Here is a 96,818-nt window from a genome sequence, read left to right as displayed (position 1 = left end):
TTGAGCCGCTCACAGCAGCAGATGCAACACCAGCCAACGCAATAACCGCCATGGCAATCAGAGACTTTTTCATGATCATTCCTTTGAATAGCGAGTTCTCAGACAACTGAGAGTGTGTGAGCGAAAGACCGATGCAATTTCGCAAAGGCCAGTGTTAACCGTCAACAAGTTATGGAGTGCTTTGTTACGTTCCAAAACTGCTTTCGGTGAAGGCAGTTTCAGAAAACGACGGAGAAACAGTAATACCCCATTCAAAGATATTTTTTGAAGAATTTAAAATGATGAGAAAAATGAATGATTTGTTGTGGCTTGTGGATGTTGTGCTATTGAAAGAATAGTGCTTGTTGGAAAATTCTTACAATGCTAAAAAATGTAATCTGTATTTCTTTTTATTTTATATGTCCATTGTTTCAAAAATAAAGGGTTTACATCTATTTTTCTGATTAAAAGAAGTTAATACCTAGTATTCCAGTATTAATTTGTAAAAATTTAAACCTTATTTTTCTTTATTTATTTTTTGTAGATTTTCAATGGAATGAATTCTATTTTTCGCGAGATTCCAAAGAAATCGACTCATCAAATGGAGTGTCACATGTATCTATCCGACGCATTTATGAGCTCACGGTTTGATGATGCTGGCAGTACAGAAGTCACATCTACTGTCTTTGGGCGCATGTGGCCGTCCGACATGAAGGGTCAGCAGAACCAGCCGGTGCGAGTCTTTCTGGTTGACGAAGACAGCCATGTCAGGAATGTGATCTCGCAGGAGCTCATGCGTGATCCGCGCACTCTTCTGGTAGGGCAGGCCTCCAGCTATAGAGAGGCTCGTAAGAACATCTTTTTGCAAGATTTCGATGTGCTCCTCATTGACCTGTCTCTTGGTGAAGGCCAAGGAATCGAGTTGCTGGAATCGATCCAACTAAAGAGGCCTGACGTGCTGAGCATTGCAATTTCTGCAAGTGAAAACGACGACGCGGCCATGAATGCTCTTAAAAGAGGCGCTGTTGGGTACCTAGTGAAGAACTCATGGTTTGGAAGCTACTCGCAAGCTGTGCTGGAAGTTGCGAATGGTGGAGCCGCTATATCTCCAGTAGTGGCAAAGAAAATCATTCCAAAAATATTCAAGGCCAATTTTCATGAGGAAAGTATCTTCAAACACAAGAGCTTTGAGTCGCTGACTGAAAGAGAAGTGGAAATATTGAAATTGATAGCCCAAGGAAAAAGCTCTCTCGAGGTCGCGTCCTACTTGCAAATAAGCCCTTTGACAGTGTCAACGCATATAAAAAATATTTACGGAAAGATGCAAGTAAGAACCAGGGCGCAAGCCGTCAGATGTGCAATATTGATAGGTATTATTTGAATACTGTTGTTCACTGTGCTCTAGGTCTTAAATGTGAAAGTACTCTGTCTTAAATCTCATATTGAAATGATATTTGATTCTGAAATATTTTTTGCAGATTTCTTTATAGAGAAATTTCTTTCATGAGGTGGAAGGAGCTTTTACCTGGACACTTTCAAGCATGTGCTCCTTGTTGGGCAAAGCGTGCGTGCTGTTTTCACATGGCTGCGATCCAGCAGCTTTGATGCTTCATCGATGTCATGGATGGGCCGGCCGCGAAGTTGCGCATGTCGCACATAGGCATGGCGCGGATTCGTTTGCCAGCCTCTTTATTGCCGGTGACAAGAGTGAGGTTGCCCCGTTGCAAGAGCTGTTCGATACATTCAACGAGTGGGCGGGACGGGAGATTGTGAGGCGGCCTCCTTATGAAGCAAATCTGAGCTGACCACTGCACTCTATTCGGCGGCACTGGGAGGGGGAGTCAATGAATGGGGATACCACTCCGAAATGACCGATGCTGCATGCGCATGTGCTGATCGCCAGAGGTCGTTCTGGCTGGAGCCAGGATGGTCTGGTAGTTCGATGTGTCTATCAGCCGCGCGAATAGCGAACCAAATGCCATGCTCCCAGTCCTGGTCTCGTTGCAGTTTCTTGAGGGCAGGTGCAGTAATCACGATCACTCTCTTATTGCCCGCTCTTGCATAGCCGATCTCAACCAGCGTTCCAAAAGCCTCCAGGTCTTCGAGATAGGCGACAACAACGTCGGCCCGTGAGATGCCTTGAAGAGCTCCGCGATAGGCTGCGCTTTGTGGATTGGAGGGAGAGTAAGAATTTGCGCCATGCATGTGTCCATGGCTGCCATTTCTCGCTTTCCATGGACCTGAATACATGAACCTCGTACGAGTTCCGTGAAATAGCATTTCTTCCGGCGGCGCGATCAGCACATCGGTATCTGAATTCTCGATCCCTAGATCACCAAGTGCCTTGGATCTGGATACGTCGAAGATTCGCCAACAGGAAAACTCTCTGCCCGGGTCCTCGTTGTCTAAATCTGTCCCCATTTTTCCCGCCATGTAGACGACAGGTAGAGCCAGTTTCGCTTGGCGGATTGCTTTGCTCGCCTGCAGCCAGTTTTCGACATCCGTTTCAAACCAGCCAATGGCTCTGTTGCTCATCGGTGTGGGATGAGGAAACTTGTCCTTGCGCAACAGCTTGTAGAGCATCGATCTTGATAACCCAGTCCGTGTCAGAACCTCATCCATAGGGATGACATTCTTCGTGAAGCGTGACTTGCTATCCGTAGGCATGTGGTTTCTTGAGCTCGTGTGCTAGGTGGATGAGCTGGCGTTAATTAATGCAATAAGTATTAATTTCTGATAGCCATACCCAATGTAGGATTGGCTCTGACATTGTTGTCGAATACGAACGATTTGTATTCATTTTTTATTTTGATCTACTTTCACTCTTCGGAGGGACATGACGTTACCGCCGCGCCTGCCTGCTTCGTGGGGCAAATTACGAGCTGGTCGGCATGTCGCGAACCCGCAGCATGGGATGCAAGGTATTGGGGGAGGGAAATTACGAGGCTTGCGGGGCGCCAGGCAGACTGAAGCCATCGCTGGATGGGGGCGCCTCTGTCCAAGGCGAGAGCTGCCATCTCGCCACGCAAGCGGGAGGACACAGGCGTGCTTTCGGATGTCGTCGCATGGTTTTTGCGCCAATCGTTTTTTTGAGATGCGCCAAATCGCAAATTGCGAGGGGACCATTGTGGCAAAGAAAAAAGCCGTTAAGTCTTTGAGACTTAACGGCTTTTTGTATGTGGTGCCCGGGGCCGGAATCGAACCGGCACGCCTTGCGGCGGGGGATTTTGAGTCCCCTGCGTCTACCAATTTCACCACCCGGGCTTCGCTTAGCGCAGACGCGAATTATGGCACAGTATTGGACATGAAAACTTATTCGACCATCGAACATGCTATCGGTCACACGCCGCTGGTGGCATTGCAACGCATCGGCGCGGATGCAAACCGTGAACGTGCAAACGTAGTGCTGGGCAAGCTCGAAGGCAACAACCCGGCTGGCTCCGTCAAGGACCGGCCTGCGCTGTCCATGATCCAGCGTGCTGAAGAGCGCGGCGAGATCAAGCCGGGCGACGCACTGATCGAGGCAACGTCGGGCAACACCGGCATTGCCTTGGCCATGGCTGCAGCCATCAAGGGCTATCGCATGATTCTGATCATGCCCGAGGACCTGTCCATCGAACGCGCACAGACCATGAAGGCTTACGGCGCCGAACTGATTCTGACGCCCAAGAGCGGCGGCATGGAATATGCGCGCGATCTGGCCGACCAGATGGTGGCCCAGGGCAAGGGTGTGCTGCTGGATCAGTTTGCCAACCCCGACAATCCCAGGGCCCACTATGAAACCACAGGGCCGGAGCTGTGGGAGCAGACCGGTGGTGAGATCACCCACTTTGTGAGTGCCATGGGTACTACCGGAACCATTACCGGAGTGGCCAGGTTCCTCAAGGAAAAGAACCCGAACATCAAGATCATCGGCGCTCAGCCTTCCGAGGGATCGCGCATTCCTGGCATCCGCAAGTGGCCCGAGGAGTATCTGCCCAAGATCTATGACGCTTCGCTGGTCGACGAGCTGGTCTATGTGACGCAGGACGATGCCGAAGACATGGCCCGCCGTATGGCGCGCGAAGAGGGCATCTTCGCGGGTATCTCGGCTGCCGGTGCCCTGTGGGTGGCCCAGGAAATTGCCAAACGCGAGCAGAACGCCACCATCGTGTTTGTGGTGTGCGACCGTGGTGATCGCTACCTCTCTACAGGCGTGTTTCCGGCATGAGCAATGTCTTTTGCGTGATAGCGCAAAAGAGAATCAACGCTCCAAATGACAGTCAGCGCTTATCCATCAAGCGCTGACTGCTATCAATATCAAGAATAGGACTTACGCAAACAAGAATGCAGCAGCGGCCTGCCTTATGAGACAGACGCCTCGCCTGAACCCGTTTTGCGTAAGTCGTGAAGAATACGGAGAGCCTCATGGCTTATGAAGTCCGCTTTTGTTCCAACTGCGCGACTGAGCTGCAATGGATTGTGGCCAGCGAGGACAGCGGCGAGGTGCAGCGTCTGCGTTGCCCGAGTTGCGGGTTCACGCATTGGGGCAATCCCACGCCGGTGCTGGCGGCTGTGGTGGAAGGTGATGACGGCCGGGTGCTGCTGGCGCGCAATGCACTGTGGCAAGAGGGCGTTTTCGGCCTGATTACGGGCTTTATGGAGGCCGGTGAATCGCCAGAAGCCGGTATCTGTCGCGAGGTTCTCGAAGAGACGGGGCTGCGCGTGAAGGCACTGCGTCTGCTGTGCTGCTCGGAGTTTCTGCGCATGAATCAGGTGCTGATTGCCTACCATGTGCGCGTGCAGGGCCGACCCGAGGATGTGAAGCTCTCGCCCGAGCTGCTGGAATACCGCTGGCAGACGGCCCAGGAGTCGCTGTGCTGGCCTGCTGGCACGGGCTACGCTCTGGCAGAGTGGATCAAGCAAAAAGGCTTCGAGCCGCGCTTTGGCGCTTTCCGTCCCGGTCAGAACCCGGAGCCTGATCCCGCCAAATGGCCTGTGCGACGCTGGGCTGAGGACACTCGCTTTACGGTGGCACCGGCTCTGGATTGAGCAAAGACCGCGCTGGCACTGCCAGCGCCTGGTTTTTCTACAATCGGCGCTGACGAGGAATCCACCCCATGCACGTAGATCAAGAAGTTGACACCCGCGGCCTGAACTGCCCGCTGCCCATTCTCAAGGCCAAGAAGGCGTTGGCTGCCATGCAAAGCGGCCAGTTGCTCAAGGTCGTGGCCACAGATACCGGCTCCATCCGGGACTTCCAGGCCTTTGCCAAGCAGACCGGCAATGAGCTGGTCGAGCAGCAGACGGTCGGTGATGAATTCATCCATATCCTGCGTCGGCGCTGAGCGCTGAATCGGTCTGGGAGCATTGGACGGACAAAAGGCCTGCAAGCGCAGGCCTTTTGTCATTAGAGCGGCTTTGGCCGATCTTGCTTATAGGCTCAAGCTCTTGAGGTATTCGCGAAAGCTGTCGCCCACATCGGGGTGCTGCAGCGCCAGCTCCACCGTGGCCTCCAGAAAGCCTTCCTTGCTACCACAGTCATAGCGCTTGCCTGCATACTGGAAGGCATAGACGGCTTCATGAGCCATCAGCCGTTCGATGGCATCGGTCAGCTGGATCTCGCCACCCACACCCTTTGGCTGGTTGCGGATCTCGTCGAAGATGGCGGGAGTCAGCACGTAACGGCCCGCCACACCCATGCGCGATGGCGCTTTCTCGGGAGCGGGCTTCTCCACGATCTCGTCTATGCGCATCAGCGGTCCGCCTGCGGGCTCGCCCTTGACGATGCCGTAGCGCTTGGTGTGCTCGAGCGGAACTTCCTGAACGGCCAGCAGAGAGCGGCCCTGTTTCTGGAAAGCGGCCGTCATCTGCGCCATCACGCCGGGGCCGCCATTCTCTCCTGTCATCAGGTCGTCGGCCAGAATGACGGCAAAGGGTTCATTGCCGACCAGGGGTTGCGCGCACAGAACGGCATGGCCCAGGCCCAGGGAGCGGGGCTGGCGCACGAACAGGCAGTTCATATCGGCCGGGCTGACGCTGCGCACAAGGTCCAGCATGGCCTGCTTGCCGGCATTCTCCAGCTCGTTCTCGAGTTCGTATGAAGTGTCGAAATGGTCTTCAATGGCCCGCTTGCTGCGGCCGGTGACAAAGACCATGTCGCGGATGCCTGCCTCGTACGCCTCTTCCACGGCGTACTGGATCAGCGGCTTGTCCACCACAGGCAGCATTTCCTTGGGCGAAGCCTTGGTGGCGGGCAGAAAACGGGTGCCCAGGCCTGCAACTGGGAACACGGCTTTGCGGACGCGGGTTTGATTGCTCATGTGCTTGTCTTTTCTGGATGGAAAAAAGGCGCAGTTGCCTGCGCCTTGTTTTTGGAGGGAGTTTAGCGGGGTTTAGCCCAGACGAGCGAGCTGCTCGTTGATGCGTGTCAGTGTCGCGCCGAAGTCGGCCAGGCGCTTGCGCTCCTGTTCCAGCACTGCGGCAGGAGCCTTGGCGCAGAAGGCCTCGTTGCTCAGCTTGCCGTTGGCCTTGACGATCTCGCCTTCGAGGCGCTTGGCTTCCTTGGACAGGCGGGCCTTCTCGGCTGCAACGTCGATTTCGACAAACAAAGCCATGCGGATGTCGCCCAGGACGTTGACCGGAGCAGTCTGTGCGGCGGTGGCCCATGCGGCTTCGTCATCGAACACCTTGACTTCGCTGAGCTTGGCCAGGTTCTTGAGCACGTCGGCATTGGCGCGCATAAATGCCGAGTCCTCGGCATTGCCGGCCACGGTGAGCAGCGGCAGGCGTTGAGCGGGCGACACGCCCATCTCGCCACGCAGCGCGCGGCAGGCATCCACCATCTGCTTGATGCGGCCCACGTAGGCGATAGCGGCTTCGTCGATCTTCTCCGGCTGTGCTTCGGGGTAGCGTGCCACGGCGATGGAGTCGCCCTTGAGGCCGGCCACGGGCGCAACCTGCTGCCACAGTTCTTCCGTCACAAACGGAATGATGGGGTGGGCCAGGCGCAGAATCGCCTCCAGCGTACGGATCAGCGTGCGGCGCGTGGCGCGCTGCTGGGCCTCGTTGCCGGTCTGGATCTGCACCTTGGCGATTTCCAGATACCAGTCGCAGAACTCGTTCCAGACGAAGTCGTAAATCGTGTTGGCGACATTGTCCAGGCGGAACTCGGCAAAGCCCTTGGCCACTTCTGCCTCGACCTTTTGCAACTGCGAGCTGATCCAGCGGTCGGGCTGGCTGAAGTGCATATAGCCAGCGAACTCGCCGCCCGGTTGGCACTGCTCCTTGGTGTGGGGTGCCAGACCGCAGTCATGGCCTTCGCAGTTCATCAGCACGAAACGCGAAGCATTCCAGAGCTTGTTGCAGAAGTTGCGATAGCCCTCGCAGCGCTTGCTGTCGAAGTTGATGGAGCGGCCCAGTGACGCCAGGGCCGCAAAGGTGAAGCGCAGTGCGTCCGCTCCGTAGGCGGGGATGCCTTCGGGGAATTCCTTTTGCGTGTTCTTGCGCACCTGGGGCGCGGTCTCGGGCTTGCGCAGGCCGGTGGTACGCTTTTCCAGCAGCGGCTCCAGCGAGATGCCGTCGATCAGATCCACGGGGTCCAGCACATTGCCTTCGGACTTGCTCATCTTCTTGCCTTGCGCATCGCGCACCAGGCCGTGGATGTAGACATGCTTGAACGGCACGCGACCCGTGAAGTGCGTGGTCATCATGATCATGCGGGCGACCCAGAAGAAGATGATGTCGTAGCCGGTCACCAGCACCGAGGAGGGCAGGTAGAGGTTGAAGTCGTCATCGGCCGCATGGCCCTGCTCGGGCCAGCCCATGGTGCTGAACGGCACCATGGCGGAGGAGTACCAGGTGTCCAGCACGTCGGCATCGCGGGTCAGCTTCTTGCCGGGGGAAACCTTGTCAGCTTGTGCCTGGGCTTCGGCCTCGTTCTTGGCAACGTAGATATTGCCTTCCTCGTCATACCAGGCAGGAATCTGGTGGCCCCACCAGAGTTGGCGCGAGATGCACCAGTCCTGGATGTTGTTCATCCACTGGTTGTAAGTGTTGACCCAGTTCTCGGGCACAAACTGAACTTCACCGGAAGCGACGGCGTCGATGGCCTTCTGGGCGATGGACTTGCCGCTCGGGTCCTGGTCGCTGACCTTGCTCATGGCGATGAACCACTGGTCGGTCAGCATGGGTTCGATCACCTGGCCGGTACGGTCGCAGATGGGCACCATCAGCTTGTGCTTCTTGATCTCGACCATCAGGCCCAGCTCTTCCAGGTCGGCCACGATGGCCTTGCGGGCCACGAAGCGGTCCATGCCGCGGTATTTCTCGGGCGCCTCGTCGTTGATCTTGGCGGTCAGCGTCAGCACGCAGATCATGGGTAACTTGTGGCGCTGGCCCACCTGATAGTCGTTCTGATCGTGGGCAGGCGTGACCTTGACCACGCCGGTGCCGAACTCTCGGTCCACGTATTCGTCGGCGATGATGGGGATCTGGCGGCCCACCAGGGGCAGGGTCACGGTCTGGCCGATCAGGTGCTTGTAACGCTCGTCTTCGGGGTGGACCATCACGGCTACGTCGCCCAGCATGGTTTCGGGACGGGTGGTTGCGACCACCAGATTGCCTTCGCCGCTGGTCAGCGGGTAGGCGATATGCCACAGGCTGCCGTCCTTTTCCTGGTTCTCGACTTCCAGGTCGGAGACTGCAGACTGCAGCACCGGATCCCAGTTCACCAGGCGCTTGCCGCGGTAGATCAGGCCTTGCTGGTACAGCTTCACAAAGGTCTCGGTCACCACCTTGGACAGCTTGTCGTCCATGGTGAAGTACTCACGGCTCCAGTCCACGGTGTCGCCCATGCGGCGCATCTGCGTGGTGATGGTGTTGCCGGACTTTTCCTTCCACTCCCAGACCTTTTTGGTGAACTCGTCGCGGCCCAGGTCATAGCGGCTCACGCCCTGGGTCTGCAGCTGGCGTTCCACCACGATCTGGGTGGCGATGCCTGCGTGGTCGGTTCCGGGAATCCAGGCCGTGTTGTAGCCCTTCATGCGGTGGTAGCGTGTCAGCGAGTCCATGATGGTCTGGTTGAACGCGTGGCCCATGTGCAGCGTACCTGTCACATTGGGTGGGGGCAACTGGATGGAGAAGTTGTTGCCTGCAGCGGTAGCTTCGGTACCGGGCTTGCCTGTGCCGCGATAGCCGGCATTGCCGTAGCCGCGCTTTTCCCACTCAGGGCCCCAATGGGCTTCGATGGAGGCAGGTTCAAAAGACTTGGAGAGGCTGTCGAGGCCGGGCTGTTGAATGGTGTCGCTCATGGCTGCGTTACAAGAACTCTGGAAATGAAAACGGCATCCTGAAAAGGGATGCCGTCTGCATGAAAGATAAGGACGGATTGCCAATGATTTTAGCGATCCGATCCAGTGATGAGCGCGGTAGGTCTTATTTCGTCCTCTGGCGCTTATTTATCAAGCGCTTGTAGCTATTGAATTAGCGAGACTTCGCTTGAATAAGCATGTACCACGCCAGAGACGTCGAGCAAGGCCTGGGCAGCCCCAACCGCCCCGCAGCGAGGGCGTCGTCCCTCTTGGGGGGAAGCGGCGTAGCCGCTCAGGGGGTTACTTACCAGGAACAAACTCCGGCCGGTCGTTGTTCTGCGGCTTGAGGGGGGCGCTGGACCTGCCCTCGGCACGTTCCTTGCGCCACTGCTCCTTGCGGGCCGTCCACTCGTCCAGGCGTGCATGGGCGGTCTTGCTTTCCTTGAGCATCTGCAGCTCGTCGGCCAGCTGGGCCGTCAGCTCCAGGCGGATGCCGTTGGGGTCGAAGAAGTAAATGCTCTTGAAGATGTGGTGATCGGTTACGCCCAGCACTTCCACGCCGCAGGCCTGCAGGCGGGCCTTGGTGTTTTCCAGCTCCTGGACGGAGTCCACTCGGAAGGAGATGTGATTGATCCAGATCGGAGTGTTGGGTGAGGGCAGGGCCGCTTCGTCGTCGCCAATGTCGAAGAAGGCGATGAAGGAGCCGTCCTTGAGGCGGAAGAAGAAATGGGTGTAGGGGCAGTATTCGCCCGTGGAGGGGACGTAGTCGCTCTGGATGATGTGGTAGAGCGGCAGGCCGAGGATGTCCTCGTAGAAGTGACGAGTCTCTTCCGCATCCTTGGCCTTGTAGGCGTAGTGGTGCAACTGCTGCACGGCGGCAGGTGCGGGCAGCTGGCTCATGTCCGCACGCCGGGGCTGGGAGTAAACCGGGGTAGGGGCGGCTTGGCTCATGCGATGTCTCCTTCAATTGTGTGAGTGAGTTGATTCTACTATTCGTAATTGATTAACCTAAAGTAAATTTTTTTTTAATGAAGGGGATTTGTGTCTGAAGCATGCTGCAGACGCAAAAAAGCCCGGACCGCTTGCACGGGCCGGGCCAAAGAGAGAGCCCGCAAGGGGCTTCACTCGAGAGTCTTTGCGGACCTGGATTACTGCTTCACAGCTTCGATCTGCAGGACCAGGCGCACTTCCTTGGGGAAGCCGTAGGGGATGCCGTAGTTCACGCCCCACTGGGTGCGGTCGATGGTGGCCTCGAAGTCGCCGCCGCAGACTTCACGCTTTTGCAGCATGGGGCTTTCGTAGCAGGTGAACTTGTTGGCCTTGACGGTGATGGGGGCGGTCTTGCCCAGCAGGGTCAGCTGGCCGGTCACTTCCTTGAGCTTGTCGCCGTCAAACACGAACTTGTCGGAGACAAACTTGGCTTCGGGGAATTTTTCCACGTTGAAGATGTCGGCGCTTTGCAGATGCTTGTTGAAGGAGGGCGTGCCGGAGTTCACCGAAGTCATGTCCAGAGTCACTTCGACCTTGCCGGTCTTGGCTGCCTTGTCGAACTGAACGTTGCCGCTTTTCTTGTCGAAGCGGGCACGGTTGGTGGAGGCGCCAAAGTGGTCGATCTCGAAAGTCGCAAACGTGTGTGTGGGGTCGATGGCGTAAGTGGCTGGTGCCGCCTGGACAGCGGTGGCAAACAGGGACGCAGCGGCCAGAGCGAACAGAGTGGAACGCATGGTGAATACTCCTTCAGGGATTGGAACTATCAAAAAATGAGCTTTCAGCGCTTGCCTATCAAGCGCTGGAGCCGAAAAACGCTTAAAGCTTGCCGACGCCAGTCAGAGCCAGCTTGAATTGCACATTGACCTCGTCGGCCACCATGGAGGTGTCCTTCCAGTCGCCATCGCCGATCTTGAAGTTCAGACGCTTGAGCGCCAGCGTGCCGGCGGCCGTGGTGGTGGCGCCGGACTGGGTCAGCGTCACGGGCAGGCTCACCTTCTGTGCATTGCCCTTGATGGTCAGCGTGCCGTCCACCTGGAACTTGCCACCGCCCAGAGCCTTGACGGCGCTGGAGTCAAAAGTGGCCTGAGGGAATTTGGCAACGTTGAACCAATCTGCCTTGGGCAGTTCGGCATCGGTTTCCTTGGCGCCCATGGTGGCGCTGCCGGTATCGACCGTGAAATGGATCTTGCTGCTCTCGGGTTTGGCGGCGTCGAAGGCAATCTGGGCGTCGAACTTCTTGAAGTGGCCCTTGAGCGGCACGCCCATCTGCTTGGCTTCAAAGTTGACGGCGCTCTGTGCGGGCACCAGGGCTTGAGCTGCCTGTGCGGTGTTGCCAAGGAAAGCGGCTGCAATCAGTGCAGAGGAAAAAAGGACTTTCATCAAAAACTCCTTGTGATGAACATACAAAAAACTCAAAAGCCGGTACGGCTTGAAGGAGCGAGACAGCAAGCAAGCGCCGCCGCGCAGCAAAGCTGTTGTCCCCCAGGGGGGAAGCGGCGGGGCCGCCCCGGCAACGCCGCTCAGGGGGGACTATTGGCCCGGAACCATGCGTGACAGCAGTCCGTCGCGGTCAATGACCTGATGCTTGATGACGGCAGCGATATGCATCACCACCAGGGCTGCCAGCGCATAGGCCAGATAGCCATGCCAGGGCTTGAGCGCTTCGGCCAGCTCGGGGCTCTTGCTCACCAGGTCAGGCAGGGGCAATTGTCCGAACAGCACGATGGGAAATCCTGCTGCCGAGCTGTACATCCAGCCCACCAGCGGGATGGCAAAGAACAGCGCATACATCAGGTGATGCACGCCATGGTGGGCCATGCGCTGCCAGCCCGGCATGGTGCGGGTGACGGCTTCGGGTAGCTCCGGTGGTCGGTGGGTGATGCGCCAGACCAGGCGCAGCACGGACAGGATCAGAATCGTCATGCCGGCCCATTTGTGCCAGTTGAAGTACTTGAGGCGTGTGGGCGAGAAAGGCAGGCCTGTCATATAGAGGCCAAAGGCGAAGATGCCGATCAGTGCCAAGGCCAGAACCCAGTGCAGGGCGATGGCGGTACCGGTGTAGCGGGAGCTTGAGTTCATGGAAACTGCAATCAGAAAGTGCGGGTCGCGGGCGCTGGGGACCCGCTGAAATTGATATGCAGTGTATGAAGCGGCGAATGCAAAAAGGTTCAGCAGGATTGAGGGCTCGATTCAAAAAAGCTGAATGTCCGAACCAAAAAGCGCTGGCTTCAGCAAGGTCGTCGAACATTCGATGCACAGCGAAGTGGGCGCATGCCGTTTTGCATGGCAAGCACTAATAAAGGAAGTTGGTATTGATGAGTGTCAATTTTCCGAGTATTTAACTTGTGAATTTGGGTGGCGAAAAATCATCCAGGCCGCTGTTTCTATACTCCGCGCCTCTTAGTCTTTTCAAAGACCAAAGCGTGGCGGACGGCCAAGGCTGGCGATATGTGGGTAGAAATGCCGACAACAACTGCAGCCGTTATCACCTGCTTTTTGACTCTCGGACGCATACAACGTTCGGGAATACATAGTCATCTAGCGATGTGCCCACGCCAGTCCTTGCTGTTGCTGTGCGCATTGCAGCAAGGAGTTGGAACCGTGTCCAAACTGGACTTGAATCGGCGCAGTTTTCTGAAGGCTGCCGCTGCCATGGGCGTGATTGCGAGTGTGCGCCCGGTCAAAGACGCACTTGCGGAATTGATAACGCCCGCCAGCGGTCAGGAGACCCACTGGATCAATGGCAACACGCTCAACTACCGCCGCGACGGCATGGCCAAGGTCACCGGGCAGAAGGTCTTTGCCATCGACCTGCGCGCCAGGGACATGCAGGGCTGGCCTGCGCAGCAGTCGCATGCGCTGACCATCCATATCCCGCGCGCCGACCGCATCTACGAAGGCCTGGATCTGTCGGTGCTGGGCAGCGACTACCAGCCTGATGTGCTGATCGACGCCGAGTCCATCGCCGCCGACGGCGTTGGAATGCCCGAGCCGGGCTTCTATGGCGAGTTCTTCGTCAAGAAGGGCCAGGTCTCTCCCATGCTGGGCCACCCCGTGGCCGTGGCCATCTGGCACGACTACGAGAAGTTCCGCGTGGCCAACCAGCGCCTGCGCTTCAATGACGCGATCTTCCGCTTCGGAGCCGAGGCTGCCCAGCCGCCACGCGCGCCCTATGTGGCCGCGCGCTACGTACGCGTGCAAGGCGAGGACGGCTATGGCGAGGACAGGTTCTCGCCCATGAAGAACACCGTCATCTGGCCTCAACTCGATGAAAAAGGGGTGCACTGGCCCGACAGCAGCCATCCCGCCTTTGGCGCGCTGATGGGCGAGTCGGCCCGCATCCAGGCCGAGATGAAGCAGCCCAGGGACGGTTTGCGCGCGTTTGCACGCAAGTACTACAGCCAGTCCATCGAGCATGTGGCCATGGAAATGGAAAACGGCCTGGCCTGGTATGAGCGCGATAGCGGTGCGCTGCACATGGTCGCCGCGAGCCAGGCGCCCTACGGAACGGCCGAGCATGTGATGCACATGCTCAAGGACAGCAAGCTGCCGCTGAACCAGCTCGACTACATCAGCTCCTACACCGTGGGCTACGGTCAGAAGGAGCACCATCCCTTCCCGTTCTACGTGGCACTGGCGTCGCTGTATGCCCAGGGCCGCCCGGTGCGGCTGGCGCTGGACCGCTGGAAGCACTTCCAGTTCGCACTCAAGCGCCATCCTTTCGACGTGGAGACAGCGATCTCGGTGGACAAGGACGGCAAGTTCCACGCGCTGACCTGCCACATGGTGGGCGACGGCGGCGGCGTGACCAACTTCAGCCCCTCGGTGGGCACGGTGGCAGTGACGGCGGCGCAATCCATTTACTATTTCCCCGAGAGCGACCTGTCGACCGAGGTGTACCCCTCCATCGGCGTCACGGCCGGCTCCATGCGCGGCTACGGCACGGTGCAGTCCATGGCCTATACCGAGATGCTGGTCGACGAGATCGCCCAGGAGATCGGCCTCGATGCCATCGAGCTGCGCCGGCGCAATGTGCTCAAGAGCAGCATGAAGAACACCCAGGGTGCCTCGCCCTCGGGTCATCTGCGTATCGGCGAGATCCTCGATATGGCCGCCAAGGACCCGATGTGGATCGAGCGCGCCAAGCGCAAGGCCGACTTCGAGGCGGCCAACCCCGGCCTGCGCTACGGCATAGGCTTCGGTGCCGTGCAAAAGGACTTCGGCACAGGGGCGGAAGCCTCGATCGCGCAGCTGGAGATCACGCCCGAGGGCCGCATCAAGATGCGCCACATCGCCACCGAGATCGGCACCGGCAGCACCACGGCGCAGCTGGTGGCGGTCGAGCCCTTCCTGGGGCGCCCGGCGGACGACGTGGACTTCGCGGTGAACCACTGGGACAACCTGCCGCTGCATACCAAGGACGAGCCTTACACCACGCCCCAGGCCAAGGAGGACGAGCTGGCGCGGGATCCGACCTGGACACCGCGCCTGGTGTCGCCGGTATCGGCATCGAACTCGGCCTACTACTTCCGCCACGCCACGCAACAGGCGGCGCAACTGCTGCTCAAGCTCTGCCTGTGGCCTGCTGCCCAGTCAATCTGGTCCGGCAAGGAGGGTGGGGGGCAGATGCTGCCCAGCACCGTCACCGAAGACATGCTGGAGTGGCGCGATCGCATGTTGGTGGCCGAGGGCCTGGAGCCGCTGAGCCTGGAGCGCCTGGCCGCCCGCGCACACGAGCTGGGCATCGTGACCGGCGTGTGCGTGCACGCCTTCAATCGCTGGGCCTGGGCCAAGGCCGACTTCACGGTCGAGGGCAGGAAGTTCCAGGCCATGATCGACGCCCTGTCCGTGCAGTACGGCAAGGGTGCGAGTGAGGCCAAGAAGGCTGCGATGAAATCCGGCGGCTATGCCTTCATCGCACGCGACAAAGTCTATTACCCGCCGGTGCAGCGCACCAATGCGGGCACGGTGTACTACGCGCCCTGCGCCACCATGGTGGAGCTGTCCGTGTCCCCGGGCACGGGCAAGGTGAACCTCCTCTCGCACAAGACCTGGCTGGAATGCGGCACGCAAATCGTGCCCGAGCTGGTCTCCGGCCAGATCCAGGGCGGAGTGGCCATGGGTATTGGTCATGCGCTGTACGAAGACCTGCCGCGCCATGAGACCGGCCCCGGCAACGGCCAGTGGAACCTGAACCGCTACCACGTGCCGCGCGCCAGCGAAGTGGCCGTGTGGAAGGCCGAGGGCGTGGTGCTGCCGCCGCTGTCGCGCACCGATCCGCCCAAGGGCATGGCCGAGGTGGTGATGATCCCGGTGGTCGCCGCCTGCGTCAACGCCATCGCCCATGCCACGGGCAAGCGCTTCCATGCGACCCCTGTGACCCCCGACAAAATCAAAGAGGCACTGTGATGCAGGACCGTATTCAATTCTCCGCCACCATCAATCGCAAACAGGTAGGCCCCGTCGACGTTCCCAAGGACTTGATGATGATCGAGTTCCTGCAGGAGTACGCGGGCATGAACGGCACGCGCCTGGGCTGCGGCCAGGGCGTGTGCCGCGCCTGCACCATCATCGTCGACGATCCGGAAAAAGGCTCGATCACCGTGCCCGCCTGTGTGACCGGCGTGACCTGGCTCAACGGCAAGACCATTCGTACCGTGGAAGGCATTGCCTCGGTGGACGACAAGGGTGTGGTCCATCCCTCGCCGGTGCAGAAGGCCTTTCTCGAGCACTACTCCTTCCAGTGCGGCTACTGCACGCCCGGTTTCGTGAACTCGGCCACCGTGCTGGTGGAAAAGCTACAGAAGCAGCCCGTGCCCGCCGATGAGGTGGAAAAAGCCATCGAGGAGCAACTGGAGCCCCATATCTGCCGTTGCACCGGCTATGTGCGCTACTACAACGCCGTACGCGACGTGATCCTGAAGACGCCGGGCCTGACCACGGGCAAGCGCAGCAAGGAGGTCGTGAACAATGGCTAAGACCTGGATCAAGGGCCTGGGCGCAGCCGCCGTGCTGGGTGTGCTCGTGGCCGGAGGCATGTATCTGTACGGCAGCGCAAGCGGCGACGTCCCGCCGGCCACGGTGGACTTTGCCAAGCTGGGCCCGCAGGAGTTCGATGCGCTCTACAAGCGCGGCGAGCAGGTGTTTCGCGGCGGTGACTGCGCGGCCTGTCACAGCTCGCCCGCCACGGGGGCGGAGCTGGCGGGCGGTGTGCCCATGGTCACCCCCATGGGCACGCTTTACGGTAGCAATATCTCGCCTTCCAAGGAGCACGGCATCGGCGACTGGACGGCCGACGATCTGTACCGCGCAGTGGCCGCCGGCATGGCGCCAGGCCGCAAGAACCTGTATCCGGCCATGCCCTATGCCAGCTACCACCAGATCACACGTGCCGATGTCGATGCGCTGTGGGTGTGGCTGATGAAGCAGCCGGCTGTGGAAGTCGCCAACAAGCCCAGCGAGATGAACTTCCCGTTCAGCATCCGTCCTGCCGTGGCCATGTGGAATGCGCTCCATCGCCCCGCAGCCAAGGAGTTCGACATGTCGGTGGACGAACTGGTGCGCGGCAAGTATCTGGTGGATGTGCTGGGTCACTGTGCCGAATGCCACAGCCCGCGCACCAAGGCCACCTTCGCCATGGATGGCTCGCGCTATCTCGAGGGCAATACCATCGAGGGTTCCTACGCTCCGGCGCTGACCCCCGATGCCCTGAGCGAGCGTGGCTGGACCAAGGACGATCTGGTCAGATTCTTCCGCACCGGCCTGTCGCCGCAAGGGGTGATGACTTTCCGCATGTCCTCAGTGCTCGAGCATTCCACCTCGCGCATGGCGGAGGCCGATGTGCGCGCCATGGCCGCCTATCTGACCCAGAACCGCGAGATGCCAGGGCCCAAGCTCAAGGCTGCCGAGGGGCAGACCAGCGTCAAGGGCGAAAACCTGTACCTTGGCCTGTGTGCAGGCTGCCACGGTGCGCAGGGCCAAGGCCAGCCGCATTCGTCGGTGCCCATGAGCACCAACACCACGGCCATGTTCCCCACGCCCATCAACCTGATTCGCGTGATCCGCGAAGGCGTGCATGAGCGTGACCTGGCCCATGGCGAACGCATGCAGACCATGCCTGGCTATGCCGACAAGCTCAGCAACGAGGAGATGGCCGACCTGGTCAGCTACATGCGTCAGACCTGGGGCGGCCGCCCTGGCGACGTGACCGCCGCGCAGGTGGCGGAGCATGTGAAGACCATAGAGCACAGCAAGTAAGTCCAGACCTGGCGTGAGGCCACGGTCGCTCGCGGCTTGCCGCGGCGGCCGTGGCCTTTTGCTTTGCGCTCGGCGAGAGTAGGGTAGTTGGCCGCACAGCGTCCGCGCAACTCAGTGCCGCAGCAGCGGCTTGCCTGTTGCTTGTGAGTCGTGTCGGAGCGCGCCTATTCGTCCTGCGCCGGATTGTCCGGCAGCACCACCATGGCCTGGGCTGCGAGCTTCCAGGCGATGGCCGAGGCCTCCATATCGCCACGGTGCTCGGCCATCAGCGCCAGGCGCTGCCAGGCGCGCGTGCGCAGCTGGGGGTCTTGCAGCAGCGGTGCGGCGCGGGTCAGCAGCTGCTGGGCCTTGCCCCATAGCTCGCGCTGCACGCAGGCCATGCCGGCCAGGTATTGCAGGCGCGATTCGCGCGGGTTGGCATTGGCTGCGGCTTCCATGCGAGCCAGCCAGGCTCCATCCAGCTTGCCCAGGCTTGACTGCAACACTTCCACCAGCTTGGGCAGATGGGTTTCCGTGCGTGGTCCGGGCTGAGTCAGCAAATGCTCCCACACGGGCAGCAGCCAGGCGCGTGCCTGCTGGGCTTCGCCACCCAGCTCGATCAGGCGTTCCGTGGCAGGGATGGCCACTTCGGGCATGGCACGCTCGTCTTCGTCCAGCGACAGCCAGAACTGCTGCAGCGACGAAGTGTCACGTGCGTCGCGAATGCTGGCAAGCAGCAGGCCGCGCACCACGCTGGCCGAGGCCGCGGGAGAGAAGGCGCGGTGCTTGGCCAGCAGACGGGCGGTGTCGAGCGCAGCCTGCGTGTCGCCGGACAGGCGTGCGGCCTTGAGCTTGATGCGCAGGGCAATCGTGCGGCGGCCTGCGCCCAGCGGCAACTCGCCCAGGCGGCGAATCGATTCGGCGGCATCGCGGTCGTCCAGTGCCCAGCGGGCCGCGCGCATCTGGGCGCCTTCGCGAATTTCCATGTCCTGGGTGTTGCCGGGGATGGGCAGCACGTCCAGAGCCTGTTGCCAGTGCTTGTCGCGCAAGGCGGCATCCTGCAGGGCGTGGGAGGCATCGGCGGCGATCAGATGGGCCGTTGCGCTCAGGCGTTCGCCATAAGGCAGGCCGGCCTTTGCTTCGCGCAGCGATTGCTCGGTGGACAAGGCGGCCAAAGCCGATTTGCGGGCGCGCAAAAAGCGGCCGGCCTGCAGATGCGAGAGCGCTTCGAGCAGGCTCTGGTTCATGCCGCGCTCTTTTTGCTGCATGCGCCAGCGGCGTGCCTGATGCGGCATCTGCAGCAGCACTGCCAGGGCACGCAGCGCGGCATAAAGCAGCACAAAAGCCAGAAAGAGCAGAACCAGGGCCAGGTTCAGCGACATGTCCACCCGGTAGGGCGACCAGAACCAGGTGACCGAGCTCTGGTTATTGCCGGCAAACAGTGCCATGGCCACGGCCACGGCAAACAGACCCATCAACCACAAGGCGGCGCGCATTTCTGTGTCCTCCTCGATTAGCGGCCGGCGGCCGCTGTGGTCAGAGCGTTCAGCGTGTCTTCAAGTTCCACGCGTCCGCCCGTATGCAGATTGGCCTGAATCTGCTGCAACTGCGCCTGGGCGATCTGGGTACGCCGCGAGCGTGCGTCAAAGTATTTGTTGAGCAAGGTGCCTGCAGCGCTCAGGTCGGCGCGCGCCGATTCCCACTGGCGCGACAGCAGGGCCAGGCGGGCATTGAGCAGTTGCAGCTTGAGGTTCTCGCGCAGGAAATAGCCTTGCTCGGGGGCCAGCAGGGCCACCTCGGGGTGATCGATGCGGCGCACGCGCACCAGATCGGCCGCACCATCCTTGAAGGAGTCCCAGACCCGCTGACCCTGGCCCTGCCACCAGGCCCATTGAGTGAGGGAGAGGCTGGCGTCCTCGGGAGTGTCATGAGCGGCCGCCGTCTTCCGGGGCTGAGCATCGCGCGCACGCGGGCGACCCACATCGTTGATGAGAGCCAGGTCGTCCACCTGACGGATCAGGTCCTCGATACGGCTGAGCACCCCCGTGGTGTCCGTCACGCTCATGCGCGAGAGCTTGTCCAGATCCAGATCAATGGCGCGCACGACGGGCGCCAGACGCGGCTGGGACGTGCTTTCCACGCGCTTTCTGGCTGATTTGAGGCTCGCCACCAATGGCTGCAGGCTGCCCGAGAGTTCCGCCTGTTGCTGGGCCATGCGTACCGAGGATTCGATATCGGCCACCAGGTTTTCATCGCGCGAGCGCGACATGCTTTGCATCAGTTCTTCAAGCTGGTTGCGCTGCAGGCTGAGTTCTGCCACACGCGCTTCCATCACGGAGACACGTGCTGCGCTGTCGCGAGCCAGATCCTGAGCATCCTTGGCCAGGGTGCGAGCCTCCACCGACTGCGCACCGGACTGCGCCGACTGGCGGGCCAGTTGCTCCTGCATATTGCCCACGCGCTGCCACAGCATGCCGCAGGCGACCAGGGCTGCGGCAGCCACCACTCCCAGCGTCAGCACCAGAGCCGTGGGGACACCACGCCCGGTCTGAGCGGGCGCGGAAGAGTCCTGGCTGGGGGGGGAGGCTGTGGGTTGCTTGTCGGAGGTGGGGATGGCATCGGAGCTCATAGAGCCGATTCTATAGACGCAACCACATCGTCCAGACTTGGGCGACTGTGCAAAACCCGACCGAAACCTGCTGAAAGTGCTTTGCTGGCAATGCGTTCATGGGTGGTGAGCGCTAACCCCAAGTGCCATTGCTGCTGGGGCAGCAGCTGTTGCAGGTTGGCAACAGCTTCCGAGCTGCTGAACAGCCACAGGCTGCCGTCGCTGACGGCTTGCCGGGCCAGGTCCAGCTGTTGCGCCGTCCATACGGGAAGCTGGCGCTCATACACGGCCAGCAGTTCCACCTCGGCTCCGGCTTCGCGCAGCCGGGCTGCCAGCCAGTCACGGCCTGCGCCTTGTGTGGACGGGATTGGCATTCCGGCATTGTCGGCGACGGGGGCGGTCGCAGGGCTGGTGCCGCGCACGATCAGCACGCGGTCGCCAGGGCGAACCTGGCCGTGGACGTTCTGCCAAAGCGCTTCGGACTCGAACTGAGTCGCGTCAGGCGAAGGGCCGTCGATCTGTAGAGAGGCCAGTCCTGCTTCGAGCAGGGCGCGCTCTGTGCCCGGCCCGGGGGTCCACGCCCTGGTATCCGGCGCTAGCAACGCTTCAGCATCGAACGCTGGAGTTTGACCCCGGGCAAAAAAATACTGCACCGCATTGCCGCTGACAAACATCACGGCCCGGTAGTGACCGGGCTTCAGCGCCAACTGGCGCGCCCTCAGCAGAGCCTGGTGTGCAGCCGGGTCTGTGCAGGGCCCTATGCCTATCAGCGGCAAGGCCTCGGCCTGCAGGCCGCGGGCGCGAAACGCATCGACCCAGGGTTTCGCATCATGCAAGGGGCGGGTGACCAGAACGCGGCGCATGGGCAGGCGCGGCTCAGTCCTGCTTGGGCGCCGCAGGCACGGCACCCGCAGCTTGCAACTGCGCGGCCAGTTGCTCGCCCAGAGCGTTGGCGCTGGCAAAGTCCGTCACGTTGGCGCTGGCCTGCACGCGCACCAGGCCCTTGCTGCCCTCCATATCGCCCCAGGCTGCATCCATGTGCAGGGTGTCGCCTTCAAAGCGGCCGTAGGCGGCCAGCGGCATGGAGCAGCTGCCGCCCATGCAGCGGCTGACGGCTCGCTCGGCAGTCACGGTCAGCCAGGTGGGCATATGGGCCAGCGGAGCCAGAGCGTCGATGATGTCCTGGCGATCCGCGCGCACCTCGATGCCCAATGCGCCCTGACCGGCAGCAGGCAGCATCTGTGCCGGGTCGAACCTGGCGCGGATGCGCTCGCTCATTTCCAGGCGCATCAGGCCGGCGGCTGCCAGCACGATGGCGTCGTACTGACCTTCGTCGAGCTTGCGCAAGCGGGTGTTGACATTGCCGCGCAGGGCCTCGATCCTGAGATCGGGGCGCAGCGCCTGCAGCAGGGCCTGGCGTCGCAGGCTGGAGGTGCCGACAACAGCACCCTGGGGCAGCTCGTCCAGCGATGCATATCGGTTGGAGACAAAGGCGTCGCGCGGGTCTTCGCGCGTCATCACGCAGGCCAGCACAAAGCCCTCGGGCAGCTCCATGGGCACATCCTTCAGGGAATGCACGGCCAGATCGGCGCGGCCTTCCTCGAGAGCCACTTCGAGCTCCTTGACGAACAGGCCCTTGCCGCCCACCTTGGACAGGGCTCGGTCCAGAATCTGATCGCCCTTGGTCGTCATCCCCAGCAGATCGACGCTGTGGCCGCGGCCGCGCAAGATCGCCTGCACATGCTCGGCCTGCCACATGGCCAGCTGGCTCTCACGTGTGGCAATGACGATGGATGTGGGTGAGGATGCAGAAAATTTCATGACGGCGCGGTCTCAAGCGGGTAACGGGGAATGCTAGCATGGCAAGTTGCCCTACACCGTGCCCAAGGAGAATAGTTCATGCCTTCCGCCCGCCCCAAGAGCGCCGCACATACAGACAAACATGGCGACAAGCCGGTGCGCAAGACCGACAAGGATTTGCCGCTGATCGAGGACATACGGCTGCTGGGGCGCATTCTGGGCGATGTGATTCGCGAGCAGGAAGGCGGGCCGGCCTACGAGCTGGTCGAGCAGGTGCGCCAGCTATCGGTGGCTTTCAGGCGCGATGCCGACGAGGCGGCCGACAAGGCGCTCAAGAAGCTGCTCAAGGGACTGTCCAGCGATCAGACGGTGAGCGTGATTCGCGCCTTCACCTACTTCTCGCACCTGGCCAATCTGGCCGAGGACCGCCACCACATCCGCCGCCGCGCCGTGCACGAGCGCGCCGGCAACACGCAGGAAGGCAGCATCGAGGTGGCACTGGCGCGCCTGCGCTGGGCGGGCATCTCGACGGCCACCGTGGTCGATACGCTGGCCAAGAGTTTCATCTCGCCCGTGCTGACGGCCCACCCCACCGAGGTGCAGCGCCAGAGCATTCTGACGGCCGAGCGCCGCATCGCCCAGTTGCTGGCCGAGCGCGACGATATCCTGATGCGCGCCCAGCTCTACAACAGCGCCAAGGACGCGCTGACCCCGCGCGAGCTGACGCGGGTGGAGGCGCAGCTGCGAGCCTGCGTGGCCCAGCTGTGGCAGACGCGGCTGCTGCGTCATTCCAAGCTCACGGTGGCCGACGAGATCGAGAACGCCCTGTCCTATTACGAGGCGACGTTCCTGCAGGAGATCCCCAAGATCTACGAGCAGCTGGAGCAGGAGCTGGGCGAGAAGCTGCCCGAGCAGAGCTTTTTGCGCATGGGCCAATGGATTGGCGGTGATCGCGACGGCAACCCCTTTGTGACGGCCGAGAGTCTGGAGCTGGCCCTGTCGCGCCAGGCCGATGTGGCTCTGCGCCACTATCTGCGCGAGGTGCACTATCTGGGCGGCGAGCTGTCGCTGTCGGCCAATCTGGTGGACATCACGCCCGAGATGCAGGCACTGGCCGATGCTTCGCCCGACCACAATGTGCACCGCAGCGACGAGCCTTATCGCCGGGCGCTGACGGGCATTTATGCGCGGCTGGCCGCGACGCTCAAGCAGCTGACGGGCGGCGAGGCGGCACGCCATGCCGTGGCGCCCCAGAATGCCTATGCATCGGCCGACGCCTTTCTGGCCGATCTGCAGATCATCGACGACTCGCTGTCGCGCTATCACGGCGATGCCCTGGCGCCGCAGCGCCTGCGCCCGCTGATGCGCGCGGTGAGGGTCTTCGGCTTCTATCTGTCCACGGTGGACCTGCGCCAAAGCTCGGACAAGCATGAGGAAGTGGTGCGCGAGCTGCTCTCGGTCGCCAAGGTCGAGCTCGATTACAGCCTGCTCGAAGAAGACGCCAAATGCGCGCTGCTGGTGCGTCTGCTCGAAGACGCACGCCCCTTGCGCGTGATGGGCGGCGACTACGGCGACCACACGCGCAGCGAGCTGGCCATCTTCGAGACCGCCAAGCGCCTGCGCGAGCGCCTGGGCAGCGAGGCGATTCGCCATTGCATCATCAGCCACACCGAGACCGTCAGCGATCTGCTCGAGGTGCTGCTTTTGCAAAAGGAAGTGGGCCTGCTGCGCGGTACGCTGCAGGACGGTGCGCAATGTGATCTCATCGTGGTGCCGCTGTTCGAGACCATCGAGGACCTGCGCAATGCCGCGCCCATCATGCGCCGCTACTACCAGCTGCCCGGCATTGCCGAGCTGGTCCGAAAAAGCGGTGGCGAGCAGGACATCATGCTGGGCTACAGCGACAGCAACAAGGACGGCGGCATCTTCACCAGCAACTGGGAGCTGTACCGGGCCGAGATTGCGCTGGTCGATCTGTTTGATGATCTGGCCGATCACTACGGCATCCGGCTGCGCATGTTCCACGGCCGCGGCGGCACCGTGGGGCGTGGCGGCGGCCCCAGCTACCAGGCCATTCTGGCGCAGCCGCCAGGCACGGTGCGCGGTCAGATCCGCTTGACCGAGCAGGGCGAGGTCATCGCCTCCAAATACGCCAACCCCGAGATCGGACGCCGCAATCTGGAGACCCTGGTGGCCGCCACGCTGGAGGCCACGCTGCTGCAGCCGACCAAGCCGGCGACCAAGGCCTTTCTGGAGGCTGCGGCGTTTCTGTCCGAAGCCAGCATGGCGGCCTATCGCGCCCTGGTCTACGAGACTCCGGGCTTTACCAATTACTTCTTCAGCAGCACGCCGATTCGCGAGATCGCCGAACTCAATATCGGCTCGCGCCCCGCATCGCGCAAGGCGACCCAGGCCATCGAGGACCTGCGCGCCATTCCCTGGGGCTTCAGCTGGGGCCAGTGCCGCCTGACGCTGCCGGGCTGGTACGGCTTCGGCTCGGCGATCCAGGCCTTCATCCACCGCCCGGGCAAGGATGCCAAGGCACAGCTGGCGCTGCTGCAGAAGATGTACCGCCAGTGGCCGTTCTTCCGCACCCTGCTGTCGAACATGGACATGGTGCTGGCCAAGAGCGACCTGAATCTGGCCTCGCGCTACAGCGAGCTGGTGACCGACACGCGCTTGCGCCGCCGCATCTTCGGCGCGATCGAAGCCGAGTGGCAGAGCACGGTGGAAGCGCTCAACCAGATCACGGGCGACAAGCAGCGCCTGGAGCACAACTCCGCGTTGGCGCGTTCCATCCGCCACCGCTTCCCCTATATCGACCCGCTGAACCACCTGCAGGTGGAGCTGGTGCGTCGCTGGCGTGCGGGACAGACCGACGACAGGGTCAAGAACGGTATCCATCTGTCCATCAACGGCATTGCTGCCGGAGTGCGCAACACGGGTTGAGGTCGCTGATGGAAGCTCCTGAATTGGGAGCTTATGTCGCCAATGAATAAAGGGTTTGAAGCAGATAAATGCTTCAAACCCTTTGTTGTTTGGCGCTGTCAGCTATGGAAGTTGAAGAGTCCTGAAACAAGCGCGCTTGCACAGCGAGCCATCCAGCAAGCGCTGTCGTAGTTTCTCGGCCATCAAGGCCGGACACGCTGAAGCCGCCGCAGCAGATCACGGAAGATAGGCTGCATCTTTAGGAGCTGCATGCGCCAACGCATAAAGGGTTTGAGGCCAATAAATGCTTCAAACCCTTTGTTGTATGGCGCTATCAGCTATGAAAGTTGAGCTTTAAAACTGGCGTGCTCCAGGCCGGAGGCAGCGAGCAAGCGCCGCCGCGCAGCGAGGCTGCCGTCCCCCTCCCGAAGAGAGAGGGGGAAGCGCCGCAGCCGCTCAGGGGTTAGTGAAGCATCAAGGACCCGGCGGCCTTGCTCTTGCCGGCGCGTGCGGGAGGATTGCACAGGCCGCACTGGTAGTGGCGCGCATTCTCGTAAGGCTCGGTCACGAACTGGCCCTTGCAGACCGAGCACTGGGTGCGCGTCAGCATCTGCGCATCGACGAACTTCACCAGGCGCCAGGCGCGGGTAAAGGACAGCAGCACCTCGAGTTCGGCGGCCTGAATCTGTTCGGTATAGAGGCGGTAGGCCTTGGTCAGCTGCTCGGCCGAGTCCAGCTCCACGCCCTTGGACAGGTATTCGTAGATGTTGAGGAACAGCGAGCTGTGGATGTTTTCCTGCCAGGTCAGAAACCAGTCCGTGGAAAACGGCAACTGGCCCTTGGACGGAGACTTGCCCGAGATTTCCTTGTACAGCCGGATCAGGCGTTCATAAGACAGCGTGGTCTCGGATTCCAGCACCTGCATGCGGGCGCCCATCTCGATGAGCATGGCGGCGCGCTCGATTTGCTTGGATTCGTTCAGAACGCTTTTGGTGGCAGTCTTGGCGGCGGGCATCAATCTCTCCTTAAAACCAGGTAGTCGCTAGCGGGTGCTCAGAGCACTTCGGAGACACGGCTGGCCATCAGGATGTTGGCGTGCAGCGTATTGGTGGCGGCATTGCCGATCTTGTTGCTGCTGTGGTTGGTCAGCAGGCTCCAGACCATTTCGTCGTCGGCGCGGAAGCTGGCCAGCAAGGTGTTGCGCGATGCCAGCTTGAGCACCTGGGCCGAAGACAGCGAGCCCAGCAGGTCGCAGGACTCTTCGTTCAGACCCAGACGGAACACGGCCTCGGCCTTGTCCTGGCGGATCAGGGTCTGGGCCAGCATCAGATAGGTGAGGTTGGCTTCGCGGATCTCGGCAAGCAGTTGTTCGTTGTTCATGGGTCCAGTCCTTTCAATCTCGACAGACCGTCACGGCGCACACAAACAAGACGTTAAAAGTGTTTCGATCTGTTGAAATGAATTGTGTTTCAAGCCCTGATCGAACTGAAGTCGGGGAGCGTCGGTATCGCCGGTCTGGTTTCACAGGCAGGCATGTAGGATTTCCCTTACTGCCTTGCCGTCCTTCGGGATGACTCGGAGTGCCGGGTGGGGGCTGACATTGCGTCAGGCCGGATTCCGCTGGTGCATGTATTGTGAATCTGTCCGAAAGATGACAAACGAGCAAATAGGCGGCTTTTTATTCGGTATCTGATCGCCTATGAAAAAGGCCGCTGGGATTTCCTGTGATAGCGGCTCGAATCCGGGTTGCCAAGCTGCATCGACATGCGATTGCGGACATGGGCATCGGCCATTTCGCCAATGCCCGGAGCACCGAGAAGGAACGGGCTTGGTCTGGCCTGGCTTGGCGCTGATCAAGCGCGCCGCATCGCGCTTGCGCCTGTCCGCGGTGATCACGGGGCGCTCCGGCCGTGGCCCAGGGAGTGAACCCGGCAAGCGCGGGGGCGCGTACCTGTTCAAAGCCGGTGCCTGACGCGGCACCGACATGCTGAAGCTCAGCCCCGCTCGGCCGGCCGGGAAGGCTGGCTGCACCACTCGCTCCAGCTTCCGGCAAACAAGGCCGTTGGCGCAAGGCCGGCAATGCGCATGGCCAGCACATTGGGGGTGGCGCTGACGCCGCTGCCGCACTGGTGCACCACGCTGGCGGGATCGCGTCCGGCCAGCAACTGCTCGAACTCGGCCTTGAGCAGCGCTGCGGGCTTGAAGCGTCCATCGGCGGCGATATTGCTGCTGAACGGCCGATTCAGCGCGCCCGGGATATGGCCTGCCACGGGGTCCAGGGGCTCGACCTCGCCGCGGTAGCGGGCCGGGGCCCGGGCATCGATGAGGGTCTGGGTGGCCTGACCCAGGTCGGCCTCGACCTGATCTACGGTCTTGAGCGTTTCCAGCGGCTGGCCCAGTTCAAAGTTGGACTGGAAATGGCGGGGCTCTTCCCCGCTGCCCACCGCCTGGCCGGCTGCCTGCCAGGCCTGCAGTCCACCATCGAGCACCGCCACGGCATCGTGGCCGGCCCAGCGCAGCATCCACCACAGGCGACCGCAGTAATTGGCAGCGTTACGGTCATAGACCACGGCCTGCATATTGTTGGCAAAGCCTATGGACGACAGCCAGGCGGAAAAGCGCTCGCGCGTGGGCAGGGGGTGGCGGCCACCGGAGGCCGACTGCACGCTGGTGGCGACCTGGCCGTCTTCGCCGGGGGCTCCGTGCGGTGCGCTGAGGTCTTTGTCCAGATCGGCGAACAGGGCGCCATCGATATGGACCTGCAGATATTGCTCATGGCCGGCGGGCGGATTCATGAGGTCAAAGCTGCAGTCAAACACCATCAAGGGCTTGCCGCTGGCCTTGAGTCTGGCCAGCTCTTCGACGGAAATCAAGGTGTTGTAGTGCTCGGGCGTCGAGTGGTTCATGGCTTGCTGCTCCAAAGATTGAACGGCTGCAGACGGCATGGCGTGCAGTCTTGCGGCATGCAGAGCATTATGCGATCGGGCCGTAGCGCCCGAGCCCTGCCGGCTTCATTGTTTGGATATGGCAAGCCGTGCAGATCCGGCGTGGACTGCGCGGCAGGCAGGGGCTGCTGGTGTGCATGGCGAAGGCGCCAGGCACCGCTGGCATGGCTAGCCCCTGGAGCGCAAGGCGGTGGCCGCAGCTCCGCTGGCGACGATGAGCACAATGCCGACCCAGCCGATCAGAGGGATGCTTTCACCAAACAGCACCAGGCTGAGCAGGGCGGCAAACACAATGCCCGAGTACTGCAGATTGGCGACGACCAGGGTGTTGCTCTTGCTGCCGGCCGAGGCATAGGCCTTGGTCATGCAGACCTGGGCCACGGCGGCCAGCACGCCCACGGGCAGCAGCCACAGAGCGCTCCAACCGGGGAAGGGCGAGATGCCGGTGAACAGCATGGTGATGCCGCCGGCAATGGCCGAGCCCACCGAGAAATAGAACACCACGCGGGTTTCAGGCTCGCCCAGGCGCGACAGGGTGGTCACCTGCATATAGGCCATGGCCGCAAACATGCCGCCAAACAGGCCGCCAAGCGCCGCCACCCATTCGCTGGCCGGTGCGCTGCTCGGGCGCAGCACCAGCAGCACGCCGATAAAGCCCGCCACCACCGTGGACACCAGGCCCCAGGGGAAGGGCGGAATGGCGCGGCGGGTTTCGGGCTCGGCCGCGTAGGATTTGCGCAGCGTGTGGCGCATCCACAGGCCCTGGGCGATCAGAAACACCGCCATCCAGATGCTGCTCATGGAGTTGAGCGTGGTGGCCGTGGCCAGCGGCAGATGGCCGATGGCATAGAACCAGGCTCCCATGGAGATCACGCCGACAAAGCTGCGCCAGGCATGTTCGCGCGAGTACTGGGTGGTCAGCGTCACGCCGCTGCGCCTGGCCAGCCAGACCAGCAGCGCCATGCTGACCAGGCCGCGGTAGAAAACGATCTCCGCCGCATTGAAGTCCTGGGAGGCAAACTTCACACACACACTCATGACCGCAAAAATCAAGGCGGCCAACACCATCCACAGGGCTTGCATATCTCACTCAATTCAGCATAAAAAATAGCTGCTGTGCTTATGGGGTAAGCGATAGCAGCTATCAGTCTTGAGGCTTACCTCATTCAGCGTTGGGGGACGCTGTCGCCCATGATGCGGCGATACCACTCGTGGAAATGCTGCATGCCGTCTTCCATGGGGCTTTGATAGGGGCCGACCTCGTTGTCGCCGCGTTCATAAAGCGCCCTGCGGCCGCCGTCCATGCGCTCGGCGATCTCGTCGTCCTCGATGCAGGTTTCCATGTAGGCGGCCTTCTGGGCCTGGACGAACTCGGGCTCGAAGGCGGCGATTTCCTCGGGGTAGAAGAACTCCACCACATTCAGCGTCCGGTCCACGGCCAGCGGGTGCAGGGTCGAAACGGTCAGCACATGCGGATACCACTCCACCATGATGTGGGGGTAGTAGGTCAGCCAGATGGCGCCGCGATCGGGCAGCTCGCCGTTGCGGTAGGCCAGCAGCACCTCGTGCCACTTCTTGTAGATGTCCGAGCCCGGATTGCCGAAGCCCGGGGCCACGCCCACGGTCTGCACCGAGTACTCGCTGGCGAATTCCCACTTCAGATCGTCGCAGGTGACGAAGTTGCCCAGACCGGGGTGGAAGGGGCCGACGTGATAGTCCTCCAGATAGACCTCGATAAAGGTCTTCCAGTTGTAGTTGCACTCGTGCATCTCGACATGGTCGAGCACGAAGCCGTCGAACTGGAGCTGCTCGCGCAGCTTCATGCCGGCCAGATCGGCCTCGATGTCGCGGCCGTTGTCCTCGAACAGCAGTCCGTTCCACTCGCGCAGACGGTAGTTGTTGAGGTTCAGGCAGGGGTCGTGGCTGAAATGCGGGGCGCCCAGCAGCTCGCCGCTGGTACTGTAGGTCCAGCGGTGCAGCGGGCAGACGATGTTGCCTCCGGCATGGCCCTTGCCTTCGGACAGCAGATTGCCACGTCCCTTGAGCATCACGGCCTGGCGGTGGCGGCAGACGTTGGAGATCAGCTCGATCTCGCCTTTGGCATTGCGTACCAGCGCCCGCCCCTCTTTTTCCTGAGGCAGGGCGTAGTAGTCGCCTATCTCGGGAACGGCCAGCTGGTGGCCCACGTAGCGCGGGCCGCGCTTGAAAATCGTTTCCAACTCGCGCTGGAACAGCGCCTCGTCGAAATAACTTGAAACTGGTAGTTGGCTTGCGGCCTGCTGCAGTTGAAGACTTAAATCAGTCATGGATGACCTGACCTAAAGACTCCCCACAGGGAGGGTGCACGTGCGCACACGGTAAAAAACGAAACCGGCCTTGTCTGGACACGGGCCTCAGGCAATGGGCGGTGGCGCATGGCCAGCCGACTCGTTTGCCCGACCGGATGACCAGGCACGTGGCCGGCTTGACGGGAATGGGATTATAGGCTGTGGGGTTATTTCCGTTTTTCTGGTACGTGTATTGACGTTATTTCGACGCTGTAGCGATTGATCCTGTCAGCAAGCTGCCAGCCGTCCGCAAACCGTGGCAGGTCGTCAAAAGGGCCGGCGCGGACGGCATCGACCTGGCCGGAAGTCACAGCCAAGACATCTCCCGCCTGCCGGCTTTGCGGGCATTGCACGCCAATGGTGCAGGGACGCCTAAAATCGTCGTTTTCGTCCAACATAGCCCACACCATCCATGCCCAAGGCCGCTGCCGCCAAAAAATCCGAACAGCCTGTCAGCTATGAAGCTGCTTTGCAGGAGCTGGAACAACTGATTGCGCAGATCGAATCGGGTCAGCTTCCGCTGGAGCAGATGCTCAGCGGCTACCAGCGTGCGGCCGAGCTGCTGGGCTTTTGCCGCAGCCAGCTCGAAGCCGTGCAGGAGCAGGTCAAGGTACTGGACGAAGGCAAGCTGTCTGCCTGGACCCAGGACTGATCCCGGTGTCCGCGCTTTGTGCTCTGAAGATGCAGCCCATGAATGAATCAATGATTGCCGAACCATCGACGCCTTTGAACGAGGGCAAGCCTGCCCTGGATTTTTCCGTCTGGATGCAGGAGAGACTGGCGCGCACCGAAGATGCGCTGTCGCGCTGGGTGGGCATCAATGCACCTGCGGGCCTGGGCGAGGCCATGCGCTACGCCGTGCTCGATGGTGGCAAGCGCTTGCGACCGCTGCTGGTCTGGGCGGCCGCCGAGGCGGTGGGCGGTCTGGCTGCGGCCACGCTGCGCGCAGGTTGTGCCGTAGAACTGATTCACGCTTATTCCCTGGTGCACGACGACATGCCCTGCATGGACAATGACACCATGCGCCGTGGCAAGCCCACCGTGCATGTGCAGTTTGGCGAAGCCTCGGCCCTGCTGGCCGGCGATGCCCTGCAGGCTCTGGCGTTCGAGCTGTTGCTGCCTGAAGACGACGGCATTCCCTGCTCCATGCAGGCCAAGCTGTGCCGCCTGCTGGGCGCAGCGGCGGGCAGCCAGGGCATGGCCGGCGGCCAGGCCATCGACCTGGCCAGCGTGGGCAAGCACCTGAGCGAGGCGCAACTGCGCGAAATGCACCGCCTCAAGACCGGTGCGCTGCTGCTGGGCAGCGTGCTCATGGGGGCTGCCTGCAATGCACAGACCGATGCCCGGGCGCTGGCCGCGCTGACCGACTATGGCCAGGCATTGGGCGTGGCCTTCCAGGTGGTGGACGACATTCTGGATGTGGTGGCCGACTCCGCAACGCTGGGCAAGACGGCCGGCAAGGATGCGGCCAATGACAAGCCCACTTTCGTGTCGCTGCTGGGGCTGGAGGCTGCGAGAGCCCATGCCGAGCAGTTGCGCCAGCAGGCTCATGCCGCCTTGACGCGCAGCGGTCTGGCCGACACGCAGGCCTTGGGTGCACTGGCCGATATGGTTGTGCAGCGCACCCACTGAGATTTAATAGAGAAGCCCTGTAATCCAGTATTGGTAAACACTAGCAGCTATTAAAAATATAGAACATGTCCACGAATACCTTTTCCCTGCTGCACAACATCAACGATCCCGCAGATATGCGCGGTCTCTCGCGCTCCCAGCTCAAGAGCCTGGCCGCAGAGCTGCGCACCTATGTGATCGACAGCGTTTCCAGGACCGGCGGGCACCTCAGCTCCAATCTGGGGACGGTGGAGTTGACCGTGGCGCTGCACTCGGTGTTCAACACGCCCTATGACCGCATCGTCTGGGATGTGGGCCATCAGACTTATCCGCACAAGATATTGACCGGTCGCCGTGATCGCATGGGCACGCTGCGCCAGTTCGGCGGCCTGTCCGGCTTTCCCCAGCGGGCCGAGAGCGAATACGACACCTTTGGCACGGCGCACTCGTCCACCAGCATCTCTGCGGCGCTGGGCATGGCTTTGGCCGCCAAGCAAAAAGGCGAAGACCGGCGGGCCATTGCCGTGATCGGTGACGGCGCGATGACGGCTGGCATGGCTTTCGAAGCGCTGAACAACGGCGGCGTGCATGACGCCAACCTGCTGGTCATCCTCAATGACAACGATATGAGCATCAGCCCGCCCGTGGGCGCGCTCAATCGCTATCTGGCCCAGCTGATGAGCGGCCAGTTCTACGCCAAGGCCCGCGATGTGGGCAAGAGCGTCCTGAAGCAGGTGCCGCCCTTGCTGGAGCTGGCCAAGCGTCTGGAACAACAGGCCAAGGGCATGGTCGTGCCTGCCACCATGTTCGAGCAATTCGGTTTCAACTACATCGGTCCCATCGATGGCCATGATCTCGATTCGCTGATTCCCACGTTGGAGAACATCAAGGGTCTCAAGGGGCCTCAGTTCCTGCATGTGGTCACCAAGAAAGGCCAGGGCTACAAGCTGGCCGAGGCCGACCCCGTGGCCTATCACGGCCCCGGGAAATTCGACCCGGCGGTCGGTCTGGTCAAGCCAGCCACGCCTGCCAAGCAGACCTTCACCCAGGTGTTTGGTCACTGGCTCTGCGATATGGCTGCCAAGGACCAACGTCTGGTCGGCATCACACCCGCCATGCGTGAGGGCTCGGGCATGGTGGAGTTCCACAAGCGCTTTCCCGGCCGCTACTACGACGTGGGCATCGCCGAGCAGCATGCCGTCACTTTCGCCGGCGGTATGGCCTGCGAAGGCGTCAAGCCCGTGGTGGCCATCTATTCCACTTTCTTGCAGCGTGCCTACGACCAACTGATCCACGACGTTGCGCTGCAGAACCTGCCCGTGGTGTTTGCGCTGGACCGCGCCGGTCTGGTGGGCGCCGACGGTGCCACGCACGCCGGCGCTTACGACATCGCCTTTGTGCGCTGCATTCCCAATATGAGCATGGCCTGCCCGGCGGACGAACGCGAAACGCGCCAGTTGCTGACCACGGCCTATGAGCAGGATCACCCTGTCTGCGTGCGCTACCCGCGCGGCGCCGGTGTTGGCGTGACTCCGCTGGAAAGCCTGGAAGGCCTGCCCTTTGGCAAGGGCGAGATGCGCCGTGAATCAGCTTCCAAAAAGGTGGCGATTCTGGCCTTTGGCAGCTTGCTGTACCCTGCCTTGCAGGCAGCAGAAGCCTTGGATGCCAGTGTTGCCAATATGCGCTGGGCCAAGCCTCTCGATGAAGAGCTGTTGCTCCAGATCGCTGCAGATCATGAGCTCATCGTCACGCTGGAAGAAGGCTGCGTCATGGGCGGCGCTGGCAGTGCCGTCATGGAGAGCCTTGCCGCCCATGGCCTGAGCAAGAGCGTGCTGCAGCTGGGTCTGCCCGACGAATTCATCGAGCATGGCGACCCCGCCAAGCTGCTTGCGCTGCAGGGGCTGGATGCGGCAGGCATCGAGGCCTCCATCCGAAAGCGTCTGGCTGCGGGCTGATGCGATAGGGACATCGTTTACGCAAAACGAATTCAGGCAGATGCCCGCTCCAGGGAGGCAGGCCGTTGCTGCATCCTTGTTTGCGTAAGTCATGATGGACTGAAACCAGGCCCTTCATCGAAGGGCCTTTTTCTTTGCTTGCCGTCAAGAAAACTGACGGCAACCGCGAATCGCCACACGGCCGGCGTCTGCGTTCCTAGAATGCCTGTGGCTGCCGGCCTGCGATCAGGCTGCTGCAGCCGGCTTTGCAATGGACAACTACTAGCGGAGAAATATTCATGGATCGTCGCTCACTCGTCAAACATGTGGGCATGGCCGGTGTGCTGGCAGCGGGCGTGGCTCCTGCGGTGCGCAGCCAGGAGCTGCTGCGCTGGCGCTTGGTGACGAGTTTTCCCAAAGTCCTCGACGCCATCTCTGGCGGGGCCGAGAAATTTGCCCAGTCGCTGCGGCTTATGTCGGGCGGCCAGATCGAGGTCAGCGTGCACTCTGCAGGCGAGCTGATGCCTGCCTTTGGCGTGATGGAGGGGGTGCAGAACGGCTCGGTCGAAATGGCTTTGACCGCTCCCTACTATTTCACCGACAAGGACTACTGCTTTGCACTGGGTTGTGCCGTGCCCTTTGGTCTGACGGCGCGGCAGATGGATGCCTGGATGGAGTATGGAGGTGGGCGCAAGCTCATGGATGATTTCTACGCCCAGTACAACATCAGGAGTCTGAGCGCCGGCAATACCGGCACGCAGATGGGGGGCTGGTATCGCAAGGAAATCAAGACCGTGCAGGATCTGCATGGTCTGCGCATGCGCGCTGGCGGCGGCTTGCTCGGCGATGCGCTGCAAAAGCTGGGCGTGCAGGCCGTCAACATGCCCATTGCCGATGCGCAGCAGGCGCTGGAAAAGAACCGCCTCGATGCGGTGGAGTTTGTCGGCCCCTATGACGACCAGAAGCTGGGCTTCGGCAAGATCGCGCCCTACTACTACTATCCGGGCTGGTGGGAGGGCGGTGCCGAGCTGGCCTATTTCATCAATGCCAAGGCCTTTGCGGCCCTGACGCCCGAGCTGCGCGCCATGGTGGAGGCCGCAGCGGCGCTGGCCGCCAAGGATCTGACTGCCAAGTACCTGGCGTACAACCCCGCTGCGCTCAAGAAGCTGCTCAGCGAACGCGTGCAGCTGCGAGCCTTTCCACGCGAGCTCATGGATGCGGGGTTCAAGGCCGTGATGGCCACCATGGCCGAGCATGAAGGCAAGTCGGCGCAGTTCAAGAAAATTCACAGAAGCATGCGCGGATTTCAGCACGACCAGTTGCTCTGGGATCGTTTCTCCGAGTTCCGCTATGCCAGCTATATGAGTGCGGTACGTCTGTAGTGATTGATTGTTTTCAATTGGGCGCGCATCACTAGGTAGAACTTCTTAAGCGAACGGTCACTTTTTAGCGCTTGCGAAACGGTTGGCTCGTGTACATTTTGTGCCTGTTGCATAAAACAAGCTGGCATAGATCAGTGGTCTGTATCAGCTCAATTCGTTCCTCAAGGAGACTAAAGTGGATCGTCGTTCCATTCTGAAAAATGCCGGTATCGCCGGCGTGCTGGCCGCGGGTGCAGCACCTGCTGTTCACGCCCAGGCCGCTGTGCGCTGGCGCCTGGCCTCCAGCTTCCCCAAGTCGCTGGACACCATTTTCGGCAGTGCTGAAAAGCTGTCGCAACTGGTCAAGGCCATGTCGGGCGGCAAGTTCGAGATTTCGGTGCACCCCGCTGGCGAGCTGATGCCCGCTTTCGGCGTGGTGGATGCGCTGCAGGGCGATACCATTGACATGGCACAGACCGCTGCCTACTACTTCACCGGCAAGGATCCCATCTTCGCCTTCAGCTGCGCCGTGCCCTTCGGCCTGACCGCACTGCAGATGAACGGCTGGAAGGATCATGGCAACGGCCGCAAGCTCCTTGACGCCTTCTTTGCCAAGTACAACTTCAAGACCGCATCGGCCGGCAACACCACGACCCAGATGGGCGGCTGGTACCGCAAGGAAATCAAGACCGTGGAAGACCTCAAGGGTCTGAAGATGCGTCTGGGCGGCGGCGTGTTCGGCGAGGCCATGGCCAAGCTGGGCGTGGTGGCGCAGAACATGCCCGCAGGCGATGTCTACCAGGCTCTGGAAAAGGGTACGCTGGACGCCGTGGAGTTTGTCGGTCCCTACGACGATGAAAAGCTGGGCTTCAACAAGGTTGCGCCTTACTACTACTACCCCGGCTGGTGGGAAGGCTCTGCCGAGCTGGAGTTCTTCATCAACATCAAGAAGTACAACGCGCTGTCGCCCGAGAACAAGGCGATCCTCGACGCCGCAACCCGCGTGGCTGCTGCCGATATGACCAGCAAGTACCAGGTGCTGAATCCTCAGGCCATCAAGCGCCTGGTGGCCAACAAGACCCAGCTGAAGATGTTCCCCAAGCCTTTGATGGATGCAGGCTTCAAGGCCTCCATGGAAGTGTTTGCCGAGCACGAAGCCAAGTCGCCCGAATTCAAGAAGATCCACCAGGACATGCGCGCCTTCCAGCGCGACCAGATTCTGTGGAACCGCTTCTCCGAGTACCCCTTCAATCAGTACATGGCGACTGCCAAGATCTGATCCCGGTCAGACTCAAGACTGCCGGCGCCATGCGCTGGCTGCAAAAAAACCGCAGCTTGCTGCGGTTTTTTCATGCGTCCGAAATCATGCGAGCCTGAGTTGAGCGGCTCCTGCGTCGGACAGCGCAAACAGCAAATCTTCCAGGGCTTCGACAGGTGCAGAGCCAAGATCTATGGTCGCTTTCACTCCTCCTGCCAGGACTTGCGGGTCCGACATGAAGTGAACGACTTGCTGCAGCCCCGCTTCATCCGGCTCGTTTTCATCATCTCCATCAAACCAATCGTTGAACCAGTCTATGAGCGCTTTGGAGGCCTTCTCTTCTGTCAGACCTTGCACTTCCAGCGACAGCCAGTCCCAGACAAAGGGCTGCAGCTCCACTGCGGAATCACCGATGCGGAAATGAACGGGTTCGAAATCGAGCCGCGTCTGTGAATCCACTTGCACAGGTTCTGGGCTGTCTTCCGATACGGGGATGGTATCAACCCGGCAGGGCAGATTCCATGCACCTTCTGTGGCCAGCGTCCCATTGCTGTTGCGATAGGCCGGCTCCACATAAGAGTCCTGGGCATTGGCGGCTTGTGACAGCAGGTCTGCGTACGGTTGACGGATGGCCGTCAGCAATTCGGCGATGGTCATTGCGGTTTCCTGGGAAAGCAGCAAATCTATCACTCGGCAACCTCTGCCCAATGAAAAAGCCCCGGCTCTGGCGAGCCGGGGCTGTGTCAGCGGAGGGTGCCGATTTACTTGCTCGCAGGAGCTGCGTTCAGTGAATCCTGCAAGGCCTTGGCAGGGTCATCCGAGCCATAGCCGCCTGCATCGGGTGCGGCCGGGGCAGGCTGGCTGCCCTCGGCAGGGGCTGCGGGCACTGCAGAGCCTTCTTCGCCGCCCTCAGGGGCCCCGAAGGGATTGTCTGCGCCATAGCCACCGCCAGCATCGTTGAGCTGGTTGAGCATCTCGTCGCCCACCTTGTTCATGTCCACGACCACCGGTTTGTCGAGCGCGCCGGTCACGATGCCGGGGAAGGCGATCAGCACACCCACCATCACCAGCTGAATCAGCACAAAGGGCACGGCACCCTTGTAGATCTGCATGGTGGTGACGGGCTCGATGACCTTGTGCGTGACCTTGTCGACGTATTGCTTGTCCGGAGCGACCGAGCGCAGGAAGAACAGTGCAAAACCGAAGGGCGGATGCATGAACGAGGTCTGCATGTTCACAGCCAGCAGCACGCCGAACCAGATCAGGTCGATGCCCATCTTCTCGGCCACGGGTCCCAGCAACGGCACCACGATGAACGAGAGTTCAAAGTAGTCCAGGAAGAAGGCCAGGAAGAAGATCATGATGTTGACCACGATCAGGAAGCCGACCTGGCCGCCGGGCAGGCTGGTCAGCAGATGCTCCACCCACTTGGGGCCGTCGGCGGCCTGGAACACCAGGCTGAAGGTGGTGGCGCCGATCATGATGAACATCACAAAGCTTGCCAGCTTGGTGGTCGAGGCCAGGGCCTGCTTGAGCAGGTCCATGTTCAGGCGACGGCGGGCAAAACCCATGATGAGGGCCGCCATGGCGCCCATGGCACCGCCTTCGGTAGGTGTTGCAATGCCCAGGAAGATGGTGCCCAGCACCAGGAAGATCAGCAGCAGAGGGGGGATCAGCACAAAGGTTACGCGCTCGGCCAGCTTGGACAGCAGGCCCAGTTTGAGCACGCGGTTGAGCGAGGCGATCACGAAGGCGATGAATGTGCCGCCGCACATGGCGGTGACGATCTTCTCGTCGGTGGCGACTTCGGTGATTTCCTTGCCTTGCCACCAGGTGTGCAGGTCGGCCATGTGATTGGCCAGGAAGATGGCGACGATGGTCGAGATGCCCATGACCACGGCCAGCGAGGTATAGCCGGAGTTGCCGTTGGACTCGCGGTAGATGCGCGCTTCGGGCGGCAGTGCAGGCACGGTATGGGGCTTGAAGATGGCGAGGAATGCCACCCAGACCACGTACAGGCCCATGAGCATGAAGCCGGGAATGAAGGCGCCCTTGTACATATCGCCCACGCTCTTGCCCAACTGGTCGGCCATCAGAATCAGCACCAGCGAGGGCGGGATGATCTGGGCCAGCGTGCCCGAGGCCGCAATCACGCCCGATGCGAGGCGGCGGTCATAGCCGTAGCGCAACATGATGGGCAGAGAGATCAGGCCCATGGAAATCACCGAAGCAGCAACCACGCCGGTGGTGGCAGCCAGCAGCGCGCCCACAAAGATCACGGCCAGCGCCAGACCGCCGCGGATGGGGCCGAACACCTGGCCGACTGTGTCGAGCAGGTCCTCTGCCATGCCTGAGCGTTCGAGAATCAGGCCCATCAAGGTGAAGAAAGGCACGGCCAGCAAGGTGTCGTTGGCCATGATGCCGATCAGACGCTGGGGCAGCCAGGCCATCACGGAGGAGGGAAAGACCCCCAGTTCGATGCCCAGAAAGCCGAAGGCCAGGCCCGCAGCGCCCAGGCTGAAGGCGACTGGAAAGCCCAGCAGCAAAAAGCAGATCAGCCCCGCAAACATGATGGGGGCGTAGTTGGTAGCGATGAATTCCATTGATTGTCTCCCGCTACCGTTATGCCTTGGCCTGGGCGGCCAGCGCCTCAGCCTGCTTGCGATCGGCTTCGGCACGCAGGGCCTCGGCCAGCTCTTCCTCGGCGCTCTTGTCGCTGAGCTTGCCCATGGGGTCGGGGCCGTCACCGGTCAGGAAGGCAATGCGCTTGATCAGCTCGGAGATGCCCTGCAGCAGCAGCAAGGTGATGCCCACAGGAATCGCCGTCCATACGGGCCAGCGGATCAGCCCGCCGGGGTTGCCCGACATTTCGCCGGACTGGTACATCTGAATCACCACCGGCATGCTCAGCCACAGAATGGTCAGGCATAGCGGGGTGAGAAAGAAGGCAAAACCGATGATGTCGATCCAGACCTGGGCCTTTTTGGACAGTCGGCTGTTGATCACGTCGATGCGCACATGCTCGCGATGCAGCAGGGTGTAGCCCGCAGCAATCAGAAATGACCATGCGAACAGATACCACTGGACTTCCAGAAAGGCATTGGAGCTGGTGTCAAAGGCCTTGCGAACAATGGCGTTGGCGGCGCTGATGAAGGTGGCGGCAAATATCAGCCAGATGGAATATTTGCCGACAAAGGCGTTGAGCCTGTCGATAGCCCTGGACAGGGCGAGTAAAGCCTGCATGGTGTCTCCAAAAAGTAGGCTGTGTATGCGTCGCGCTGTTGGGGCTGGTAGCCTCAGGGCGATCTGAGTTTTTGAACCAAACTGGAGATTCTACGGACGCAGGTATGGTGTTTTTTACAAATACGCACGCAAATGTGGCGTCCGAGCGTCAGTTGTGCTTGCTATGCGTACGATAGCTGAAAGTGCATGGCTGGTGCTGCTTAGATGATTGTTTTATTGAGGTATTTTTGATTTGTCATGGGCTTGCTTGCTAGTGTGCGCCTGCTGTCGTGGAGGGTGTTTTCGCGCTGAAACTAGGGCAAATCCGTAGAGAGCCAAACTGCATCAGATCCGGTTCAAGACCTCTTATTTGCTGGCCAGCCGGCGATAGAGCGTGGCCCGGCTCAATCCCAGGTTGCGGGCGGCCACGGTTACATTCCCGTGAGCCTCCTGCATGGCTTGCTGAATCAGCAGCAACTCGCTGGTGCGCAGCGGCGTGGTCATGGCATTGGCAGAGGTTCCCCGGCAGGCTGCGCCGGAACCCGGCATGATGGGGGCGCGCAGCAAGGGACCGGCCTGTGCCAGTGCCAGCAGGCGCAGGCCGGACCACAGCGGCAGTTGCAGTGGCGCCTCGGGCCGCTGGCGCGCATGTTCGATCAGATGACTCCAGGGCAGGGCCAGCAGCTCATGGCTCTGGATGAGCGAGTCCCCCCCAGGGGCTTGCAGAGGACGCGGCACCAGTTGCCTGGCCACGGTATTGCTGCCCAGCAATCGGCCTTCGGCATCAAATACCATCAGGCCTTCGCCTTCCTGGCCCAGAGGTCCGCCGGGCCAGTTCACGCGCAGCAGCAGGGTATGAGGCAGGGCCCGCAGCAATCGATCTTCGATGGCGCGTGCGCAGCGCAGTGCCAGCAGCAGCAGTTCGGGGCGCTCGGGTACATCAATGCCGGTGATGTCCAGCATGCCCAGGCACTCGCCCTGAGGGCCGAATACCGGAGCGCCTGCGCAGCTGTAGTCGCGCAGATCGTCAAAAAAATGCTCCTGCCTGTGCAGCCATACCGGGCTGAGTTCGGCCAGTGTCGCGCCTATGGCCGAGGTGCCCACGCCGCGCTCGGACAGATCCACGCCGACACGGCCTACGGCCAGCGCGCGCAGATCGCTGTGGTCGACGGGGCCTTGCACTTCAAGTGCCAGTCCCTGGGCATCGGTCAGCAGGCAGAAGTAGCGCATGGCACCCACGGCCGCGACCAACTGCGTCATGACCGGACGTGCTGCCTGCAGCAGCAGTTGGTGCTTGTCCTGGGCGTGGCGCAGCGCGTGAGGTCCGACGGCCTCGAACTCCACTTTTTGCGCGGGATGACGGCCCTGCGCCACGCAGCGCTGCCACGAGCGCCAGAGCCAGGGAGCCAGGCCAGACGGTGCCAGCGCATGGGATGAGTCCATCGTCAGCAACTGCTGCCTGGCTAGTACAAGCAGTGAATCGCGTGCACCTGGATGGGCAGCGGCTTGCGCAGAAAGGGCGGGGCTGGCGGGCGACATGCGGACTCCGGACAGTGTTTCATTTTGAGAATATCTGTGCGTGTTTCGCCTGGCTTGGGGGTCAACCCTAGCGCTTTACATCGCGGTAACTGCCCAACATAGAGAGTGCGGTTGTGCTTTGTTACCCAATTCTTCGGATAAAGGCAGGAGGCATCACGATGAATGTTCAGTTCCTGGTCAATGGCCGCGCGGCCAGCATTGACGTCCCCCCCAATACCTTGCTGGTGCAGGCGCTGCGTGAACAGCTGCGCCTGACGGGCACCCATGTGGGCTGCGATACCAGCCAGTGCGGAGCCTGCACGGTGCTGGTCAATGGCAAAGCCATCAAGTCCTGCACCATGCTGGCCGTGCAGGCCCAGGGTGCCGAGGTCCAGACCATAGAGGGCATGGCCGCTGCCGATGGAACCATGCACCCCATGCAGGCGGCGTTCAAGCAGTGCCATGGCCTGCAGTGCGGCTTCTGCACGCCCGGCATGGTGATGAGTGCGGTGGATCTGTGCCGCCAAAAGCCTCAGGCCACCGATGCCGAAATCCGCGAACTGCTCGAAGGCAATATCTGCCGCTGCACGGGCTACCAGAACATCGTCGCCGCAGTCAAAGTGGGTCGCGACGGCATGAGCGCCGCCTGAGCCGCGCATCACAACTAGAAGAGGAGACACACCATGGGTGCATCTGACTTTTCCAAGCTGCCGCATATCGGCGAAGCCGTTCTGCGCCGCGAGGATGATCGCTTTCTGACCGGCGCAGGCCAGTACACGGACGACATCACGCTGGGCGCGCAGGCCTATGCGGTATTTGTGCGCTCGCCCCATGCCCACGCGAGGCTGCGCAGCGTCAACGTGGATGCCGCCAAGGCGGCGCCAGGCGTGGTCGGCGTGCTCACGGGCGCCGATGTGGCGGCCGCCGGCATTAACGGCCTGCCCTGCGGCTGGCTGATCACCAGCACCAATGGCGAGCCCATGAAGGAGCCGCCGCACCCGATCCTGGCCCTCGATACCGTGCGCTATGTGGGCGACCAGGTGGCCATGGTGGTTGCCGAGACCCTGCAGCAGGCACGCGATGCGGCCGAACTGGTGGAGGTCGATTACGCGGTGCTGCCTGCGGTCGTGAACGTGGCCGATGCGGCGGGTGGCAAAAAGCCCGGCGCCGTGGTTCACGATATCGCCCCCGACAACCGCTGCTACCAGTGGGCGATAGGCGACAAGGCCGCCGTGGATGCCGTGTTTGCGGGCGCGGCCCATGTGACGCGGCTGGACCTGGTCAACAACCGCCTGATTCCCAATGCCATGGAGCCGCGCGTGGCCATCGGCAGCTACAACCGCGCCATGGATGAGTACACGCTGTACGTGGCCAACCAGAACCCGCATGTGGAGCGGCTGCTGATGACGGCTTTCGTCATGGGCCTGCCAGAGAGCAAGGTGCGCGTGATTGCTCCCGATGTGGGTGGCGGCTTCGGCTCCAAGATCTTTCTGTATGCCGAGGATGTCTGCCTGACCTGGGCGGCCAAGAAGCTCAACCGCAATATCAAGTGGACGGCCGATCGCAGCGAGTCCTTCCTGACCGATGCGCATGGCCGCGACCATGTCAGCCATGCCGAGATGGCCATGGACGCCGATGGCAAGTTCCTCGCCATGCGTGTGCACACCGATGCGAATCTGGGCGCCTATCTGTCCACTTTCGCCAGCGCCGTGCCCACCATTCTTTATGCAACCTTGCTGGCGGGTCAGTACACCACGCCGCAAATCCATATCGAGGTCGATGCCTGGTTCACCAACACTTCGCCCGTGGATGCCTACCGGGGTGCAGGCCGCCCCGAGGCCACTTATCTGCTCGAGCGCCTGGTCAGCCGCTGTGCCTGGGAGATGAATCTGTCCCAGGCCGAGATCCGGCGTCGCAACTTCATCACCAGCTTTCCCTATCAGACGCCAGTGGCGCTGCAGTACGACACCGGCGACTACAAGGCCTGCATGGATCAGGCCGAGCAACTGGCCGATGTGGCGGGCTTTGCGACCAGGCGCGCAGCCAGCGAGGCCAGAGGCCTCAAGCGCGGCCTGGGCTACAGCAGCTACATCGAGGCCTGTGGCCTTGCTCCCAGCAATATTGCCGGGGCGCTAGGCGCACGTGCCGGTTTGTTCGAGTGCGGCGAGGTGCGTGTCCATCCCACGGGCAGCGTGACGGTGTTTACGGGCTCGCACAGTCATGGTCAGGGGCATGAGACCACTTTTGCCCAGGTGGTGGCGGCCCGACTGGGCATTCCCGTCGAGCATGTGGAGATCGTCCATGGCGATACGGGCCGCGTGCCCTTTGGCATGGGTACCTATGGCTCGCGCTCCATCAGCGTCGGAGGTGCGGCCATCATGAAGGCGCTGGACAAGATCGAGGCCAAGGCCAAGAAGATTGCCGCCCACCTGATGGAGGCCAGCGATGCCGACATCGACTTCGCGGGAGGCGAGTTCACGGTACGCGGCACCGACAGAAAGCTGCCGTTCGCCCAGATTGCGCTGACGGCCTATGTGCCGCACAACTATCCGCTGGACAAGCTGGAGCCGGGGTTGGACGAGACCGCTTTCTACGACCCCACCAACTTCACCTTCCCGGCCGGCACCTATATCTGCGAGGTCGAGGTGGATCCTGCCACGGGCGTGGTGTGTGTCGACCGCTTCAGTGCCGTGGACGATTTCGGCACCATCATCAACCCCATGATCGTGGAGGGGCAGGTCCATGGCGGACTGGCCCAGGGCATCGGCCAGGCGCTGCTGGAAAACTGCGTCTACGACCGTGACTCGGGTCAGTTGCTGACCGGCAGCTTCATGGACTACGCCATGCCCCGCGCCGACGATCTGCCCGACTTCAAGCTGGGTACGGTCTGCACGCCATGCACCCATAACCCGCTGGGTACCAAGGGCTGCGGCGAGGCCGGGGCCATAGGCTCGCCGCCAGCCGTCATCAATGCCGTGCTCGATGCTCTGCATTCCCTGGGCGTCAAGGATCTGGACATGCCTGCCAGCCCGCACCGCGTGTGGGAAGCCATCGATGCTGCACGCCCCTGAGGCACCCGACTGAGAGGAAGAGAGGACAACACATATGTATGCCTTCAGTTACTCCAATCCCCGGACGCTGGATGAGGTGAGCGCTGCCAGCGGTCAGTTTCTGGCCGGCGGCCAGAGCCTGATTCCATCCATGAAGCTGCGCCTGGCCCAGCCTGGTGCGATCGTGGACCTCAACCAGGTCGATGGTCTGGCGGGAATCCGCGTCAGCGGCGATCAGGTCGAGATCGGTGCCATGACCCGTCATGCCGATGTGGCTGCCAGCCGCGAGGTGCAGCACGCCATTCCTGCGCTGGCCGAGTTGGCGGGCGGTATTGGCGATCGCCAGGTGCGAGCGCGAGGCACGATGGGCGGCTCGCTGGCCAACAACGACCCCGCGGCATGCTATCCCAGTGCGGTGCTGGGTCTGGGTGCTGTCGTGGTCACCAGTCGGCGCGAGATTGCGGCCGAGGACTTCTTCCAGGGCATGTACACCACGGCTCTCGAAGAGGGCGAGCTGATCAAGGCCGTGCGCTTTCCGGTGCCCAGAAGGGCCGCCTATATCAAGTTCCAGCAGCCCGCTTCGCGCTTTGCGCTGGTGGGCGTGTTTGTGGCGCAGACGGTGCAGGGCGTGCATGTGGCCGTGACCGGTGCGGGACTATCGGTCTTCCGCCACGCAGGCCTGGAAGCGGCGCTCAACCAGAGTCTCACGGCCGCTGCGGCGGCTGCAGTGCCTATCGACGACAGCGAGCTCAACAGCGATCTGCACGCGAGTGCGCGCTACCGGGCGCAGCTGATCAGCGTCCTGACACAGCGGGCGGTGGATCAACTGCTCTCAGTCTGAGCGGCTTGGCCGCTTTCCCCTCTCTCGCTTCGCGGGAGGGGGCAACAGCCTCGCTGCGGGGCGGTCCTTGCTTGCTGTCTCGTTCTTGTATTTTGAAGAAAAGTGGCTCTGGTCTATATGGATAAAGCGCAGGCAGCTATGAATACTGATGTGAACAGCGCTTTGGAGTCGGTGGATGGGCTGCTGGCCGCCTTGCAGGAAGTGGGCTATTTCGCGGACCGGCGTCTGGCTACGGCCGTGTTTCTGGCGCTCAGGCTTCAGCGGCCCCTGCTGCTGGAGGGGGAGCCGGGCGTTGGCAAGACCTCGCTGGCCCAGGCGCTGTCCCAGGTGCTGGCGCGGCAACTGATCCGGCTGCAGTGCTATGACGGCCTGGAGCAGCGTGAAGCGCTGTATGAGTGGAATTACGCGGCTCAGCTGTTGCACCTGCGCGCGGCCGAGCTGCGTGGCGCGGCGGAACTGGAGGCTGTCGAGCAGGAGGTCTATCAGCCGCGCTATCTGGTACGCCGCCCTTTGCTGCAGGCCCTGCAGGCACCTGCGCCCGGCGCGGTGCTGCTGATTGACGAGGTGGACCGGGCCGACGAGCCTTTCGAGGCCTTTTTGCTCGAATATCTGGGCGAGTACCAGGTCAGCATTCCCGAGCTCGGGGTCATCAGGGCCCAACTGCCGCCGGTCACCATTCTTACCAGCAATCGCACGCGTGATCTGCATGACGCGGTCAAGCGCCGCTGTCTCTATCACTGGCTGGACTATCCCGAGCGCGAGCGCGAGCTGGCCATTGTCCAGTCCAAGGTGCCTGAGGCCGCAGCGGCCTTGACCGAGCAGATCGCGCGCTTTGTGGACCGGCTGCGCAGCCGCCCGTTTGCCGATGCCTTCGAGCGCACGCCCGGCATTGCCGAAAGCGTGGAGTGGGCCAAGGCGCTGGTGGCGCTCGACACCCTGGTCATAGACCCCGAGCTGGTGCACGAGACGGCGGGCATTCTGTTCAAGCAGCGCGAGGACGTGGCCGCGCTCACGCCAGAGCGTCTGCAGCAATTGCTGGAGCCCGATGCCACACCCTGAGCTGCAGGCGCAGTCGCCAGAGCGGCCCGCAAGCGTGAGCTGGTGGGGGGACGCGCGCAGCGGCAAGCTGCCCATCAATCTGCTGGGGTTTGGCCGAGCCCTGCGCCGCGCGGGGCTGGCGGTGGATGCCGAGCGCCTGGCGCTGGCCCAGAAAGGCCTGATGCTGGTGGGCATGAACCGCGAGGACGTGGCCGCCGCGCTGGAGGCCGTGCTGGTTTCGCGCGAACAGGATCTGGCGGTCTTTCGCGAGCTGTTTGCGGCCTACTTTCGCAACCCCGAGGTGGCCCAGCAGCTTCTGAGCCAGTTGCTGCCGGGCGCGCCTGAGGCTGCCAGGCCGCGTCACAGGCCGCGTGTGCAAGAGGCCTTGTCGGCGATTCGCGCCGCACGGCAAAAGACCGCGAGCGAGGAGCTGACGCTGGATGCCGCCATGTCGGCCAGCGACCGGCGCAGGCTGCAACACGCGGATTTCAACCAGCTCAGTGCCAGCGAGTACCGCCTGGTGCAGCAGCTGGCGCGCGATATCCGCTTGCCGCTGCCCAGCTATCGCAGTCGCAGAAGCGAGCTGCGCGCCTCGGGGCTGCGCGTGCACTGGCCCGCCAGTCTGAAGGCGGCGGCAGCCACGGGCGGCGAGCTGGCAAGTCTCAAATGGCGCAGGCGCAAGCGGCTGCCCATGCCCTGGCTGGCGCTGGTCGATGTGTCGGGCTCCATGGAGCGCTATGTGCGTCTGCTGCTGGCATTTCTGCACCAGGCCACCAGCCCCCGGCGATATCCGCAGCTGCGCCGCCATGTCTACAGCATGGGAACCGGCCTGCAGGAGCTGAACCGGGCTTTTGCCCACAGCGACCCCGATGCCATGCTGGCCCAGCTCAATCGCGACATCGACGATTTCGGCGGCGGCACCTGCCTGGGAGAGTGCCTGGCACAGCTGCGCCGCCAGGGGGCGCGCCATCTGGTGGGGCGACGTACCCTGGTGCTGCTGGTCAGCGACGGGCTGGATACCGGCGACAGTGCGCTGCTGGAGCGGGAGCTGCAATGGCTGGCGCGGCACAGTGCGCGCATTGTCTGGCTCAACCCCTTGTTGCGTTTTGACGGGTATGCCCCGCTGGCCAAAGGCGCGCAGGTGCTGCATCGTCACAGCCATGCCATGCTGGCCGTGCACAACCTGCAGTCGTTGCAGCAACTGGCTGTCCACCTGGCGAAGCTGCTGCAACTGCCTCACCGAGATTGAAAAGGAGAACACCATGGAAATGCATGCCAGCCGTCCTCTTGCCGTGAGCCAGCAGCAGGCCTGGGAAGCGCTCAACGATCCGCAAACCTTGCAGCAATGCCTGGCCGGCTGCGAGAAGTTCGAGGATGCAGGCGATGGCTCCTATGCGGTGGCCATGTCCGTGAAGATCGGTCCGGTATCGGCCAAGTTCAACGGCCGGGTCACGCTGTCGGACGTGCAGCCGCCCAAGAGCTACACGATTGCCTTTGAAGGTCAGGGCGGTGTGGCCGGCTTTGGCAAGGGCCAGGCCAAGGTCGATCTGACACCCACCGATGCAGGGCATTGCGAGCTGCAGTACGAGGTGCAGGCTCAGGTGGGCGGCAAGATTGCCCAGTTGGGCCAGCGCCTGATCGACGGCGCAGCCAAGAGCATGGCCGAGGACTTCTTTGCGCGCTTCGAAGCCTTGATGCAGCAGCGCCACCCTAGCGAGCAGTCCGAAGACGAAGGCGGTGCAGAAGAGCTGGATACACGCTCCTGGGAGCACGACGCGGCCTCCACCAGCTACGCGCCGCTGGACGCCACGCCCTCGGCGCCGCCGCGCGAATCGTCAGGCATCCCCGTCTGGGCCTGGGGCCTTGGGGCTGTCATCGTGCTGGGCGCGCTCTGGCTGCTGACCCGTTGACCAGCGCATGAATAAAAAAGCCCCTGAGCCTGAGGCCAGGGGCTGGATGGAGCTGGCCAAACCTTACTGAGGCTGGGCGTGGAAAGCCTTGTTGGCAATCTTCCAGCCCTGCTCGGTCTTGAGCAGCACAAAGTAGTCGGTGAATGTCACGGCACCGTGGTAGAGCGTGACCTTGGCCATGGCGGCCGTGCCCACGATGTCCAGGGAGTCGATGACGCGGCGACGCGTGGCTTCGTCGGCAGCGGGCGTGTTCTTGAAGCGCTGGCAGTAGAAGTCCAGGTCCCAGGAGGTCAGCGGGCCTTCGCGCACGGACTCCAGCCGGGCCGTGGGCATGAAGGCTGCGCGCATATGCTCGGCATTGTCTTCGGCATGGCCGCGCATATACAGCTCCAGCGGCACGCGCACGGCGGCTTCTTCGGGGTGATTGGTCAGGCGTTCGGTGGTCATATGGGTTTCTCCTTGGAGCCGGATTCCCTGCGCCGCATGGCGGACGCAGCAAGGGGCAGTGTCAGCCGCCAAGCATGAGGCCTGAAAACGCCGTCATTGCAGCTATGAAAGTCAGCACTGTTTAAGTCTCCGAATACGGAACTTCAGCAGGTAAACCCAAGGTAAAGCGGGGGTAAATGCTGGCAAAGCCGGCGCTGCCTGACCCGGGGTTTGATTGCAACTGGATACCATTGGCGCCAATTCAGGCTCGAAATTCCTGCGCTCAACCATGTCCAGCTCATCCAAATTGCACCCCAATCGTCATTCTTTACAGCAGGGCAAGGTCCGGCCCGTCTTGCTTGCCACGGTGGTGCTCGCCCTGGCAGCCGCTGGCGGTGGCTATTGGTGGTATGCGCAAAAACAGGGTGCAAGCGGCGATACGTCTGCGTCTGCAGCTCCTAAGCAGGGAGCGGGCGGGCCCGGTGCACGCGCAGGGCGCAATGGTCGCGCAGGGCCGGGCGGCCCCGGCGGCCCTGGCGGCATGAGCCAGGCTCAGCCCGTGAGCGTCGGAGTGGTGGAGCAGCGTGACATGCGCGTGCTCGTGAGCGCCATCGGCACCATGAATGCACGTGCCACGGCCGTGGTGCGCGCCAAGGTTTCGGGCGAGCTGCTCAAGCTGCACTTCAAGGAGGGGGACGAGGTCAAGGCCGGCCAGTTGCTGGCCGAGATCGACCCGCGCAGCTTTGCTGCCTCGCTGGCGCAGGTGCAGGGCTCTCTGGCACGCGATCAGGCCCAGCTCAAGAATGCGCAGCTCGATCTGCAGCGTTACAAGGAACTGCAGGCCCAGGACTCGATTGCCCGCCAGCAGGTCGATACCCAGGCCGCGCTGGTGCGCCAGCTGCAGGGCACGGTGGCGGCCGATCAGGGTCAGGTCGATGCGGCCAAGCTGCAGCTGAGCTATACCAGGATCACGGCCCCCATCTCGGGTCGCCTGGGCCTGCGCCAGGCCGACCTCGGCAACGTGGTCAACCCTTCCGATACCAACGGGCTGGTGACAATCTCCCAGATTCGTCCCATCGACGCCGTTTTCTCCATTCCCGAAACCCATGTCGGCACGCTGGCCCAGCAACTGCGCGAGGGCAAGCTCATGCCCGTAGAGCTCTGGGACCGCGAGCAAAAGCAGATGCTGGCCAAGGGCCAGCTCAATGCGCTGGACAACACCATCGACACGACCACGGGCACGGTCAAAGCCAAGGCCTCGTTCGACAACGCGGAGCGCAAGCTGTTCGCGAATCAGTTCGTCAACGTCAAGCTGCAGCTGCGCCAGTTCGATCAGGCGCTGGTCGTGCCCGCGAATGCGGTGCAGAACAATTTCGTCTATCTGGTCAAGCCCGACAACACGGTCACTCAGCGCAAGATCACTGTGGGCGTGACGGACGGTGACTATGTCAGCGTGCGCGGCGAGCTGGAGCCCGGCGACAAGGTGGTGACCGACGGCATCGACCGCCTGCGCGAAGGCGCGCAGGTGACGGTGGTGGACTCCGAAAAGGTCAAGAAGGTCGACCAGGCCGTGCAGGATGCCGCCAGCCAGCCGCGCGGCATGATGCGCAACCTCAGTCCCGAGCAGCGTGAAAAAGTCTCCAAGATGACGCCCGAGGAACGCAAGGAGTTCTTCCAGAAGCTGCGCGCCGAGCGCGGTGCCAATGGCGGCAATGCAGGTTCCGGCCAGGGACCGCGTGGCACGGACGCCCGTGGCGATCAGCCGCGCGAGGCGCAGGGCAGTCCCTCCAAGCCGGACGCCAAGACCGATGCGAAGCCGGATGCCAAGCCTGCCGCTGCGAACGAGGCCAGGCCCCAGGCCGGGGCCGAGCGTGGTGAAGGCGGCGAGGGCCGCACGGAAAGATCCGAGGGCCGGGGGGACCGTCCCCAGCTGACTCCCGAGCAGCGCGCCAAGCTGGAGGCCCTGTCGCCCGAAGAGCGCCGCGCTTTCTTCCAGAAGCTGCGCGCCGAGCGCGAAGCAGGCGGCAAGGCTGAGACCAGCGGCGCGGCGCGCTGAGCATAGCCAGAGCCTGCGGCCATCATGAATCTCTCGCGCCTCTTCATTCTTCGGCCCATCGCCACCAGCTTGCTGATGGTGGCGGTGCTGATCTCGGGCATTCTTGCCTACCGCCTGCTGCCTATCTCGGCCCTGCCCGAGGTGGACTACCCCACCATACAGGTCACCACGCTCTACCCCGGGGCCAGCCCCGATGTGATGACCTCCAACGTCACGGCACCGCTGGAGCGCCAGTTCGGCCAGATGCCAGGGCTGGACCAGATGTCCTCGACCAGTTCGGGCGGCGCATCGGTGATCAGCCTGCGCTTTGCGCTCGATATGTCCATGGACGTGGCCGAGCAGCAGGTGCAGGCCGCCATCAACGCGGGCACCAATCTGCTGCCCAGCGACCTGCCCATGCCCCCGCTCTACAGCAAGGTCAACCCGGCCGATGCGCCGGTGCTGACACTGGCCATCAGTTCGCCTTCGCTGCCCGTCATCAAGATCAACGATCTGGTGGAGAACCGCCTTGCGCCCAAGCTCTCCCAGGTCAAGGGCGTTGGCCTGGTGGCCATTGCCGGCGCGCGCCGCCCGGCCGTGCGCATCCAGGCCAACCCCGCAGCGCTGGCCAGCTTCGGCATGACGCTGGACGATGTGCGCACCGCCATCTCTGCGGCCAACGTCAAGACCGCCAAGGGCAGCTTTGATGGCCCCAACCGCGCATCGACCATCGATGCCAACGACCAGATGCAGTCGGCGGCCGAGTACCGCAACCTGATCATCGCCTTCAAGAACGGCAACCCCGTGCGCCTGTCCGATGTGGCGCAGACCGTGGACGACGCCGAGAACACGCGTCTGGCAGCCTGGTCGGGCACGCCCGAGACTGGCTCCAAGTCGGCCGTGATCCTCAATATCCGCCGCCAGCCCGGCGCGAACGTGATCGACACCGTCGATGCCATCAAGAACCTGCTGCCCCAGCTCAAGGAGACGCTGCCGGCCTCTATCGACGTGCAGGTGCTGACCGACCGCACCGTGACCATTCGCGCCTCGGTCAAGGACATGCAGTTCGAACTGGCCCTGGCCATCGCCCTGGTGGTGATGGTGATCTTCCTGTTCCTGCGCAGCGCATCGGCCACGCTGATTCCCAGCGTGGCGGTGCCGCTGTCGCTGGTAGGCACTTTCGGCGTCATGTATCTGGCGGGTTTTTCCATCAACAACCTCACGCTGATGGCACTGACCATTGCCACGGGCTTTGTGGTGGACGATGCCATCGTGATGATCGAGAACATCGCCCGCTATGTGGAAAAGGGCGAGCCGCCCATGCAGGCCGCGCTCAAGGGTGCCAAGCAGATCGGCTTCACCATCATCTCGCTGACCATCTCCCTGGTCGCGGTGCTGATTCCGCTGCTGTTCATGGGGGATGTGGTGGGCCGTCTGTTCCACGAATTCGCGATCACCATGACGGTGGCGATCCTGATCTCGGCCGTGGTTTCGCTCACGCTCACCCCCATGCTGTGCGCGCGCCTGCTGCGCCACCAACCCGAGGCCGAGAAGAAAAAGGCCGAGTCCAAGGGCTTCGACGCTGCGGTCGCGCGCTTTTTCGACAAGGTGATTGCCGAATACGGCCGCATGCTGACCTGGGTGCTGGATCACAGCAAGCTGACCTGGCTGGTGTTCATCGCCACGCTGGTGGTCACGGTGCTGCTGTATTTCGTCGTGCCCAAGGGCTTTTTCCCCGAGCAGGATACGGGCACGATTGCCGCGACCACCGAGGCCGACCAGTCCATCTCCTTTGCCGCCATGGCCGAGCGCCAGCAGGCGCTGGCCGAGCATTTGCTCAAGGACCCGGCCGTGGCATCCATCTCCTCGTTTATCGGTGTGGATGGCACCAACACCACGCTCAATACCGGCCGCATCCAGATCGACCTCAAGCCCCATGCCCAGCGCGACCGTCTGCCCGTGGTGCTCAACCGCCTGGCCGAGGACTCCCGCGCCGTGCCCGGCATCCGCCTCTATGCCCAGCCCGTGCAGGACCTGACCATAGAGGATCGCCAGGCTCGCACCCAGTATCAGTTGCTGCTTTCCTCGCCGGACATGAACCAGCTCACGGCCAGCACCAGGATGTTGGTCGAGCGTCTGCAGCAACTGCCCCAGCTGCTCGATGTGAGCAGCGATCTGCAGAACCAGGGCCGTCAGGCCTATGTGCAGATCGACCGGGCCCAGGCCAGCCGCCTGGGCGTGACGGTCTCGTCGGTGGACTCGGCGCTCTACAACGCTTTCGGCCAGCGTCTGATCTCCACCATCTTCACGCAGTCCAACCAGTACCGCGTGGTGCTGGAGGTGGCGCCGCAGTTCAAGATCGGGCCCGAGGCCCTGCAGAATATCTATGCCGCATCGAGCAACGGTGCGCCGGTGCCGCTGTCATCGATTGCCACGGTGAGCGAGCGCCCGATGGCGCTGGCCGTCAACCATGTGGGGCAGTTGCCGGCAGCCACCATTTCGTTCAACACCGCATCCGGCGTGTCGCTGGGTCATGCGGTGGAGGCGGCGCAAACCATCATTGCGCAGTTGCGCGACGAGGGGCAGATCCCGCTGTCGGTGGACACGCAGTTCCAGGGCGCGGCGCTGGCTTTCCAGGCCTCGCTCTCCAACACCCTGCTGCTGGTGCTGGCCGCCATCATCACCATGTACATCGTGCTGGGTGTGCTCTACGAGAGCACGATTCACCCGATCACGATTCTCTCCACCCTGCCGTCGGCGGGTGTGGGGGCGCTGCTGGCGCTGCTGGTGTCTGGGCTGGATCTGGACATCATCGCCATCATCGGCATCATCTTGCTGATTGGCATCGTCAAGAAGAATGCCATCATGATGATCGACTTCGCGCTGGACGCCCAGCGCGAGGAGGGCATGAATGCGCGCGACGCGATCTACCAGGCCTGTCTGCTGCGCTTCCGCCCGATTCTCATGACCACGCTGGCGGCCTTGCTGAGCGCGTTGCCCATGATGCTGGGAACCGGCGTGGGCAGCGAGCTGCGCCAGCCCCTGGGTGTGACCCTGGTGGGCGGTCTGCTGCTGAGCCAGTTGCTGACGCTGTTCACCACGCCGGTGATCTATCTGACTTTTGAAAACTGGGCCGAGGGCTGGCGCACCAGGCGCGGCCTGCCGGCCGTCAAGCATGTGCCGCATTCCGAAGCCGAGGTCATGGGCGAGGCCGAGGATGGCGGCCGGGACGGGGCGCGTCCATGAGCATCTCCACGCCCTTCATCTTCCGGCCCATTGCGACCCTGCTGCTGACCATAGGCATGGCTCTGGTGGGCGGCGTGGCCTATTTCCAGCTGCCGGTGGCGCCGTTGCCGCAGGTGGACTATCCGACGATTTCGGTGACCGCCAGCCTGCCCGGCGCGGCGCCGGACACCATGGCGGCCACCGTGGCCACGCCGCTGGAGCGCGCCCTGGGCGCGATTGCGGGCGTCAACGAGATGACGTCCAGCTCCAGCATGGGCAGCACGCGCATCACGCTGCAGTTCGATCTGACGCGCACGGTGGACAGCGCTGCCCACGACGTGCAGGCCGCCATCAATGCGGCGCGCACGCTGCTGCCTTCGGGCATGCCGGGCAACCCGACCTATCGCAAGGTCAACCCGGCCGACGCGCCCATCATGATTCTGGCGCTGACATCCCAGTCCCTCACACGAGGCCAGATGTATGACGCGGCCTCCACGGTGCTGGCGCAGAAGCTGGCCCAGGTGGAAGGCGTGGGCCAGGCATCGATCAACGGCGGCGCGCTGCCGGCCGTGCGCGTGGAGCTGGACCCGGTGCGGCTGGCCGCCAATGGCGTATCTCTGGATTCCGTGCGCACGGCCATCACCGCCACCAATGCCAACCGCCCCCTGGGCGCCGTGGAGCGCGAAGACCACTACTGGCAGGTGGCCACCAACGACCAGGCACGCACTGCCGCAGAATACGCGCCCCTGGTGCTGCGCTGGAACAACGGCAATGCCGTGCGACTGTCCGATGTGGCCGATGTCACCGACTCCGTGCAGGACATACGCAACTACGGCGTGATGAACGGCAAGCCCGCCGTGCTGCTGCAGGTGTTCAAGCAGCCCGACGCCAACATCCTGCAGGCCGTGGACAAGGTGCGCGCCATGCTGCCCCAGCTCAGGGCTTCCATCAATCCGGCCATCGATGTCACGGTGATTTCGGACCGCACGCCCACGCTGCGCGCCTCGGTCAAGGAGGTGCAGAACGCGCTGCTGATCTCGATAGCGCTGGTCATCATGGTGGTGTTCGTCTTTCTGCGCCGCCTGCGTGCCACGCTGATTCCGGCCGTGGCCGTGCCTGCCTCGCTGATGGGCACCTTCGGCGTCATGTATCTGTGCGGCTATACGCTGGACAACCTCTCGCTGATGGCGCTGACGGTGGCCGCAGGCTTTGTGGTGGACGATGCCATCGTGGTGCTGGAGAACGTGATGCGCCACATGGAGCGCGGCAAGACCGCCATGCAGGCTGCCATCGAAGGCGCGCGCGAGATCGGTTTCACCGTGGTCTCCATGAGCCTGTCGCTGATTGCGGTGTTCGTGCCCATTCTGTTCATGGCCGGCATCGTGGGGCGGTTCTTCCGCGAGTTTGCCGTGGTCATGTCGGCGGCGATTCTGGTCTCCATGATCATCTCGCTGACCACCACGCCCATGATGTGTGCGGCTCTGCTGCGCACACCGGCAGAGGAGGAGCGCCGCCGTGCCGAACGCGCCAGGCGCCCCTTCACGCGCCGCTGGGATGCGTTCTGGCTGCGCATCTCGCTGGCCATGGATCGCTTCGAGCTGCGCGTGACGGCGCTTTACCGCCGCACCCTGGCCTGGGGTCTGCGCCACCAGCCCGTGGTGCTGCTGAGTCTGGTCGCGGTCATAGGCCTCAACATCCATCTCTACCAGACCATAGACAAGGGCTTCATGCCCAGCGAGGACACGGGCCGCGTCATGGGCTTCATCCGTGCCGACCAGTCCACGTCCTTTCAGGCCATGGAGCGCCGCATCAAGCGTTTTCTCGATGTGGTGCAACAGGACCCGGCCGTGGAGTATGTGACCGGCTTCACCGGCGGCGGCCAGGCCAATGCGGCGAATATGTTCATGTCGCTCAAGCCCATGGCCGAGCGCAAGGTGTCTAGCGACGAAGTCATCAACCGCCTGCGTGAAAAGCTCAAGGACGAACCTGGCGCGCGGCTGTTCATGATGACCCAGAGCGATGTGCGCATTGGCGGGCGCCAGAGCATGTCCTCCTATCAGTACACGCTGCAGGCCGACGATACGGCCGAGCTGCGCCTGTGGGAGCCGCGCATCCGCCAGGTGCTGTCCACGCTGCCGGAACTGACCGATGTCAACAGCGATGTCCAGGACAACGGCATGCAGACCAAGCTGGTCATAGACCGCGACCAGGCTACGCGCCTGGGCCTGACAGTGGCGCAGATCGACAACACGCTCAACGATGCCTTCGGCCAGCGCCAGGTGGGCGTGATCTACAACCCGCTCAACCAGTACCGCGTGGTGATGACGGCCTCGTCCCAGTATCTGCAGAGCCCGGAGACGCTGCGCGGCTTCTTCTTCGTCAACAGCGCGGGCCAGCAGATTCCGCTGACGGCCTTTGCCAGGATCACCACCTCGACCACGCCGCTGTCCGTGCAGCACCAGAGCGGCACGCCGGCCAGCACCGTGAGCTACAACCTGGCGCCCAATGTCTCGCTGTCGCAGGCCAATGACGCAATCCGCAATGCCATGCTGGAGCTGGGCGTTCCGGTATCCATCCGCGGCAGCTTCAGCGGCTCGGCCGGAGCCTTCCAGCAGGCGCTGGCGGGCCAGCCCCTGCTGATTCTCGCGGCCATCATCACCATCTATCTGGTGCTGGGCATCCTCTACGAGAACCTGGTCCACCCGCTGACGATTCTGTCCACGCTGCCCTCGGCCGGCGTGGGCGCGCTGCTGGCGCTGATGTGGTTCAAGACCGAGTTCTCGCTGATCGCCTTCATCGGTGTGATCCTGCTGATCGGACTGGTCAAGAAGAACGCCATCATGATGATCGACTTCGCGCTGGAACGCGAGAAAGGCGGTCATGCCACGGCGGCCCAGGCCATCTATCGGGCCTGCCATCTGCGCCTGCGCCCCATACTGATGACCACCATGGCGGCCCTGTTCGGCGCGCTGCCCCTGGCCCTGGGCCGGGGCGACGGTGCCGAGCTGCGCCAGCCCCTGGGCATTGCGATCGTGGGTGGCCTGCTGCTGAGCCAGTTGCTCACGCTCTACACCACGCCCGTGGTCTATGTGCTGCTGGACCGTGTGCGCCGCAGCGTGCTGCGCCTCTGGGCGCGTCGTCCGGCCAGAAGGCGCGGCGCTCAGGCCTCTGCCATGGCTGAGGCGAAGTGAGATGTATATGCCAGCACATTTTTTGAATCAAATCGGCTTTAAATCCAATCAGGATAAGCGCAAGCAGCTCACTTTTATGAAGAATTCTCCCCGGTCGCTGCCCCGCTGGATGCCGCGTCTGCTGCCGCTTGCTGCGGCGCTGGCGCTGGCGGCCTGTTCCACCCAGCCCGCCTATCAGCCTCCCCGGCTCGATGTGCCGGCCCGCTTCAAGGAGGCCACGCCCGAGGCCGCGCAGTTCGGCGTCTGGCAACCGGCGCAGAGCTCGGCGGCCAGCCCGGCCGCTGCAGTGCCCGACCAGTGGTGGACGGTGTATGGCGACAGCACGCTCGATCAGCTGCAGCAGGCGGCAGCCGCAGGCAATCCCGGCGTGGAGCAGGCCGTGGCCCGTCTGCGCTCGGCCCAGGCCGCCGTCGCCAGCAGCCGCGCCGCGCAATTGCCCACGCTCAGCACCACGGGCAGCGGCTCGCGTGCCTTGACCGGCGGCGGCACCTACAGCAATACCAACGGCGAGAACGTGGCGCGCAGCGGCAGCATCAACAACAACTTCTCGCTGGGCCTGAGCGCCAGCTGGGAGCTGGATCTCTGGGGCAAGCTCTCGGGCGCGGTGGATGCCAGCCGGGCTTCGGCCCAGGCCAGTGCCGACGATCTGGCTGCGGCCCGTCTGTCGGCCCAGGCATCGGTGGCCCAGACCTATTTCTCGCTGCGTGCCGCCGAGGCGCAGATGAAGTATCTGCAGGAGAGCCTGGAGGCCTACAAGCAAAGTCTGAAGCTCACGCAGAATCGCTACCAGGCGGGCGTGGTGTCTTCGGCCGATGTGGCCCAGGCCCAGTCCCAGTACAAGAGCACCCAGGCCAGCCTGCTGGAAGCCCGCATCACGCGCGCCCAGTACGAGCATGCGCTGGCGGCCTTGCTGGGCAAGGCTCCGGCCAACTTCAGCCTGCCGGTCACCGGCCACCTGCCGACGCCGCCTGCCGTGCCCGAGATGCTGGCCTCCACCTTGCTGGAGAGGCGCCCCGACATTGCTGCTGCCGAGCGCCGCGTGGCCATGGCCAATGCGCAGATCGGCGTGGCGCGTGCGGCCTATTTCCCCTCGCTGACCCTGTCGGCATCGGCCGGCTATCGCAACTCCGTGCTCTCCGATCTGCTCAATGCGCCGAATCTGTTCTGGTCGCTGGGACCGGCGCTGGCCATGAGCCTGTTTGACGGCGGCGCGCGTTCGGCGGCCGTGGAGTCGGCCCGTGCCACGCTGGACCTGAATGCCGCCACCTACAAGCAGACTGTGCTGACGGCGCTGCAGGAGGTGGAGGACAATCTGGTCGCCGCCGTCAATCTGGCCCAGGAGGAGCAGGTGCAGACCGAGGCCCTGGCCGCAGCGCAGAAGTCGCTGACCGTGGCCAACAACCAGTACCAGGCCGGCATCGTGGCCTATCTGAACGTGCTCTCGGCCCAGACGACGGTGCTCAGCGCCCAGAACAGCCTCAACAGCGTCAGAAACCGCAGGCTGACGGCCGTGAACACCTTGCTCAAGAATGTGGCAGGGGGCTGGGAGCCGCTGGATGCGGGGCAGCGCAAAGAGTGAGCGCGCCGTGCAGGCTTGTGGTCTGGGTTACAACCGTGGCTCTGTTGTTGTGAAGATCAAACCATGAGCATTGCTGTTTTCTACCTGCGCAATTCCGAGCCCGAGGGCCAGACATCAGTCTGGCTGCCGCAATGCCGGGCCTTCTCCGATGCGCAGATGAGCGAGGCGCTGGCCCTGTGCCAGCAACTGCGCAAGGACGAGCGCCATGCCCATGTGGTGATTTCGTCGGAGTTGCGCGATATGGTCGGGCCTGTGGGCGTGTCTGCGGTCGAGGATGGCAAGACGCCCGATGGAGTGGACTATCAGTGGAGCAAGGCCGGGCGTGCCGGAGCCAGTCGCAGAAATGCGGCCGAGCCACCCAGGCAGCGCCAGGATATGGATCGCTAGGCCGCCTGTATCCTGGCCAGATAGCCGGCCAGCAACTGCATGCTGCCGCTCCAGCCCATGTTCATGCTGGCGTGCGAGCTGTCGAACACCGCTTCTTCCACGGCACTGGCGTTAAGGGCACGCCATTCCAGATGCAGGCGCGTGCCGCCGGATTCCTCGCTGAGCGTGGTGGTCGACAAGGTATAGAGCGGCCATTGCGGGGCCATCGGGTGGCGCGTGACGCCGCCTACGGCATCGCTGAACTGCACCACGACGACGATGCGCTCGGGTGCTTTCAGCTCCCTGAAGCTCCATTTGCCCCACATGGCGGGCGCCTGGGGCATGGCCTCGGCGCGCATGCCGTAATGAAAGCTGCCGCCTTCGCGTGCATCCACTTCGCATTGCGTCATCACCATGCCCGGCGGGCGCATCCAGTGGCTCAGGTGCTCGCCTTGCGTGAAGGCCGCGTAGACCAGCTCGCGCGGTGCCTTGATAAATTGCTCGATGACAAACGGGGCAGAGAGTCGCTCGGTCATGGACATGCCTTTGCAGATCGCTTGGAGCCATCCATTGTGCACAGCGCGCACCTGACTTCAAGCTTCAGGCGCTGCAGCCTCGGGCCAGGATGTCAGGCTTCGAGATCAAAGGCCTGGCGCAGTGCATCGCCGAACTGCGTGGAGCCCGAAAGGCAAAGGCTGACCGTGGTGCGGCCCGTGGCAGAGGCCTGCAGCTCCAGCTTGCCTGCTGCCCTGTCGAAGCGGGCGCTCAGGGGCTGGCCGTCATCGTCCTGCGCCTGCAGGTCATAGTCCCAGTCATTGCCGTCTTCCAGGGGCCCTTGGCGGCCCGCAAACTTCTGGCTGGCCCAGCGCAGCAGGGCTTCGATTTCGCCGGTCAAAGCCGGCACGCGCTCGGCCTTGACGCTGGCCATGGCGTCCCAGGTGCCAGTGCCTTCTTCATCTTCGCTGTAATCGAATTCCAGATAATCCAGAGCCATGGCATATTGCGCGCTGTTGAGGGGGGACGCCATTGTGCCTGTGCCTTGCTTTGCGCATGGCCGTGGGTTCTTTGGCCACAATCAGCCGTGGACATATATATACAAGGCGTTGTCAGCTATGAATTCTGAACTTGATGAAGGCTGCGAGTCGCTGTGCATGGTGCAGGCTCTGCAGGTGAGCTTCGGCTACCCGGGCCGAACCGTGGCCCATGAGGCCTCGCATTGCTGGCATGCCGGACTGTGCCTGCTGCAAGGCGACGAGGGCACGGGCAAGACCAGCTGGCTCAAGGCATTGGCCGGGCAACTGCCGCTGCGCATGGGCTTGCTGCACTATCCGTTCGCCGACAACGGCCGCCTGGCTGCAAGCTCCTGCTTCTGGCAGGACCCGCGCCAGCCGCTCAACGATGTCTATAGCCAGATGCCGGCCGAGAGCTGGGTGGCTTTGCAGCGCACGCTGTATCCGCATTGGTCGCAGCAGCAGTTCGAGCAGCATGTGCAGGGCTTCGGGCTGGAGCCGCATTTGCACAAGCCGCTGCTGGCCTTGTCATCGGGCACGCAGCGCAAGCTGTGGATGGCCGCTGGCTGGGCCAGCGCCGCCGAGCTGGTACTGATCGACGAGCCGCTGGCGGCGCTGGACAAGCCGTCCGAGCGCTATGTGCAGCATGCGCTGGCTGCCATGTCCGCCGAGCTCAAGAACCCGGCGCGGCCCCGCAGCGTCATCGTGGCGCATTGGGATGCCATGCAGGGTGTGGACTGGGAGGATGTGATGGAGCTGGCTACATCGCCTTGAAGCGCGCTGCGTAGAGACGGCTGACGGCCAGCTTTTCAGGGCGCTCGCGCAGCAGCAGGCCGAGGCGTCCGGACTCGTCACGTTGGGCGCTGGCAATGGCTTGAGCGCGCACCACGGTGCCGCGATGGATTTGCCAGAACTCGCGGGCGTCCAGTTGCGGCAGCAGATCCTTGAGCGGAGTGCGGATCAGATACTCCTGAGCGGCCGTCAGCACGCGCAGGTATTTGTCGGCGGCTTCGAGGTAGATGATGTCCTGCACCCTCACCATATGGATCTGGTTGCCGACGCTGGCCTGAATAATCTGCAGCGCGGCGGGGCCCTGCCCCAGCAGTTGCTGCTGCAGCCCGAGCAGCTGTTCGAGCTGACGGTGATTGTGCATGGCAAGGTCCGTGCCCTGTACCGGCTGGCGCTGCTGCCACCACTGCTGCAGGCGCTGCACGGTCTGGCCCAGGCGCGCCGCCTGCACCGGCTTGAGCACATAGTCCATGGCGCAGGCCTCGAAGGCCGCCAGGGCGTACTGATCGTAGGCGGTGACAAAGACAATCGCCGGCAGTGCTTGCTCCTCAGGCCAGGCATCGGCGATTTCGGCGGCGGCTTCCAGCCCCGTCTGGCCGGGCATGCGAATGTCCAGGAACAGCAGATCGGGCAGCCGGCTCAGCGCCTGCTGCACGGCGCTGATGCCGTCGGCCACGCTGGCCTCGATATGCAACTGGGGCCAGAGCTGGCCCAGCAACTGCTGCAATGCCAGGGCCAGCAGCGGTTCGTCTTCGGCAATCAGGGCGCGCGGCGGACTGGTGTTCATGGCTGGGACTTCAGGGGTAATACGATGCAGGCCTTGGTTGCGCCTGCGCTGTCTGTTGTCAGATCGAAGCGGGCAGCGCCGCCGTAGCGGCTGGCCAAACGTTCGCGAATCTGCTGCAGGCCAAAGCCGGAGCCGGAAGGCGGCTGGCCAGGCCGCACTGGCAGGCCCAGGCCATTGTCATGCACGCTGAGCAGGAGATGGCGGTCATCCAGCATGCTTGCCTGAACGGCAATGTGGCCGCCGGCCAGTTGGGGCTCCAGTCCATGGCGAATGCTGTTCTCCACCAGCGGCTGCAGCAGCAGGGTTGGCACGGCCAGTTCGGCCAGTTCAGCGGGCAGATGCAGGCCATAGCTGAGCCGGTCGCCCATGCGGATCTGCATCAGGGCCAGATAGTCGGCCAGCAAGGCAAATTCGCTGGCAAGACTGTGGGTGCCGTGGCGTGAACCGGCCAGCGTGGCACGCAGGTAGGCAATCAGATGATCGAGCATCTGCTCGGCGCGTGGCGCATCGGTGGCGATCAGCACGCGAAGATTGGCCAGGGTGTTGAACAGCATATGCGGCTCCAGCTGCGCCTGCAGCAGGCTGAGCCGGGCTTCGGCGGCCTGGCGCTGGGCCTGCTCTGCCTGCATTTGCAGATGGCGCGACTTGCCCACCACATAAAAGCCCCAGGACATGGCAATGCTGGTCGCCATGGTGATGGCAAGCGGCAGCCATAGCGAGGGCCGGGCTGTGGCCGACAGCTCGGGATGGAACTGCTGAACATAGAGACTACCGAGTGGATTGCCCAGAATCAGGCCTGCTGCAATTCCCAGCGGCACCACGGCCATGCCGCGCATGCCGCGCGGCCAGGGAATGTCGTCGGACTCGCGCCAGCGCAGCCTGAGCAGATCGATGCTCAGCCAGCTGATCAGGCCTATGGCCAGCGAATAGGCGAGATTGACATCCCACAGGCCCTGGCCGAGAGCGGTCAAGGCAGCAGCGATCAGCAGACAGGCAGCCACGGTGATGCCGGCGTGACGAAGCAGGGGAGCGGGCGCAAACATGGACATGACGGGCATGGTAGGTGATGGGCGGTCCGGCATCTAGCGCTTTTCGCTGCGCTGCAGCGTTTTCAGCTCGTGCTCCAGCAGTTGTTGAAAGAGCGGACTGCCGGGTGCCAGCAGCCAGACCACTGCGCCATGAATCAGCAGGCCCAGACCCCAGCCCAGAGCCGGGTAGATGGCCCAGTGCCGTCCCTGGCTCAAAGCCAGGGCCATCAGGCCCAGATTCACCGCGGCATAGACCGCAGCATGGATATACCAGCCTAGCTTCATGCCGGCGCGGCGGCGTGCCTGCTGGCGCAGAGCGTCTTCAGAGATCGAGTTCATGTTTTTTCCTTGTCGAGCGTGGGATGAGGGCGGGGATCAGGCCAATCGCTGCCACAGCAGATTGCCGAGCAGGCGGCCCGGAAGCAGCGTGAACAGCCCTGCGAGGACGCAGCTGCCGAAGTACAGCTTGCGCATGACGCTGCGGTGCTGGGCGATGCGCCGATGCGCCAGATGCCAGAAGGACAGTGCGAGGCCACCCAGCGTCACGGGGATCAGCAGATGGATGGGCGTGAAGCCTGCCCAGTTGGGCAGCTTGAAGTCGCGTATGAACAAGGCGGAGATGGCGGTGGCCAGCATGAGCAGCACAAAGCCACGGCCTGCGATTCTGTGCAGCCAGGGCAGCGGGCCGGCATGGCGCCTGGCCCAGAGTGCGATGGCTCCGGTCAGAGTGGCCGCGATGGCGGAACTCATGTGAAAGGCAATCAATGGCGTGAGTTGCATGGCTGGCTCCTGGTGCTTGCACATGACTGTGCAAGCCCAGCCTGCTGGCGGCCAGCGCTTTGCGACGAAGTGAGCAGACATGGGAGCCAGTTGCACCTCGGCAGGTGTGAGTGGTGTATTGGTTCTGCTTGTGCTTGTTTGTGCGCGCACACATATCACGCAGCATCTTCAGGACTTGCGGCCTGCCCTGGATCCCGTTGAGATTTCAGGGTGTTAGGCATCGGCAAAGGAGATTGATTATTAAAATTAACGATTCTGAAAATCATTCTCAATAATATTAATAATGTTCCTGCTACGACCGATTTCCCTGGCTACTCTCGCACTGTGCAGCCAGCAGAGTGTTTTTGCCCAGACTTCCAGCACTGAATCAGAAGCTGCCCTGCAGACCGTGACCGTGGAGGCCAGCGCCGATGCTTCGGCCCAGGGTCTGGCCAAGTCTTTTGCGGGTGGGCAGGTGGCGCGCGGCGCGCGTGTCGGCGTGCTGGGAAACCAGGACATGATGGAGACCCCGTTTTCCGCCACCAGCTACACCAGTGATCTGATTCAGGATCAGCAGGCCAAGAGCGTGGGCGATGTGCTGCTCAACGATGCCGGCGTGCGCTCGGCACGCGGCTTCGGCAACTTCCAGCAGGCCTACTTTGTGCGCGGCTTTGTGCTGTATTCCGACGATGTGGCCTATAACGGCCTGTACGGTCTGGTGCCGCGCCAGTACATGGCGTCGGAGTTCGTGGAGCGTGTGGAGGTGTTTCGCGGAGCGAATGCCTTTCTCAGCGGCGCGGGTGCCGGCAGCGTCAGCGGCGGCGGTCTGGGCGGCCTCATCAATGTGGTGCCCAAGCGCGCCGGCAACGAGCCGCTCAATCGTGTCACCCTGGGTGGCGCCAGCGGAGGGCAGGCCTACGCGGCTGCCGATGTGGCCCGTCGTTTCGGCCCCGATGATGCAGCGGGTGTGCGTCTGAATCTTGCGCGGCGCAGCGGTGGCACCGGCGTGAGCAGCGAGAAGGTTCACACCACGGTCGGCTCGCTGGGCCTGGACTGGCGCAGCAGCCGTGCACGCCTGTCGGCCGATCTGGGCTGGCAGGAGCACAAGCTGACGGCGCCGCGTCCCTCGCTGACACCTTCGGGCAATCTGCCCATTCCGGCTGCTCCTGACAGCAAGACCAACTACGCCCAGCCCTGGACCTACTCCAACAGCCGCGACCTGTTCGGCACCGTGCGCGGGGAGTACGACTTCAACGAGCAATGGACCGGCTGGGCCGCTGTGGGCATGCGCCGGGGCAGCGAGGACAACGCGCTGTCGGGCCTGACGCTGTCCAGCGCGGCTGGCGATGCCACGGTCAACCGCTTCGACAACACGCGCAAGAACCGCGTCAAGACCGGCGAGCTGGGCCTGCGCGGCAAGTTCGAGACCGGCCCGGTCAAGCATTCGGTGGTGGCTTCGCTGTCGGCCTTTGATTCCAGCGAGCGCAATGCCTGGGGCTACAACTACGCAACCGGCCAGAGCAACAACATCTACAACCCGGTGGCCCTGCCTGCGCCCGGCTATACCGGCCTGGGCGGCATCCTGGGCAGCCCGCGCGAGACCGAGCGCGTCAAGACCAGCAGCCTGGCGCTGGCCGATACCCTGGGCTTCATGGACGAGCGCCTGCTGCTCACGGTGGGCATGCGCTACCAGAGCATCAAGGTCGACGGCTTCGATGCCATGACGGGCGCAAGCTCGGGCAGCTACGACAAGAGCCGCGTGACGCCGGTGGCTGGCCTGGTGTTCAAGCTGACCCCTGAGGTGTCGGCTTATGCCAACTACATCGAAGGTCTGGCCAAGGGCGGCAGCGCGCCCATGAGCAACGGTGGCCAGGTCGTCAGCAATGCTGGCCAGGTATTTGCTCCCTATGTCTCCCGCCAGAAGGAGGCGGGCCTCAAATACGACGGCGGCAATATCGGTGCCAGCGCCTCCTTCTTCACCACCAGCATGCCCAGCGCCTATGTGGAGAACAATGTCTACGGCGTGTTCGGCAAGCAGCGCAACCGCGGTCTGGAGTTCAATGTGTTCGGCGAGCCCGTCAAGGGCCTGCGCGTACTCGGCGGCCTGACTCTGCTGGACGCCAAATACCTGAGCACGGCGAGTGGCGCCAATGACGGCAAGCGCGTGGTGGGCGTGCCCCGCAGCCAGGCCAATATCGGCGCTGACTGGGATGTGCCGGGCGTGCGCGGCCTGGCATTGAATGCACGGCTGATGTATACCGGCGCACAGTACGCCAATGCCGACAATACCCAGCGCGTGCCGGCCTGGACCCGCTTCGACCTGGGCGCCCGCTATCTGATGGACGTCGGCGGCAAGCTGCTGACCCTGAATGCACGCGTGGACAACGTGGCCAACCGCAACTACTGGGCCTCGGTCGGCGGCTATGCCACCAACGGCTATCTGGTCCAGGGCGCGCCGCGTACCTTCTCGCTGACCGCCAGCGTGGACTTCTGATGCGCGCTCTGTGGACCGTGGTTCATCGCTGGGTCGGCCTGTTTCTCGCGGCCTTCCTGGTCATGACCGGTCTCACGGGAGCCGTGCTCTCGTGGGATCATGAAATCGACGATTGGCTCAACGCCGACATGCTGCACACGCCGGGACGCGGCCCGCTGCAGACGCCGCTGCAACTGGCCCAGGCCGTGCAGGCAGCCGATGCGCGCGTCGAGATCTCGTATATGAGCCTGGGCCTGCGCGAGGGCGAGGCGGCTTCCTTTCTGGTGCGCTCGCTGGTGGACCAGGCAACGGGCAAGCCCCATGTGCTGGGCTACAACACGGTGTTCGTGGACCCGGTGACGGGTGCCATCACCGGCCACCGCGACTCCAAGAGCCTGGCCCTGAGCTGGCGCAATCTCATGCCCTGGCTGCGCCATCTGCATGAAAGCCTGCTCAGTCCCACGTTTGCGGGCAGCAACCGCTGGGGCTATTGGTTCATGGGCGGTCTCGCGCTGCTGTGGCTGGCCGACAGCTTCTGGGCACTGGTGCTGACCCTGCCGGTGAAGAAGAAGGCGGCTGTGGCCGGGGCGCAGGATGCCCCCGCCAAGGCTGGCGGTAAATCCTGGTGGGCGCGCTGGATGCCGTCCTGGCGCATACGCTGGGGCGCCGGTGCCTACAAGCTCAACTTCGATCTGCACCGCGCGGGTGCGCTGTGGATCTGGGGCGTGATAGTCATCGTGGCCTTTACCTCGTTCTCGATCAATCTCTACCGCGAGGTGTTCTACCCTGTGATGAGCAAGGTATCGACCACCACGCCCGGCCCCTACGAGACGCTCAAGCCGGCACCTCTGGGCAGCTTTATCGAGCCTGAGATCGGCTTTGCCACAGCCATCGAGATCGCGCGCAAGGAGGCGGTGCAGCTGGGCATCAAGACCGAGGCCGGCGGCATCTGGTATGGCGGGGATTTCCCGTTCTACAACGTGTCCTTCTTCGATCCCGATGACGAAACCGGGGCCATGGGCATGGGGCTGTCCAATGTCTATGTGAGCTCGGAAAGCGGTGAGGTGCTGGGCAGCTATCGTCCCTGGCACGGCACGGGCGCCGATGTCTTCGTGCAGTTGCAGCTGCCGCTGCACAGCGGTCGCATCCTGGGCACCTTCGGACGTGTGCTGATATCGTTGGTCGGCGTGATGGTGGCCATGCTGTCCATCACCGGGGTCATCATCTGGTGGAGAAAACGCCGCGCCCGGCGAACCGCCCTGGCAGCTGCTTCAGCCTGAAACCACAAAGCCACCTTGCGGTGGCTTTGTGCATTGCGCGCTGCGCGGAAGCGGCAAAGCCGCTCAGTCCTTCTTCAGGCACTCGCTCATGAAGGCCTTGCGCTCGTCGCCCTTTTTGCCGGCGGCATCGGCATTGCAGCTCTTCATGCGTTCCTGCTGACGCTTTTTGCCGTCGGACAGGCAGGACTTCATGAACTCCTTGCGTTCATCGCCCTTCTTGCCCGTGGCTTCGGTGTTGCAGGTGCCCATGAGCTGCTGCTGGGCGGTTTTGGGTTTGTCGCCGGCAGCCATGCTCATGCTGCAGGCCAGGGAGACAACAGCCAGGACCACAAATTTTTTCATGATGGTGTGATTTTTGAAAAAACGCCGACAACCGGCGCGCAGCTATTGCAGCACAAGCGCGTGACTTTGCCCAGAAGCGCCGACCGTGTCTTGTAAAAGTTTGCGATTGTCTGTCGATTGGTGGCCGGAAAAGGTCATGTGAGCGCGAGCGGGAAAATGGCGAGCGGATAATGGGCGGCTTTGCTTCAACCCTGCATCCAAAGGACGATTCGCGTGGATACTTTATTGCTGGTCAAGGCCGCCATCATGGGCATTGTGGAAGGGCTGACCGAGTTCTTGCCGATTTCCTCCACCGGCCACCTGATCCTGGCGGGTTCGCTGATGGGTTTTGTCGGCGGCAAGGCCAAGGTGTTTGAGATTGCGATCCAGACCGGGGCCATCTTTGCCGTGATGCTGGTGTACTGGCAGAAGATCCGGGACACGCTGGTGGAGCTGCCCAGCAGCCGCCAGGCGCAGAAGTTCGCGCTCAACGTCATCATCGGCTTTTTGCCTGCCGTGGTGCTGGCGCTGCTGTTCGGCAAATACGTGCAGGAGCATCTGTTCACGCCAGTCATCGTGGCGACCACCTTCATCCTCGGCGGCTTCGTGATTTTGTGGGCCGAGAAGCGGCCCGCCGCCGCCACCCGCGTGCAGTCGGTGGACGATATGACGGCTCTCGATGCGCTCAAGGTCGGCCTGGTGCAGTGCTTTGCCCTGGTGCCCGGCACCAGCCGCAGCGGCTCCACCATCATCGGCGGCATGCTCATGGGCCTGTCGCGCAAGGCCGCCACGGACTTCTCGTTCTTTCTGGCCATGCCCACGCTGATCGGCGCGGGCGTCTACAGCCTCTACAAGGAGCGCGCGCTGCTGTCCATGGCGGATGTGCCGCTGTTTGCCGTGGGCCTGATCTTCTCGTTCATCAGTGCCTGGCTGTGCGTGCGCTGGCTGCTGCGCTTTATCTCCACCAACAGCTTTGTGCCGTTTGCCTGGTACCGCATCGTTTTCGGCATCATCGTGCTGGTGACGGCCTATACCGGCATCGTGGACTGGCACCATTGAGCGGCTTGGCGCTGCCCACAAAAAAGCCGCTTGCGTGATAGCAAGCGGCTTTTTTCATAGCTGCTAGCGCTTGTTTTTATTGAGTTTCAGATGGTTTTGATATTGAAATCGTTATCTGAAAAGCGCAATAAGCTATTTATTTATGAGTACTGCCAGCGGATTTCTGCAGAATGGTCTGCTCCATATTGAGCAGCGAAGCCTCGATGGCGGCGGCAGTGGCCTCGGGCCGCTCCATGGGAAACAGATGGCCGCCGTCCAGCATGGTGATGCGCCCGCGCGTGATGCGCTGCGTCATCTCCATGCCCACCTGGCGCATCTCCACCGATGAACGACCGCCGATGAAGGCCACCGGGCAGCGCACCGGGTGACGCCTGAGCTGGTTGTTGAGATTGCTGGGCAGGGTGTTGTAGATGGCGGTCTCCACCTCGCGCCTGAACAGCAGGCTGCGCTTGCCCTGGTCGTCCTCCAGGCCGTGCTGCACATAGTCCTGCAGCACCTGCGGGTGCCACTGGGCAAACGCCTTCTTGCCACGGAAATACTCCAGCGCCTCCTCGTTGCTGGCCCAGGTGGTGCGCCGGCGCTGGCTGATCTTGCCGGGGGAGACCGAGGCCACGATCTGCGTCTGCTTGGCCAGGCCCACGGCGTTCGCCTTCCAGCCGCCCAGCAGGGGCGAGTCGATCAGCAGCACGCCGCGCGCCAGATCGGGGCGTTTGGAGGCCGCCTGAAAACTCAGAATGCCGCCCAGCGAGTGGCCCACGAGATAGACCGGCTGGCCGTGCCGCTCGACCTGCTGGTCTATGTATTCGATCAGCTCGTCCACCAGATGCGGCCAGTGGTTGGTGACGGGGCGCTTGGGATCATGGCCGAAGCGCTGCACGCCGCCGGCTTCGATGCCGCGCTGGCGCAGCAGAGAAAACAGCAGGCGATAGGTACCGATGGGAAAGCTGTTGGCGTGCGCGAAGACCACGGGCAGGGTGTTGGGCTTGCCGGTTGTTGCAGTGGACTGGGACATGAGAGGCGGGCTGGATATGAAAAACGCCCCAAAGGGGCGTCGGAGCGACGATCAGTTTAGCGCCTTGAAAGGCCTGCCTGTCTTTGCATGCGCGCCTGCTCCTCTGCCGTCTGCAGGCGCTGGTATTCATCGGCCATGCTCAGGCCCGCCTGAGCTGGCACCACGGGCTGGCGCAGCGCGGCGGGCGGGCAGTTGCCCGCACCCAGGCCATGGGCCGAGCGCGAGGCGGTCGGTGCTCCGACCTTGACCAGCGGGTGCGCACGCGGGCTGTGAATGCGAATCGGCGTGTCGGTCTGGCCGCCGTCCCAGGCCGGGTCGTCGATGCTGTCGAAGACATGGCGCAGGCGCTCGCCCCAGCTGTCGTGCAGCATGCGCAGATAGGGGTTGTCGGCATCCAGGCAGACAATGCGGTCCGTGGCGAAGCGGTTGTTCTCGTAGACGATCAGATCCAGCGGCAGGCCCACCGAGAGGTTGGACTTGAGCGTGCTGTCCATGGACACCAGAGCGCACTTGGCGGCCTCGTCCAGCGGGGTCTCGGAGGTGATGACGCGGTCCAGCACGGGCTTGCCGTACTTGGATTCGCCGATCTGGAAGTAGGGCGTCTCGCCCGTGGCCTCGATGAAGTTGCCCGCCGAATAGACCTGGAACAGGCGCATGCGCTCGCCCTGGATCTGGCCGCCGAAAATCATGGAGACATTGAAGTCCACCCCGGCGCGCTGCAGGGCCGTGGCTTCGCGCTCATGCACATGGCGCACGGCCGCGCCCAACACGCGCGCGGCATCGAACATGCTGCGCACATTCCAGATGGTCAGCATCTCGTCCGTGGTCGTGTCGTGCAGCTGAAAGCTCTCCAGCAGCTCGCGCACCGACTGGGTGATGGACAGATTGCCGGCCGATTGCAGCACCATGAAGCGCTCGCCCGGTTGCTCGTACAGCATGACCTTGCGGAAGGTGCTGATCTGGTCGAGTCCGGCATTGGTGCGGGAGTCGGACAGAAACACCAGGCCGGCGTTGAGCTTGAGGGCGACGCAGTATGTCATGGGTGATAGAGACAATAATGAAAAACGTATGAATGTCAGGCGCAGCAAGCGCTGAGTGCTTCTAAATGTATAGCTTCAAACACAGGCTGCTACGCGATTCTAGAAGGGTTTTAATAATGCCGGTTATGGCTCTGTAACTGCTGCCGGTGCCGCGCCCATGCCTGGGTGTGAGAACGGGCTGAGGAAGTCCCTGAGATGCAGCGCCTGTATGCGTGAGAAGATGCCGCCCCTTGATAGAACACTTGCTTACAGCTGGTTAGAAGAGGGCCTCCCATGCACGCATTTCGCAACCTGTCGATACGGACCAAGCTCATGTCCAGCATGGTGAGCTGCCTGCTGCTGTTCGTGGCGATTTCCACGACGCTGGGCTTTGTGCTGACGGGGGCCAGCCTGCGCGAGCGTGTGGTGGGTCAGGAGCTGCCGGCCGTGGTGGGGGAGATCCGCAACGACATACTGCGCCAGATCGGTACGCCGCTGGCCATGGCCAGGTCGGTGGCCGGCAACAGCTTTGTGCTGGACTGGGAAGCCGCGGGCGAGCCCGAGGATGGCAATGCGGCCTGGGCAAGGTATGCCCAGGCCGTCAAGCAGCAGGCCGGGGCCTCATCGGTGTTCTGGGTCTCGGGCAGCACGGGCCAGTATTTCGGCGAGCAGGGACCGATGCGCAAGCTGGCGCCCAAGGGCCAGGGTGACCAATGGTTCTATGAGCTGCTGGCCGGGGACAAGTCGCAGGTGCTGGAGATCGACAAGGACGTGAGCTCCAACGCCTATATGCTGTTCATCAATGTCCGTTTCGATGCCGGCCAGGGCAGGCAGGGCATTGCGGGCCTGGGCCTGTCGGTGGATGAGCTGGCGCAGGCCGTGCGCGCCTACCAGGTGGGCGAATCCGGCTCGGTCTCCCTGGTGCGCGGCAACGGCAGCATTCTCGTGCACCGCGACCCGGCGCTGGTGGATGGCAAGCACTGGCTCAAGGACCGGCCCGGTTTCAGCGCCGAGCTCAGCGCTGCGCTGTTGAACCGCGAGCGCTTTGCCCATGCCATGTACGAGGCGCCCTCGGGCCGCCAACTGATTGCCTCCTCCTACGTGCCCGAGCTGGACCTGTACGTGATTGCCGAGCTGCCCGAGGCCCAGGTGCTGGGCGGCGTGCGGCGAACCATTGCGCTGACCTCGGCCGTGGCCGGCCTGGTGGGCGGCGGCATCGGCCTGCTGGTCATCTGGCTGGTGAGCCGGGCGATTGCGGCACCCGTGGGGCGCGCGGCGCGCATGCTGGAGGAGATTGCCGACGGCCATGGCGATCTGAGCCGTCGCATGCCGGTGGAGAGCAATGACGAGGTGGGGGCGCTGGCCTCGGCCTTCAACCGCTTTGTCTCGTCACTGGAGCGCATGGTTGGGGCCGTACGCCAGGCAGCCGATTCGATTTCCGTGGCCAGCTCCGAGGTGGCCCAGGGCAACCAGGACCTGAGCCAGCGTACCGAGCAGGCGGCCAGTGCCTTGCAGCAGACGGCGGCATCGCTGTCGGTGCTGACGGACAGCGTGCAGGCCAATACCGAGGCCACGCGCAGCGCGGGCGAGCTGGCGCAGTCGGCGCGCGGCGTGGCCGAGCGTGGCGGAACGGCCTTCCAGCAGGTGGTGGTGACCATGGAGGGCATCAACCACTCGTCGCGCAAGATTGCCGACATCATCGGCGTGATCGACTCCATCGCCTTCCAGACCAATATCCTGGCGCTGAACGCAGCCGTGGAGGCTGCGCGTGCCGGCGAGCAGGGCCGCGGCTTTTCCGTGGTGGCGGCCGAGGTGCGCAGCCTGGCCCAGCGCTCGGCCGAAGCTGCCAAGGAAGTGCGCCAGCTCATCACTGACTCCGTGACCCAGGTGGGCAGCGGATCGCAGCAGGTGGCGCATGCGGGGGCCACCATGCAGGAGTTGCTGGACGCCGTGGCCAGGGTGACGCGAATCATCGAGGAGATCAGCGATGCTTCGCAGACCCAGGGGCGCGGCATCGCCGAGATCAACCAGTCCGTGGCCGGGCTGGACGATGCCACGCAGCAGAACTCAGCCCTGGTCGAGCAGTCGGCCGCTGCAGCGACCAGCCTGCGCGAGCAGGCCGCACGTCTGATGGGCGAGGTGTCTGCCTTCAAGCTGGGCGAAGTACCGCAGCGCAGCCCGTTCGCGCAGGAGCAGCAACAGCAACTGCTGGAGGCCTGAACAGGCCGGGCCCGAAGAGATCAGGCCCGGGCTTGAGTCCGCAAGGCTTGGAGCGTGTTCTTAGGCGGTGCCGGCGCTCAGTTTCTTGAGCTGGTAGAGCACTTCCAGCGCTTCGCGCGGGCTCAGCGCATCGGGGTTGACGTCGGCCATGGCCTGATCCAGCGGGCTGGGCGCGGCGCTGGCGTCCACCAGCTCCGGTGCATCGAACAGATTGACCTGCAGATCGTTTTCGCCAGCCTGGGATTCGAGTGCCTCCAGCGCATGGCGCGCATGGTTGAGAACGCCGGCCGGCATGCCGGCCAGCTTGGCCACCTGGATACCGTAGCTGCGGCTGGCGGGGCCGGCCTGAATCTCGTGCAGAAACACGATGTCGCTGCCCGACTCCGCTGCGCTGACATGCACGTTGACGGCGGCCTTGGCCTTGGCGGGCAGCTCGGTCAGCTCGAAGTAGTGCGTGGCAAACAGCGTGAAGGCCTTGGTCTTGTCGTGCAGCTGGCTGGCAATGCCGCTGGCCAGGGCCAGTCCGTCGAAGGTGCTGGTGCCGCGGCCGATCTCGTCCATCAGCACCAGGGAGTGGGGCGTGGCCGAATGCAGAATCTGCGCGGCCTCGGTCATCTCCATCATGAAGGTGGACTGGGCATTGGCCAGATCGTCGGCGGCGCCGATACGCGTGTGGATGGCATCGATGGGCCCCAGGCGGCAAGCGCCGGCGGGCACATAGCTGCCCATGCTGGCCAGCAGCACGATCAAGGCCACCTGGCGCATATAGGTCGATTTGCCGCCCATGTTCGGGCCGGTGATGATCTGCATGCGCGTGTTGAGATTCATGCGCGTGTGGTTGGCGATGAAGCTGCCGCTGGAGGTCTCTGCCATGCGTGCTTCCACCACGGGGTGGCGGCCAGCCTCGATCTCTATGCAGGGCTGGCTGACGAACTGCGGCTCGGCCCAGTTCAGCGTCAGCGAGCGCTCGGCCAGCGTGCACAGAACGTCCAGTGCGGCAATCGCCTGGGCCACGCGCGTGAGCTGGGGCACATGTGGCTGAAGCTGGTCGAGCAGCTGCTCGAACAGGAACTTCTCGCGCTGCAGCGCTCGCTCCTGGGCCGACAAGGCCTTGTCCTCGAAAGCCTTGAGCTCGGGCGTGATGTAACGCTCGGCGTTCTTGAGCGTCTGGCGGCGGCGAAAACGCTCGGGTACCGCATCCTTGTAGCTGTTGGTGACCTCGATATAGAAGCCATGCACCTTGTTGAACTGCACGCGCAGGTTGGGAATGCCGGTGAGCAGCTTTTCCTTGGCCTCCAGCTCCAGCAGAAACTCGTCGCAGTTGTTCTGGATGGCGCGCAGCTCGTCGAGTTCGGCGTCAAAGCCCGTGGCGATCACGCCGCCGTCACGCACCAGCGCTGCGGGCTCTTCATGAATAGCGCGCGCCAGCAGCTCGGCACAGCCTTCGGGCGGAATCAGGTCGCTGAAGATCTGCGTCAGATAGGCCGACGGAGCCTGTCCGGACTGCGCCAGCAGCTTCGCTTTTTCCAGTGTTTTGGACAGGCCCACCAGCTCGCGCGGGCGCACCTGGCGCAGGGCGATGCGGGCGGTAATGCGCTCCACATCGCTCACGCCCTTGAGCTCGGCGCGCAGGGCTTGCCAGGGGGCCATGCCTGCCCCGGTGCCGCGCAGCACGCCAATTGCTTCCAGGCGCTGCATGGCTGCCTTGCGATTGCGTTCGGGCTCCAGCAGCCAGGTCTTGAGCAGGCGGCTGCCCATGCCGGTCATGCAGCTGTCCAGCAGTGAAAACAGCGTGGGCGCATCTTCGCCGCGCAGCGTCTTGACCAGCTCCAGATTGCGGCGCGTGGCCAGCGGCAGGGCAATCAGCTCGTCGTCACGCTGTACCTGGATGGCGTGGATATGGGTGAGATTGCGGCCCTGGGTATGTTCGGCATAGGACAGCAGGGCGGCACCGGCACCATGGGCCAGCGGCAGACCTTCGACCTCCCAGGCCTTGAGGCTGGCCGCGCCCAGCAGCTCCAGCAGCTTGCGCTCGCCGAGGCCCGAGTCAAACTGCCAGTCAGGGCGGGGCGACAGAGGGCAACTGATGGCGCCGCTGTGCTTGACGGCAAACAGGGCTTGCTCGAAGCGCTCGGTAACTCCGGCGCTGTAGATCACTTCGCTGGGCGCGATGCGGGACAGCCAGGCGCCCAGTTCATCGGCCGCGCATTCGGCCATGTGAATGCGGCCCTGGGTCATGGCCATCCAGGCCAGTCCCACGCGCTGGCGGCCGGCGGTGTGCAGGGCCAGCAGAATGGCTTCGCTCTTGTCGGAAAGCAGCTCGCTGTCCGTCAGTGTGCCGGGCGTGACCACGCGCACGACCTTGCGCTCCACCGGACCCTTGCCCACGCCGATCTCGCCGACCTGCTCGCAGATCGCCACCGACTCGCCCATCTTGATCAGGCGGCCCAGATAGTTTTCCAGGGCGTGGAACGGAACGCCGGCCATGGGAATAGGCTGGCCTGCGGTCTGGCCGCGCGTGGTCAGCGTGATGTCCAGCAGGCGCGTGACTTTTTCGGCATCGCCAAAGAACAGCTCGTAAAAGTCTCCCATGCGGTAGAAAACCAGCGTGTCGGGGTGGTCGGCTTTGAGCTTGAAGTACTGCTGCATCATAGGTGTATGTGCAGAGATATCGCCGCCGCTAAGTGCTTGATTTATCCAGGATTCACTCATAACAATTATTTAAATCAATCACTTAGTATGGTTTGCTGTTTTTATTTACAGTGTGTCTGTGTCATGCCAAAACCCATCTAAACTTCGCGCTTTGGTGTAGGTTTTTGGCGTTGATTTTTATGAATCTACGCCGAGCTGGTTGGGGTCCTCTCGGGAAACCTACGCCGATCAGGAACTGCGGCATGGGGTTCGATGCGAAGAAAGCCAAGGCTCTGGCGGCTGGGGAGCACATTATTGTCGATGATGCTCCCGGCCTGCGACTTGTGGCTTCTGCCACGCGCAAGACTTGGACATACAGATACAAAAGCCCCATCGATGGGCGCATGCGCCAGGTGGCGATGGGGCAGTGGCCTGCCATGACCTTCGCTGCGGCGCTGGGTGTGTGGGATGAGTTACGCACCAGGCGTGATGCCGGTGAAGACTTGGCCAAGGAAAAGAAGCGTGCAGGCGCGGTGGCCAAGGCCAAGGCCAAGGCGCATCTCAAAGAGGCGCAGGGTATCTATACCGTCGAGCGCCTTATCGAGGACTACCTGCAGGGCCATGTGGAGCGGCACCGAAAGCTCAAGGGGCAGAGGGAGACACGGCGCCTGATGTTGGGCTACAGCGATTTTCTGCTGCCCATGAAGCCAGAGGATGTGAAGCGCACACATGCGTTTGCATTGCTGGAGAAGGTCGGTGCGAGCACGCCTGTCCTGGCCAACAATTTGCGCACAGAGCTGGGCGCTGCCTGGGACTATGCGCTCGATGCTGGCCGGATCTCTGAAGAGACTCCTAATTGGTGGCGGCTGATACTCAAGGGAAAGCTGCGCAGCCGGGGGAAGATCATCGATGGCGAGCACCAGGGAGTAAACCTTCGCGCACTACAAGGCGCTGAGGTTGTGGCGCTGATTCGGTTCTTGCCCAACTTGTCCAGCCTGCTGGATGATCTTTTTACGTTGTATCTGTGGACGGGCTGCCGTGGTTCCGAGCTGGTGCAGATGATGGGCCAGGAGGTCACTCAAGAGTCGGATGGCTGGTGGTGGACCATCCCTCGTAGCAAGCTGAAGATGGCTCGCAATGACTTGGCCACTGATTTGCGTGTGCCTTTGGTAGGACGTTCCCTTGTGCTGGTGCGCCGGCGTATTGCGGCCTATGGGGCTGGCCATCTGTTCCCGTCGCAGCCCGGCTCGATGCTGCCTCATGTTGAGCAGAAAGTGCTAGGTGTCGCAGCGTGGTGCAGTCGGCCAGGAACCAACGGCCGGCTAGGTGCCAATGGAAAAATGAAACTGGATATTGAGCCCTGGGCACCACATGACCTGCGCCGCACTGTGCGCACCACTCTAGCCATGTTGGGGTGCCCGGATGGCGTGGCCGAAGCGGTGTTGGGGCATTTACCCAGCGGAATCGTCGGTGTTTACAACCGTCATAGCTATGACAAAGAGCGACGGGAGTGGCTGACGAGACTTTCTGAGCACTGGGAAGCGCTTGTCATCCAGTAGTCTGCTGCTACAGGTGCATACATGCGTCCGAAGCTTGTGAGTTGCAGGTCTATGCAGCCTCGGACGCTAAATGCGGCTATTGAATGCGTAGCTAGTGGGCTACCGACGTCTACGAGGAACGAGGGCTGCCTGAACGGGTTGATATGCTTTCAAACCTGCATCGCCTGTGAGAATCTCCACAGTCATTCCACTTCGTGCGTAGTACTCTGCTACGTCCTTGATTGTGGTGTCTCCGATAGTTAGACCCCCGCTTGCCAATGGAGGCCAAATATCGGCAAGTTGGCGAAGATTGGCAGCCTCCCATAGTGACGATTGGTCCGTGAATGCTGCCCAAGGAGTCTGAGCATCTGCAGCGTCCCTTAATTGCACAGATAGAGCCTGCGCACACTCAAATCGTAATGAAGGGGCTTGTGCTATATGGTTGCCTGTTTCTATCAATGTCGCCATTGGCAGTACGAAAATGCTGCCTTGCCGTTGCTCATCATTGAGTAGGCGAGAGATGCGATTGAAATCCCATTGATCTTCGAGCGGACCTGCAGTCTCTTTTCCTGGCACTTTAAGTAGGCAGCAGAGTACAGATGTATCAATGATTAGAACCTTCTGACTCATTCCTGGGACTCCTGTGCCTGCTGTTCTAATGTTTTTTCGATGATGCCCTGACTAGAAAGTTTGCCCACGGGCCCCTGAGCAAGCAATTTGGGTAAGTTGTCGATATCTTCCAGTAGTGTCAAAATTGAAAATCCGCTCGATGGTTCTCGGTGGGCTACCGCAATGAAGGGGAGCATTTCCATTCCCATTGCATCAAGTAGTGCGGGGTTGTGTGTAGTCACGAGGACATCAACACCACGTGCACCGCCAACATCTCTGAGCATTTCCAGCATCAACCTAGCCCTAGATGGATGCAGGCCATTGTCGATTTCTTCCACTACCAATAGGCTTCCAGGTGGACGGGTAAGCAGAGCAGTCAGAATGGCTAGAAAACGTAGAGTCCCATCTGACATACCACGAGCGTCAATGGTTTGCTGATCGCCAGCGTCGCGCCAGTGCTCCTCGCAGTAGAGCATCGCGTCAGTTTTGAATTTGCCGACAGTTTCCGCATATACCCTTCGAATATCTCGCTCAGGTAGTCTGCTTACATAGCGAGTTAGTGTTTCTTCAATTTCGTTCTTTTTGTCATCAGACAGTGCCGCGATTACTCCAGCAACGTTGCTGGCATCGGGTTCCAGTTTTTCAGACAGCAATGCGTATCCACGCATATGAGAAGGGATTGGGTCGAGAATGAAAATATTGCGCAAGGCATTCGCAACAGCAGCTACGCCATCTTGAATTTCTTGACGCAGCTTCTGACCTACGAGTTGAAATAAGACTGTATGCCCGCGGCCGAGCTGTCGTGGAGTGCCCTGCTTTTCGTTGTAGAGTCGGGCGACAATTGTCGGAGAATCCTCCGTGCATGCATCGGTTCTATATAGCTTGATGCGCCCAACTTCGGATTTTCGAGCGTTATCCTTGTTGAGCCTGTACTTAACGCGAGTTAGTTGTTCTGAAACCAGCTCACAGCGATTGTCGCTCACTGAGCACTCAACGCTGAACTCATAGTCGGTGGTGTCTTCAGTGCGAATAGTCGCATTGAGGGAGAAGAGCTTCCCGGGTTTGCGTACTGCCCACTCCACGCCTCCACGCAGGGCAGACATGCCCGTATCTCCTTGTAGTGCGGCAGTTAGCATTGCGCCACTTGCAATTCGGTTCAGGAACAGAAGTGCATCCAGAGCGTTCGATTTGCCACTTGCATTGGCCCCTATCAGCACTGTGACGGGGTCAACATACAGCGTTGCCTGTTCGAAGCTTTTCCAGTCTTTCAATTGCAACGACGTAATCATTAGTACTCCTGAGATCGCGATGCGGCTGCGTCAAGCGCAGTCTGCTAAGGCGCGTATTTTGGCTTATTGATTGGCTCGGGTGGCTGTACAGTCCTTCTATGGGCTGCATTTTTATGAGCTCACCCATTTTTGCTTGGTCCTGAATTAAATCAATCAAGATGCGTTAGAGACTGGTGCCTGCCTAGTGAATGCTATCTTGTTTGTATATGAATGCTTGGCTGCACTTGGGTGAGCTTGTGTGGTTGTGCTCACTTTTAGTTCGCTAAGCCTGTGCGAATATTTGCGCTGACTGAGTCTTTGCGTGGCTTCTTGGCCCCGGTGTTATCAGGCGGCAGCAGGTCGGACAGAGGCAGGCCTGCCAACCAGGCGTCAAGTTCAGAGCGCAGCCAGGCAACGCGGCGGCGACCGGGGAAGCGGCGGGCTTTCGGCGCTGTCCCGTCTTGAACCATCTGTTCAAACATGGTGATGCCTACTGAGCAGTAGGCAGCAGCCATTTCTTTGTCCAGTGCTGCGGGAGTGCAGTTGAATGCGATGGTGGCCATGGTCAAGCTCGCTGTCTTTGTTCTTGTTTGTGGGGGGTCAGGGTGGTCATGCTGTTGTCTGCCTGGTAGACCTCGCCGCTGGCAGACTTGGTGCGGGCAACCAGGCGCTGTGCAGCCAGGTGTACTTCGCGGGCAGTGAGCTGCTGCAGCTGAAACTCGTGGAGATCCAACATCGAGCCCAGTGCATCCAGCTCATGGAAGTGGATATCGCTGGGTGTCCAGCTTTCTGCATAGCCGCTTCGCTCCTGGTAGGAGGCGCAGGCCTGCAACGCGGCCGTTATGTGCTCCTGCAGGCCGCGCACGATACCCATGCGCTCTATCTCTTGCGCAAGCAGCATGTTGGAATGCAGCACCACGTACTCGTTGTGAGTGGCCACGCCTTCTCGCATGTGCGCAAAGGCCGTGCGTAGTGAGTCCATGGTCTCGGCAACTTCGGCAGGCGTGAGCTTGCTGTTGTGCTTATTGAAGACCATCAGCGGGTTGCGCCCATGCTGTTGGGGTTGCTGGTAAAAGTGACGGCGACTCATGCGTGCGCTCCAGTAACCAGGTTGCGAAAAATGCCCTGCAGCACAGCCGCGGGAATGCAGTTGGTGGGCGCAACCTTTGGTGGCTTGCTACGCGATCCTGCAGGCCGGTGCGTCTCGGTGTAGCAGGCCTTGCAGACGCTCATCAGACGCCGGTGTCCGCCGCTGAAGAAGAACTCTTTGTCGTATGGCCACGACTCGCCGCAGCCAGTGCATGTCTTTTCTGCGGTAGTCATTCGATAGCCTCCAGCTCTTCAGGCATGAAAACCGCGTTGGTCGGCACGCCGCCTTTGGGGTCATGAAAGGAAATCAGATAGCCGTCTGACTGCAAGCCCTTCACGGTGCCTTGCTTCCACACAAATGCACTGTTCTCAGACTGTGGGTCTAGCACCTTCAGTACTCGGGCGCGCTCGCCGATAGTGGGCAGGGCGGTGTAAGGCTCCAGTTCTTCGGGCTTGAATATGGCCATTTCGTGGGAGCGAGGGCCGAACTTCACAGGAATATCGCAACCAGGCGCACCCAGTTGTACCACGCCCACTCGGCCGCAAGTTTTGCGCAATCTGTTGTTGGGGCCGCGCAGACCGTCCTTCACGCGCACAAGGGAGTCGACCGCGAACCCGGTCCCCTGCTGGCCGGGGACAGCCGCAGGCTGCTGCTTGCCATCGTCTTCGGCCAGGTCATCATCTGCGGCCGTCGAGGAGGGCGGCAGATCCTGCGATGCCACAGCATCGACAGGAGCTGCATCGTTGCCCTGCGCTTCAGCGCCTGAAGTGGGTGCCTGGGCGTCAGCCACAGGCGCCCCATCGACGCCCAGCGCGGCTGTGGCCGCGCCCGATTCCTGCAACTCTTGCAATGCTTCGGCGATTTGTGCAGACGCATGCGCAGCGCTAGTTTTTGGCGCCTCGTTGGCTACAGCGGCAGAGCCCTTGCCCGCCCCTTTTTTGCTTCGCGCAGCACCCCCGCCAGCACGCGCAGCCGGTTGTAGGGGTAGATCGCCTTTGGGTGCGGTGGGGTGAGCGGGGGGCTTCGGCAGAAATTTGTCGGTGCCAGCCGCTTTAAGCGCACTGATTGTCTTCTGCAAGCCTTCGCCAATCGCGGCGCTGGCCACCAGCATCAGGCCCTCATTGGAGACGCGGTATCCATAGGTGGGGTTGTCAATGCGGTTGTCCTGCTGCATGAGGCAGAGCATGTGCAGTTGGTCGGGGCGCTTGGTTTCTTTGGCGTGCTCGATCAAGGCGCTGTGAGCGGCAACTCGACCCAAGCCCAGTACATCTGCGACCGCAGCCACGTCATCGGTCGCAAGGCTGTGCACCACGCGTAAGAGCAAGAACCGGTGGATCTCTGTCGTGAAGCCGATCCCTTCGTCATTGCTAATGGCCTGCCAGGCTGTGTCCAGCAGGTCATCGCGCCAGGCTCGCTCGTACTGGTTCTTCGCCTTGGCTTCGGCTTTTGCTTTCTTGTCGTTGGCAAAGTCGCGCACTTCTTTGCTCACTTCTTTGGCTGCTTGGGCTTGGCCATCCACAATCTTCAGCAGCCGCAGCACTGTTTCATTGGGCAGCGCATCGATCAGCTCGCCCTTCTTGCGCGGGTTCTCGATCTTCACGGGCTGGATGCCCTCGGCCTTCATCTGTGCGCCGATAATCTTGCGCAGCGGCTCGTTGGTGGGGCTGTCCTCGGCCGTATCCAGGCGGCGATAACCCTTGATCTTCGCGTTGTAGTAGCTGCCGGAGGCGAGTTCCTCGGCTTCCTTGCCGACGATGACGCTTTGCCCCTTGTCCTTGGCCTCCTGCACCATCAGAGCGGTGTGCGCATCAGTCTTCTTGTGGAAGCAGCTGGGGTCTGTGCACACGTCTGCACTCTTGATGTCGCTCCACAGCTCCTTGTTGGCGCCGGTGCGCTTCTTGCAATCGGTGCAGGTGCCTGCTTCAGGCAGCAGGCTGGCGTCGGTGATCTTGAAGCGCGCGGTGTCCAGCTTCAGCATGAACTCGCTTTGCACGTGCTTGGCGCATTCGCGGTAGCTGGGGACGTCGCCTTGCCAGTCTGGCTTGGTCATGTACGCGACCGCCTTGAGCTGTAGTTGTTCGTTCGGGATGCGGGCCACCAGCAAGGCCTTGCTGAAATCAATCTGGCCTTTGCGCAGCTCCTCGCGGGCCTTCTGGCACAGGTCCAGCAGCTTGAGCCTGCCGTAGACATAGCCACGACTCTTGCCGATCTTTTCTCCGACCTGGTCGGCATTTAGCCTGCTGTGCTTCATCAGCGTCTCATAGCCCTCGGCCTCTTCCAGCTCGGTCACGTCTTCGCGCTGCAGGTTTTCTATGACTTGGGCCTCAAGGGCCTGCTCGTCCGTCATGGGGCGGATCATGGCAGGGATTTGCGCAACCTTGGCCAGCTGGCAGGCACGCCAGCGGCGCTCGCCGGCCACCAATTCATACTCGGGCGCGGGCTGTTTGAGAGCGCGGGATTCGCGGTGCGTGTCTTCCAGGCGGTGTGGTGGCAACGGGCGCAGCAGGATGGGCTGGTGCACGCCGCTGGCCGCGATGCTGTCGGCAAGCTCCTGCAGCTTGGCCGGGTCGAAGTGCTTTCGCGGGTTGGTCAGACTGCGGGCAATGCTGGTGATGGCCACATGGTCCATGCGTTCGCCAGCGCCTGGCGTGGGCAGGGCCTGGGTGATGGTGTCCTGGGTATCAGTCATGACGCACCTCCGCTTGCGATTTGCGGCTCTTGGCGATGGGAGCGGATTCGATAGCCCTTTGAAAGTGCTCATCGGCACTCACCCCAATGGCGCATCCATTCCAGCCAGCCAAATAGAAGTGCGAGTCGCGCGAGGATGACGCTGGTACGGGTACGAAGGGGGCCTCAAGCGTGGCTTCGGGTGCAATGATGCCCAGGGCTCTACGTGCGGCGTCTCTCACCTCTGGGCTGCAGGCGTAGCCAAACATATCGGGGTTGAGCAGGTCGCTGACCAGTTGCATACATGCGGTGGACTTATCGGGCATGTGCTGCCTCCTTGGATGGGGTTGCGTTGGCCTGCGTGGCGCGGCCGTGGACTTGGATGCGGGTGGACATACCCAGCGTGGTGCGCAGCTGGGCGATGGGTGCCCAGACCGTGACGCGCATGCCTTTTTTCATGCTCTTGGCAGCACGGTCTGCATCGCTGCGCAATCCGGCGGGGTAGACCTGCTCGGCCCTTACAGGGGCAGTGCAGTGGCCGTCTGTCTGCATGACCAGGCAGAGCACGGGCATGGCGGTGTTGTCGTCGCCCATGGGGCGGGTGCGGACCTCGGCGTCTTGCAGCAGCACGCCGCTCAGTTCGATCTGGGTGTCGGTCAATGCGTTGGGCATCACAGCACTCCACCGTCAAGCGCCACGCGTAGTGCGGCCAGGGTCAAGGCCGTTGCCACTAATGCCGCCTTGCAGATATAGGCCCGCCGGTTGCGCTTGCGCATGCGGGGTGTGGGTTCCCCGTCCAGTTGAATGATGGGTGCGCTCATGCCTCGGCCCTCCGTGCGCTGAACCGCTTTGATGTGCACACGTGTGCACTCTGTGTGTTTTGCATTCCCCAACTCCTAAAGCAAGAGTTATCAGTGCCCTTTGTGCCTGTCGTTACGGGCAATTTGGGCAATAAAAAACCCGCCGGGTTAGGGCGGGTTGCTTTAAGAGAGTGATGAGGGATACCAGACTTACTTTTTTTGATTGCGCTTTAGCTCATCGTTTTCACGTTGAAGCGCTTCATTTGTGCGCTTGGCCTCGGCGAGCTTGTCCTCGTGAACCTTTTGTTTTGCAAGTTCTTCAAGTACAGACTTTTCAACATTCTTCTCAATCCCTGGCTGTATGGAGTACTTCCAGATCCAAGGAGCACCAAAAGTAAACGCTAAGCCGACTACAGGCAACAATACCGAGACGAACTTTAGAAGTTTGGCATTGGAGGCTTGCTCAGTTTGGAGGCTCGTAATGTTGGTTGACGCCGTTGAAAGATCAGACTTTAGGTCACCGATTTTGCCTTCTAAGACGGTCTTTGCAGTGTCGATTGAGTGGGTGAGGCCGTCCTTGATGGTGGTGGTCGTACCCTGCAGTAGATCAAGCTTTTGCGATAGCCGTTGCTCGGCGGCTTGAATGGCTTGTGTAGAGGTTGACCCACTAGCTGTAATCTCAATACGAAACTTGTCGTGATTGGTGCAAAGAGATTGTGTGTCCCTCTTCACATCATCAATGACTTGCCTGTGCTGACTGAGATCGCCACTGGTCAGCTCAACTTGCTTCTCCAGGCGACCAATCTGTCGGCTCAGATTGTTGATCTCTGACCAGATGTGTGGGGCGTCGTCACTCCGAGCAATGGCGCCTGGACGGACGTCAGCACCAAGCGCCTTGTTTAAGGCGGTAGTCGCAGTCGGTGGCTCATCAACCTCGGGCCTTGGGTAAGTGTGGCTGGGCCGAGATTGGGAGGGGGTTTGACTTCCGCCAACCTCCTCAAGGCCGGAGTCGACTGTACGCATCAGCCTTTCTCCATGCGGGACTTCATCCACTCCCACATAACAGTTGGGCCGATGCCGTAGTACGAAGACACACGGGTCACCATTGCAGAGCCCAATGGTTTCTCATTGCTGTCTCGATCGAGGATGCCAATCTTTAAGCAAATTTCTTCTGTTGTTCCGCTGTCAGACACCAAAAAGCCAGCACCGTTCTGTAGCTCATAAAAGTCTACAGCCGGGCCAGTCTCTGGGTGCTGTGTAGCCTGCATGGCGGACTTGATTGCTTGAACGTTGTTCGCAAGTGGTGTGACTAAAAATATTGCCATCTATTTGTGCTTTCCTAAAGGTTTGCCACCAGTAGGCCGGCTTTGTTTTCGCTGTCTGCCATCATGGTTCTATGCTATTGATAGCTGAAGACCATTGATGGGATTGATGTCGGCTTCAAAAACATCTCTTTTTTGCAATTTTAAAGCCGCTTGAAATGTACCTTTGATTGAAGGTTGTTATAGCTCCAATAGACGCGAGACTCCACCTTTTCACTGGCTTTTGGCGTATTTGTGCATACGTCTGCACGTCCATACAGCACATTGACTGTATGGACGTGCAGGCATTCCTCATCACTCTCTCTTGTTAACGACCGGGGCTGGCCCGGTCGATGCCGTGGAGCCCATCACCAAGTAGTGATGAGCAGAATGTGCCACAAGCAAAACTAGTATGCAAGTAAAACTAGTGATTAATTTGTGTTGCACATGTTAGATAGTCAGAGCTTTTTCCCGTTCCAGGCCCAAACGACACGGCCGAGAACTTGGATTTCATGGTCTCCGTTGAGTATTTCGACGGCTTTCGAGCTTGGGTTGTCACTAGTTACTTGCAGTCGCCCGCTAAGCAAGGGTGTTACCCGCTTGATGTAGTTCTTGCCATCAACCTGAAGGACATAGACGCCTTCGCGAGAAGAGGGGTCACGAGCACCAGAGCCGGTATCGACCAGAAGAACGTCACCATCAGTGAACGTCGGGTTCATGCTGTCGCCGTGCGCATGGATAAACCGCAACTCCATCGGGTTCTGAGGCTTGATGTACTGATTTATCCAATGAGGTGACAGCGCCATGTCACCAACGATCACATCCGTGTCGAGCACATCATTTCCGGGCCCCATGCTGCCACCGTTAGAGAGGATTGGAACAATCACCGCATCGGGCGCGTGATAGAGCTGGATTCCGAGTCTCTCAGTAAGAGCTGTCGGACTGTGTTCACTTTTCGATGTGTCGACTTCGCCCATAAGTTGGGCGACGCTCATCCCAAAGATGCGTGCAAGCACTTCCAATCGGGTTCGCTTGGGTGCCGTTGCAGATCCATCTTGCTTTTCCCATTGCTGGATCGTTTGCCATGCTAAGGGTTTCGCAAGTCCCTCGGCCTTTGCTATTTCCTCAGCAAGGTGCTGCATGGACCAGCCGCGAGCCTCGCGCTCTTTTTTAATTATTTGGTGGATAGTCATTGCACAAGTGTTCCTTGTGAGTGCTTGCAAGTCTATGCAAGATAAACTAGCATGCTAGTTATTCTTGTATAGGTGAACTATGCCCACTCAAGCTCCGATCGAAACTAAGGAAGCTGCGCGATCAGCCGCAGCTAAGGCTATCTCGCTTCTTGGTGGACCCGTTGAGGCAGCAAAGAAAGTCTCTGCTCCTTCATACCAAGCTGTGCAGAGCTGGCGGGTTGCTGGTGTTCCCACGAGATATTGCGTTCAGGTAAGTGGGTTGACGGGCATTTCCTTGCAGGAACTCCGCCCATCTGACTGGTCTGTCTATTGGCCCGCAACGCCTGGATTACTCCAGCCAGGGGAGTAGTCGTGACTAGTTTCATTACCGCTCTCTCGATTTATCACTTCGTCCACCGCCCATATCGGAGCTGCACAGCTGCCGGGCGCTTTGTCTCCTCGCTCTATCAAGGTGCTGCACACGCGGGCAGGTGTGTGCGGCTTGTTGTGCTGCGGGTGGTGGGCTTCTTTATTCATGGGGGCAGTGTGCTTGCACATGGCTCCTGCAGCTATGGCGAATAAGGCCTGGGGGTGGATATGGAACTGAACGACGCATTGCGCCGCATGGCGCGCAACTACCCCGGCGGCTTGACTGTGCTGGCAGAGCGAATGAAAAAGCCGCACAGCACCCTGGACAAGGAAATTCGCGGCGCAGCGGGCTTCAAGCTGGGTTTGCAGGACGCGCAAGAGGCTATGGAGTTTTGCCACGACGTGGGTGCGCCTGGTGCGCTGGAGCTTCTGCAACTGCAGGCTGCCCGCGTGGGCCAGATGCTGGTGCCGCTGCCCAGTGTGGAGCGCGGCCAGATCACGCTGGAGAGCCTGGCGAAGGTGATGCATGAATGCGCCGACCTGGTGGGTGTGGTGACCAAGGCGCGTGCTGACGGCGTGCTTTGCGATAACGAGCTGCGCGATTGCTATGCCGCCTGGGCCTGCGTGCTGGCTGCAGGGCATGTGCTGATGGAAGACCTGAAATCCCAGAACGCAGATACCACGGCCCGCTGGGGCAAGGGTGGTGTGCGATGAGGCCCGCAGGAGAAATCAGCCTGGCCATCGAGCAGGCCGTGGAGCAGCTCTGGACGCCTGAGCGCAGCCCGACCCTGGCAGAGATTGCCGCCCATTTGATGGCTTCGGCACCCGTGGCCTTCAACGCCATCCGCAACACGGTCCCAAAGATGAAGCGCTATGGCCGCCTTGTGATTTGTGGGCAGCGAAAGGTGCCTAGGCGCAATCGACCGGCAGCCGAGTACGCGCTGCCACATCAAATTAATGCCGCCAATGAGGCGGATTTCGTTGGCCTTTCGCAGGCCATGCAGCTCTGGGGGTAATGAATGGTTTTGGCACACGCTGCCGGTGTTAGGGACGCCGGCGTGTTGAAGTTCTATCAGGGATGGCAAGGGGGTGCTGCATGAGCCAGCACCGTGAACCTTTGCCGCCCATTCAGTTCGGCCCGCTGCGTGAATCGCTTTTGGCCGATGCAGAGAATCTGGTGCCGCGCTGGCTGCCTGGTGGGCAGTTTGACGGGCATGAGTACCGGTGCGCCGACTTGAGCGGCGGGCACGGACATAGCTGCAGCGTCAATGTGAAAACCGGGAAGTGGGCCGACTTTGCGACTGGCGAGCAAGGCAACGATCTGATCGGCCTGTATGCAGCTATTCATGGCCTGAGCAACGCCAAGGCTGCCATTCAGGTGGCGCGCGAAGAGAAGCTGGAGAGCGTGGCCGGGCTGGTGAAGCAGGCCAGCGGTGCCGCCGTGGTGCCAGCAGCGAACCCGCGCCCAGCACCTGCGCCCAAGGCTGACAAGACCAGCCAAAAGGAAGAGTGGAGCACGCTGCGCCCAGTGCCTGAGAACGCACAGCAGCCGACCTTTGCCCATCATCATCGTCAACCTCAGGATCTGGAGCACAAGGCCGAGTACCGCGTTGGTGATGACCTGCATGGCTTTGTGATGCGTTACCGCACCAGCGATGACAGCAAGGACACGCTGCCCTATACCTTCTGCAGCAGTGCGCGGGATGGCTCGCGGTCTTGGAAGTGGAAAACTTGGGACGAGCCGCGCCCGCTGTACTTCCCCAGTCATGCCCTGCCCGATGGCCGCACGGTCATTTTGGTTGAGGGGGAGCTGAAGGCGGATGTGCTGCAGCAGGTGCTGGATGCAGTGTCGCCCGGCATTTATTGCGTGGCCAGCTGGGCTGGTGGCAGCAAGGCGTGGAAGAAGGCAGGCTGGGACTGGCTGGCCAGGGCCACCGTGCTGCTGTGGCCTGACTGCGATGCCCAGCGTGAGCGCCTGACGCGCGATGAGCAAGCCAGTGTGAAAGATGACCCTGTAGCCAAGGAAGCGCTGCAGCTGACCAAGCCCCTGTTGCCTGCACACAAGCAGCCCGGCATGGGGGCGATGCTGGGTATCGGCGCGCATCTGGTGGCGGAGCAGGGCTGCACTGTGCAGCTGTTGCCCATTCCTGAGCCAGGCGCGAAGCCCAGCGGCTGGGACTGCAAGGACGCCATCACCGATGAAGGCTGGACGGGTGAGGATGTGCTGGCCTTCTTCGGCCGCGCGCAGCCCTTGCCGGTTGTGGATGCGCCTGCAGACGCGCCGGCTCAGGCTGACGCTCCTGCCCCAGCGGGTGGCAGCGGTGGCAAGCCGCCAAAAAGCGATGATCCCGTTGGCACGGGCGGCACTGATGACGACGATTTTGACGACGATATGGTCAAGATCGGCGGCTATCTGGTGCCGAGCTGGATGTCGTACTACTACGACAGCGAGAAGTCGCGCTGGAATGTCTCGCGCAAGTTTGTGATTCGCTGCCTGGAGCGCCTGCCGGACATCAAGGATGTGCTGGGCTTTGATGAGCTGCGCAATACGGTGCAGTGCCGCAAGGCTTGGCCTTGGCCCTATGCCAAGCCCGGCGAGGTTCGCAATGCCGACTCTTTGCTGCTGGGCAAGTGGCTGACCGATACCTATGGGCTGCCGAGCATCAGCAAGGCCGCGCTGGAAGAGGGCATGTTGACGGTCGCGGCCACGCGCCGGTATCACCCGATCAGGGATTACCTGACCGGCCTGACGTGGGACGGCAAGCCGCGCGTGGACAACTGGCTAGTGCATGTGCTGGGCGAGAAGCCCGACACGATCAAGCCCGCGCTGTTTGAGTACCTGGGCCTGGTGGGCCGGTTCTGGCTGCTGGGCATGGTCTACCGCGTGATGGAGCCGGGGTGCAAGTTTGACTATTGCCCGGTGCTGGAGGGCAACGGGGGCTTGCGCAAATCCACCCTGGTGGAGACGCTGGCCACCAGCGAATATTTCAGCGATACGCCATTTGAAGTGGGCAAGGGCAAGGAAGCGCAGGAGCAGGTGCAAGGCCTGTGGCTGTATGAGATTGCCGAGCTGACCCATTTCAGCAAGTCGGAGGTGGGCGCGATCAAGGCCTTTATCTCGGCCAAGGTGGATCGCTACCGGGTGGCCTATGGCAGCACGGTGGAGTCCTTCCCGCGCCAGTGCGTGCTGGTGGGCACCACCAATGAGGACACGTACCTGCGCGACCGCACGGGCAACCGGCGCTTCTGGCCGATCCCGGTCAAGCGCCAGATCAATACCGAGTTCGTGGCCAAGTACCGCGAGCAGCTGCTGGCCGAGGCTTTTGCCCGCTATCTGCAGGGCGAGGCTTACTCGCCCACGGGTGAGCAGGAGGAGCGCCTGTTCAAGCCGATGCAGGAGAGCCGCCTGGTGGAAACCGCCGTCGATGGCGAGCTGCTGTATGTGCTGACTCGTGTGCCCATGCAGAACGGTATCCAGAGCGTGGTCAATGAACTGGCCGACTTTGTGACCTTGCCGCAGTTGGTGCAGGCCTTGGGTGCAGACCCGGCCAAGGCGCCGCCTGGACTGCAGGGGCAGATCACCAGCTGGCTCAAGCATGAGGGCTGGGAGCGCAAGCGTAGCAGTGTGGCGCCGAGGCCTTGGGGCTATGTGCGCCCGAAGAACTGGCCGCCGCAAGAGCGTGTGGGTGGTTTGGATGAGCAGGCGCCAGCGATGGCTCCGGCCGCTGTCGTGGAAGAGGGCGTGACTTATGTTGCTCCGCCCCTGCCGGCTGACTTTGCGCCTGACCACGCCGTGGCATGGGACGGGGACGATGCGCCCTTCTGATTACCAATCTTTTCAATGGAGGGCAGCGCCTGAATCGCGCTGCACTGCCTACGTGGCTGGAGGCGTGATTCGCGTCCACGTAGTGGCTATGGCAATGGTGTGCCAGGCCTGCGGTGCAGTGGCGGGGACGGCCTGCTTTGGTGTGCCTATCGGTTGATGTCTGTCCATGTCCACGATGTCCACGCGTTTTGCATGGACCTCACCAGATACCCCTTCTCCTGATTTTCAGGGTTGAGGCTGCTGCATTGCCGAATGGTTGCGGTGTCCTGGTGTCTGCGAAGTTGGACTGGCGGGCGGGCACAGGCCGATGCGTTAGGGGTGCAGGTGCGCGTGCGCGTGGCTTGCAGGCGGGTTCTCTGAACTCTATATACAAAGGGTGGACAGAATGGACAAAGGGACAACAGATCAGAAAGTGAGCAGTCAGTGGTCAGAACATGAGCGTTGGTTGATCACACAGGGGCAGCACCGAATCAGGGCCAAGATGCCCGAGGTTTACAAGACGATCCTGCGCTACGCCGAGAAGGACAAGTCTGTGTGGGGCATCGTGCGCATGGGGCTGACTGGCCGGCCCGACTTCTTCTGGGCCTGCGAGGGTGGTGAGGTTGTCGGTGCGCCGTTCACTCGGTTTGCTCGGGCGGTTGAGGTGTCGCGCTTGATGGCTCGCTTTGGTTGTGCACACGTGTGCATGATCGCCGGCCATGGTGATCTGGGAGGGTCCTGACCATGGCGCGGATCGAGCACATCAAGCGCCGCCTGAACAATTGGGCGCTGTGGCGGGCGCGGCGTGACAACCATGGGCTGGGCTTTCCATCTCAGAACATCCTGGCCGTGTGGGGTGCCAGCGCTGAGCAGCCGCAGAAGAGCCGGGAGTCCGTCATGCCGGTGCTGCACCTGGAGGCCGAGGAGACTGACAAGGCGGTGGAGTCGCTCAAGGGTGGCAAGCAGCATCTGTATGAGACGCTGCACTGGATCTATGTCCGTGACCTGGGCGTGACGGGCACCGCACGCAAGATAGGCCGAGCCCCGTCAACGGTGCATGCGCAGCTGGATGCAGCAGACCGCGCCATCGATGCCTGGTTGGTGGCGCTGGCCCAAGAGAAAGAGCGAAAACGGCCCTATGCGCAGCAGCAGGGGAGTTTTTCCACATAGAGAGTTGCAGTACATTTGCGGCAAGCTAGTGCTCAGTGCCCCTAACCGCTGAGTCCTTGCTCGGAAACCCCGCCAGTTTGCGCTGTGCGGGGTTTTCTTTTGTCCTCCCCCTCGGAGCAACTATGAGCAACGCCAGCAAACGTGCGCATGATGACCGGCGAGGCAGCTCGCACTCGCGTGGCTACAACTACGCATGGCAGCAGGCCCGCGATCAGTTCCTGCGTGACAACCCATTGTGTGCAGAGCATGCAAAGCAGGGAGACCTGGTGCCCGCATCTGTTGTTGACCACATCGAAGCGCCGCGACTGCGCGAGGCCAGGGAGTCGGGAGATCCGGCCCGCCTTGCTGCAGCTCAGCAGTTGTTCTGGAGCCGGTCCAACTGGCAGCCCTTGTGCAAGCTCTGCCATGACTCGGTGAAGCAGCGGGCTGAAAAGTCCGGTCGGGTGCCTGGATGCGACCCTTCAGGGCGCCCATCAGACCCGTTTCACCCATGGAACCGATGCCGACCCGAGGGGGAGGGGGGGTGAAAAATTCGACCCCTTGAAGGTTCAAGACCGACAGCCCCTCTCCGTTCGCAAAATGCGGGAAATATGGGGAGGGGGGTATCAAGTCAGGAGGCCTGTATGGCTGGAAACGCAAACTCTGGCCGCAGCGCCAAACCCTCTTTTCTGCACCTTGCAGGCGGAAATGCCAGCAAAAAAAACGCGGCTGACCTGCTCCGCGAAGTGGAGGCACAGACGGTCGCATCGAGCGAGCCGCCGATGCCGGAATTCCTCAGCCCGGCCGCACAGGATGAGTGGCGCCGCGTGGTGGTCGATTTGCTCACGCTGGGCTGGGTGCATCAGCTGGACATGATGGCCCTGGCCTCCTACTGCGAGGCCGTGGCCGACTGGCGCCGCTTCCGTGAATTGATCGCCAAGAAGAACCTGGCAGATCCAGAAAGCGGCGATGTGCAGACCTACGCCACGGGCGCAAGGCAGATCAGCGTCTGGCGCCAGTTGGCAAACGACGCGGAAAAGCGCGCGAACGCTGCTGGCGCGCTGTTCGGCATGTCGCCCCTGGCTCGGCGAAACATGAAATCTGCGCCGCTGCCGCAAGGGGAGTTATTCGGGAATGACGAAAAGGACGCCGTTAAGCGCTACTTCAGCTGATTGCCGCGTCCTTAAATTCGCGCGCCGCGTGCTGCAGGGGCGCATCATCGCTGGCCCACTGGTGCGCGCCGCATGCAAGCGCCATCTCAGTGACCTCAAGTCCGGTCACAAGCGCGGCCTGGTGTGGAGTCAGGAATCCGCAGACCGCGCCATCGGCTACTTTGAGGATGTACTCAAACTCAACGGTGGCGACTACGAGGGCAAGCCGTTCCTGCTGGCGCCCTGGCAGGCCTTCATCGTAGGCAGCCTGTACGGCTGGTACATGGATGACGGGCAGCGTCGCTTTCGCGTGGTCTACATCGAGACGGGCAAGGGCTCGGGCAAAAGCCCGCTTGTGGCTGGTATCGGTCTGTATGGCCTGACGGCTGACGCTGAACAGCGGGCGGAAATCTACGCTGCGGCGACGAAGAAGGACCAGGCGCAGATCCTGTTCCGTGATGCGGTGGCGATGGTCAACCAGTCGCCCGACCTAGCCTCGCGCCTGGTGCAGTCGGGCCGGGATGAGAAGGTCTGGAACCTGTTCTACGCGAACACGAATAGCTTCTTCAAGACCATTTCTGCAGACGAGGGCGCCTCAGGCCCACGCCCTCATATAGGCCTGATTGACGAAGTGCACGAGCACAAGACGGCCACGGTGATCGACATGATGATCGCCGGCACAAAGAGCCGCCGCCGCGCCATGGTGATCATGATCACCAATAGCGGCAGCGACAAGAACACGCCATGCGGTCAGTATCACGATTACGGTGCAGACGTGTGCACAGGCAAGGCGCACGATGACCGATTCTTCGGCTTCATCTGTTCCTTGGATAAGGGCGAGGACCCGCTTAAGGACGAGCGCTGCTGGCCCAAGGTCAATCCGTCGCTGCGATACCGCCTGCCTGGTCAGCGTGAAGGCATCCCCGGATACGCCTATCTGCGTGCGCAGGTGCAAGGTGCCAGGGGGATGCCGTCGAAGCAGGCCAAGGTGAAGCGCCTGAACTTTTGTGTGTGGACGCAGGCCGAATCGCCCTGGATCGACTGGGAGATATGGACGGCAGCCGAAGAGCCGTTTCCGTTGAAGCTGCTCAGAAATCGCAGGGCAGTGGGCGGCCTGGACTTGTCCAGCACCACCGACCTAACGGCCTTTGTGCTGCTGTTCTTTCCCACGATTGAGGACCCATGCTGGCGGCTGATGGCCTATTTCTGGATACCGGATCACGACCTGGATGCCAGGGAGAAAAGGGACCGTGTTCCCTACAGAGCGTGGATTGCAGAGCGCTGGCTGGAGACGACGCCAGGGCGGGCCGTCAGCAAGCTGTTTGTGCTTAAGCGGTTGAAACGCATCTGCGAGTACTTCGGCGGTGTTGAAAAGATCGCCTACGACCGTTGGCGCATTGAAGACCTGCGGCAGCTCATGACTGATAACAACATCACGTTGCCGCCCATGGAAGGCTTCGGCCAGGGCTACCAGTCCATGGGGCCTGCCGTCGATGAGTTTGAGCGCCGTCTACTGGGGGCGCCAGAGCTTGACTCTGATGAGTCGGGCGAGGAGCAGATCCCGGAGCAGGACGCCGATATCGAACGGCTGATGCATGACGGCAATCCGGTGCTGACCTGGAATGCGGCAAATGCCGTGGTGACTCATGACCCGGCCAACAACCGAAAGGTGGACAAGTCCAAGGCCATCGGCCGAATTGACGGCATCGTCGCCTCGGTCATGGCTTGCGGTATCAGCGGGAAGGGCTCCCAGTTGGGCGGACCTTCCATTTACGAATCAGGAGTGCGGATATGAAGCTGCGGATTCTCTCGTTTGTGTTTGGAGTGCTCGGCTTCGCCCTCCTGGTTGGTGGGCTGGCTCTGTGGAGCATCCCGGTGGCGCTGTGCGTGGCCGGGGTCGGTCTGTTGTTGTATGCGCTGCTGCTGGATAAGGCCGCAGCCGCATTGATCGCCAAGGGCGATGCCCAAAAGTAAAGGATCGCCATGTTTTTCTCTTCGCTGCTTGGCGGTGGTGGCACCGGCGACTTGGTCGACAGCAAAGGCGGTTTCTGGAATGGCTTTCTGGGATCGGTCGGGGTGAGCGCCTCCGGTGTGCGTGTCACGCCTGAATCTGCGTTGGCCCTGCCCATCTTGCAGAACTGCGTCACGCTGCTGGCTGAGAGTTTGGCCTCTTGCCCGGCTGAGCTGTATAAGCGCCTGGATGATGGTGGACGGGTTTCCGCCACTGAGCATCCGCTCTACAACGTCCTGCGCAGCAAGCCCAACGACTTCCAGACCCCCTATGAAAGAGTGGAGCTGTCGCAAATGGCTGCCGGCCTGCGCGGCAACAGCTACTCCTTCATCGACCGTGATGATCACGGCCAGGTCAAGGCGCTATGGCCTCTGGATTCGTCCAAGGTCACAGTGCTGAAGGGGCCTGATCTGCTGCCCTATTACCAGGTGGCCGGCGCCGGTGCACCGCTGCCTATGCGCCTGGTGCATCACGTTCGCTGGCATAGCCATAACGGTTATGTGGGGCTGTCGCCTATCCAGCTGCACGCCGATGCCATTGGCCTTGCGCAGACGGTGCGGACCTTCGCAGGAAAGTCGTTTGCCAACGGTGCCAGTCTGTCGGGCGTCATTGAACGGCCGAAGGAAGTGGTGGCCATCAAGGACAAGGACTCAATCAACGACATCCTGGACCAGTGGGGCAACAAATTTAGCGGTGCAGACAATGCTCGGAAAGTAGCGCTGTTGCAGGAGGGCATGACCTTCAAAGCGGTTTCACTGTCCAACGTCGATGCCGAGATGATCTCCATGCTCAAGACATCGGGCGTGGATATAGCGCGGATCTACAAGATCCCGCTGCCCATGGTCAACGACCTGGAGAAGGCGAACTACAACACCCTTGAACAGATGCTGATCCAGTTGGTGGTGTTTGGCTTGCTGCCCTGGGCCAAGCGGCACGAGGGCGCAATGATGCGCGACTTTCTGCTCGATGAGGACCGGGGCCGCTACTTCATCGAGTTCAACCTGTCCGGCCTCATGCGAGGCGACCAGAAAAGCCGCTACGAGGCCTACGCCATCGGGCGGCAGTGGGGCTGGCTGTCGGTCAACGACATCCGGCGCCTGGAAAACATGCCGCCCATTACCGGAGGCAATACCTACCTGCAGCCGCTGAACATGGTGGACTCCAGCAAGGGCACGCCGGATCTCAATAACCCTCAAGTGCGCGCTCAGCTGGAGAGTCAGCAGCGCGAAATTGAAAAACTACTGGCACCGCAATGAAGAGCTATCTCCGTGCAGCCGGGCTGCTGTTCAATCAGCCCCTTCTCGCTACGCCCGACACGGTCGAAATGGCCGTGCGCTGGGCCAACCAGACCATGAACCTGAACATCGTCAACCTGCCAGGCCCGGCCGAGCCGCGCATGTGGCACGACGATGACGACTATTCAGCTGCGCTGGCCAGGCAGGAGGCCGAGCGCCGGGCGGTCGTTGAGTCCACGGGCGTGGAAGTGATCGCTGTGCATGGCCTGCTGGTGAGCCGTGGCGCTCACATGAACGTCTGCGAAACCATGACCAGCTATGAAGGGCTGCGCAGCGAACTGCGCCGCGCGGTGGCTGATCCCAAGGTGGAGCGCATCGTCCTGGACATCGACAGCCCCGGCGGTTCTGCCACGGGTGCTTTTGAACTGGCCTCGGATCTGCGGGCCATGAGTCGGCAAAAGCCCATCACGGGCATCGTCAACTTTCAGGCCTTCAGCGGTGGCTACTTGATCGGGGCGGCTTGCTCCGAGCTGGTGGTCAGCCGCACCAGCGGTGTGGGCAGCATCGGCGTGATCGCCAAGCACATGGACCGCTCTGTGATGGAGGAGCGGGCCGGCGTCAAAGTGACCACGGTCTACGCTGGCGCCCACAAGAATGACCTCTCGCCGCATGAACCCATCACGGAGCAGTCTCTGCAGTACCTGCAGGGCCTGGTCAATGAAGGCTACGCAATGTTCGTCGATGCGATTGCGGAATATCGCGGGCTGAGCCCTGATGCAGTGCGCGCCACGGAGGCCGGCGTCTATCGAGGTCAAGCGGCCATCAGCCTGGGCCTGGCCGACCGCCTGGAAGCACCGACCGACGCCCTCGACAACATCACCCGCGCCATCGCCGTGACGCGGGCCAACCGCCCCAGCGGCGGCCGCCTGTCTGTACGCGCTGCAGCTGCTGCAGCACAAGTTCAACTCTGACGCGTTCGCGGCAGATCTCCCGGCCCGCTGGCAATCGCCATGCGGGCTTTTTTATTGCCTCAAGGAAGCAAACCATGTCTCTCGTGACTCAACTCCGCAGCGAACGCGCCCAGCTCAATACCCAGCTGCAAGCCCTGGCACAGAAGGAAGCTGGCGGCGAAACCCTCTCGGCTGAAGAGCTGCAACAGTTCACATCCCTGGAAAGCCAGATGGCTGACCTGACCGCAAAAATTGCCCGCGCCGAATCGGCAGAGCGCCTCGCAGCCTCGGCGGCGGTGCCGGTCACTGAATCGGGCCGTGGCATTGCATCGCCCCCTGCCGCGGCTCCTCACATCACCGTGCACGACAACGCGCCCGCCGGCACCCGTGTCGCGCAGATGGCGCGCATGATCGCTCAGGCTCAAGGCAACCAGATGCAGGCTGCCGAGCTGGCCCGCCAAGGTGGTTTGGACGAGGGCGTGGTCATGGCGCTGTCCACAACCACTCCCGGAGCTGGCGGGGTGCTCATCCCAGAAAACATGGCCCGCGAGGTCATTGAATCGCTGCGCCCGGTATCCATCCTGCGCAGCTTCGGTGTGAAGACGTTGCCGTTGATCAACGGCAACATGGGACTGCCTCGCGTCAAG

The 96,818-nt window shown here is 62.0% G+C and carries 84 protein-coding genes and 1 tRNA gene (1 of these 85 only partly in view); 42 read left to right on the top strand and 43 right to left on the bottom strand.

The window, feature by feature from the left end:
* The first annotated feature begins 592 nt into the window (after positions 1 to 592).
* Positions 593 to 1,360 carry a response regulator transcription factor gene (locus JAO85_RS17800; protein ID WP_039049092.1) on the top strand — a complete coding sequence of 256 codons (768 nt, stop codon included), beginning with the start codon at positions 593 to 595 and terminating at the stop codon, positions 1,358 to 1,360.
* A gap of 434 nt (positions 1,361 to 1,794) precedes the next feature.
* On the opposite strand, the gene JAO85_RS17795 is transcribed toward JAO85_RS17800, so the two are convergent.
* Complete coding sequence (locus JAO85_RS17795) at positions 1,795 to 2,646, bottom strand: AlpA family phage regulatory protein (RefSeq protein WP_202788656.1); 852 nt, start codon at positions 2,644 to 2,646, stop codon at positions 1,795 to 1,797.
* Positions 2,647 to 3,158: 512 nt separating this feature from the next.
* Positions 3,159 to 3,243, bottom strand: a tRNA-Leu gene (locus JAO85_RS17790).
* Between the two features lie 40 nt (positions 3,244 to 3,283).
* Between JAO85_RS17790 and cysM the strand changes: the two genes are divergently transcribed.
* From cysM to JAO85_RS17775, 3 genes are all read left to right on the top strand, one after another.
* A complete protein-coding gene (gene cysM, locus JAO85_RS17785; protein WP_003069113.1) occupies positions 3,284 to 4,189 on the top strand; it encodes a cysteine synthase CysM in 906 nt (301 codons plus the stop codon).
* 197 nt (positions 4,190 to 4,386) lie between these two features.
* The gene (locus JAO85_RS17780; protein WP_003069116.1) at positions 4,387 to 5,010 is read left to right on the top strand and encodes an NUDIX domain-containing protein; all 624 of its coding nucleotides are present in this window, start codon (positions 4,387 to 4,389) and stop codon (positions 5,008 to 5,010) included.
* A 68-nt stretch (positions 5,011 to 5,078) separates the two neighbouring features.
* Positions 5,079 to 5,306 (top strand): sulfurtransferase TusA family protein, encoded by a 228-nt coding sequence (locus JAO85_RS17775; RefSeq protein WP_003052800.1) that lies wholly within the window; start codon positions 5,079 to 5,081, stop codon positions 5,304 to 5,306.
* An 87-nt stretch (positions 5,307 to 5,393) separates the two neighbouring features.
* Here JAO85_RS17775 and galU read toward each other — a convergent pair whose 3' ends face one another.
* From galU to JAO85_RS17745, 6 genes are all read right to left on the bottom strand, one after another.
* A complete protein-coding gene (gene galU / locus JAO85_RS17770; RefSeq protein WP_003069120.1) occupies positions 5,394 to 6,281 on the bottom strand; it encodes a UTP--glucose-1-phosphate uridylyltransferase GalU in 888 nt (295 codons plus the stop codon).
* A 72-nt stretch (positions 6,282 to 6,353) separates the two neighbouring features.
* Positions 6,354 to 9,269: a valine--tRNA ligase gene (locus tag JAO85_RS17765; RefSeq protein WP_054075199.1), complete on the bottom strand. Its 2,916-nt coding sequence runs from the start codon at positions 9,267 to 9,269 to the stop codon at positions 6,354 to 6,356.
* 300 nt (positions 9,270 to 9,569) lie between these two features.
* A complete protein-coding gene (locus JAO85_RS17760) occupies positions 9,570 to 10,220 on the bottom strand; it encodes a VOC family protein (protein WP_052263568.1) in 651 nt (216 codons plus the stop codon).
* Positions 10,221 to 10,417: 197 nt separating this feature from the next.
* Entirely contained in the window at positions 10,418 to 10,993 is a 576-nt protein-coding gene (locus tag JAO85_RS17755; RefSeq protein ID WP_003069125.1) for a YceI family protein, read from the bottom strand.
* Positions 10,994 to 11,075: 82 nt separating this feature from the next.
* Positions 11,076 to 11,639, bottom strand: a complete 564-nt coding sequence (locus tag JAO85_RS17750) for a YceI family protein (protein ID WP_003069127.1) — start codon at positions 11,637 to 11,639, stop codon at positions 11,076 to 11,078.
* Positions 11,640 to 11,789: 150 nt separating this feature from the next.
* A complete protein-coding gene (locus tag JAO85_RS17745; protein ID WP_052263569.1) occupies positions 11,790 to 12,338 on the bottom strand; it encodes a cytochrome b in 549 nt (182 codons plus the stop codon).
* A gap of 522 nt (positions 12,339 to 12,860) precedes the next feature.
* On the opposite strand from JAO85_RS17745, the gene JAO85_RS17740 reads away from it, so the two are divergent.
* From JAO85_RS17740 to JAO85_RS17730, 3 genes are read left to right on the top strand one after another with little or no spacing between them, the layout of a single operon-like run.
* Positions 12,861 to 15,668: a molybdopterin cofactor-binding domain-containing protein gene (locus JAO85_RS17740; protein WP_202788655.1), complete on the top strand. Its 2,808-nt coding sequence runs from the start codon at positions 12,861 to 12,863 to the stop codon at positions 15,666 to 15,668.
* Complete coding sequence (locus JAO85_RS17735; RefSeq protein WP_003069132.1) at positions 15,668 to 16,237, top strand: (2Fe-2S)-binding protein; 570 nt, start codon at positions 15,668 to 15,670, stop codon at positions 16,235 to 16,237. The genes JAO85_RS17740 and JAO85_RS17735 overlap by 1 nt, the downstream gene beginning before the upstream one ends.
* Positions 16,230 to 17,516 (top strand): cytochrome c, encoded by a 1,287-nt coding sequence (locus JAO85_RS17730; protein ID WP_202788654.1) that lies wholly within the window; start codon positions 16,230 to 16,232, stop codon positions 17,514 to 17,516. Before JAO85_RS17735 ends, JAO85_RS17730 begins: the two co-directional genes overlap by 8 nt.
* Before the next feature lie 164 nt (positions 17,517 to 17,680).
* Here JAO85_RS17730 and JAO85_RS17725 read toward each other — a convergent pair whose 3' ends face one another.
* The 4 genes from JAO85_RS17725 to hemC are packed head-to-tail and all read right to left on the bottom strand — an operon-like array spanning position 17,681 to position 21,924.
* Positions 17,681 to 18,991 (bottom strand): heme biosynthesis protein HemY, encoded by a 1,311-nt coding sequence (locus JAO85_RS17725; RefSeq protein ID WP_039049098.1) that lies wholly within the window; start codon positions 18,989 to 18,991, stop codon positions 17,681 to 17,683.
* A 17-nt stretch (positions 18,992 to 19,008) separates the two neighbouring features.
* Entirely contained in the window at positions 19,009 to 20,124 is a 1,116-nt protein-coding gene (locus JAO85_RS17720) for a uroporphyrinogen-III C-methyltransferase (protein ID WP_202788653.1), read from the bottom strand.
* Positions 20,121 to 20,966 carry a uroporphyrinogen-III synthase gene (locus JAO85_RS17715; RefSeq protein ID WP_087863637.1) on the bottom strand — a complete coding sequence of 282 codons (846 nt, stop codon included), beginning with the start codon at positions 20,964 to 20,966 and terminating at the stop codon, positions 20,121 to 20,123. Before JAO85_RS17715 ends, JAO85_RS17720 begins: the two co-directional genes overlap by 4 nt.
* 13 nt (positions 20,967 to 20,979) lie before the next feature.
* Positions 20,980 to 21,924, bottom strand: coding sequence for a hydroxymethylbilane synthase (hemC, locus tag JAO85_RS17710; protein ID WP_202788652.1), 945 nt, complete (start codon positions 21,922 to 21,924; stop codon positions 20,980 to 20,982).
* A 78-nt stretch (positions 21,925 to 22,002) separates the two neighbouring features.
* Between hemC and ppc the strand changes: the two genes are divergently transcribed.
* The gene (gene ppc / locus JAO85_RS17705) at positions 22,003 to 24,852 is read left to right on the top strand and encodes a phosphoenolpyruvate carboxylase (protein ID WP_012839366.1); all 2,850 of its coding nucleotides are present in this window, start codon (positions 22,003 to 22,005) and stop codon (positions 24,850 to 24,852) included.
* A 442-nt stretch (positions 24,853 to 25,294) separates the two neighbouring features.
* On the opposite strand, the gene flhC is transcribed toward ppc, so the two are convergent.
* From flhC to JAO85_RS17675, 6 genes are all read right to left on the bottom strand, one after another.
* A complete protein-coding gene (gene flhC / locus JAO85_RS17700; protein ID WP_003052834.1) occupies positions 25,295 to 25,846 on the bottom strand; it encodes a flagellar transcriptional regulator FlhC in 552 nt (183 codons plus the stop codon).
* Positions 25,847 to 25,884: 38 nt separating this feature from the next.
* Positions 25,885 to 26,211 (bottom strand): flagellar transcriptional regulator FlhD, encoded by a 327-nt coding sequence (gene flhD, locus JAO85_RS17695; protein WP_003069145.1) that lies wholly within the window; start codon positions 26,209 to 26,211, stop codon positions 25,885 to 25,887.
* 614 nt (positions 26,212 to 26,825) lie between these two features.
* The gene (locus tag JAO85_RS17690; protein WP_041744625.1) at positions 26,826 to 27,737 is read right to left on the bottom strand and encodes a sulfurtransferase; all 912 of its coding nucleotides are present in this window, start codon (positions 27,735 to 27,737) and stop codon (positions 26,826 to 26,828) included.
* A gap of 207 nt (positions 27,738 to 27,944) precedes the next feature.
* On the bottom strand, positions 27,945 to 28,859 hold the full coding sequence (locus JAO85_RS17685; RefSeq protein WP_202788651.1) for a DMT family transporter: 915 nt from the start codon (positions 28,857 to 28,859) through the stop codon (positions 27,945 to 27,947).
* 83 nt (positions 28,860 to 28,942) lie between these two features.
* Complete coding sequence (locus JAO85_RS17680; protein ID WP_034409502.1) at positions 28,943 to 30,082, bottom strand: aromatic ring-hydroxylating dioxygenase subunit alpha; 1,140 nt, start codon at positions 30,080 to 30,082, stop codon at positions 28,943 to 28,945.
* Positions 30,083 to 30,270: 188 nt separating this feature from the next.
* A complete protein-coding gene (locus JAO85_RS17675; RefSeq protein ID WP_100086428.1) occupies positions 30,271 to 30,501 on the bottom strand; it encodes a hypothetical protein in 231 nt (76 codons plus the stop codon).
* Positions 30,502 to 30,515: 14 nt separating this feature from the next.
* Here JAO85_RS17675 and xseB point away from each other — a divergent pair, with 14 nt between their 5' ends.
* From xseB to JAO85_RS17650, 5 genes are all read left to right on the top strand, one after another.
* Entirely contained in the window at positions 30,516 to 30,755 is a 240-nt protein-coding gene (gene xseB, locus JAO85_RS17670) for an exodeoxyribonuclease VII small subunit (RefSeq protein ID WP_003069159.1), read from the top strand.
* Between the two features lie 38 nt (positions 30,756 to 30,793).
* On the top strand, positions 30,794 to 31,735 hold the full coding sequence (locus tag JAO85_RS17665; RefSeq protein ID WP_051517745.1) for a polyprenyl synthetase family protein: 942 nt from the start codon (positions 30,794 to 30,796) through the stop codon (positions 31,733 to 31,735).
* 65 nt (positions 31,736 to 31,800) lie between these two features.
* Positions 31,801 to 33,669: a 1-deoxy-D-xylulose-5-phosphate synthase gene (gene dxs / locus JAO85_RS17660; protein WP_012839361.1), complete on the top strand. Its 1,869-nt coding sequence runs from the start codon at positions 31,801 to 31,803 to the stop codon at positions 33,667 to 33,669.
* 278 nt (positions 33,670 to 33,947) lie between these two features.
* A complete protein-coding gene (locus tag JAO85_RS17655) occupies positions 33,948 to 35,030 on the top strand; it encodes an ABC transporter substrate-binding protein (protein ID WP_039049105.1) in 1,083 nt (360 codons plus the stop codon).
* A gap of 175 nt (positions 35,031 to 35,205) precedes the next feature.
* Positions 35,206 to 36,288, top strand: a complete 1,083-nt coding sequence (locus tag JAO85_RS17650; protein WP_003069176.1) for a TRAP transporter substrate-binding protein — start codon at positions 35,206 to 35,208, stop codon at positions 36,286 to 36,288.
* Positions 36,289 to 36,372: 84 nt separating this feature from the next.
* On the opposite strand, the gene JAO85_RS17645 is transcribed toward JAO85_RS17650, so the two are convergent.
* The 4 genes from JAO85_RS17645 to JAO85_RS17630 all read right to left on the bottom strand — a co-directional run bounded on the left by JAO85_RS17645 (position 36,373) and on the right by JAO85_RS17630 (position 41,028).
* Complete coding sequence (locus JAO85_RS17645; RefSeq protein ID WP_202788650.1) at positions 36,373 to 36,924, bottom strand: hypothetical protein; 552 nt, start codon at positions 36,922 to 36,924, stop codon at positions 36,373 to 36,375.
* 104 nt (positions 36,925 to 37,028) lie between these two features.
* On the bottom strand, positions 37,029 to 38,870 hold the full coding sequence (locus JAO85_RS17640) for a TRAP transporter large permease subunit (protein WP_039049107.1): 1,842 nt from the start codon (positions 38,868 to 38,870) through the stop codon (positions 37,029 to 37,031).
* Positions 38,871 to 38,889: 19 nt separating this feature from the next.
* Positions 38,890 to 39,510 (bottom strand): TRAP transporter small permease subunit, encoded by a 621-nt coding sequence (locus tag JAO85_RS17635; RefSeq protein WP_003069181.1) that lies wholly within the window; start codon positions 39,508 to 39,510, stop codon positions 38,890 to 38,892.
* A gap of 345 nt (positions 39,511 to 39,855) precedes the next feature.
* Complete coding sequence (locus tag JAO85_RS17630) at positions 39,856 to 41,028, bottom strand: helix-turn-helix domain-containing protein (RefSeq protein WP_202788649.1); 1,173 nt, start codon at positions 41,026 to 41,028, stop codon at positions 39,856 to 39,858.
* A 158-nt stretch (positions 41,029 to 41,186) separates the two neighbouring features.
* Between JAO85_RS17630 and JAO85_RS17625 the strand changes: the two genes are divergently transcribed.
* From JAO85_RS17625 to JAO85_RS17600, 6 genes are all read left to right on the top strand, one after another.
* Positions 41,187 to 41,657: a (2Fe-2S)-binding protein gene (locus tag JAO85_RS17625; protein ID WP_054075189.1), complete on the top strand. Its 471-nt coding sequence runs from the start codon at positions 41,187 to 41,189 to the stop codon at positions 41,655 to 41,657.
* A 33-nt stretch (positions 41,658 to 41,690) separates the two neighbouring features.
* Positions 41,691 to 44,078 (top strand): xanthine dehydrogenase family protein molybdopterin-binding subunit, encoded by a 2,388-nt coding sequence (locus JAO85_RS17620; RefSeq protein WP_202788648.1) that lies wholly within the window; start codon positions 41,691 to 41,693, stop codon positions 44,076 to 44,078.
* A gap of 34 nt (positions 44,079 to 44,112) precedes the next feature.
* Complete coding sequence (locus JAO85_RS17615; RefSeq protein WP_202788647.1) at positions 44,113 to 44,898, top strand: xanthine dehydrogenase family protein subunit M; 786 nt, start codon at positions 44,113 to 44,115, stop codon at positions 44,896 to 44,898.
* Between the two features lie 138 nt (positions 44,899 to 45,036).
* The gene (locus tag JAO85_RS17610; RefSeq protein WP_202788646.1) at positions 45,037 to 45,957 is read left to right on the top strand and encodes a MoxR family ATPase; all 921 of its coding nucleotides are present in this window, start codon (positions 45,037 to 45,039) and stop codon (positions 45,955 to 45,957) included.
* Complete coding sequence (locus JAO85_RS17605) at positions 45,944 to 47,185, top strand: VWA domain-containing protein (RefSeq protein ID WP_202788645.1); 1,242 nt, start codon at positions 45,944 to 45,946, stop codon at positions 47,183 to 47,185. Before JAO85_RS17610 ends, JAO85_RS17605 begins: the two co-directional genes overlap by 14 nt.
* Before the next feature lie 13 nt (positions 47,186 to 47,198).
* The gene (locus JAO85_RS17600) at positions 47,199 to 47,846 is read left to right on the top strand and encodes a CoxG family protein (RefSeq protein WP_202788644.1); all 648 of its coding nucleotides are present in this window, start codon (positions 47,199 to 47,201) and stop codon (positions 47,844 to 47,846) included.
* 63 nt (positions 47,847 to 47,909) lie between these two features.
* Here the strand turns inward: JAO85_RS17600 and JAO85_RS17595 are convergent, their stop codons facing one another.
* Positions 47,910 to 48,293: a nuclear transport factor 2 family protein gene (locus tag JAO85_RS17595; RefSeq protein WP_003069196.1), complete on the bottom strand. Its 384-nt coding sequence runs from the start codon at positions 48,291 to 48,293 to the stop codon at positions 47,910 to 47,912.
* A gap of 268 nt (positions 48,294 to 48,561) precedes the next feature.
* On the opposite strand from JAO85_RS17595, the gene JAO85_RS17590 reads away from it, so the two are divergent.
* The 5 genes from JAO85_RS17590 to JAO85_RS17570 all read left to right on the top strand — a co-directional run bounded on the left by JAO85_RS17590 (position 48,562) and on the right by JAO85_RS17570 (position 58,689).
* Entirely contained in the window at positions 48,562 to 50,328 is a 1,767-nt protein-coding gene (locus JAO85_RS17590) for an MdtA/MuxA family multidrug efflux RND transporter periplasmic adaptor subunit (protein WP_202788643.1), read from the top strand.
* 24 nt (positions 50,329 to 50,352) lie between these two features.
* Complete coding sequence (locus tag JAO85_RS17585) at positions 50,353 to 53,553, top strand: MdtB/MuxB family multidrug efflux RND transporter permease subunit (protein ID WP_012839349.1); 3,201 nt, start codon at positions 50,353 to 50,355, stop codon at positions 53,551 to 53,553.
* Positions 53,550 to 56,723, top strand: a complete 3,174-nt coding sequence (locus JAO85_RS17580) for an efflux RND transporter permease subunit (RefSeq protein ID WP_039049113.1) — start codon at positions 53,550 to 53,552, stop codon at positions 56,721 to 56,723. The genes JAO85_RS17585 and JAO85_RS17580 overlap by 4 nt, the downstream gene beginning before the upstream one ends.
* A 1-nt stretch (position 56,724) precedes the next feature.
* Positions 56,725 to 58,302 (top strand): efflux transporter outer membrane subunit, encoded by a 1,578-nt coding sequence (locus JAO85_RS17575; protein ID WP_202788642.1) that lies wholly within the window; start codon positions 56,725 to 56,727, stop codon positions 58,300 to 58,302.
* Between the two features lie 63 nt (positions 58,303 to 58,365).
* A complete protein-coding gene (locus tag JAO85_RS17570) occupies positions 58,366 to 58,689 on the top strand; it encodes a hypothetical protein (protein ID WP_202788641.1) in 324 nt (107 codons plus the stop codon).
* On the opposite strand, the gene JAO85_RS17565 is transcribed toward JAO85_RS17570, so the two are convergent.
* Both JAO85_RS17565 and JAO85_RS17560 read right to left on the bottom strand, forming a co-directional pair.
* A complete protein-coding gene (locus tag JAO85_RS17565; RefSeq protein ID WP_202788640.1) occupies positions 58,686 to 59,204 on the bottom strand; it encodes an SRPBCC domain-containing protein in 519 nt (172 codons plus the stop codon). The two genes, JAO85_RS17570 and JAO85_RS17565, sit on opposite strands and share 4 nt — an antisense overlap.
* A gap of 92 nt (positions 59,205 to 59,296) precedes the next feature.
* Positions 59,297 to 59,695 carry a hypothetical protein gene (locus tag JAO85_RS17560; protein ID WP_237734894.1) on the bottom strand — a complete coding sequence of 133 codons (399 nt, stop codon included), beginning with the start codon at positions 59,693 to 59,695 and terminating at the stop codon, positions 59,297 to 59,299.
* A gap of 85 nt (positions 59,696 to 59,780) precedes the next feature.
* Between JAO85_RS17560 and JAO85_RS17555 the strand changes: the two genes are divergently transcribed.
* A complete protein-coding gene (locus JAO85_RS17555) occupies positions 59,781 to 60,452 on the top strand; it encodes an ATP-binding cassette domain-containing protein (protein ID WP_039049115.1) in 672 nt (223 codons plus the stop codon).
* On the opposite strand, the gene JAO85_RS17550 is transcribed toward JAO85_RS17555, so the two are convergent.
* The 4 genes from JAO85_RS17550 to JAO85_RS17535 are packed head-to-tail and all read right to left on the bottom strand — an operon-like array spanning position 60,439 to position 63,062.
* A complete protein-coding gene (locus JAO85_RS17550; RefSeq protein ID WP_012839342.1) occupies positions 60,439 to 61,254 on the bottom strand; it encodes a LytTR family DNA-binding domain-containing protein in 816 nt (271 codons plus the stop codon). The genes JAO85_RS17555 and JAO85_RS17550 overlap by 14 nt on opposite strands.
* On the bottom strand, positions 61,251 to 62,312 hold the full coding sequence (locus tag JAO85_RS17545; RefSeq protein WP_012839341.1) for a sensor histidine kinase: 1,062 nt from the start codon (positions 62,310 to 62,312) through the stop codon (positions 61,251 to 61,253). Before JAO85_RS17545 ends, JAO85_RS17550 begins: the two co-directional genes overlap by 4 nt.
* A 24-nt stretch (positions 62,313 to 62,336) precedes the next feature.
* Entirely contained in the window at positions 62,337 to 62,621 is a 285-nt protein-coding gene (locus JAO85_RS17540; protein ID WP_003069220.1) for a 2TM domain-containing protein, read from the bottom strand.
* A 36-nt stretch (positions 62,622 to 62,657) separates the two neighbouring features.
* Positions 62,658 to 63,062, bottom strand: a complete 405-nt coding sequence (locus JAO85_RS17535) for a DUF2306 domain-containing protein (RefSeq protein WP_003069222.1) — start codon at positions 63,060 to 63,062, stop codon at positions 62,658 to 62,660.
* Positions 63,063 to 63,345: 283 nt separating this feature from the next.
* Here JAO85_RS17535 and JAO85_RS17530 point away from each other — a divergent pair, with 283 nt between their 5' ends.
* A complete protein-coding gene (locus JAO85_RS17530) occupies positions 63,346 to 65,535 on the top strand; it encodes a TonB-dependent siderophore receptor (RefSeq protein WP_202788639.1) in 2,190 nt (729 codons plus the stop codon).
* The gene (locus tag JAO85_RS17525; RefSeq protein WP_202788638.1) at positions 65,535 to 66,794 is read left to right on the top strand and encodes a PepSY domain-containing protein; all 1,260 of its coding nucleotides are present in this window, start codon (positions 65,535 to 65,537) and stop codon (positions 66,792 to 66,794) included. The genes JAO85_RS17530 and JAO85_RS17525 overlap by 1 nt, the downstream gene beginning before the upstream one ends.
* 63 nt (positions 66,795 to 66,857) lie before the next feature.
* Here JAO85_RS17525 and JAO85_RS17520 read toward each other — a convergent pair whose 3' ends face one another.
* Positions 66,858 to 67,136: a PsiF family protein gene (locus JAO85_RS17520; protein ID WP_003052901.1), complete on the bottom strand. Its 279-nt coding sequence runs from the start codon at positions 67,134 to 67,136 to the stop codon at positions 66,858 to 66,860.
* Between the two features lie 213 nt (positions 67,137 to 67,349).
* On the opposite strand from JAO85_RS17520, the gene JAO85_RS17515 reads away from it, so the two are divergent.
* Positions 67,350 to 68,174, top strand: a complete 825-nt coding sequence (locus JAO85_RS17515; protein ID WP_034409450.1) for an undecaprenyl-diphosphate phosphatase — start codon at positions 67,350 to 67,352, stop codon at positions 68,172 to 68,174.
* A gap of 136 nt (positions 68,175 to 68,310) precedes the next feature.
* Here JAO85_RS17515 and JAO85_RS17510 read toward each other — a convergent pair whose 3' ends face one another.
* Together JAO85_RS17510 and JAO85_RS17505 are read right to left on the bottom strand one after the other, a co-directional pair.
* On the bottom strand, positions 68,311 to 69,186 hold the full coding sequence (locus JAO85_RS17510) for an alpha/beta hydrolase (RefSeq protein WP_202788637.1): 876 nt from the start codon (positions 69,184 to 69,186) through the stop codon (positions 68,311 to 68,313).
* A gap of 56 nt (positions 69,187 to 69,242) precedes the next feature.
* Positions 69,243 to 70,226, bottom strand: a complete 984-nt coding sequence (locus tag JAO85_RS17505; protein WP_039049121.1) for a proteasome-type protease — start codon at positions 70,224 to 70,226, stop codon at positions 69,243 to 69,245.
* Positions 70,227 to 70,499: 273 nt separating this feature from the next.
* Between JAO85_RS17505 and JAO85_RS17500 the strand changes: the two genes are divergently transcribed.
* Complete coding sequence (locus JAO85_RS17500; protein WP_087864791.1) at positions 70,500 to 72,425, top strand: methyl-accepting chemotaxis protein; 1,926 nt, start codon at positions 70,500 to 70,502, stop codon at positions 72,423 to 72,425.
* A 60-nt stretch (positions 72,426 to 72,485) separates the two neighbouring features.
* Here the strand turns inward: JAO85_RS17500 and mutS are convergent, their stop codons facing one another.
* Entirely contained in the window at positions 72,486 to 75,077 is a 2,592-nt protein-coding gene (mutS, locus tag JAO85_RS17495) for a DNA mismatch repair protein MutS (protein WP_202788636.1), read from the bottom strand.
* A 242-nt stretch (positions 75,078 to 75,319) separates the two neighbouring features.
* Here mutS and JAO85_RS17490 point away from each other — a divergent pair, with 242 nt between their 5' ends.
* Complete coding sequence (locus JAO85_RS17490; RefSeq protein ID WP_202788635.1) at positions 75,320 to 76,615, top strand: integrase family protein; 1,296 nt, start codon at positions 75,320 to 75,322, stop codon at positions 76,613 to 76,615.
* A gap of 605 nt (positions 76,616 to 77,220) precedes the next feature.
* On the opposite strand, the gene JAO85_RS17485 is transcribed toward JAO85_RS17490, so the two are convergent.
* From JAO85_RS17485 to JAO85_RS17440, 10 genes are all read right to left on the bottom strand, one after another.
* Positions 77,221 to 78,492: an AAA family ATPase gene (locus JAO85_RS17485; protein WP_202788634.1), complete on the bottom strand. Its 1,272-nt coding sequence runs from the start codon at positions 78,490 to 78,492 to the stop codon at positions 77,221 to 77,223.
* Positions 78,493 to 78,746: 254 nt separating this feature from the next.
* Positions 78,747 to 79,034, bottom strand: a complete 288-nt coding sequence (locus JAO85_RS17480; RefSeq protein WP_202788633.1) for an AlpA family transcriptional regulator — start codon at positions 79,032 to 79,034, stop codon at positions 78,747 to 78,749.
* Between the two features lie 2 nt (positions 79,035 to 79,036).
* Positions 79,037 to 79,561: a hypothetical protein gene (locus JAO85_RS17475; protein WP_202788632.1), complete on the bottom strand. Its 525-nt coding sequence runs from the start codon at positions 79,559 to 79,561 to the stop codon at positions 79,037 to 79,039.
* 229 nt (positions 79,562 to 79,790) lie between these two features.
* Positions 79,791 to 82,250, bottom strand: coding sequence for a ParB/RepB/Spo0J family partition protein (locus JAO85_RS17470; protein ID WP_202788631.1), 2,460 nt, complete (start codon positions 82,248 to 82,250; stop codon positions 79,791 to 79,793).
* Complete coding sequence (locus JAO85_RS17465; protein ID WP_202788630.1) at positions 82,243 to 82,554, bottom strand: hypothetical protein; 312 nt, start codon at positions 82,552 to 82,554, stop codon at positions 82,243 to 82,245. The genes JAO85_RS17470 and JAO85_RS17465 overlap by 8 nt, the downstream gene beginning before the upstream one ends.
* The gene (locus JAO85_RS17460) at positions 82,544 to 82,900 is read right to left on the bottom strand and encodes a hypothetical protein (protein ID WP_202788629.1); all 357 of its coding nucleotides are present in this window, start codon (positions 82,898 to 82,900) and stop codon (positions 82,544 to 82,546) included. The genes JAO85_RS17465 and JAO85_RS17460 overlap by 11 nt, the downstream gene beginning before the upstream one ends.
* The gene (locus tag JAO85_RS17455) at positions 82,900 to 83,049 is read right to left on the bottom strand and encodes a hypothetical protein (protein ID WP_202788628.1); all 150 of its coding nucleotides are present in this window, start codon (positions 83,047 to 83,049) and stop codon (positions 82,900 to 82,902) included. Before JAO85_RS17455 ends, JAO85_RS17460 begins: the two co-directional genes overlap by 1 nt.
* Positions 83,050 to 83,238: 189 nt before the next feature.
* Complete coding sequence (locus tag JAO85_RS17450; protein ID WP_202788627.1) at positions 83,239 to 84,051, bottom strand: hypothetical protein; 813 nt, start codon at positions 84,049 to 84,051, stop codon at positions 83,239 to 83,241.
* Positions 84,051 to 84,353: a hypothetical protein gene (locus JAO85_RS17445; RefSeq protein ID WP_202788626.1), complete on the bottom strand. Its 303-nt coding sequence runs from the start codon at positions 84,351 to 84,353 to the stop codon at positions 84,051 to 84,053. Before JAO85_RS17445 ends, JAO85_RS17450 begins: the two co-directional genes overlap by 1 nt.
* A gap of 434 nt (positions 84,354 to 84,787) precedes the next feature.
* Positions 84,788 to 85,522: a helix-turn-helix transcriptional regulator gene (locus JAO85_RS17440; RefSeq protein WP_237734893.1), complete on the bottom strand. Its 735-nt coding sequence runs from the start codon at positions 85,520 to 85,522 to the stop codon at positions 84,788 to 84,790.
* Positions 85,523 to 85,601: 79 nt separating this feature from the next.
* Here JAO85_RS17440 and JAO85_RS17435 point away from each other — a divergent pair, with 79 nt between their 5' ends.
* From JAO85_RS17435 to JAO85_RS17380, 12 genes are all read left to right on the top strand, one after another.
* Positions 85,602 to 85,871: a YdaS family helix-turn-helix protein gene (locus tag JAO85_RS17435; RefSeq protein ID WP_202788625.1), complete on the top strand. Its 270-nt coding sequence runs from the start codon at positions 85,602 to 85,604 to the stop codon at positions 85,869 to 85,871.
* A gap of 227 nt (positions 85,872 to 86,098) precedes the next feature.
* Positions 86,099 to 86,584: a phage regulatory CII family protein gene (locus JAO85_RS17430; protein ID WP_202788624.1), complete on the top strand. Its 486-nt coding sequence runs from the start codon at positions 86,099 to 86,101 to the stop codon at positions 86,582 to 86,584.
* Positions 86,581 to 86,886 carry a hypothetical protein gene (locus tag JAO85_RS17425; RefSeq protein WP_202788623.1) on the top strand — a complete coding sequence of 102 codons (306 nt, stop codon included), beginning with the start codon at positions 86,581 to 86,583 and terminating at the stop codon, positions 86,884 to 86,886. The genes JAO85_RS17430 and JAO85_RS17425 overlap by 4 nt, the downstream gene beginning before the upstream one ends.
* 80 nt (positions 86,887 to 86,966) lie before the next feature.
* Positions 86,967 to 89,696, top strand: coding sequence for a VapE domain-containing protein (locus JAO85_RS17420; protein WP_202788622.1), 2,730 nt, complete (start codon positions 86,967 to 86,969; stop codon positions 89,694 to 89,696).
* 385 nt (positions 89,697 to 90,081) lie between these two features.
* Entirely contained in the window at positions 90,082 to 90,417 is a 336-nt protein-coding gene (locus JAO85_RS17415) for a hypothetical protein (RefSeq protein ID WP_052263572.1), read from the top strand.
* Between the two features lie 2 nt (positions 90,418 to 90,419).
* Entirely contained in the window at positions 90,420 to 90,845 is a 426-nt protein-coding gene (locus JAO85_RS17410; RefSeq protein ID WP_202788621.1) for a hypothetical protein, read from the top strand.
* Between the two features lie 623 nt (positions 90,846 to 91,468).
* Entirely contained in the window at positions 91,469 to 91,996 is a 528-nt protein-coding gene (locus JAO85_RS17405; RefSeq protein ID WP_045839879.1) for a P27 family phage terminase small subunit, read from the top strand.
* A complete protein-coding gene (locus JAO85_RS17400) occupies positions 91,959 to 93,770 on the top strand; it encodes a terminase large subunit (protein ID WP_202788620.1) in 1,812 nt (603 codons plus the stop codon). The genes JAO85_RS17405 and JAO85_RS17400 overlap by 38 nt, the downstream gene beginning before the upstream one ends.
* Complete coding sequence (locus tag JAO85_RS17395) at positions 93,767 to 93,949, top strand: hypothetical protein (RefSeq protein ID WP_045839877.1); 183 nt, start codon at positions 93,767 to 93,769, stop codon at positions 93,947 to 93,949. Before JAO85_RS17400 ends, JAO85_RS17395 begins: the two co-directional genes overlap by 4 nt.
* A 9-nt stretch (positions 93,950 to 93,958) precedes the next feature.
* Positions 93,959 to 95,242 (top strand): phage portal protein, encoded by a 1,284-nt coding sequence (locus JAO85_RS17390; protein WP_202788619.1) that lies wholly within the window; start codon positions 93,959 to 93,961, stop codon positions 95,240 to 95,242.
* Positions 95,239 to 96,192 carry a S49 family peptidase gene (locus JAO85_RS17385; protein WP_202788618.1) on the top strand — a complete coding sequence of 318 codons (954 nt, stop codon included), beginning with the start codon at positions 95,239 to 95,241 and terminating at the stop codon, positions 96,190 to 96,192. Before JAO85_RS17390 ends, JAO85_RS17385 begins: the two co-directional genes overlap by 4 nt.
* Positions 96,193 to 96,266: 74 nt before the next feature.
* Positions 96,267 to 96,818, top strand: the start of a protein-coding gene (locus tag JAO85_RS17380; protein ID WP_202788617.1) for a phage major capsid protein. 774 nt of this gene lie beyond the right edge of the window; the window shows 552 of its 1,326 coding nt (coding positions 1-552); the start codon lies at positions 96,267 to 96,269; its stop codon lies beyond the right edge, outside the window.

Origin of the sequence: Comamonas sp. NyZ500 (genome assembly GCF_016772095.1) — a bacterium.
Lineage (GTDB): Bacteria > Pseudomonadota > Gammaproteobacteria > Burkholderiales > Burkholderiaceae_C > Comamonas > Comamonas thiooxydans.
The sequence above is the reverse complement of the archived record's forward strand: the minus strand, read 5'-3'. Positions and strand labels throughout refer to the sequence as shown.

Bases quoted from the DNA above. Each gene is read 5' to 3' on its own strand.
- JAO85_RS17455 (WP_202788628.1), bottom strand. From the start codon at position 83,049: ATGAGCGCACCCATCATTCAACTGGACGGGGAACCCACACCCCGCATG.
- JAO85_RS17400 (WP_202788620.1), top strand. From the start codon at position 91,959: ATGACGAAAAGGACGCCGTTAAGCGCTACTTCAGCTGATTGCCGCGTC.
- JAO85_RS17760 (WP_052263568.1), bottom strand. From the start codon at position 10,220: ATGAGCCAAGCCGCCCCTACCCCGGTTTACTCCCAGCCCCGGCGTGCG.
- JAO85_RS17640 (WP_039049107.1), bottom strand. From the start codon at position 38,870: ATGGAATTCATCGCTACCAACTACGCCCCCATCATGTTTGCGGGGCTG.
- JAO85_RS17510 (WP_202788637.1), bottom strand. From the start codon at position 69,186: ATGTCCCAGTCCACTGCAACAACCGGCAAGCCCAACACCCTGCCCGTG.
- JAO85_RS17550 (WP_012839342.1), bottom strand. From the start codon at position 61,254: ATGAACACCAGTCCGCCGCGCGCCCTGATTGCCGAAGACGAACCGCTG.
- ppc (WP_012839366.1), top strand. From the start codon at position 22,003: ATGCCTTCCGCCCGCCCCAAGAGCGCCGCACATACAGACAAACATGGC.
- JAO85_RS17795 (WP_202788656.1), bottom strand. From the start codon at position 2,646: ATGCCTACGGATAGCAAGTCACGCTTCACGAAGAATGTCATCCCTATG.
- JAO85_RS17615 (WP_202788647.1), top strand. From the start codon at position 44,113: ATGTATGCCTTCAGTTACTCCAATCCCCGGACGCTGGATGAGGTGAGC.
- JAO85_RS17465 (WP_202788630.1), bottom strand. From the start codon at position 82,554: ATGCCCGATAAGTCCACCGCATGTATGCAACTGGTCAGCGACCTGCTC.
- JAO85_RS17675 (WP_100086428.1), bottom strand. From the start codon at position 30,501: ATGTTGGACGAAAACGACGATTTTAGGCGTCCCTGCACCATTGGCGTG.
- JAO85_RS17780 (WP_003069116.1), top strand. From the start codon at position 4,387: ATGGCTTATGAAGTCCGCTTTTGTTCCAACTGCGCGACTGAGCTGCAA.
- JAO85_RS17470 (WP_202788631.1), bottom strand. From the start codon at position 82,250: ATGACTGATACCCAGGACACCATCACCCAGGCCCTGCCCACGCCAGGC.
- JAO85_RS17680 (WP_034409502.1), bottom strand. From the start codon at position 30,082: ATGACTGATTTAAGTCTTCAACTGCAGCAGGCCGCAAGCCAACTACCA.
- JAO85_RS17610 (WP_202788646.1), top strand. From the start codon at position 45,037: ATGAATACTGATGTGAACAGCGCTTTGGAGTCGGTGGATGGGCTGCTG.
- JAO85_RS17775 (WP_003052800.1), top strand. From the start codon at position 5,079: ATGCACGTAGATCAAGAAGTTGACACCCGCGGCCTGAACTGCCCGCTG.
- JAO85_RS17575 (WP_202788642.1), top strand. From the start codon at position 56,725: ATGTATATGCCAGCACATTTTTTGAATCAAATCGGCTTTAAATCCAAT.
- JAO85_RS17665 (WP_051517745.1), top strand. From the start codon at position 30,794: ATGAATGAATCAATGATTGCCGAACCATCGACGCCTTTGAACGAGGGC.
- JAO85_RS17685 (WP_202788651.1), bottom strand. From the start codon at position 28,859: ATGCAAGCCCTGTGGATGGTGTTGGCCGCCTTGATTTTTGCGGTCATG.
- JAO85_RS17435 (WP_202788625.1), top strand. From the start codon at position 85,602: ATGCCCACTCAAGCTCCGATCGAAACTAAGGAAGCTGCGCGATCAGCC.
- dxs (WP_012839361.1), top strand. From the start codon at position 31,801: ATGTCCACGAATACCTTTTCCCTGCTGCACAACATCAACGATCCCGCA.
- JAO85_RS17480 (WP_202788633.1), bottom strand. From the start codon at position 79,034: ATGGCCACCATCGCATTCAACTGCACTCCCGCAGCACTGGACAAAGAA.
- hemC (WP_202788652.1), bottom strand. From the start codon at position 21,924: ATGAAATTTTCTGCATCCTCACCCACATCCATCGTCATTGCCACACGT.
- JAO85_RS17425 (WP_202788623.1), top strand. From the start codon at position 86,581: ATGAGGCCCGCAGGAGAAATCAGCCTGGCCATCGAGCAGGCCGTGGAG.
- xseB (WP_003069159.1), top strand. From the start codon at position 30,516: ATGCCCAAGGCCGCTGCCGCCAAAAAATCCGAACAGCCTGTCAGCTAT.
- JAO85_RS17565 (WP_202788640.1), bottom strand. From the start codon at position 59,204: ATGACCGAGCGACTCTCTGCCCCGTTTGTCATCGAGCAATTTATCAAG.
- JAO85_RS17585 (WP_012839349.1), top strand. From the start codon at position 50,353: ATGAATCTCTCGCGCCTCTTCATTCTTCGGCCCATCGCCACCAGCTTG.
- JAO85_RS17545 (WP_012839341.1), bottom strand. From the start codon at position 62,312: ATGCCCGTCATGTCCATGTTTGCGCCCGCTCCCCTGCTTCGTCACGCC.
- JAO85_RS17535 (WP_003069222.1), bottom strand. From the start codon at position 63,062: ATGCAACTCACGCCATTGATTGCCTTTCACATGAGTTCCGCCATCGCG.
- JAO85_RS17410 (WP_202788621.1), top strand. From the start codon at position 90,420: ATGGCGCGGATCGAGCACATCAAGCGCCGCCTGAACAATTGGGCGCTG.
- JAO85_RS17395 (WP_045839877.1), top strand. From the start codon at position 93,767: ATGAAGCTGCGGATTCTCTCGTTTGTGTTTGGAGTGCTCGGCTTCGCC.
- mutS (WP_202788636.1), bottom strand. From the start codon at position 75,077: ATGATGCAGCAGTACTTCAAGCTCAAAGCCGACCACCCCGACACGCTG.
- flhC (WP_003052834.1), bottom strand. From the start codon at position 25,846: ATGCCCGCCGCCAAGACTGCCACCAAAAGCGTTCTGAACGAATCCAAG.
- JAO85_RS17630 (WP_202788649.1), bottom strand. From the start codon at position 41,028: ATGTCGCCCGCCAGCCCCGCCCTTTCTGCGCAAGCCGCTGCCCATCCA.
- flhD (WP_003069145.1), bottom strand. From the start codon at position 26,211: ATGAACAACGAACAACTGCTTGCCGAGATCCGCGAAGCCAACCTCACC.
- JAO85_RS17445 (WP_202788626.1), bottom strand. From the start codon at position 84,353: ATGGCAATATTTTTAGTCACACCACTTGCGAACAACGTTCAAGCAATC.
- JAO85_RS17430 (WP_202788624.1), top strand. From the start codon at position 86,099: ATGGAACTGAACGACGCATTGCGCCGCATGGCGCGCAACTACCCCGGC.
- JAO85_RS17690 (WP_041744625.1), bottom strand. From the start codon at position 27,737: ATGAACCACTCGACGCCCGAGCACTACAACACCTTGATTTCCGTCGAA.
- JAO85_RS17530 (WP_202788639.1), top strand. From the start codon at position 63,346: ATGTTCCTGCTACGACCGATTTCCCTGGCTACTCTCGCACTGTGCAGC.
- JAO85_RS17730 (WP_202788654.1), top strand. From the start codon at position 16,230: ATGGCTAAGACCTGGATCAAGGGCCTGGGCGCAGCCGCCGTGCTGGGT.
- JAO85_RS17440 (WP_237734893.1), bottom strand. From the start codon at position 85,522: ATGACTATCCACCAAATAATTAAAAAAGAGCGCGAGGCTCGCGGCTGG.
- JAO85_RS17555 (WP_039049115.1), top strand. From the start codon at position 59,781: ATGAATTCTGAACTTGATGAAGGCTGCGAGTCGCTGTGCATGGTGCAG.
- JAO85_RS17750 (WP_003069127.1), bottom strand. From the start codon at position 11,639: ATGAAAGTCCTTTTTTCCTCTGCACTGATTGCAGCCGCTTTCCTTGGC.
- JAO85_RS17485 (WP_202788634.1), bottom strand. From the start codon at position 78,492: ATGATTACGTCGTTGCAATTGAAAGACTGGAAAAGCTTCGAACAGGCA.
- JAO85_RS17570 (WP_202788641.1), top strand. From the start codon at position 58,366: ATGAGCATTGCTGTTTTCTACCTGCGCAATTCCGAGCCCGAGGGCCAG.
- JAO85_RS17490 (WP_202788635.1), top strand. From the start codon at position 75,320: ATGGGGTTCGATGCGAAGAAAGCCAAGGCTCTGGCGGCTGGGGAGCAC.
- JAO85_RS17580 (WP_039049113.1), top strand. From the start codon at position 53,550: ATGAGCATCTCCACGCCCTTCATCTTCCGGCCCATTGCGACCCTGCTG.
- JAO85_RS17765 (WP_054075199.1), bottom strand. From the start codon at position 9,269: ATGAGCGACACCATTCAACAGCCCGGCCTCGACAGCCTCTCCAAGTCT.
- JAO85_RS17605 (WP_202788645.1), top strand. From the start codon at position 45,944: ATGCCACACCCTGAGCTGCAGGCGCAGTCGCCAGAGCGGCCCGCAAGC.
- JAO85_RS17600 (WP_202788644.1), top strand. From the start codon at position 47,199: ATGGAAATGCATGCCAGCCGTCCTCTTGCCGTGAGCCAGCAGCAGGCC.
- galU (WP_003069120.1), bottom strand. From the start codon at position 6,281: ATGAGCAATCAAACCCGCGTCCGCAAAGCCGTGTTCCCAGTTGCAGGC.
- JAO85_RS17755 (WP_003069125.1), bottom strand. From the start codon at position 10,993: ATGCGTTCCACTCTGTTCGCTCTGGCCGCTGCGTCCCTGTTTGCCACC.
- JAO85_RS17405 (WP_045839879.1), top strand. From the start codon at position 91,469: ATGGCTGGAAACGCAAACTCTGGCCGCAGCGCCAAACCCTCTTTTCTG.
- JAO85_RS17525 (WP_202788638.1), top strand. From the start codon at position 65,535: ATGCGCGCTCTGTGGACCGTGGTTCATCGCTGGGTCGGCCTGTTTCTC.
- JAO85_RS17460 (WP_202788629.1), bottom strand. From the start codon at position 82,900: ATGCCCAACGCATTGACCGACACCCAGATCGAACTGAGCGGCGTGCTG.
- JAO85_RS17735 (WP_003069132.1), top strand. From the start codon at position 15,668: ATGCAGGACCGTATTCAATTCTCCGCCACCATCAATCGCAAACAGGTA.
- JAO85_RS17560 (WP_237734894.1), bottom strand. From the start codon at position 59,695: ATGGCGTCCCCCCTCAACAGCGCGCAATATGCCATGGCTCTGGATTAT.
- JAO85_RS17385 (WP_202788618.1), top strand. From the start codon at position 95,239: ATGAAGAGCTATCTCCGTGCAGCCGGGCTGCTGTTCAATCAGCCCCTT.
- JAO85_RS17540 (WP_003069220.1), bottom strand. From the start codon at position 62,621: ATGAACTCGATCTCTGAAGACGCTCTGCGCCAGCAGGCACGCCGCCGC.
- JAO85_RS17715 (WP_087863637.1), bottom strand. From the start codon at position 20,966: ATGCGCCGCGTTCTGGTCACCCGCCCCTTGCATGATGCGAAACCCTGG.
- JAO85_RS17595 (WP_003069196.1), bottom strand. From the start codon at position 48,293: ATGACCACCGAACGCCTGACCAATCACCCCGAAGAAGCCGCCGTGCGC.
- JAO85_RS17500 (WP_087864791.1), top strand. From the start codon at position 70,500: ATGCACGCATTTCGCAACCTGTCGATACGGACCAAGCTCATGTCCAGC.
- JAO85_RS17590 (WP_202788643.1), top strand. From the start codon at position 48,562: ATGTCCAGCTCATCCAAATTGCACCCCAATCGTCATTCTTTACAGCAG.
- JAO85_RS17625 (WP_054075189.1), top strand. From the start codon at position 41,187: ATGAATGTTCAGTTCCTGGTCAATGGCCGCGCGGCCAGCATTGACGTC.
- JAO85_RS17390 (WP_202788619.1), top strand. From the start codon at position 93,959: ATGTTTTTCTCTTCGCTGCTTGGCGGTGGTGGCACCGGCGACTTGGTC.
- JAO85_RS17635 (WP_003069181.1), bottom strand. From the start codon at position 39,510: ATGCAGGCTTTACTCGCCCTGTCCAGGGCTATCGACAGGCTCAACGCC.
- JAO85_RS17655 (WP_039049105.1), top strand. From the start codon at position 33,948: ATGGATCGTCGCTCACTCGTCAAACATGTGGGCATGGCCGGTGTGCTG.
- JAO85_RS17645 (WP_202788650.1), bottom strand. From the start codon at position 36,924: ATGACCATCGCCGAATTGCTGACGGCCATCCGTCAACCGTACGCAGAC.
- JAO85_RS17620 (WP_202788648.1), top strand. From the start codon at position 41,691: ATGGGTGCATCTGACTTTTCCAAGCTGCCGCATATCGGCGAAGCCGTT.
- JAO85_RS17745 (WP_052263569.1), bottom strand. From the start codon at position 12,338: ATGAACTCAAGCTCCCGCTACACCGGTACCGCCATCGCCCTGCACTGG.
- JAO85_RS17475 (WP_202788632.1), bottom strand. From the start codon at position 79,561: ATGAGTCGCCGTCACTTTTACCAGCAACCCCAACAGCATGGGCGCAAC.
- JAO85_RS17450 (WP_202788627.1), bottom strand. From the start codon at position 84,051: ATGCGTACAGTCGACTCCGGCCTTGAGGAGGTTGGCGGAAGTCAAACC.
- JAO85_RS17415 (WP_052263572.1), top strand. From the start codon at position 90,082: ATGGACAAAGGGACAACAGATCAGAAAGTGAGCAGTCAGTGGTCAGAA.
- JAO85_RS17720 (WP_202788653.1), bottom strand. From the start codon at position 20,124: ATGAGCTCCGATGCCATCCCCACCTCCGACAAGCAACCCACAGCCTCC.
- JAO85_RS17520 (WP_003052901.1), bottom strand. From the start codon at position 67,136: ATGAAAAAATTTGTGGTCCTGGCTGTTGTCTCCCTGGCCTGCAGCATG.
- JAO85_RS17420 (WP_202788622.1), top strand. From the start codon at position 86,967: ATGAGCCAGCACCGTGAACCTTTGCCGCCCATTCAGTTCGGCCCGCTG.
- JAO85_RS17800 (WP_039049092.1), top strand. From the start codon at position 593: ATGTATCTATCCGACGCATTTATGAGCTCACGGTTTGATGATGCTGGC.
- JAO85_RS17505 (WP_039049121.1), bottom strand. From the start codon at position 70,226: ATGACATACTGCGTCGCCCTCAAGCTCAACGCCGGCCTGGTGTTTCTG.
- cysM (WP_003069113.1), top strand. From the start codon at position 3,284: ATGAAAACTTATTCGACCATCGAACATGCTATCGGTCACACGCCGCTG.
- JAO85_RS17725 (WP_039049098.1), bottom strand. From the start codon at position 18,991: ATGCGCGCCGCCTTGTGGTTGATGGGTCTGTTTGCCGTGGCCGTGGCC.